Raw genomic sequence first — 115,343 nt, 5'->3', positions numbered from 1 at the left:
TCCGAAGACTTAATTGAAGCAACGTCAGACTGTGGTGCATACGTGCTGCTTCAAAGCACCTTAAAGAGACTGGCTATCAAGCTTTCGAAAATCTGTAATGATCTTCGTCTTCTCTCTTCAGGACCGCGAGCTGGTTTGAACGAAATCAATCTGCCACAAAAGCAGGCTGGATCTTCAATTATGCCCGGCAAAGTTAATCCTGTAATTCCAGAGGTAGTAAACCAGGTTTGTTTCAAGGTCATTGGGAATGAACTTTGCGTATCACTGGCTGCAGAGGCAGGACAACTCCAGCTTAATGTCATGGAGCCGGTCATTGGTCAGGCGATGTTTGAATCATTGTCCATTATTCGTAACGCAATGGACAACCTTAGAATTGACTGCGTTGACGAAATCACTGCTAACTCTGAAATATGCAAGAGTTACGTCATGAACTCTATTGGGATTGTGACTCTTCTCAATCCATATATTGGCCATCACTATGGTGATGAAATAAGTAAAATTTGCAGACAAACTGGGAAGAGTGTCAGGGAAGTTGCTCTTGAGCTTAAACTTATGAGTGCAGAAGACCTTGATGCTGTTTTCGCCCATGAAAATTTACTCCGCTAAGTCTATTTAATGTAATTACGTTCAGGTTTTTTAGAGGTAAATATGAGTAATATGATTAAGAAAGTTGAAAAATTTCTTATCGATCTGGGTTTTTTGTCACCAGGGAACATCATTTATAACCCAGATTATGAGTTTCTTTTTTCAGAAGAAATGTCCCCTTCTTTAGAAGGTTATGAAAAAGGGTATTTAACCGAATCAGGAGCCGTGTCTGTTGACACTGGGATCTTTACTGGTCGTTCGCCGAAGGATAAGTACATTGTTCGTGATGCACTGACTCAGGATACCGTCTGGTGGAGTGACAGTGAAAATGCGCGCAATGATAATCATCCTATATCACCTGAAATATGGAAAACGTTGAAGTCTCTTGTAACTAAGCAGCTTTCTAATAAAAGACTATACATTGTTGACGCATGGTGTGGGGCTAATACTGATTCGCGTCTGGCTGTCCGTTTCGTCACTGAGGTGGCCTGGCAGGCTCATTTCGCTAAAAACATGTTTATCACTCCATCGGCTGAGGAGCTGGAATCTTTCGAGCCTGATTTCACAGTTCTCAATGGTGCGAAATGCACCAATCCGTATTGGGAAAAGCAAAAGCTAAATTCAGAGAACTTTGTAGCTTTTAACCTCACAGAACGCATCCAGCTTATTGGAGGAACCTGGTATGGCGGAGAAATGAAAAAAGGCCTGTTTTCCGTCATGAATTACCTGCTTCCTCTTAGAGGTATCGCGTCAATGCACTGCTCGGCTAATGTTGGTGATGATGGAGATGTTGCCTTGTTCTTTGGGTTGTCAGGAACGGGAAAAACAACGTTATCTACGGACCCGCGACGCCAATTGATTGGCGATGACGAACATGGCTGGGATGATGATGGCATATTTAATTTTGAAGGGGGATGCTACGCCAAAACCATCAACCTATCAGCATCTGCAGAACCTGAGATTTTTGCTGCAATCCGTCGTGATGCTCTCCTTGAGAATGTTGCCGTTAGCGAAAAAGGGGAAGTGGATTATGCTGATGGCTCGAAAACTGAAAACACGCGTGTTTCATACCCACTCAGACACATTGATAACATCGTAAAACCGGTGTCCGTATCAGGGCATGCGCAAAAAATAATTTTTCTGACAGCAGATGCATTTGGTGTGCTGCCACCTGTATCTCGACTCAATCAGGATCAGGCGATGTATCATTTCCTTTCAGGCTTCACTGCGAAATTAGCAGGCACTGAAAGAGGAGTGACTGAGCCTACTCCTACATTTTCAGCTTGCTTTGGGGCGGCCTTCCTGACGCTTCATCCCACGAAATACGCTCAAGTTTTGTTAGAGAAGATAAAGAAATCTGGCGCAGAAGCTTGGTTGGTGAATACGGGCTGGAATGGCGAAGGGAAAAGGATATCGTTAAAGAATACCCGTACAATTATCAATGAAATACTTGAAGATAAAATGGGTGATGTAGAATTCACTACACTGCCTGTCTTTGAGCTCTCCGTACCAATGCATATTGCGGGCATCCCAGACACTATCCTTGATCCAAGAGTCAGCTGGCATGACGATGATGCTTGGTTAGCAAAGGCAAATGAATTAGGCGAGCTTTTTAACAAGAATTTTGCACGTTTCACTGATGTGGAGTTTGGAAAAGCTCTCGCTTCTGCTGGACCCGTAATTTCACTATAAATCAGCTCAAGCTGAGAATGCGTGGCCTGTAAGCCTACATCAAATTGAAAACTCGATGTGAAACCTAATTACATCGGGTTTACGGCCTAAAGGTCACGCGAATTCTGTAGCCATGAGATTATCTCTGAAGTGAGCAGCATGATTCAGGCACAAAATTGGCTTACCATCACAAACATGTGTTCCCTGAATCAGCAACTAATCTGAGGTCCATCATTACTGATCATATTCGATGTAAGCTGCATGCATTGTGAGCCCTGCGAATCGAAAATTTGGCGACTTTCATTAAATGGTATTCCCTCATAATAAATCGAGGGTTGGCTATTGAAGTGTTTAGTAAGGTTGACAGATGTTTCATTGATTGTAATTATTTATGCCAACGAGAAAAGGGCACTAGCGCTAACTAGTACCCTTTCTTGAGGATGTTTTTATGTTCAACTTTGGATGATGCATCTACCAATGCACTCACCGCAACTTTGAACCCACCCTGCATTTAGACACCCGTTAGGCTTCTCAGACCTAACCAGTGTGCTTCGATGTATTGGTGCCCGGACGCGGAATCGAACCACGGACACGGGGATTTTCAATCCCCTGCTCTACCGACTGAGCTATCCGGGCAACGGGGCGCATTAAACCCTACTCGCGCGGCACCGTCAAACGCTTTTCGGCAAAAATCAGCTGACTGATGCCTTTTACAGCAACCTCCAGACCAACCGGTAAAAATTCATTCGCCTATCGCTGGTATAGGTGAATTTTTAGTCGCTTGTGCCGATAACCTTGCTGACAACCGATACCAATAATAAGGTCCACCATGTTCAGCACTATTACATCAGGAATACTGTCACGCCTTGCGTGGCAAAAACGCGGTCACAGCAAGGCAACGCTCAGTTCATTACAAGATGCCATTGCCATGGTCGAATTCACCCCAGAGGGGAAGATCCTTACCGCCAACGAGCTGTTTCTCGAGCGCATGGGTTACACGCTCAAAGAGATTGTTGGTCAGCATCACAGCATGTTCTGCACCGCCGATATGCTTAACTCACCGCAATACCGCGACTTCTGGCGACGCCTGAATCGCGGCGAAGGCTTCAGCGATAAATTCCTGCGCGTGGCGAAACACAGCCGTCCTATCTGGCTGGAGGCGAATTACGTGCCGGTGCAGGATCGCAGCGGCCGCGTGATCAAAATCGTCAAGCTGGCGAGCGATATCACCGCGCGCATCATGGACGCGCAAGAGCAGCGCGCCATGACCACCGCGATTGAGCGTTCGATGGCGGTGATTGCCTTCAATCTCAAGGGCGAAGTGTTGATGACCAACGACAACTTCCTGAAAACCATGGGCTATAACGCGTCAGAAGTGATCGGCGTGCATCACAGCCAGTTCTGCCCGCCGGAGATGCGCAACAGCGACGAATATCGCCGCTTCTGGCACAAGCTGAATCAGGGCGAATTTATCTCCGGCCAGTTCCAGCGCGTAAATAAACGCGGCCAAACGGTGTGGCTGCGCGCCACTTACAACCCGGTGTTTAACGAAACCGGCGAGCTGTACAAAGTGGTGAAGTTCGCTACCGATGTCACCGCGCAGGTGGAGAAGAATCAGCAAGAGCGCGACGCGGCGCAGCAGGCGTATCAAACCGCACTGCAAACCAGCGAAAGCACGCGCCTTGGCGCCACGGTGATTGAGAACAGCGTGCAGACCATGAATGATTTGGCGGGCGAGCTGCACGGCATTTCTGGTGATATCAACGATCTGAGTCAGTCGTCGGATCGCATTGGCGCCATTGTTGAGAGTATTCGCCGGATTGCCGATCAAACCAACCTGCTGGCGCTGAACGCCGCGGTGGAAGCGGCGCGTGCCGGTCAGCATGGTCGCAGCTTTGCCGTGGTGGCCAATGAAGTGCGCACGCTGGCGGCCAACATTAACCGCGCCACCACCGAGATTGAGAACATGGTGCAGCAGAACCATACGCTGGCGGAGAAAGCGCTGAAAGGTATCGCCTCCAACCTGAAACGCGCCGATCAGGGCGTAGGGTTGGCGAAAGAAGCTGGCGGCATGATGGCGGATATTCGTGACAGTTCCAGCGAAGTCGTACGCGCGATTGGGCATGTTACCGCGACATTGCGAGAGGAGTGATGCGTTGCAGGTCGCAATGCACCGCGACCCACAAACTATGCGGCATGACAATAATCTGCCAAGGCCGCATAGTTTACTGCGCCGCCGTCGCCACCGGCGGCGGTGAGGCTTCCGGCATAAAGATGTGGTCGAGAATATTGCGCATCAGCGGTGCCGCCGTGACGCCTTCGTTGCCGCCGTTTTCCAGAATCAACGCCACCGCCACTTTGGGATCGTTGAACGGCGCAAATGCGGTGTAGAAGATGTGGTCACGCAGGCGCATCGGCGTCATTTTGGCGTTATACACCTGATTCTGTTTCAGGCTGAATACCTGCGAGGTGCCGGATTTCGCCGCAATGCCGTACGGCGCGGTGTGAAAGTATTTGTAGCCGGTGCCGTTCGGCGCATTCGCCATACCGAACATGGCGTGGCGCACCAGCGACCAATACGGCGATTTAGCATCGCCAATCTGCGGCTGCGGTAGTTTTGCCTGGTAGAGCTGCACCTCCTTGCCGCGCTGTGATTTCTCCAGCAGATGGGGATTGATCACACGCCCGTTGTTGATGAGCGCCACCATCGCTTTCACCATCTGAATCGGCGTCGCCACCCAATAACCTTGCCCAATGCCCACTGAAACGGTATCGCCCTGATACCACACGTGTTTGTGCACCTTCTGCTTCCATTCGCGGCTCGGCAGCAATCCAGCGTACTCTTCGTTAAGATCGATGCCGGTCGATTTGCCGTAGCCAAACTGGCTCAGCATGGTGTGGATGCGATCGATGCCCATCATAAACGCCACCTGATAGAAGAAGCTGTCCGCCGACTCTTCGATGGCTTTGGTGACGTCCAGCATGCCGTGACCGGTTTTTTTCCAGTCGCGATATTTACGATCGGTGCCAGGCAGCGTCCAGGTCGGCGCGCCAAATAGGGTAAAGCTCGGCGTGATGACTTTGGTCAGCAGCGCCGACATCGCCATATAAGGCTTCACGGTGGACGCCGGTGGATACAAGCCTTGCGTAACGCGGTTGATCAGCGGCAGGTCTTTATCCTGCAGCAGGGCTTTATAGGCTTTGTAGCTGATGCCTTTGACGAACGGATTGGGATCGTAGCTCGGCGCGGAAACCATCGCCAGCACGCTGCCGTCGTGGGGATCTTCAATCAGCGCCGCCGCACGTTGCCCGGCTAGCTGGCTCTCGACGTACTGCTGCAGATGCAGATCGAGCGTCAGCGTGATGTTCTGACCGGCCACCGGCGGCACCTCTTTTAGCACGCGCACGATGCGGCCGTGATTATCCACTTCCACTTCCTGATAGCCGGTTTTGCCGTGCAGCAGCGATTCATAATAGCCTTCAATGCCCTGCTTACCGATGTTGTGGTCAGCCGCGTAGTTCTCGCCAACGCCTTCTGCGTTCAGGCGTTTGTAGTCGTTATCGTTGATTTTCGAAACATAGCCAAGCACGTGCGCCAGGTCGGCACCATAAGGATATTCACGGTCCTGATAGGTATCGACGGTGACGCCGTTAAAGCGGAATTGATTGACGGCGAAGCGCGCTACTTCTTCGTCAGTCAGTTCCGCTTTCAGTTCAACCGGCTTGTAGCGGCTGTTCTGCTTGAGCTCGTGCTCGAAGGTTTCAATCTCTTCCGGCGTGAGATCGACAATCGGCGTCAGCTCTTTCAGCGTTTCCTGCATGTCGTCGATTTTGTACGGCGTGATGTGAATGTCATACCAGCTGACGTTGCGCACCAGCGGAATACCGTTGCGATCGAAGATCAATCCACGCGTGGGCGCGATGGGGATCATTTTGATGTCGTTTTCGTTGGAACGCGTCTGGTAATAGCTGTGCTGATCGACCTGCAGGCGATACAGGTTAATGCCTAAGATGGTAAAGCAGATGACAACCAGGGCAAAAGCGACAATCGCACGGCGGGCAAACAGCTTTTCTTCTGCTTCGAAATTACGGAAATTCATCAGGTGGGCTTAGTCTCTTTGTTATCACGCTAATGATAAGCAGAGATTGTTTCAGAGCCAGCACGAAGATGCACAAGCCTGGGTAAAAGTGTGTCAGATGTTTACGGGATGGTGCGGTATGGTGCCCTCACCCCGGCCCTCTCCCACCGGGAGAGGGAGACGCTGCCATATGTGAGCTCGATCAATCCCCTCTCCCGCGTGCGGGAGAGGGTTAGGGTGAGGGAAAAGAGATTAATCGCCCAGCAGCACTGACTCCAGCGCGATCTTAATCATATCGTTAAAGGTGGTCTGACGCTCAGCCGCCGTGGTCTGCTCGTGGGTGCGGATGTGGTCCGACACGGTACAGATGGTCAGCGCTTTCGCACCAAACTCTGCTGCCACGCCGTAAATACCCGCCGCTTCCATCTCCACACCCAGAATGCCGTACTTCTCCATCACGTCGAACATCTGCGGATCTGGCGTATAGAACAGATCGGCGGAGAAGATGTTACCCACGCGCGCATCAACGCCCAGCGCTTTCGCGGCATCCACGGCGTTACGCACCATGTCGAAGTCAGCAATCGCCGCGAAGTCGTGATCCTTGAAGCGCATGCGGTTCACTTTGGAATCGGTGCAGGCACCCATACCGATCACCACGTCACGCAGTTTCACGTCTGCGCGCACTGCGCCGCAAGAACCGACACGGATAATCTTCTTCACGCCGAAATCGGTGATCAGCTCTTTGGTGTAGATCGAGCAGGATGGAATGCCCATGCCGTGACCCATCACCGAAATCTTGCGGCCTTTATAAGTCCCGGTGTAACCCAGCATGCCGCGCACGTTGTTCACTTCCACCACATCTTCGAGGAAGGTTTCCGCAATGTGCTTTGCGCGCAGCGGATCGCCTGGCATCAGCACGACGTCCGCGAAATCACCCATTTCTGCATTAATATGAGGCGTTGCCATGGTTATTTTCCTTATTAAATTTGGGGCGCTGTTTTACAGCATGCTCTTGCCGTAGTCCATGCTGGACAGGCCAAAATATTTTGCGATGGTCTGGCCGATATCCGCGAAGGTATCGCGGTATCCCAGCGATCCTGGCTTCACATTCGGGCCGTAGATCAGAATCGGAATGTGCTCACGCGTGTGCTCGGTGCCTTTCCAGCTTGGATCGCAGCCGTGATCGGCGGTGAGGATCAGAATGTCGCCCTCTTTCACCAATTCCATCAGCTCTGGCAAACGACGATCGAACAACTCCAGTCCGCCCGCATAACCGGCGATATCGCGACGATGTCCCCACGTTGAGTCAAAATCAACGAAGTTAGTGAACACAATCGAAGTATCTGGCGCTTTCTTCATCTGCTCGATGGTAGCGTTGAACAGCGCGTCTAAGCCGGTGGCTTTGACTTTCTGCGTGATGCCCTGCTCGGCGTAGATATCGGCAATTTTACCCACCGAAATCACTTCACCGCCCTTCTCATCGACTAGTTTTTTCAGCATGGTCGCTGAAGGCGGCTCCACCGCCAGATCGTGACGGTTGCCGGTACGCTCGAAGTTACCCGCTTTGTCGCCCACGAACGGACGCGCAATCACGCGACCGATGTTGTAGCCACCATTGGTCAGCTCCTCACGGGCGATTTCACACAGTTCGTACAGACGATCAAGGCCAAAGGTCTCTTCATGGCAGGCAATCTGGAAAACCGAATCCGCCGAGGTGTAGAAAATCGGCTTACCGGTTTTCATGTGCTCTTCGCCGAGCTGGTCGAGGATCACCGTGCCCGATGAGTGACAATTACCGAGATATCCCGGCAGATCGGCACGTTTCACCAGAGTATCCAGCAGCGCCTGCGGGAAGCTGTTCTCTTTATCGCTGAAGTAGCCCCAATCAAACAGCACCGGCACGCCAGCGATTTCCCAGTGGCCCGACGGCGTATCTTTACCGGACGACAATTCGCTGGCGTAAGCATACGCACCGATGATTTCCGCGTTGGGATCGAGGCCTGGCGGGAAACGACCGGTAGAGAGCTCAGCCGCTTTGCCGAGGCCCAGTTTGGTCAGGTTCGGTAAGTGCAGCGGGCCTTCGCGACCTTCGTTGGCGCGGCCTTCGAAACAGGCTTCGGCGATATGGCCGAGCGTGTCCGATCCTTCATCACCGAATTTATCGGCGTCTTTGCTGGAGCCGATCCCGAAGGAGTCGAGAACCATAATAAAAGCACGTTTCATGCAAGTCTCCTGCGCAATGCGCGATGACAAGTCAAAAAAAAGCGATCAGATCAGTATACCCGAACGGCCGCTGCCTGGCACGAAGAAGCGCCAGTTATTCGCTAATGCGACGATAAACTACCGGCGTGATCGCTGGCGCAGTATCGCTCAGCGTGATGGCTGCTTTAACGGCGGCGGCGGCCTGCTGCCACTGCGCTTCCGACGCGGCGTGGATAATTGCCAGCGGACGCTGCGCGTCAATCTGCGTGCCGAGCGTGGTCATGTCGCTCAAGCCCACGCTGTAATCAATGCTGTCGCTGGCGCGCTGGCGCCCCCCGCCGAGCGCAACCACCGCCATGCCGAGCGCACGCGTATCCATTGCGCTGACGATACCGGCGCCATCGGCGTATACCGCTTTGCTCAGCGTTGGCGCGGGCAGATAGCTGTCCATGCGCTCGATGAAATCTACCGGCCCTTTTTGCGCCGCCACCATGCGGGCAAATACTTCAGCGGCTTTGCCGTTATCCAGCACCTGCTGCAGCTTTTGGCGCGCATCGGCGTCATTCTCAGCCAGTTTGCCGGAGATCAGCATTTCCGCGCACAGCGCCATCGTCACTTCCAGCAGGCGCGGATTGCGCGCCTCGCCGGTCAGGAACTGTACCGCTTCACGCACTTCCAGCGCATTACCGGCGGTGGAAGCCAGCACCTGATTCATGTCGGTGAGCAGCGCGGTGGTTTTACAACCTGCGCCATTGGCGACGCCAACAATCGCCTGCGCCAGATTTTCTGAGGCTTCGAAGGTCGGCATAAAGGCGCCGGAGCCCACTTTCACGTCCATCACCAGCGCATCCAATCCTTCCGCCAGTTTTTTGGCGAGGATCGATGCGGTTATCAGCGGAATGGAGTCCACGGTGGCGGTGATATCGCGCGTGGCGTAAAAACGTTTGTCGGCCGGCGCCAGCGAATTGGTCTGGCCAATAATCGCGATGCCGACGTCTTTGATAATCTGGCGGAAACGGTCGTCGCTCGGGAAGATATCAAAGCCCGGAATCGCTTCCAGTTTATCCAGCGTGCCGCCGGTGTGGCCGAGGCCGCGCCCGGAGATCATCGGCACATAACCGCCGCACGCCGCTACCATCGGGCCGAGCATCAGCGAAGTGACATCGCCAACGCCGCCGGTGGAGTGTTTATCAACAATCGGGCCGTTGAGATTCAGCGATTTCCAGTTCAGCACCGTGCCGGAGTCGCGCATCGCCATAGTCAGCGCCACGCGCTCGTCGAGCGTCATATCATGGAAATAGATGGTCATCGCCAATGCGGCAATTTGACCTTCCGAAACGCTGTTGTCGCGCACGCCGTTGATGAAGAAGCGAATCTCCGCTTCACTCAGCGCCTGGCCGTCGCGTTTTTTTCGAATAATTTCTTGTGGCAGGAACACGGTTGCCTCCCTGAAGGGATAGAAATTGAAATGATACGGCAGCTTGCACCTGCCATAGCGGCGCGATTTATCGCGCGATGTTAAGTCGGGGCTGAAGCGTAAAAACCAGCGCGATAAATCGCGCCGCTACGAATCGCAGAACCATCAGCGAAAGAGATTAATAACCGGCTTTGCTGGTCGCGGTTTCGTGGCCCAGCGTATTCAGCAGGCTTGCCAGCAGGCTGGAGGCACCGAAGCGGAAATGACGCGCATCCGCCCAGCCTTCACCCAGAATGTCGTCCGCCAGCTGCAGATAAAGCGCCGCGTCTTCTGCAGTGCGCACGCCGCCCGCCGGTTTGAAACCAACCTGCTGCTTCACGCCTTTGTCGCGGATCACTTGCATCATGATCGCCGCCACTTCTGGCGTCGCGTTGACCGGCACTTTACCGGTGGAGGTTTTGATGAAATCGGCACCCGCATCGATAGCGATTTCCGAAGCGGCACGAATCAGCGCTTCGTCTTTCAGCTCGCCGCTTTCGATAATCACTTTCAGCAGCACGTTCGCCGCCGCGCAGGCTTCTTTACAGGCTTTTACTAGCTCGAAACCGATATCGCGGTTACCGGCAATCAGCGCACGATACGGGAACACTACATCCACTTCGTCAGCGCCGTAGGCGATGGCCGCGCGGGTTTCGGCCAGCGCGATCTCAACGTCATCGTTGCCGTGCGGGAAGTTGGTGACGGTGGCGATGCGGATTTCCGGCGTGCCCTGCTCGCGCAGCGCTTTACGCGCTGCCGGGATGAAACGCGGATAGATGCAGATGGCAGCGGTGTTACCGGCTGGGGATTTCGCCTGACGGCACAGCGCGATCACTTTCTCGTCGGTGTCGTCTTCGTTCAGGGTGGTTAAATCCATCAGTTGCAATGCGCGCTGTGCTGCTGCTTTCAGGTCGGTCATGATGCTCTCCAAAATTCAGATCGGCGGGCACAACCCACCGGGGAATGTGATAATTCTAACAACTACCGCGACGTTAAATTGCGCTTCACGTCACATGAAAAAGAAAAACCGTCATTTAAATACAATTATTTAGTGATATTTATCACAAATTACCACCAATCAAGCGGGAATGCGCCGTAATGGCTATTGTTATTATTATCACAAAAATGGACGCAAAAGTGTACTCTCAGCTTAATCAATGTAGCTAATCAGGCGTAAGGCAGCGTAAATGCAGAATCTGTCGGGTGAGAATCAGGCAGGCAAGGCGAACAGCTGCTGGCTGTTATGCCAAAGCGCATCGGCGATCGCTTCAGGGGATTCGCTGCGTAACTGACACAGCACGTCAAACACATTGCGCGCCCGCTCCGGACGATTGGGCTGGCCCTGAAAACCGTGCAGCGGCATATCGGGCGCGTCGGTTTCCAGTAATAACGCCTTGAGCGGCAGGTTGGCGATGGTGTTGCGGGTTTTACTGGCGCGTTCATAGGTGATGGTGCCGCCAACGCCAATGGCATAGCCAAGCTGAATAAAGCGCTCCGCCTGCTGCTGGCTACCCGCAAAACCGTGTACCACGCCACGACGCGGCAGATCGTGACGACGTAAATGCAGCGCTAATTGATCGTGGGTGCGGCGCGAGTGCAGGATCACCGGCAGATCGTATTGCTTCGCCAGCTTGAGCTGCTTATCGAGCAGCCGCGTCTGTTTGGCAAATTGCGCATCGTCCATATAGAGATCGAGACCGATCTCGCCGATCGCCACACGCTTGCTATCGGGCTTTTTCAGCCAGCGCGCTAATTCATCAAGGTGCGCATCTTCCTGATGCTCAGCAATATTGATTGGATGCAGGCCCAGCGCGGCATACAGCGCCGGATGCTGCTGCGCCAGTTGCGTCACAAGCGCGAAACGGCTGGCATCCACGCTCGGTACAATGATGCGTTCCACGCCGGCCTGCGCAGCGCGCGCGATGCTGGCATGCGCATCATCAACGAACGGCGGGAAATCGAAGTGGCAATGCGTGTCGATAAACTTCATGCCAGCGAGCCTTTATCAAAATCGGCATCGTTTTCCGCCAGCGCGGGCGTAATCAGCGGGCGATTGTCGGGCGCATTCGCCACTGCTGCCGGCGGCGTAACCGTGGTTGAACGCACCAGCGGCTCAGCATCGCTTAGCCATTGACCAAGCGTGGCGAGGAAATAGCGCCCGCTGCGGCGGCCTAAATGGTAATCCTGATTCAGCGATGACAAGCGGCTGCCAAGCGCCATGCTCGCCAGCGGTTTCGGCGGACAGATTTCGATGATGCGCAGATTATCCGGCGGCTGCTCGATGAACTGCTGAATTTCGCGATAGCTCTCTTCATGCTGATGCAGGATGTTGATCATCGGCTGCAATGCGCTGTCGGACAAAAAGCGTTCCATGCGTTTAAACCACTTCGGCGTGTAGGACACCTGCGACGGCACGGTGCGGATCACCACAATGGTATCCGCGCCACGGCGCGCAGCTTCGCGTACCGGAATGGCATCGCTGATGCCGCCGTCAAGATAGCTCACACCGTCCATCTGCACGCCGCTGCGGTAAAAACCGGGGATCGCGCTGGACGCTTTTAGGATGTCGTGCCAGTTGGTGCTGATCGGGTTGAAGTACTCGGCGCGGTAATCGTCGCTGCGGCAGGCGCACATATAGAATTCGCTGCCTTTGGCAAACAGCCCTTCGGCGGTGTTGAGCGCCAGCGGGAATTCCTGTTTGGTGATATCGATCAGCCAATCGAGATCGATAAGATGCCCGCCGCGCACGAATCGTAGCGGATCAAAAAACAGTTTGCTGGTGGTGTAACGGGAGATCACGCGTCGCGCGTAGCCAGGCTGGCCACAGACAAATGCCGACAGGTTTTGCGCCCCGGCCGAGGTGCCGAGTAACAGTTGAAAAGGATTGAAGCCTGCGCGTTGAAATTCGTCCAGCACGCCTGCGGTAAAGATGCCGCGCTGACCGCCGCCTTCGCACACCAAGGCGATTTTATTCGATTTAAAAGGAGTTAAAGCCAGCGGTTCGAATGAACCTAATGTCAACGGAATACGTGTGCCCAATGGATGTCCCTCAGTGTTGCTTGCTCTGAGGGAGTCGCCGAAGCAGCATCCCGGAGAACCAGTCATTGTCGTTCCCTGACCAATTGCTTCTGCAATCGTTGCGGCTTCGTAGTATGCCGCACAAGACCGGTCTCCGCTTTAGGTGACTCGCGGGTTAGCGTCTATTGAGACGCAAGTAGTCAGGGTCGTTTGCGCCCGGTAAACAGGCTCACGAGGAACAGAATAATACCGACAATGAAGACAATTTTAGCTGCCCATGCTGCCGTACCCGCCAGACCGCCGAAACCTAATGCCGCAGCAATCAGAGCGATGACCAGAAAGATAATACCCCAACGAAACATAAGCCTCTCCTTTACCATTGTGAAAATCGAACTGCTTATTTACACCTTTGTTTTTATTACGAAACGGCACCTGCTGGTGCCGAGTCGCTCGCGTTAAGATTTCACCTTCAGGTCATTCTTCACGCTTTTCACGCCTTCAATGGCTTTGGCGATCTTCTCAGCACGATCGGACTGTGCCTGATTCGCCACTTCCCCTGATAACTGCACCACGCCGTCGGTGGTTTCAACCTTAACGTTGCGTGATGGCACGATATCATCTGCTAAAAGCTTAGCTTTAATTTCGCTGGTGGTTGCGGTATCGCCCGCATAACCTTTCAGAGAAGCATTTTTGCTGTCTTTAACGTGTAGTTTGTCGCTGACGGATTTCACACCTTCGACTTTCTGCACCAGCGCGACGGCTTTTTCAGCCTGATCCTGAGAAGCCACGAAGCCGCTCAGTGTCACCACGCCATCGTGCGTTTTGACGGAGATATCCGTGCTTTTAATTGCGTCATCATCCACCAGCGCCGCTTTGGCTTTAGCCGTGATGCCGCTGTCATCCATATAGCCATCGACTTTTTTCATAGAGCTATCGATCTTCGCACCCGCGCTGTCGGAGGTTTGCTGTGCTTTCTGCGACAGTGATTCATCTGCAAATGCCGCACCACTCAGCAGAGCAGAACCGGCCAGGGCAGCAATCAGGGTTTTAGCAATCTTAGTCTTATTCATCGATATCATCCTTCTATCAGTTAACTCATCCGTTATCGCGGATGCGCCAGCAACGAACGGCGTTGCTGAGTTACTGGACGTAATGAAACCCGAAAGGTCTCTTTTCTCGTCCGACAGGATAATAGTAGTAGGGATTACAGCTTTTGCTGGCTCTTGTGGTTGATATATCGCCAAAAAGAGAAAAAAACAGCGGAATTAGGAGGAGTCTGTAACAAACAAAATAGGGCCAGTGAAAATCACAGGCCCTGCTGGCAACGGCGATTAGTGCTCGCGCGTTTTGCGGAATCTCACGTCAGGATAGCGTTCCTGAGTGATGTTGAGGTTCACCATGGTTGGCGCGATATACGTGAGGTTATCACCGCCATCGAGCGCCAGGTTCACTTCATTTTTACGCTGGAAATCGTCGAATTTCTTCGCATCATCACACTCAACCCAGCGAGCGGTTGAGACGTTGATGGCTTCGTAGATCGCTTCAACGTTGTATTCGCTTTTCAGGCGTGCCACCACCACTTCGAACTGCAGCACACCGACCGCGCCCACAATCAGATCGTTATTGTGCACCGGACGGAACACCTGCACCGCGCCCTCTTCCGACAGCTGAACCAGCCCTTTCAGCAGCTGTTTCTGCTTCAGCGGATCGCGCAGACGGATACGGCGGAACAGCTCTGGCGCGAAGTTCGGAATGCCGGTGAACTTCATGTTTTCACCCTGCGTAAAGGTGTCGCCAATCTGAATGGTGCCGTGGTTGTGCAGACCAATGATGTCGCCCGGATAGGCTTCTTCTACGTGCGAACGGTCGCCGGCCATAAAGGTCAGTGCATCGGAAATCACCACATCTTTACCGGTACGCACCTGACGCAGCTTCATGCCTTTTTCGTACTTGCCGGATACCACACGCATAAAGGCGACGCGGTCGCGGTGCTTCGGGTCCATGTTTGCCTGGATCTTAAACACGAAGCCGCTGAATTTCTCTTCCTTTGCTTCCACCAAACGCGCGTCGGTGTTGCGCGGCATTGGACGCGGCGCCCAGCTAACCAGGCCATCCAGCATATGATCAACGCCGAAGTTACCCAGCGCGGTGCCGAAGAACACCGGCGTGATTTCGCCACTCAGGAACAGCTCCTGATCGAACTCGTGCGAAGCGCCCTGCACCAGCTCCAGCTCATCGCGCAGCTGCTGTGCCAGATCTTCGCCTACTGCGGCATCCAGTTCTGGATTCGCCAGCCCCTTAACAATGCGCACTTCCTGAATGGTGTGGCCTTTACCGGTTTGATACAGGTAAGTTTCGTCGTTGTAGAGGTGATAAACCCCTTTGAACAACTTGCCGCAGCCAATCGGCCAGGTAATAGGTGCGCAGGCGATCTTCAGCTCACTCTCCACTTCATCCAGCAGCTCCATGGGATCGCGGATGTCACGGTCGAGTTTGTTCATAAAGGTGATGATTGGCGTATCGCGCAGGCGCGTCACTTCCATCAGCTTGCGGGTGCGATCCTCAACACCTTTTGCGGCGTCGATCACCATCAAACAGCAGTCAACCGCCGTCAGCGTACGGTAAGTATCTTCAGAGAAGTCTTCGTGTCCTGGCGTATCCAGCAGGTTCACGAGGCTGTCGCGATACGGGAACTGCATCACCGAGGTGGTGATGGAGATACCACGTTGTTTCTCCATCTCCATCCAGTCCGATTTCGCGTGCTGGTTGGAGCCGCGGCCTTTGACGGTACCGGCGGTTTGAATCGCCTGTCCGAACAGGAGCACTTTTTCGGTGATTGTGGTTTTACCGGCGTCCGGATGCGAGATGATCGCAAAGGTACGGCGGCGCGCCACTTCTTCTAAAAAGGAGGCATTAGACATTGAGTGAATTCTTCTTCAAGGGCAACACGCGGACAGCGCGCTGCGAATAAATCGTTTCGAGGTCATTCCGCAGGATAACGCGGCCAATGGCGACGCAGTGGCGTCGGTTCACAGCAAGAGGTGTGCGATCTACATTGGCGGCAGTCCTGAATCCCGTCAGCATTGAGGCGGCATAGCATACAATATTTCGCAGAAAGGGGGAATCGGTGCCCTAATAGCCCTCACCCTAACCCTCTAATCACCCCAACACCCGCACCACTGCCGCCTTGAAGATCTTCACCCCAATCTCCAGCGAGCTCAGCTCAAAGCGCATCTCAGGATGATGTAAACCCGGCACCAGATTGGTTCCCAATCCCCAGAAACCGGCTTTCACCTGCGGGTTTTTCACCGGGTAATAGAAAAAATCTTCGCTGCCCGGCGTGGTTTTGGTATCCAGCAAACCGGCTTCGCCCAGCACGTCGACAATCGCCGCGCGAATCACCGCCGTAGCTTCCTCATGAATTTCTGCCGCTGGCATCTCTTTTAGCACCACCACGTCGGCCGTGGCACCCAGCGCCGCCACGCTGTGCTGAATCGCCAGCGTGACTTTCTCTTTCAGCACCGCCATTGGCGCGTTTTCCTGCGAACGCAGATCCCACACCACGCGCGCCTCATCCGGCACCGAGTTGGTCACGCCCGCATCGCACAGAAAGCGTGTAGCTTTCACGCTCCAGGTCAAACCCGGCGGCAGATGGATGGCGTTGACGGCCTGTACCGCTTGCACCGCCGCATCCAGCGCGTTGACGCCCAAATGCGGACGCGCCGCATGCGCCGGTGCACCTTTGATGGTGGCTTCCAGCGTGCTGCAGGCAGAGTAAATCACCGCTGGCGTCGCCTGTCCCACATGACACTCTTCCAGCGGACGCACATGGAAGCCGAGAATCATCTCCACATCCTCCAGCGCGCCGCCCTCAATCATCGCCAGCGCACCCGCACCGAGCTCTTCCGCCGGCTGGAATAGTAGCTTGAGCCGCCCTTTCTTGATCGCGCCCTCTTTCATCAGCTCTTGCGCTGCCGTCAGCACCACCGACGAATGGCCATCGTGGCCGCAGGTGTGACGCGCACAGGCTACGCCATCAATGATATGACCGAGCGCATCCATATCCGCACGCAGCGCCAGCACCGGACCGGGCACGCCGCTGTCGATTTCCGCCACCATGCCGGTGGTGTTATTGATGCCGCGCGTCACCTTAATTCCGGCGCTCTCCAGCTGATCGGCAATATAAGCAGAGGTTTTAAATTCCTGAAAACCCAGTTCGGGAATTTCATGCAGAAAATGGTAATGCTCTAAGACGTTCGACACCGCTAAGCTCCTGACAAGTAAAGGCAAGCCTCAGCATCGCCCGATGCGCAGCTATAATCAATCCAGCGTGAATGAAAATTAGTCAAAATTGAGAACTCCTCGCATTCAACATGTGGAATAATTCCATTTACAATCAATAAGATAAATTCAACCTTTTTGCGAAAAACCCTTCACAAAAAAGTATAGATTGATGCATAATTCGCCGTACTTCACCTGACAAATTAAAAAGGACTCAGCCATGTTAACTGCTGAAATGACCTCGCGTTTAAACGACCAACTGAACCTCGAATTCTTCTCTGCCAACCTCTATCTGCAGATGAGCGCCTGGTGCTGCGATAAAGGCTATGAAGGTGCCGCCTCATTCCTGAAAATGCATTCTCGCGAAGAGATGCAGCACATGCAGAAGCTGTTCGATTACGTCAGCGATGCCGGCGCTTTGCCGGTACTGGGCAGCATTGCGGCGCCGGCGATTAGCTGGAATTCACTGAACGACGTGCTGGAAGAAGCGCTGAAGCATGAGCAGCTGATCACAAAAAAAATCAACGAGCTGGTGCACACCGCCTTAACCACCCAGGATTACTCAACGTTCAACTTCCTGCAGTGGTACGTTGCCGAGCAGCATGAAGAAGAGAAGCTGTTCAAAACCGTGCTGGATAAACTGGCGATGGTCGGCAACAAAGGCGAAGGCCTGTTCCTGGTGGACAAAGATCTCGGCCACATGTCCGTCGACGGCCACGGCGCATAATAATAAAGATTACACACGGCAAAAATTGAGAACGCCCGACATGTCGGGCGTTTTTTTATGCCTATTCCAACTCTTTCAACCGCAACTCCGACGGCTGCGGACGGCCAAAGAAATAGCCCTGGAATAGCGTACACCCCTCTTCGCGCAGCTTCGCAAACTGCTCGCCGTTCTCCACGCCTTCAGCAGTAATCTGAATATCGAGGCTGCGGCTCATGCCGGTAATGGCGCGGATAATCGCCAGCGCCTCGCGGCTGTCGCCCATATCGTTGATAAACGACTTATCGATTTTGATTTTGTCGAACGGGAATGAACGCAGATAACTGAGCGACGAGTAGCCGGTGCCGAAATCATCCAGCGCAATCTGCACGCCAAGCGTTTTCAAACTCTGCAAGGTGCGGATATTACCGAGCGTGTCGTCCAGCAGCACCGATTCGGTGATCTCCACTTCCAGCCGATGCGGCGCCAGCCCGGATTCCCGCAGCGCACCTTCCACCACCGACACCAGCGAGCTGTTCTTAAACTGCAGCGGCGATAGATTCACCGACACCGATTGTTCGGTGTTCCAGCTCTGCGCTTCGCGGCAGGCTTCATACAGCGCATAGGCGCCGAGCATGTGAATCAAACCGGTCTCTTCAGCGATCGGGATGAAGTCGTTCGGCATGATCAGCCCTTTGATCGGGTGATGCCAGCGCATCAGCGCTTCATAGCCGATGATGCCCTGCTCGTTGGTAATCGGCTGATAGTAAAGCTTGAGCTGACGACCAGAAATCGCATCACGCAGATCGTTCTCAATCACGCGACGGCTGCGCGCCTGATTGTCCATCTCAATGGTGAAGTGTTCGAAGCGATTACGGCCATTACGTTTGGCTTCGTACAGCGCCATATCGGCGCAGCGCAGCATATGCTCCGGCGTGTTGGTGGCCTGCGAGGTGAGCGCGATACCGACGCTCAAGCCCACCGACAGATTATGCCCTTCAACGTTAATCGGCGGACGGATCGCCTCGATCAGCCGCTGCGCTACCACTGCCGCTTCATCCGCAGAACGGACATTGGGCAGCACGATGGCAAACTCATCGCCGCCAATGCGCGCCAGCGTATCGTGATCGCGTAGCGCGCTGCGCAGGCGTTTCGCCACCACGCGCAGCAGGTCATCACCAATCTGATGGCCGAGCGCATCGTTAACGTTTTTGAAGTTATCGAGATCGAGACATAGCGTGGCGCTGATCTGGTTGTTCAGATTATCCACGCGCAGCGCTTCACTCAGCTTCTGGCGGAACAGCACGCGGTTCGGCAGGCTGGTGAGATTATCATGATGCGCCATATGACGAATACGCGCATCGGCTTCACGCTGATCGGTCACGTCCTCGACAATCAGCATCACATAGTTCTGACGCATATCTTTTCCGCTGATGGTGGTGGCGCGCGTATGCAGAATGCGCTCGCCGCCCGCCGTCAGCAGCAGCTGTTCGCGCGAGTGAATGCCCTCGCTGCGCAGCGCCACATCCGCCAGGCTGTTGAAGTAATCCCCCAGCTCCGCCGACATACATTCGTGCGGGCGCTTGTGCATGATCAGCGCTTTGTTGATGCCAAACAGCTGCTCGGCTTTGTCGTTCACCATCAGGATTTCACGGCTGATGGCGTCTTCAACGATCACGCACGAGGGAATATTGCTGATGATGGTGTCGAGAAAACCCGACAGCTCAGACATTTTCGCGCTCTGCGACTGCGCCAGATCCCGCGCGCGCAACAGCTGCTGCTCGTTCTCACGCCGTTCGGTGATATCGCGGGTAATTTTGGCGAAACCGATCAGTTTGCCGCTTTCATCATTAATCGCTTCGATAACAACGTGGGCCCAAAACGCCGAGCCATCTTTACGGTAGCGCCAGCCTTCATCTTCGAAACGCCCGGTTTTCAACGCAATGCCGAGGTTGGCTTCGGGCGCATTGGCATGACGTTCCGCTGAACTGTAAAACACCGAGAAGTGCTGGCCGACAATCTCATCAGCCAGATAACCTTTGGCGCGCTGCGCACCGTTGTTCCAGTTCACCACGCGGCCGTGCACATCCAGCATATAGATGGCGTAATCGCGCACGCCTTCCACCAGCAGACGAAAATTCTTCTCCTGCTCGTGCTGTTTACGCAGCAGCGCTTGCTGTTCGGTGCAGTCGCGGGTGATTTTGGCGTAGCCAATCAGCTTGCCAGCGTCGTCGCGAATCGCGTCAATGATCACATGCGCCCAAAACGCGCTGCCATCTTTGCGGTAACGGTAACCTTCGTCTTCGAAACGACCGGTTTTAAATGCGGTGGTGAGGTTTTTTTCCGGGATATGGTTTTTACGATCCTGCGCGCTGTAGAAGCGTGAGAAGTGTTGTCCAACAATCTCTTCGGCAACGTAGCCTTTCGCGCGCTGTGCGCCTACGTTCCAATTTTCCACGTTGCCGTCCAAATCGAGCATGTAGATGGCGTAATCGCTGACGCCTTCCACCAGCATACGGAAGCGCTGTTCCTGCTCGCGCTGTTTGCGCTGTTGCTCCTGCTGTTCGGTGCAGTCGCGGGTGATTTTGGCAAAACCCAGCAGCTCACCAAACTCATCGCGGATAGCGTCGATCACCACATGCGCCCAAAACGCGCTGCCATCTTTACGGTAACGCCAGCCTTCGGTTTCAAAGCGCCCGGTTGCTGTCGCGGTCGCCAGTCCGCGCTGTGGCGCGCCGTTTTTACGATCGTCTTCGCTGTAGAACAGCGCAAAATTCTTCCCTACGATTTCATCGGGCGTGTAACCTTTGGCGCGCTGCGCGCCGCTATTCCAGTTCGCCACCGTGCCATCGGGTTTGAGCATGTAAATGGCGTAATCCACCACGCTCTGTACCAAAAGTCGGTACATGACGTCAGAGTTATTATTCATTGTTATTCGCCTATTGCTGGGCTGGTATCGTCGAAACTTAAGAAAATTCTTAATTATCAAGCAGACTTAAGCGTAAATACGCAGCGCTGACAAGCGCTATTCATCCGCAGACAAATGTTGGTAGGTAAGTTATCGGCAGTGGCGAGAAAATGTTCAGTAGGATACTTCACAAATCATCATACGTTGACGGCAGGCTGGCGTTACGCTTGCCACGGTAAAATGCCGTGCGGCAAGCGTCGCGTCAGGCGTGTGGCAACCGCCATTAATAAGCAAACCACCACAATCATCAGGCAGCCCACCGCCGCCGCCAGCGACGCGGATCCGCCTTCATCAAGGAATACGATGGTCGGTCCGATGGTTTGCGTTTGCGAGGTGACCAGCAGCACCGAAACCTGGATTTCATTCAGCGCGGTGAGAAACACCAGCACGCTGCCCGCCAGCGCCGAAGGTGCCGCCAGTGGCAATAAGATGTCGCGCATGCGGCGCAGAAAACCGGCGCCGCACAAACGTGCCGCTTCATCTAATGCCGGTTCCAGCTGGGCGAATCCGGCCAGCGTTGGGCGCAGCACCAGCGCGAGGAAGTTCGCCAGATAGGCGGCAAGGATGATCCACACCGTGCCATACAGCGAGACATTGACGATCGGCAGCGGACGCAGGAAGAACAGCATCGCCGCTACGCCGGTGACAATGCCCGGCAGCGCGTAAGTCAGTTCACTCGCCAGCCACAAACCGCGCACTAATTTGGTTCGCCGCCAGCTGAGGAAATAGGCGAGAAACAGCGCGCAAACCGTTAAAATCAGCGCCGCCAGCGTGGTCAATCCGAGGCTGGTGAGAAACGCCTGTCGCACCGCCGGATAACCCCACAACGCGGCGCAGAAGTTCTCCAGCGTCAGCGTTTGCCAGCTCAGCGCCTGGCCAAAACCGCTGGTGAGCGCGGTGATCAACAGCGCGCTGAGCGGCAACAGTAAGGTCAGCGCCATCCACAGCCAGGCGACGCCCTCAACCGCCATACGCCCGCGCCCCAGCGATTGCTGCCACAGGCGCGGTGCACCGTTGACGCGCACATCATTGCGTCCGCCCAACCAGGCGCTGGCCGCCATGCCCGCCAGCGTAATTACCGCAATCAATAACGCATACACCGCGGTGTTTGGCAGCGCGCTCGCACCAATGCCGTTCAACTGCTGATACACCAGCGTGATCAGCGTTGGCACGCGCGCCGGAATCCCCAGCATCGCCTGAATACCGAAGTTGCCCGCCGCCGCAACGAAGGTCAGCGCGGCACCGGCAAAAATTGCCGGGCGCGCCAGCGGCAGCACAATGGTGAACAGGATGCGCGCGCGTGACGCACCGCTGGCCTGCGCCGCTTCCACCAAATCGGCGGGCAAGCGGCGCAAACCGGCGCGCACGGTGAGGAACACCAACGGCGCATTGTGCGTGCCGAGCAGCAGCACAATGCCGGTTAAGGAGTAGAGCGGCTGCTCGCCGGGCGCAAACCACGGCAACTCCAGCGTGGCGAACAGCAGCGCCAGCGGACTGCCCGGAGCCAGCGCCTGCAGCCAGGCCAGCGCCGTCACCTGCGGCGGAATTATCAGCGGCAGGATAAACGCAAACACCCACGCGGTTTTGGCGCGCAGATCGCTAAGCGCCACCAGCCACGCAGCGGCGGTGCCGAGCACCACGGAAATCAAAGTAGAACTGAGCGCGATGAGCAACGTATTGCCGCTGGCGATCAACACGCGATCGCTCGCCAGCAGGCGCGTTAAGCGTGCGATATCCGGCACGCCGCTGGGCGCAATGGCGGTCCACACCAGCCGCATCAGCGGCGCCACCGACAGCAAACCAATCAGCAGCACCAGCAGCGCCAGAATCAGCCGTTCGCTGTTAACGCGCGGCGCTTTGCGCGTCACATTGCGCCATTCGTTGCTCAACACGCTCATGCTTAGCCACCAAACAGCGCGCTGAACCGATCGCGCACTGCCGCATCTTCTTTGATCGCTTTCGCCACGTCCGGCGACAGCAGCTTGATTTTATTGATCGGCGTGAAACCTGCCGGAGCTGAGACGCGATCATCCACCGGACGGTTGCCCTGCTCGACCACCAGCTTCTGGCCTGGCTCGGAAAGCATAAAGTTAACGAAGGCTTTGGCGGCCGGCAGGTTGTGCGCGGTTTTCATGATGGCAACCGGTTCGGTGACATATGACACCCCCTCTTTGGGATAGACCAGATCCACCGGTGAACCCTTTTTCTTCGCCAGAATCACGTCGGCGTCGGTGATGATGCCGTACTTATCCAGCCCGCTGGCGACCGCCTTCAGCGCCGGGCCGTTGCCGCCCTGCGGCGCGATGCCGATGGCCGCCAACTTTTTATAGAAGCTCCAGCCAATCGACGGCGTGTTGATATCGGTGTGCAGCTTGTAGAGCGCCGCGCCGGAGTAAAGCGGGCTTGGTACCGCAATCTGCCCTTTGTTGGCTTCCACCGCCAGCGCGTTCCAGCTATCAATCGGCTGCGCATGCTGGGTGTTGTAGGCAATTACCGTGGCGATGATTTTGGTGCCGAAGAAGGTTTTGTCTTTGTCGTAAAACGATGGATTGATGTGGCTGAGCGGCGCATCGCTGTAGCTGTAGAGATGGTTTTCGTTTTTCAGCGCGCCGAGGTTGATGGCGTCGGCAATCAGCAGCACATCCGGCTTGGCTTCGCCGCTCATCATTTCGGTGCGCAGCACGTTCATTAACTGCGTGGTGCCGTTGCGCGTCCACTCGATCTGCACATTGGGATAGGCGGCTTTAAACGCATCCATGGTTTGCTGGGCAATTTCGGGGGCCTGCGAGGTATAAACCACCAATTTCCCTGCTGGCGCCTCGTCGGCAAAGCTGGCAGCAGAGATCACAAATCCACTGGCTAACATCAACACGTTTAACTTCGTACGCATAGCATTTCCCTGAAGGTTGAAGAGGTTAATAAGGAAGAATCCAGCCGTCGCGCAGCGACACGCCCACGGTGGCGTCGACAACGGGTAAAGGCTGATCGGCCAGCAGCAGCGTGATGCTGCATTCGGGCGCGGCCAGCGGCGTCACGTTGAGCTGATAGTGGCCGCCGCGATAGATCACCCGCTGCACGCGCGCGGCAAACTGTGGTTCGCCCGGCGCGGCTAAGTGGAAATCGACTGCGTGAAAACTGGCTTGCGCCTGCGGCTGCGGACGCTGATGCGGCGCGCAGCGTAACGACACGCGCATACCGCACAGCGTGGCATAAGCGCGGCCCTCGCCGAGCGGTTCGATATCGCTGATCGGCAGCACTTTGCCGTCGTCAATAAAGCGCGCGACCATGGCGTTCGCCGGTTCGCGCCACAGCGTTTGCGGCGTGGCGAACTGCATCACACGGCCGGCATCCATCACCACGATGCGATCGGCCAGCGCCATCGCTTCCTGCTGATCATGGGTAATGTAGAGCAAGGTGGCGTGACTGTGATGATGGAAGCGGCGGAACTCCTCTTCCATGGTGGCGCGCAGGTGGACATCGAGGTTGGCGAGCGGCTCATCGAGCAGAACTAAGGTCGGTTGCGCCACTAAACAGCGCGCCAGCGCCACGCGCTGACGCTGACCGCCGGAGAGATCGGCGGGACGACGGGCGGCGAACGCTTCCAATCCCACCAGCTCCAGCGCCTGCTGCGTGCGGCGCTCGCGCTCGGCACGCGCGACGCCGTTCACTTTCAGACTGTAGGAAACATTTTCCGCCACCGTCATATGCGGCCACAGTGCGTAGCTCTGGAACACCACGCCAAGCTGACGATCTTCCGGCGGCAGATGCACGCCCGGCGCAGCGAAGCAGCGTTCGCCCACGTGGATCTCTCCGGCATCGGCGGTTTCAAAACCGGCCAGCAGGCGCAGCAAGGTGGTTTTGCCGCAGCCTGACGGGCCCAATACGGCGATAAATTCTCCCTGCGCAATCTGCAGCAAGATGTCTTGTAATACCGGCTGCGCCGCAAAGGATTTGCGCAGCCCGCGCAGTGTGATTGATGCCATGTTTCTGGCCTTTCGCTAACCGTCCGGCTAAGACCCTACGACACTGTGATGACGATTCCATGACATTGCAGCTGGTCGCCCTAAATGGCGTAATGCTTGTCTGATAATCAGCGCGCTGACATCGCAGGGGTATCGCCCGCGAAGCATCCAGCAGTCTCAGAATGCCTGGCTTGGTTTTTCGAGAGTCTGCATTTATGCGCATCTGGTTGCCATGAATGGCAATCCCAGCGGATGGATAGCGATTTTGAGTTAAGGATACGCACCACTGCTGCAGCGCGGGTGTTGGGGCGACATCCTAACCCGCTGAACGAATGAGAGATTCCAGGGCGAGCCGCAGGGATGCGGCGAGAGGCGGCGCTGAGCAGGAGCGAATCGCCGCCGGTCCGTCAGGAATCGTGAATGAGTGAAGGCACCGCGAAGCGGCGGGTTGGGCTGGCGCAAGGCCCGGGAGTGCAGAGGGCGCGGCCAGGCGTCCTCTGCTCGGTCGCCGCACCGAAGTGCTGCAACTGCCCAGGTTCAAGGCGAACGAAAGCCGCTCCGTGCTTAACTAAGCGGCATGACGCGATTCACAGATGCATGCCGATATAACGCTCATAACGTGCGGGCTTCACCCGCGTGAGATCCACCAGCACTAAGCCATCAATACAGTTATTGAAATCGGGATCGCTGCCGAAATCGATAAACTGCACGCCGCCCGGCTCGCACACCTCGGAATATTGCTTGTAGAGCGTGGGAATGGCGGTGCCGAGATTCGCCAGCAGATGTTTCAACCGGCGTAAATCTTCGCTGTAGTTATCGCCGGTGAACTGCGCCAGCACTTCCGGTAACGAGGCTGGATAAGGGCGGCGTGAAGTCGCCAGCGGCAGTTCGGTAGGGAAATAGAGACGATAGAACGCCACCAGCAGATCGCGCGCCGCCAGCGGCATGCCGCCCGAGATCGAGACCGGACCAAATAAGTAGCGGGTTTCGGGATATTTAGCGATGTAGGCACCAATGCCCATCCACAGATAATCGAGGCCGCGTTTGCCCCAATAGGCGGGCTGAATAAAACTGCGGCCCAGCTCCAGACCTTGGTTGATGATCGGCAACATGCGCTCGTCGTAGTGGAACAGGCTGTCGCTGTAGATGCCTTCCAGCCCACGACGCTCCAGCTGCTCGGCGCCCGGAATAAAGCGATAGGCGCCGACGATCTCCAGCGCATCGTCGTCCCACAGAATCAGGTGATAGTAATCGTCATCGTATTTGTCGAGGTCGCGACGACGCCCGCTGCCCTCACCCACCGCGCGGAATGCCACTTCCCGTAAGCGCCCGAGCTCACGCAGCAGCGGCACCCAGCTGGCACCGTTGCGTCGCCACAGGTAGATCTGCTTGCCATCCGGCAGCGTGCCGAGTCGCTCGCTCTCCATCAGCGCTTTTTTCAGTTCGGCGCGATCTTCCGGCCGCGCAATCGCCGCTTCGGTCTGAAACAAGCCGCGTCGTCCCTGACCAATGCGATACAGATGTTTGCGCAGCCGCTTCGCCAGCTCTTTGCCCGGCGTGTGGCCATCATGCCAGTTGGCAAACGGGATCTGTTCGCCGATGTGCAACTTAATGCGCGAACCGCGCTGACGAAACATTTCGCGTACCAGCATCAGTAACGCGAGCGGCGAGGCAATTTTTGCGGCGGCGTAAAATGCCAGGCTGTTGCGCCCCACCACGTGCACCGGCACGATGGGCGCGCGGGCGCGGGCCGCGAGGCGTAAGAAGCTGTGATGCCAGTGACGATCGCGCACGCCTCGGCTGGAAAGGCGCGACACTTCACCCGCCGGGAAGATAATCAGCACGCCCTGATTATCGAGATGCTGCTGCATGCGCGTTAGCTGTTCGCGGCTGGTACGGTTGCCCATGTTATCCACCGGCAACATCATGTTGTTGATCGGCTCCAGCATCATCAACATGCGGTTGGCAACAATTTTCACATCGCGTCGCACCTGCGAAACCGCCGCCAGCAATGCTAAACCATCCAGTGCACCGAGCGGATGGTTGGCAACTATCACCACCGGGCCACGCGTGGGAATCTGCTCCAAATCGCGCTCGCTCAGTTCACAGCGCACATCAAGATGCTCCAGTACCTGCTCCACCATATCCACGCCTTTCAGATGACGATAGCGGGCGGCAAACGCCTGGAATTCATGTTCGCGAACGGCCCATTTCAGGGCGCTTTTCTGCCAGTTTGCCGGTTGATGACCTGGCCAGTAGGTATCGAGAAGCTGATCAACGGAAAACATCATTCACCTTTTACACGCAGCGGTTTATCGCTTCGACGTTAAAACGGCTTGTTTTCAGATTTATGACTGCGGCGCCGTGAAAGCCTAAAAAGCAGCCACTTGCATTGTTCTTGCGCATAAAAAACAAAAACTGACCTTAAAACCCCAAATTCAAGACATGACTTAAAGCTTATTGTTAAGCAGCGTGAATTAATCTGGTCACACCAGTTAAATTGTTTGTTAAAGGGTGTTTTAACTTTGCGTTTATTTTTTATTTTTTCCTCTGGGCTACACATATGATTCATTCGGTATTTATTGTTGATGACCATCCGTTAATCTGTACGGGCATTCAGGCATTACTGCAGTCATATCACTACGCCATCGCTGGCACTGCTAATAAAAGCGATCTGTTAATTACCGAGCTGCATAGGACACGTCCGGACGTTTTACTGCTCGATCTCACCATGCCTGGGCGCGCTGGCATTCCGTTGATTACGGACATCAAGCGCGCGTTGCCAGACCTCAAAATCATTGTTTATACCGCTTCAGAAAGCCTTTTTTATCAACGATGTTGCTTACAATTAGGCGTGGAAGGCTATGTGTGTAAACGCGGCAATTTAGACACTCTCCTTACCGCAATAAAAGAGGTGGAATGTGGTAAGCGTTTTTATCCGGTAACGGAGGAAGCGGCCGAGGTAAACGAGTTAATTGAGAGTGAAAAATTGATGAGCCTGACGCGCCGGGAACTGATGGTATTGGTGAAACTGGCGTCGGGAATGACAAATAAAGAGATCGCCTCACAATTACAACTCAGTAGTAAAACTGTGAGTACCTATAAAATAAAAATCCTGCGTAAATTAGGTTTAAAAGGGATTAGTGGCATTAATATGACAGCAAAATTGAATGAGTTGGTGTGAAAGATCGGGTCGCCATTCATGGCGACCCCACTAAATTAGAGTTTTAACGGTGGCAGCTGCGAAAACACGCTCAACAATCCTTTGCTCCACAGCTGACGAATTTGTGAAAAATAGGGATGCTGTTCGGTGATGTGATATTGCTCGCTATCGCTGAAACTGTCGGTGCGATAGACCATCACATCCAGCGGTAATCCCACCGAAATATTACTCGCTAACGTTGAATCCATTGAAATTAACGCACACTGCATCGCCTGACTGAGCGGCGTTTCATAGCGCAGCACGCGGTCAATAATCGGTTTGCCGTACTTGCTTTCACCAATCTGGAAATAAGGCGTATCAACGCTGGCTTCGATGAAATTGCCCTGCGGATAGATCTGGAACAGACGCGGCTCCTCGCCACGAATCTGTCCGCCCAGCAGCAGCGTGCCGCCAAACTCCTCGCCATCGCGCTTGATCACCTCGCGCAGCGTTTCGCCCACCATCAGCGCAATGTCATACAGCGATCGTCCATTCAGTAAATTCGGTTGATCGTTATCGCCGTTGTTGCGTCGCAGCAGGCTCAGCACGCTCTGCGTGGTAGCCAGATTGCCGGCGCTTTGCAGCACCAGCGTGCGTTCATCATCGACCTGAAACACATGCAATTTACGGAACGAGGAAATATGATCAACGCCCGCATTGGTCCGCGAATCGGATACAAAAATCATCCCTGACGATAAACGCATTGCCACACAATAAGTCATAGTTACGCCTGTTCTGATTACTGCTGCGCATGCACCTGAAGCACCGCAGCCACCGCCAGCATATCTTCACCGCCGCCGCCCAGCCGCATACCGCGCACCGGACAGGCATCGAGATAATCCACACCAACCGCCAGACGTAAATGCTGGCGTGTGCTGCGGGTATTATTGGTGATATCAAAGCTGTGCCAACTGCCATCCAGCCAGGCTTCAACCCAGGCGTGAGTGGCGACGTGCTCAACGTTTTCAGTATAGAGATAGCCGCTCACATAGCGCGCCGGAATCCCCAGAGTGCGACAGCAGGCGAGAAACACGTGGCTGTGATCCTGGCAAACGCCGCTGCCGGCGGCAAATACTTTCGCGGCGGTATCAGTTACCTGGGTGCTGCCGGGACGATACGGCATCTTCAGCAGCAATTCATCCATCAACTTTTCCAGGCTGGCGAGCGGCTTTTCCGGCCGCCAGTAGCGCTGGGCAAACTCGCGGATCTCGGGATTGGGCAGCGTCAGCGGCGTGGCGCGCAGAAACACCAGCGGCGACAACGCGCACTCCGGATCGGGTGCCCACTCGCCGGCATCAAGGATCTCCACCACACCGCGCGCGGCGATATCGAGCTGCTGATGCGGCGTATCCAGCGTTAGCACATGCATCACGTTGCCGTAAGCATCCTGCGTGCAGGTGGCTGCGCAGGGCAGCTCCAAATCCCACGAGATAATTTGCTGATGCACCGAATTTTGCGGCGTCAAACGCAGATACTGGGTGCTGAGTGTCACCTGCTGCTCGTAGGCGTAACGGGTTTTGTGCTCGATGTTAAGTCTCATTTCGCCTCCAGATAGGTGTGATTGATGCTGTCTGCCAGCGTGTTCAGGCGCGTCAGAAATGCATTGAGCCAGTGCGTTAACCCTTCCTGCGTCAGGCTTTCCCAGGTACTAAACCTGATTTCCGCCAGCAGCACGGTGATCAGATAACGCGGACGATCTTCGCCGCTGCTGCCGATCTGCTCGAGCTGGGTAGCGATCTCATCAATACAGGAGTGCAGCGATCGCGGACTTTCACTGCGCAGGATCAGCATCTCATTCACCAGATCCGGCAACAGCTGCTGCTTAAAGATGGCGTTGTAGGCTTCACGCGCCGACACCGCGCGCAGCAAGGTATCGAGGCGATAATATTCGCGTACCGAATCGGACTGTTGTTCCAGCAGTTGCTGATTGACGCTCAGCAAACGCGCGGTGCCGTCGCTGCGCTCCATTAGCGTGCCGATGCGGATAAAACTCATGGCATCACCGCGCAGCAAGGTGCCGAACATCGCGCCACGAAACAGGTGCGAGCGCTCTTTCACCCAATCGAAAAAGCTATCGGCGTTGGCGCTGGTAATACCGCGCCGCCGCGTATTGCGCATCTCAATCCACGTCGAGTTGATGCTCTCCCACACTTCCGACGACAAACTGCCGCGCACCGCATGCGCGTTGTTCCACGCCTCCTGCCAGCAGCTGAAAATGCTGCACGGATTGCGATCGTCGAGGGCGAAAAAGTTGAACAGCTGCGGCATGGTGAAGCGGCCGTTGAGGGTTTCAAACAGTTCACGCGTGCCGGTGAGATTAAGCGGCAGCAGCAGATCGTCGCCCTGGTCACCGCGCACCGGCATTAACGACAAACGGTTGGTCACGTCTAACACGCGAGCAAGTTGTTCTGCGCGCTCAAGATAGCGCGCCATCCAATAGAGGCCACTGGCCGTGCGGCTTAGCATGATGCGTCATCCTCCAGAACCCACGTGTCCTTGGTGCCACCGCCCTGCGACGAGTTCACCACCAGCGAACCTTCGTTCAGCGCCACGCGGGTTAAGCCGCCGGGCACCAGACGAATATCCGCGCCGCACAGCGCAAACGGGCGCAGATCGATGTGGCGCGGCGCGAGGCCGTTATCGATAAAGGTTGGACACGTGGAGAGCGATAGCGTGTCCTGCGCGATGTAGTTTTCCGGGCGCGCTTTGAGGCGATCGCGGAAATCACTCAGCTCCTGCTGGCTCGCCACCGGGCCAATCAACATGCCGTAACCGCCTGCGCCGTGCACCTCTTTCACCACCATTTTCGCCAGGTTGGCCAGCACGTAGGTGAGATCCTGTGGTTTGCGGCATTGCCAGGTGGGTACGTTATTGAGGATCGGATCCTCATCAAGATAGAAACGGATCATGTCCGGGACGTAGGGATAGATCGATTTGTCATCGGCGACGCCGGTGCCGATCGCGTTCGCCAGCACCACGTTGCCGGATCGATACACCGACAACAAGCCCGGCACGCCGAGCATCGAATCCGGGCGGAACGCCAGAGGATCGAGGAAGGCATCATCAACGCGACGATAGATCACATCGACTTTGCACGGCCCGGCGGTGGTACGCATCATCACCGCGCCATCTTTGACGAACAGATCGGCGCTCTCCACCAGCTCAACGCCCATCTGCTGCGCGAGGAAGCTGTGCTCGAAGTAGGCGCTGTTAAAGCGGCCCGGCGTCAGCACCACCACCACCGGATCGTTGACCGGCGAGCTTTCGCGCAGGGTTTGCAGCAGATGCGAAGGATAACGCTCTACCGGCGCGATGTGCTGCCCGGCGAACAGTTCCGGATAGAGGCGCATCATCATCTTGCGGTTCTCCAGCATATAGGAGACGCCAGACGGCGTGCGCAGATTGTCCTCGAGAACGTAATATTTGCCGTCGTTATTGCGCACCATGTCTACCCCAACAATGTGCGCGTAGATGTGGCGATGCAGATCGACGCCTTGCATACAGGGCTGATATTGATCGTTCACCAGCACCTGTTCAGCGGGCACGATGCCGGCTTTGAGGATCAGTTGCTGATGGTAGATGTCGTGCAGGAAGGCGTTAAGGGCTTGTACCCGTTGGCGAATGCCGCGATCGAGCATCGCCCACTCGCTGGCAGGTATGATGCGCGGCACGCTGTCGAAAGGAATTAAACGTTCCGCGCCGCCGTCATCACCGTAGACGTTGAAGGTGATGCCGACGCGATGAAACAGCAGTTCCGCTTCTTCACGTTTGCGCGCCACGGCCTCTTTGTCCGCCTGTTGTAACCATTCCCAGTATTGCTGGTAGTGAGCGCGGTGTTGGCCATCGCTCAGCCACATCTCATCATAGAATTGTGATGCTATCTGGTAGCTTTCTTTCATGATTTACCCGGCGCTTGTCAGAGGACCTCACACTCTCCTGCACAAACTGTGCCAGAGGCTTGCCCCGGTAAGGCACACGCGCCGCGTCAACGGAAATGGCTGTTTTGCACTTTACTGGTGCATTAGCTGCTGCGCGATTGGCAGCCAGATCTCCGTCATCGCGCCTTCGCCACCGGTAAAAGGATCGCGGGATGGCAGCGGCACCTGCTGGATCTTCTCCTTCGACGTACGTAAACGCGACGGCTCATCACGCACGGTTTCCGGGGACATGCCTTCAGGATAGGCGCCAACGGTGAAAAAATCCTCTGAGGCAAACACCTGTTTGTGGCCGACGCCCGCCGGGATCAGTACCGCATCGCCTTCACGCAGCGTCACCATGCGACCGCTGTCGCCGCCGAACAGCACTTCCGCCCAGCCAGCCGCAACACCCAGCACTTCATGGGTGTTCGGATGGTAATGCGTATAAGGAAAGATCGGCGCACGCCATGCGGCGGGCCAGCCGTTGCGGGTAAAGGTTTTTTCAAACCAGGCGGCGCTGTCTTCCGTCGGATTTTCATCGTCATACGGCACAATGCCGGGCCAGATGATCAGCGGCAGCGGGCTGTTGGGCACGCCGCCCGACGGCAGCGATAACATCAGATGTTGCGGATTGCTGGAGGATCCAGCGGAAAAGGTGCCGGCGGCGAAAGACATCAGTAACAGCAGGCTGGAGTGGTTGGCAGTCATACTCTTTCTCCGGTTAATCACGATGCTTAATTGTGGCTTACCAAAGTGGCATTGCAATGTGCGCCCACCAACAAAATTCACAAAAAATAATGATTTAGCTAACTAAAGCCAAATTTATTAGCAACATAATTAACATCTCTTGCGGGTGAATGAGGATCGCCATAACTGGCGCGCATTTATGCGCACCAGGCCGCAAAGCGGCATGAATTTAATGCAAAAAAAACCGGTGGATTTCGCCACCGGCCGAATCAAAAAAAGCGATTCAAAGGCACTGACAGGTTATCGCAGGCGCTCAGCGATAGGTTTCACAACGTTCTCCCCTTCGCGGCCATAAAACTGGAACAGGGTTTCTGCAGCGGCATCGGTTAACACCAGAATTTCGATGCGGCGATTACGCGCACTCATGGGATCGTCATGATCGCGCGGCATGCGTGACGCCATGGCATTAACCTGCAATACGCGCGCACTCTCCAGCCCGCCACGCTCCAGCGCGCGGCGTGCCGCCAGCGCACGATCGCCCGACAGATTCCAGTTGTTGTAAGCGGCGTTGCCACTGTACTGCGCGGCATCGGTGTGGCCGCTGATCATGATTTTGTTGTCGATGCGGTTAAACACCGGGCCGAGCTCGGTCAGCAGTTTCTGGAAGAATGGCGTTAGCACCGCGCTACCGCGTGGGAACATCATGCGATCCTGATCGTCCTGAATCAGGATGCGCAGCCCTTGTGGCAAGGTTTCCAGCATCAGGTAATTTTGCGCGTTATAGCTGTTGATCATCCGTTGCAGCTGGTTGTGTAACAACACCAACTCCGCATCCGAGCGTGACAGCACGCTGTCTAAATCTTCCTGTGGCTTGCTGCCGGCGTTCAAACTGATGTCAGCCTTACCTTGGCTGACAGTCGCTGTTTGCGTCGGCGGGGAAATTGCCATGGTTTCGCCGATAATCGCCGATCCGCCGGAGTTCTCAACGTCAAAAGGATTGAAATTGGTGCCATCAAAAACCGACGTGCCGTTCAATTGCGCGACGATCTCTTTACGCTCCTCTTCACTCACCGCGCCCATGATCAACTTTGTGGTGGTCACCAAAGGTGCCGAACGTATATCTGAAGTCTCGGCGCGCTTTACGCTTGATGCGTTGCCAGGCAAACAGATGGCGATCGATGCCGATCTCAATGCCGGGTTAATCAATCAGGAACAGGCGCGCACGCGTCGCCAGGATGTGGCAAACGAAGCCGACTTCTACGGTGCAATGGATGGCGCGTCCAAATTCGTACGCGGCGACGCCATCGCCGGCATCATGATCCTGCTGATTAACGTGGTTGGCGGTATTTTGATTGGCGTATTCAAATACGGTTTACCGGCAGGACAAGCGTTTGAACAATATGTCCTGCTGACCATCGGTGATGGCTTAGTCGGACAAATTCCTTCACTGCTGCTCTCAACGGCGGCGGCGATTATCGTGACGCGCATCAGCGATGGTGCGGACATGGGCGATGACATCAAGTCTCAGCTGCTGGCTAAGCCAGGTACGCTGTATACCGCTGCGGCCGTGATGTTTGTGCTGGCGGTGGTGCCGGGCATGCCGCATCTGGTGTTCCTGGTATTTACCGGCCTGCTGCTGTTCGCTGCGTGGCGTCAAAGCCAGAAAATTAAAGCGCCGACGCAAGATCATCACGCTATGGAAGCGATCAGCCAGGCGCTGACGCAGCCGGACGATCAGCCCGCTATCGGTTGGGACACTATCCCGATGGTTGAGCCGATCGGGCTGAATCTCGGCTACAAGCTGGTGACGCTGGTGGATAAAGGCAAAGGTGCGCCGCTGACGCTGCGTATGCGTGGCGTGCGGCAAGTGGTGTCGGAAACCAGCGGCGTGCTGCTGCCGGAGATTGCGCTGCGCGAAGATTTCCACCTCAAGCCGGCGCAGTACGCGATCAAGATCAATGGCGTGCGCACTGCCGTCGGCGAAGTGCATGCCGATCGTCTGATGGCGATCCCGACGCCGGAACAGTACGGCGAAATCGATGGCGTGTTGGATACCGATCCGGCCTACGGCATGGCGGTGACGTGGATTCTGCCCGAGCAGAAAGCCAAAGCGCTGAACCTGGGTTATCAGGTGGTGGATTGCGCCAGCGTGGTGGCCACCCATGTGAATAAAGTGGTGCGCGAGAATCTGCCGGAGCTGTTTAACTACGATGACATCACTCAGCTGCATCAGCGTCTGGCGAATGTGGCGCCTAAGCTGTCGGAAGATGTGAACGCAGCGGTGAACTTCAGCTTGCAGCTGAAAGTGTATCGTCTGCTGCTGAACGATCAGGTGTCGCTGAAAGACATCACCACCATCGCGACGACGTTGCTGGAGAGCGCGGCGATCACCAAAGATCCGATCCTGCTGACTTCCGATGTGCGCTATGCCCTGCGTCGCGCCATGGTGGCGGCGATTGCGCCGGACAACAAACCGCTGTCGGCTTATACGCTGGAAAACAGCCTGGAGAATCTGCTGCTGGCGGCGCTGAATCAGGCACAGCAAGCCGGCAAAGTGGCGCTGGATAGCTTCCCGGTTGATCCGAATATCCTGACGCAGCTGCAGAGCACGCTGCCGGTGATGGTGGAGCAGTTGAAAGCGCAGAACCTGACGCAGGTGCTGCTGGTAACACCGCAATTGCGCCCGCTGATTGCGCGCTACGCCCGTCTGTTTGCCAATGGGTTGAATGTGTTGTCGTACAACGAAGTGCCCGATGATGCGAATTTGCAGATTGTGGGTCAGGTGAGTTAGATCGTGCTGGCTGTCACAGATTGTGCTGGCTGTCCCCCATCCCGGCCTTCCCCCGCAAGCGGGGGAAGGAGATGCTGCCACATGCCAGTGCTGAAGCTGCATGTGGCAGCATCTTCCTCCCCCATTAATGGGGGAGGACCGAGGAGGGGGACAGCGAGCACGAGCGAATTCGAACACCCGGCACTATCCCATCAACGCCGCCATAATCACCGCAAAAACCGCGTCCGGCTGCAGCATCACCTCATGATTCCAAAATCTCAGCACCCGCCAGCCATGTCTATTTAACCGTTGCGTACGTTCATCGTCATATCTGATAGTTTCACCATGTTGCGATCCATCGAGTTCAATCGTTAGCCGCTTCTCCAGGCAGGCGAAATCCAAAATATACGGGCCGAAAGGGTACTGTCGGCGAAATCGCATACCGCCACATTGTCTGGCACGCAGCACAGACCATAGCTTTCGCTCTGCTGGCGTCATGTTATTTCTCAGTTCCTTCGCGCGCAGCACATGATGTCGCATGTTATTCATCCTGAAAAAGCGCATCTTGTTTCCGCAATGGCTCAATCTCAACGCATGCAGTGCAATCTTGAGCAACACATCGCAACTGTTATAAAAAAACACAGCGAATCTGTCTCTAATTCGCTTCACTGTTATGTGCTTTACTGGCAGGCAGTGATAATTAGAGGTGAACAATGGACGCGATCAAACAAATCCTGCTCGACGAAATCGCCACGCTGAACCGCGAAGGACAGCGTGATAATTTGCCGCGCTTTAGCTTTTCCTTCCTCAAAACCCATCCGGGGCTCTGGGCCATTATGTATCTGTGCTACGCGCTGTGCGTGGCGCTGATCTTTTCAACCGACATGCTCGGCTGGCCAGCGTTCTGGTTTGCCACGGTGTTTGTGGTGATGATGAGCGTGCTGATGCTGATGGATATCAACCCGAAATATCGCTTCGAAGATATCGACACGCTGGATTTGCGCGTTTGTTATAACGGCGAATGGTATTACGTGCAGCCGGTTTCTCAACAAGCGCTGGATAAGATCCTTGATAACCCCCACACGCCGGAGCGCGTACGCAGCGGCATTGATCGCCTGATGAAGCAGAAAGGTGAAGTGGATTTCTACGACGTTTACTATCTCACCTGGGGCCACCAGCAGGCGGCCCAGGTTTAACCGTTTAGCTTGCCAATCAGTTTTCCCAACGTCTCTACCGCCGCCTCGGCCCGTGCATCCCACGGCCAGGCGGTGTTGAAGCGGAAACAGTGGCTGAAGCCTTCGCTGCTGGAAAACAGCTGGCCGGGCGCGATGCTGATGCCCTGCTGCAAGGCCAAATGATACAGCTCAGTGGTATTGATCTGCACTGGCAGCGCAACCCAGAGAAAATAACCGCCCGGCGTATCGCTGATGTTGGCCTCAGCAGGTAATACCCGGCGCAGCGCCTGTTGCGCCAGCTGCTTACGTTTAGCCAGCGTCTGCCTTAGCTTCTTTAAATGCGTATCGTAGCTGCGCGTGCTGAGGAAATCGGCGAGGGCCAGCTGCATCGGCGCGCTGGTCGAGAGCGTGCTCATCAACTGAATACGCTGCACGCGCTGCGCATGACGTCCGGCAGCCACCCAACCGACACGAAATCCCGCCACCAGATTCTTCGAGAAACTGCCGCAGTGCAGCACGTTGCCATCAAGATCAAAAGCTTTAGCCGGCAGCGGTTTGTCATGGCCTTCATACAGATCGCCATACACATCGTCTTCAATCATCGCCACGTTGTAGCGCGCCAGCAGTTCCACCAACTGCTGCTTGCGCTCGGCGCTCAGGGTAAAGCCGAGCGGATTTTGCCGGTTGGTCATCAGCCAGCAGGCTTTCACCGGCCAGCGCTGCAAGGCCTGCTCCAGCTCATCCAGATCCATGCCGTGTTCGACATCGCTGGCGATGGCAATCGCGTTCAGCTTGAGGCGTTCAATCGCCTGTAGCGCACCATAAAACGATGGGTTTTCGAGGATCACCCAATCACCGGGTTCGGTGACGGCTTGCAGGCTGAGGTTGAGCGCCTCCATTGCGCCATTGGTGATGACGATGTCATCCGGCGACAGCGTGATGCCCTGCTGTGCGTAGCGCTGGGCGAGAATTTTGCGCAGCGCTTCATTGCCTGGCGGCAGGTTGTTGAGCGCATCGGTGGGCTTTAAGTTGTGTGAGACTTTTACCAGCGAGCGCATCAGCTGGCGCTGCGGGAAGAGTTCGGGATCGGGAAAGGCTGAGCCAAACGGCATGATGGCGGGATTGCGCGTGGCTTGCAGCACGTCGAACACGAAGCTGTTGGTATCCGCCTGATCGGTTTTGCCGATCTCTTGCGTGGGCAGGCGCGGACGGCTTTCGGCGGCGCGCGGCGCCACGTAATAGCCGGATTGCGGCTTTGAGACGATCCAGCCCTGACTCTCCAGCACTTCATAGGCGTGCATCACCGTCATCAGGCTCAACCCGCTCTGCTCCGCCTGCTGACGTAGCGACGGCAGTTTTTCGCCCGGCGGCCAGATGCGCGCCTCGATTTGCGTGCGAAGCTGCTCGACCAACTGCTGATATTTCGCCACCCGAACTCCGATGTAGAGGATTTGGCGGCTAGTTTCCCTCACCCTAACCCTCTCCCGCAAGCGGGAGAGGGAATGAAGGCGTTAAGGCACCTGCTCCAGCGCTAACTCTTCTTGATAAAAATTCGGCAGCTCGCCAATGCGTTCCGGCGGCACCGGTTTGCCCAGCAAATAGCCCTGCAACGTATCGCAGCCTAAACCGGTGAGGAACGCCTGTTGATCCTGGGTTTCTACCCCTTCGGCGACCACTTTCAGATGCAACGACTGCGCCAGCGCGACAATGGCGGAGACGATGGTGGCATCTTCCGAATGCGCCTGCAGTTCATTAACAAAAGCGCGATCGATTTTCAGCTCGCTGGCCGGTAACCGCTTGAGATACAACAAGCTGGAGTAGCCGGTGCCGAAATCATCAATCGAGGCTTTTACGCCCATGTTGGTGAGTTCGGTGAGGATACGCACGCTCTCTTCCGGATCGCGCATCGCCGTGGTTTCGGTCACTTCCAGCGTCAAAAGTTCAGCCGGAATAAGGTGCTGCGCCAGCGCCTCGGTGACGGTTTCCACCAGATTGCTTTGCTCAAATTGTACAGCCGACAAATTGACCGCCACCGACCAGTGCGGGTGGCCCTGCAGATGCCAGGCACGCAGCTGGCGACAGGCTTCGTTGATCACCCAGTTGCCGATGTTAATGATCATGCCGGTCTTTTCCGCCATCGGCAGAAAGGCGTCCGGTGCCAGTAAACCGCGTGAAGGATGCTGCCAGCGCAGCAGCGCTTCAAAGCCAAGGATCGGGCCGCTCGGCGCGCAATATTTTGGCTGATAGAACAGGCGTAACTCTTCGTTATCCAGCGCTTGCCACAGATCGTTGTTCAGCTGCAATTGCGACTGCGCCAGCGTGTTCATTGACGGCTGGAAGAAGGTGTAACCGTTGCGGCCGTTGTTCTTGGTGTGATACATGGCGGCATCGGCGTTGAACATCAGCTCGCGATCATCTTTGCCGTCACCAGGGTAAACCGCAATTCCAATACTCAGCGACACCACCAGCTCATAGCGCGAGACATCGAATGGGCGATCCACCGCTTTTACCAGCGTATCAGCAACCGCTGCGGCATCATTGGGTTCATCAATTTCCAGCAGCAGCACAAACTCGTCGCCGCCCATGCGCGCCAGCGTGTAGTGCCCTTTCATCTGTTCGGTCATGCGCTCGGTCACGCCAATCAGCAGGTTGTCGCCCACGTGATGGCCAAAAGCGTCATTTACCGCTTTGAAGCCATCCAGATCCATAAACATCAGCGCAAACTGCGTTTTCTCACGGTTGGCTTTATTGAGGGCTTGCTCCAGACGATCTTCCAACAAAATACGGTTGGGCAGACGCGTCAGGTTATCGTGTAGCGCCAGCTGTGCCAGCTCACGGTTGGCTTCCGCCAGCGAGTGGGCGAGGATCGAGGTGCGCGCTTGCAGACGTGCATCGAGCATTGAGACCAGCAAAGTAATGCCGAGGATCGCTAGCGTCACCACCGTCACCACCACCGCCAGCCAGTTGCTGTTTACGCCCATGTGCGTTGCATGGCTGTGCATCGGGAAATTGGCCGCCGCCATGCCGGTGTAGTGCATGCCGGCAATCGCACAGCCCATCACCACGGAGGCGCCTAACCGCAGCGCGGTGACGCGGCCGTGACCTTCGCGCAGATTAAACGCCAGCCAGAGCGCGGCGCCTGAGGCCACCAGCGCGATCGCCACCGATGCCGCCACCCAACCCCAATTCCAGGTGATGCCGGGCGTAAACATCAGCGCCGCCATGCCGGTGTAGTGCATGGCGACCACGCCGGAACCCAGCACCACAGCGCCTCCACACAGTCGCAGCCACGGCAAGGTCGGCGTTGAGCACACCAGCCACAGCGCAAAAACCGAGGCTAATATCGCCACCACCATGGAGGTGACGGTGAGCGTGGGATCATAGCTCATGACCATATCGAGGCTCATCGACAGCATGCCAATGAAGTGCATCGCCCAGATGCCCACGCCCATAGCGAATCCACCGCCGAATAACCAAACCAGCGCCACCTTGCCAGTTGAGGAAGCCACGCGCCCTGCCATATCAAGCGCAGTAAACGAGGCCAGCATCGCTACCAGAATCGAGACGATGACGGTAAACGAATCGTACGAAGTCACTAACATAGTGATTTACCAAGTAAAAGCCGGTGTGAGTCAGCTGTGGTGTTGTTGTTAAAAAAGTGCGGTCTATTGGTTTTATTGTAGGAATTATCGGCAGCGTAACTGCCGATATGAGTTTTTGAACGATGAAACCTTCCGATGGGGAAGAAACTAAAAATTGTTTATTGCGCGCCCGCCAGCGGCACCACGTTATCGCTAAAGGCCAGCGGCACCGCAAGCGCAGCGGTAAATTCACCGATGCGATCGGCTGGCGTGGGCTTGCCGAGCAGATAACCTTGCAGTGTGTCGAAGCCTAACCCGGTGAGCAAACGCTGCTGCTCCTCGGTTTCGACCCCTTCCGCCACCATGCGCAGGTTAAGCGTTTGTGCCAGCGTCAACATCGCAGTGACCACCGTGGCGTCTTCGCTGCCGGCGCGCAAACTGTTGATAAAGGCGCGGTCGATTTTCAACTCGCTAGCTTCAAGGTGTTTCAAGTGCAGCAAGTTGGCGTAGCCGATGCCGAAGTTATCAATCGCCACTTTCACCCCAAGACAATGCAGTTCGGCAATGCGCTGCTGGCTGAACTGCGGATCGCGCATCGCGATATTCTCGGTAATTTCCAGCATCAACGCCCCGTCAGGGATTTGATGGCGCTGCAATGCCTGGCGCACGCTCTCAATCAAATCACGCTGCTGGAACTGCAGAGCCGAGAGATTGACCGATACCGTCCAGTCGCCGTTACCTTCATCGTGCCACTGCTTCAGCTGGCGGCAGGCTTCATTGATCACCCAGTTACCCAGCGCGACAATTTGCCCGGTTTTCTCGGCGCGCGCCAGGAACATATCGGGCATCAGCAGGCCACGACGCGGATGCTGCCAGCGCAGCAGCGCCTCGAAGCCCATCAATACGGTGCCGCCCGCGCGGAATTTTGGCTGATAGAACAGGCGCATCTCCTGATACTCCAGCGCGTTCCACAGATCGTTAGCCAGCGCCAACTGATGCTGCGCCACCGCGCTCATCGCCGGTTCAAACAGGCACCAGCCGTTACGCCCGCTGTGTTTGGTGTGATACATGGCGGAGTCGGCGTTGAACATCAGCTCCTGCTGGCTGCGACCATGCAGCGGGAAGATAACGATACCGACGCTGAGCGAGACGCGCAGCGAATAGCGATCGAGTTCGAAAGGCGCATCAATGATTTGAACCAAACGCTGCGCCAGTTTGCTGGCCTGATGCAGATGAAATTGCGGGCACAGTATGACGAATTCATCGCCGCCCAGACGCGCCAAAAGAATCTCCTCACTCAGTTCATCGCGCAAACGATCGGCTACCGCGATCAGCAAGCGGTCGCCAACGTGATGGCCCCATGTGTCGTTAATGGCTTTGAAACCATCCAGATCCATGAACATCAGCGCGAAGTTTTCATCCTGCAGCGTCGCCTGCTTGATCGCCGTGGTGAGTTGCTGCTCCAGCATCACGCGATTTGGCAGCGCGGTGAGGTTGTCATGCATCGCCAGCTGACGTAGCTCGCTGTTGGCGCGCTTGAGTTTGGCAGCGAGACGCGCGGCACGCAGTTGCGCATCCAGCATCGAGATCAGTAACATCAGCCCCAGAATGCTCAGCGTGATAATCGTGACCCACACCGCCATTCCCTCTTCGCTGGCGCCGTGATGTTGCATGCTCACCGGCATAACGAATTCTGCTGCCGCCATGCCGGTGTAATGCATGCCGGCAATCGCAATGCCCATCACCAGTGCCGCGCAGGCACGCAGCAGCAGCAGGCTTTCGCCCTGGCGCAGATGAAACGCCAGCCACAACGCCGCACCTGATGCTGCGTAGGCAATCAGCACCGAGAGCGTCACCAGCGGCAGATTCCAGTAAATCGGGGTGGCAATCATCAGCGCGTTCATGCCGAGGTAGTGCATGACAATGATGCCGCTTCCCATGATAAGGGTGCCGCGAATTAAGCGGCGTCGGGTGAGATGACTGCCCTGCACGCCCTGCGCAAAGGCGAAGATGGCGCTGATAATCGCCACCAGCAATGAGATGGCGGTCAGCTCGACGTTGTAGCGCATGGTCATCGGCATCATCATCGCCAGCATGCCAATAAAGTGCATTGCCCACACGCCGATGCCCATCGCGGTGCCCCCGCCGATCAACCACAGTGTTGCCAGATAACCGCGTGAAACGGCCACGCGCCCGGCGGTATCTAAGGCGGTGAACGCGGCAATGAAGGCCACGATCAGTGAAACGGTAACCAGAACGCTATCCCAGGTAACCAGCAGCATGTGCGCTCCTAAACTCTACCCGCTGCGGAGCGGGTGCGGTGTCGTCAAATTAGAACAAGGATAATAAAGCGCCGATCAAGGGCAATTAATGACCGCCTGCGGCGAAACTCAACAAAAAATCGATCCAGAAATATCTGGAGTTGTCGTGCGGATTTTTTTTATTTTCATCGTCAGTCGTTAAGCGAAAAATTAATAATATCTGATTAATGCACGAACATAACATTGAACCGAATCGCGCGGTAGAGGGTGAAATCATCGTCTATTTAGTTTTTTTAACCACTCGCTACCCCTTGTGATTACTGAGTTATCGGCGAAAATTGTGAATTGATTAGGGAAAAATTGAACCATCTGCATACAGGGGCCAATTTGCTGATCTATAGTAAAGAAAACTGATATAAATCATTAATCCGCCATCCAGGAATTTTCTTAGGCGGCAGGCGCTTACGCTGTCGAGTCCATTGCGGCTCTTGTTTGATTTCGGATGAATTTCCATAAATGTATGACCAGGTGAAAAAGCACTGACCTTGGATAATCAGTAAGGAATGATTATGAAACTCAAGCTTTTTCTTGTGGCGTCTAGCCTAAGCGCCGCACTGGCACCTCATGCTGTTTTTGCCGCCACCACAACGGGAACCATCAATGCGACGTTGACGCTGACCACCGGTTGTTTGGTGAACGGTCAATCGGCCACGGCGGGAGTGAACTTCGGTACCCTGAACTTTGGTAGTAGCGCAGCCACTTTTGATACGCTCAATGCCACCCTGGTTGGCGCAGCAGGTAACGGCATCTTTGTTCGCTGCACCACCGGACAAACTTTCAACGTGCAGGTCACCAGCAGCAACGCTGCACCGGCGACCGTTTACGGCACGGTGAGTGGCCAGCCACGCTACCTGATCCTCGGCTCCAACAATACGCAAGGCATTGCCTATACGCTGTATAGCGACGCCGCATTCACTACCGCCATCGCCAACAACACCAATATCGCTGCCAGTGGTACCACCGATCCTACACTCGGGACCAACTACGCCATTTACGGTCAGGTTGTGGGCGGCGGGTTTAACCCCTTGATTCCGGCAGGGACCTACACCGACACCATCAACGTGGCGGTGAATTACTGAGGGAAAGGATAATCAGGGAGGCCGTGGTGCAGCGGTGGGTGCACAGTGCAGGCGGCCTTGCCCTGCTGATAGGGAGCGTCTCCGCCTGGGGGTTGCCGACCGCAACGTTTCAGGTTTCAGCATCAGTAGTGGCAGGCTGTGTTGTGTCCGGAACCAATACCGGGGTATTTGGCACGCTTAATTTTGGTACCCAATCTGGCGTGGCCGCAAGCAGCGTCAGCGCCAGCTATGTGCAAAGCACCACCATCACGCTCGCCTGCACGCCAGGCACCGCCGTGAGTATGAGCATCAACGGCGGCAGTCATTACACCTCAACGCGCAATCTCAAACACACCAGTAACACCAATACCGTGGCGTACAGCCTGTATGCCAATGCGGCACACACCACGGCTATTCCGGTGAATAGCCCGATGGCGCTGAGCTATAGCAATGCCAACAACATCACGTTGCCGATTTACGGCTTATTAACGCTGCCCGGCCCCACGCGCGCCGGGACCTATACCGACACTTTAACCGTCACGCTGAGTTGGTGATGGCGTCAATTAAAAGGAGGAATGATGATTAACCTGCGCGCCCTGATCCTGTTGTTATTTGTGGCCCTAACGCCTGCGGTGCATGCCGCCAATTCGCTGATGGTGTGGCCGATCGATCCGGCGATTGATCCGGAAGATAAAGCCAGCGAGCTGTGGCTGGAGAATCGCGGCAATGCCACCACCATGATGCAAGTGCGCATCTTCAGCTGGCAGCAGGTTAACGGCCATGAGCAGTATCAAACCCAGCAGCAAGTGGTGGCGAGCCCGCCGATGGTGCGCCTCGAGCCAGGGCAGAAGCAGCTGGTGCGTTTAATTAAGCAAACGCCACCTGAAGCCGGACGTGAAGTGGCCTTTCGCGTGGTGCTGGATGAGATCCCTACACCGCGCACGCCAGGCGAAAATCAGGCCGGACTCACTTTCCAGATGCGCTATTCGGTGCCGCTGTTCATCTACGGCAGCGGCGTGACGCGCGACACGGCAAAACCGCAGCTGAGCTGGCAGGAAGTGAACAGCGGCGGCAAACGCTGGCTTGAGCTGACTAATCGTGGTAATGGCCACGCGCGTTTAAGTAACGTCACCATTGGCGGACGCAAAATGGGCAACGGCTTGTTTGGCTATGTGCTGGCCAACAGCAGCCATCGCTGGCCGTTAACCCGCAGCGTGAGCGGTGAGCTGTCGGCCGAAATGAATAAAGGTCACTGGAGCAGCGCGGCCGCGCGTTGATGAAGTTTACGCCACATCCCTGCACGCTGGCCGTCGCCAGCGTGCTTTGTATCAGTCCGATGAGTAGCAGCGCGGAAACCTTCTCCGAACTGCCACCGCCGCCTGCGCTGGAGAATAACGCCAGCGGTCAGCAATACATGCTGGAACTGGTGGTGAATCAGGGCGAACGTGGCGACATCGTGCCGGTTGAACGTAAGAATGGCGATTTCTGGCTGCGACGCGGCGATCTGCAACGCGCCGGTATTCCGGCCGAGAAACTGCAAGGCCAGCAGATCGATGTCAATCAACTCAGCGGAGCGAAAGTGGAGTATGACGAACGACGCCAGCGCCTGTTATTGACGGTGCCACCCGCCTGGCTGCCGGGTCAAACCATTGGCCAGTTACAGCATGCACCGCGCTTTCCCGGTCGCGCCAGCAACGGCGCGCTGCTCAACTATGACTTCTACGCCACCCGTACCGATAACGCCGGTTCGCGCCTCTCCAGCTGGAACGAACTGCGCTTGTTTGGCCCGGCTGGTCAGTTTTCTACCAACGGCGTTTACGTGCAGCAACTGGAAGGTGGCGTTGCCGGTCAGCAGGAAGGCTATATCCGCTACGATACGTGGTTCAGCAATGAAAACGAGAACGCAGCGATCAGTTGGCGCGCCGGGGATTTGGTTACTGATGCGCTGAGCTGGAGCAACAGCGTGCGGCTGGGTGGCGTGCAGATTGGCCGCGACTTCAGCGTTCGGCCGGATCTGGTGACCTATCCGCTGCCCGCCTTTTCCGGCCAGGCGGCGGTGCCCTCTTCGGTCGATCTGTTTATCAACGGCTATCGCAGCACCCAGGCCGACGTGCAACCGGGCCCGTGGTCGCTCACCAATGTCCCTTTCGTTAACGGCGCCGGCGATGCAGTGATCACCACCACCGATGCGGTGGGCCGACAAGTCACCACCACACTGCCGTTTTACGTCTCCAGCAGCTTGCTGAAAACCGGGTTATCCGATTATTCATTCTCCGCCGGTGCCATTCGCGAAAACTACGGCATCAACAATTTTGATTACGGTGCGGCGGCGGCCAGCGGCTCCTATCGCTACGGGCTGAACGACTGGCTGACGCTGGAGAGCCATGCGGAAGGCAGCGACAGCGTGGCGATGGGCGGTGCGGGTGGATTGGTGAAACTGGGCAGTTTTGGCGTGGTGAATGGCGCGCTGGCGCAGAGCCAGATGGACGGTAATCCCGGCACGCAATACAGCTGGGGCTATCAGTACAACAATAGTTGGTTCAGCCTGGGAACCCAGCACATCATTCGCAGCGTCGATTTCGGTAATCTCGCGCTGGTCGGCAGCCGTGGCGACAGCGCGAACACCAGTTACTCGCTGGCGCGACGCAGCGCGCAATACACCGCCAGCGTGTCGCTAAGTGACTACGGCAGCCTTGGCCTGGCTTATTTTGATATCTCCGGCGGCAACGGTGAACGCACCCGTTTATTAAATCTGTCGTGGAGTAAAAATCTGTGGGGCAACAGCAGCCTGTATATCTCCGCCAGCCGCGATCAGGATCAGGGCAACTGGAGCGGCGCCATTTCGCTGATCATCCCTTTCGGCGAACAGAGCAGCGCCTCAGTAAGCACGGAACGCGATCAGGAGGGCAATAACAGCCAGCGTCTGTATGTGTCGCGCGCGATGCCCACCGACGGTGGCTTCTCCTGGGATGCGGCCTGGGCTAATCAGGGCAGCGACAGTGGCGATTATCGTCAGGCCAGTCTGCGTTATCGCAATAACAAAATTGATACCTCAGCCGGTTTCTACGGCGATAACGACAACACCACGCAATGGGCCGATTTTACCGGCTCGGTGGTATTGATGGATAACCGCGTGTTCGCTGCCAACGACATTAACGATGCCTTCGTAGTAGTGAAAACCGATTATCCGGATGTCACGGTGCGTTATGAGAACCAGACCATGGGCCGCACCGATAAACAAGGCTATCTGCTGGTGCCATCGATCAGCAGCTATTACGGTGCGAAGTACGATATCGATACGCTGGATCTGCCCGCCGATCGCACTGCGCCGAAGGTTGAACAACGCTTTGCGGTGAAGCGCAAAAGTGGCTACCTGCTCAATTTCCCGGTGGAGCGTCTGCGCGCCGCCAGCGTGGTACTGCATGACAGTCATCATCAGCCGCTGCCGATTTCCAGCCAGGTGTTACGTCCGAATCAGGCCACCGAATATGTCGGCTGGGACGGCATTGTGTGGATGGAAGATCTCGGTGCTAATAACCCGATTCATGTGGTGACGCCGGATGGACGCAGCTGCGATACGCAACTGGCTATCGCCGACGGGCAGCCAAAAGCGCTGGAAACTTACGGACCGCTTACCTGCCCGCTGCCACCGCCACCGCAAGGCTCTGCGGTGAGCAGCGCGGATAATTCACCGTCAGGGATTTCACCATGAGAAAGCTTCTGCTCCTGCTGGCGCTGTTTTTACTGCCGGGAACCAGCTATGCGTTGTGTAGCTTATCGGCCCCCGCCGCCACGTTCGGATCGGTTACCACGTTTTCCGTCGCTTCAACGGTGAATAACACCTCAAGCACCACTAACGTCAACTGCGGTTCGGGTACGCTTTCGCTGCTGGGCTCCGATAACATCACCTATGCCTTTACCACCGCCTCAAACCTCAGCGGCACGCGCGCCGTGTTGAAAACCGCCAGCGGCGGCACCGATAACATTCCGATTCAGCTGTGTATCGACAGCGCCTGCGCCACCGAATTACAGCAGGGCGGCAGCTATCGCTGGAGTTCCGCCTCGCTGCTGGCGTTGGGAAACACCCTTAACTTCAATATTCCGCTCTACTTCCGCACCGTACCCGGCCAGGTGATCGCCGCCGGCACCTATACCACCACCATTACCATTACCGTGAGTTATACGGTGTGCGCCGGGTTAAACGTGGGAGGATTGTGTGTGGGAACGGTACAGAGCAGCACGGGTACGGCGATGCCGATTACCGTGAATCTGGTGGTGACCAACGATTGCACCACCATCACTGCGCCCAACGTCAGTTTTGGCAGCGCGCCTTTGGTGGGCAGTTTCTCAACGGTGCAGCAGACGATTAACGTGGTGTGTTCGAAGGGCAGCACTTATACCGTGGGCTTGAGCAACGGCAGTTACTACAGCGGCACCACGCGGCAGATGGCGAGCGGAACTAACCGGCTGGCGTATGACATCTACAAAGGCACCACCACCACATCGCGCTGGGGACCGACCGGCACCGGTCGCTGGAGCAGCACCACCTCGACATCGTTGAATGCGGATACCGTGACGCGCAACTTTACCTATACGGCGCAGATTTTGACCACGCAGAATACGCCCGCGGCGGGGAATTATACCGATAGCGTGGTGGTGGATGTGTCGTTTTAGCGGGGTGCGCGCTGTCCCTCATCCCAGCCTTCTCCCGCAGGCGGGAGAAGGAGCTGATCGCGCCGTTACCTAAACATTCCCTCTCCCGCTTGCGGGAGAGGGTTAGGGTGAGGGGAACGATGTTGCGCTTGATATTGCTTCACCATGCGGCCAATCAGCAGCGTACCGACCAATCCGCACACCGCCGCAAAAGAGAGCCACACGCCCGGCATCGCTTTATCGCCGGTGGCATGAATCAGATAGCTCGACACCGCTGGCGTAAAGCCGCCAAAAAGCGCGGTTGCCAGGCTGTAGGCCAGTGAGAAACCCGAAGCGCGCACTTCTGCCGGCATGATCTCAGCCAGATAAACCACCATCGCGCCGTTATAACTGGCATACAGGAACGACAGCCACAGCTCGGCCTCAACCAGATGGGAGAAAGTCGGCGCTCCCACCAGCCAATGCAGCACCGGCCAGGTAGTTAAAATCATCAAGAGGGTGCAGACAATCAGCAGCGGACGACGACCGATGCGATCCGACAGCGAACCCATCACCGGCAGCCAAAACAGGTTGGAGATGCCGACAAACAGCGTCACCAGGAAGCTCTGCTTGTCACTCATCATCAGCACGGTTTTGCCGAACGTCGGGGTAAAGGCGGTGATCATGTAGAACATTACGGTGGTGGTCACCACCATCAACATCCCTGCCAGCACCAGCGCCCAGTTCTGCCCGACCGAACGCATAATCTGACGCATTGAGGGGTGATGTTTACGCTGGCTGAAGGCTTCGGTCTCTTCCAGCATGCGGCGGATATAGAACAGGAACGGCACGATCATACATCCCACCACGAACGGAATACGCCAGCCCCATTCGGTGACGGCGTCTTTCGCCAGCAGATGGTTCAGGCCCAAACCGAGCAGCGCGGCGAAGATCACCGCAACCTGCTGGCTGCCCGATTGCCAGCTGACATAGAAGCCTTTGCGCCCTTTCGGCGCCACTTCCGCCAGATACACCGAGACGCCGCCCAGCTCAACGCCCGCCGAGAAGCCCTGCAATAAACGACCGAGCAGAATCAGGATCGGTGCGGCGGCACCGAGCGTGGCGTATCCGGGCACCAGCGCGATGGTTAAGGTCCCAATCGCCATCAAGCCGAGCGTTAACAGCAAGCCTTTACGACGGCCATGATGGTCGATGTAAGCACCAAGAATAATCGCGCCGAGCGGGCGCATCAGGAAGCCTGCGCCGAAGGTCATCAGCGTCAGCATGAGAGAGGCAAAGGGATCATCGCCGGGGAAAAAGGTTTTGGCGATCGCCGTGGCGTAATAGCCAAACACCATGAAATCGTACATCTCAAGGAAGTTACCGCTGGTAACGCTAAAGATGGTTTTGGCACCGCTTTGCGGCGACTTTTGTAAAGAGTGACTCGCGCTCATATTGTCCTTCCTGGTTTTTCTTCCGTTGTAGCGTGCCGGGCCAGGAATAAACGTGATCTTCTTCACCATTGCAGTTTACAAAAATACGACCAATAGTAACAATAAATTAACAAATTGCGTGCAGGCATTAAAAAAGGCCGCTACGGGAGCGACCTTTACGGCAAGGCTAAGTGGAGTGACGTTACTTCTTCACCGTTTCCATGCCCATCAAACCAATCTTCAGATAACCGGCTTCACGCAGCTGATCCATCACTTCCATTAGGGTGGCGTAATCCACCGATTTATCCGCCTGGAAGAAGATGGTGGTGTCTTTCTTGCCTTCGGTTTGTGCCGTCAGCGCATTCACCAGCGTCTCTTTGGTGACCGCATCGTTTCCGATGAAGATCTGCTTATCTTCCTTGATGGAGAGATAAACCGGTTTTTCCGGACGCGGCTGCGGCGCGCTGGTCGATGCTGGCAGGTTAACGCGCACATCGACGGTAGCTAATGGCGCGGCGACCATAAAGATGATCAGCAGAACTAACATGACGTCGATAAACGGCGTCACGTTGATTTCGTGCATTTCGCCATCGCCGACCGAGTCATCGTTTAAACGCATCGCCATAATACTTATCCTACGCGCAGTTTCTGTGCCGCCGCTGGACGGTTGGCTTCTTTCGCGGTATCAACGTTGCCGAGATCCAGATCGCGGCTCTGCAGCAACATCACCTGCGCGGCGACATCGCCCAGCGACGCTTTGTAGCTGGCAATCATACGCGCGAAGACGTTGTAGATAACCACGGCGGGGATTGCCGCCACCAGACCAATCGCGGTAGCCAGCAGCGCTTCGGCGATGCCCGGCGCGACGACTGCGAGGTTAGTGGTTTGCGTTTTCGCGATGCCGATGAAGCTGTTCATGATGCCCCAAACGGTACCGAACAGACCGATAAACGGCGCAACGGAACCGATGGTGGCGAGGAATCCATTACCGCGACCGGCATGACGGCTAAATGCAGCCACGCGGCGTTCGAGACGGAAGCTGGTGCGCTCTTTGATGCCATCCAGATCTTCAGTACCAGCGGAGAGCTCCAGCTCATTCTGCGCGTCGTTTAGCAGCACAGCGCTGTGGCTGTTGCTTTTGAAGTTTTCAGCAGCACGGTAAGCATCGTTTAACGAGCGGGCTTCGCCCAGCGCTTGCTGCTCGCGTTTGAGGCGACGTTTCGCCCCGCTCAGCTCAGCAAACTTACCGAAGAAAATTGCCCAGGTGACAACGGAAGCCAGTAACAGGCCAATCATCACAATCTTTACCACGATATCGGCATGCTGATACATGCCCCAAACGGAAAGATCCGTTTGCATCAAATCACTGGCTACCACGCTGCATCTCCAACTTCTGTTGCACAGTTCACGATTGAAGCGCGGATCATAGCAAAAAACACCACCGAAGTGATAGTGGTTCTCATTACTATTTACAAAGCAAAGATGCCCGCGATTTCCACAAGTTAGCGGATGTTATGCGCAATACTGGCCTCACTCTGATAATCCGCAATCAGGCTCAACCCGCTACACTGATTCGTGGTAACGTGAATGTTTTGTGGGAAATGTCAGGAAAGGCAGTGATGGCAACGAAAAAAATAGACACCACGCTTGTCAGCGCGGGACGCAGTAAACGTTACACGCAAGGCTCAGTTAACAGCGTAATTCAACGCGCTTCATCCCTGGTTTTTGACACGGTCGCCGACAAGAAACGTGCTACCGCTGGCCGCGCGTCAGGCGAGCTGTTTTATGGTCGTCGCGGCACCCTCACCCATTTCTCGCTGCAAGACGCCATGACCGAGTTGGAAGGCGGCGCAGGTTGCGCGCTCTATCCGTGCGGCGCGGCGGCGGTCTCTAATGCCATTTTGTCCTTTGTCGCAGCCGGCGACCATATTCTGGTGAGCGGCGCGGTCTACGAACCGACGCAGGATTTCTGCTCGAAAATTCTCAGTAAGCTGAACGTCACCACCACCTATTTCGATCACTGCATCGGCAGCGAAATTGGCGAACTGGTGCAGCCGAATACGCGCGTGGTGTTCCTGGAATCACCGGCGTCGATCACCATGGAAGTGCAGGATATTCCCGCGATTGTTGCCGCCGTGCGCGCCAAAGCGCCGGAGGCGATCATCATGATCGATAACACCTGGGCGGCGGGCGTGTTGTTTAACGCGCTGGAGCATGGCATCGATATTTCGATTCAGGCCGGCACCAAATACATTATTGGTCACAGCGACGCGATGATTGGCACGGCGGTAGCAAATGAGCGTTGCTGGCCGCAGCTGCGCGAGAACTCCTATCTGATGGGCCAAATGGTCGATGCCGATACCGCTTATATGGCGAGCCGCGGCATTCGTACGCTGGGCACACGTCTGCGTCAGCACGAAGAGAGCGGATTGCAGGTGGCCGAATGGCTGGCCACGCAGCCGGAAGTGGCGCGCGTTAATCATCCGGCGCTGGCGCAGTGTAAAGGCCACGCATTCTGGCAGCGCGATTTCAGCGGCAGCAGCGGTTTGTTCTCGTTCATCCTGCATGAAAAACTGAGCCGTGAGCAGCTGGCAAATTACCTCGATCACTTTCACCATTTCAGCATGGCGTATTCGTGGGGCGGCTATGAATCCCTGATTCTGGCGAACCAGCCTGAAGAGCTGGCGGCGATTCGTCCGGCGGGCGGCGTGGATTTTGACGGCACGCTGGTGCGTCTGCATATCGGCCTCGAACATGTCGATGACTTGCTGGATGATCTTAAAGCCGGTTTTGCACGTTTAAGAAGTTAAACAGAAGATAAACCACGCTGTGGCGGCGATGAGAGATCAACGTATGCGATGCCACAGAAGGTTAAAATTAGACTCCTTGTGACTCGATGGAATAGCTGATGGGTGTTTTACATGAGATTGTCCAGGCGCTTTGGCATCAGGATTTTGCCGCGCTCGGCAATCCGGATGTGGTTTGGATTGTCTACGGCGTGATGTTTTTAACGCTGTTTCTGGAAAACGGTTTGCTGCCCGCGTCATTCCTGCCGGGCGATAGCCTGCTGTTACTGGCGGGCGCGATGGTCGCCAAAGGTGTGATGGACTTCGTGCCGACCATTGTGATTCTGACCACGGCGGCCAGTCTCGGCTGCTGGCTCAGCTATCTGCAAGGACGCTGGCTCGGCAATACCAAACTGGTGAAAAGCTGGTTGCTGCATCTGCCCGCGCAATATCATCAGCGCGCGTGGAATATGTTTAACCGCCACGGTTTGATGGCGCTGCTGGTTGGCCGCTTCCTGGCCTTTGTGCGCACCTTACTGCCGACCATGGCCGGGATTTCCGGCTTAAACAATGGCCGCTTCCAGCTGTTTAACTGGCTGAGCGGCTTGTTGTGGGTTGGGATTGTGGTGACGCTGGGCTACGGCATCAGCCATGTGCCCTTTATCAAGCGCCATGAAGATCAGGTGATGGCGATCCTGATGATTCTGCCGATCGCGCTGCTGTTTATCGGCCTGGCCGGCAGCATTGTGGTGATCTGGAAAAAACGCCGCCAGAAACTCTCCTGATTACGACGCGGCGTCAAACGGTAAGGTTTGACGCACGCGGCTCGCCTCTTCTCCCGGCGTCACGCCGAAATAGCGCTTAAACTCACGCGAAAACTGCGATGGGCTTTCATAACCGACGCGCACCGCCGCCGCGCTGGCTTTCATGCCATCCTGCAGCATCATCAGGCGCGCCTGATGCAAGCGATAGCGCTTAAGGTATTGCAGCGGCGAGGTTTGCGTCACCGCTTTGAAGTTATGATGAAACGCCGAAACGCTCATGTTCACTTCAGCGGCCAGCATGTCGACGCTCAAACTCTCCGCGAAGTGGTTTTCGATGCGACGCAGCGCGCGCGCAATCTGGCTGAACTGCGTCTGACGATTGACCAGCGACAGCAGCGCGCCGCCAATCGGTCCGGTTAACACGTAATAGATGATCTCGCGCACCAGCTGCGGCCCCAGCACGCGGGCGTCGCGCGGGTTATTCATCACATCCAGCAAGCGTTCGGCCGCACACAGCATCTCTTCGCTCATGAACGCCGAATGGATGCCGGAAGTTTGTGCCTGCGGCTGGAACTGCTCGTCATCGCCGATATCCATCAGCAAATCCTGCAGGCTGGCGACATCCACGCTCAAACACATGCCGGCCAGCGGCTCCGCCAGCGTGGCTTCGGTTTCGCACTCCACTGGCAGCGGTACGGTGAGCATCAGATATTTGGTGGCGTCGTAGTGGAAAACGGTGCTGCCGAGATAGCCGGTTTTACGCCCCTGAAACAGAATCACGATGCCGGGTTGATACATCATCGGCGTTCGCGGCAAGGTTTCGCAGGCATAGATCAATTTGACATTTTCTACCGCGCACAGCGGCTTATGCAGGTCACTCATCAGCGCAACTACGCGCTGCGCTAGCTGGCGGCAAAGGGCGTCGTTTGGCATGCATCTCTCTTGGGCAGCTAAAAAGTCAGTTTGCCGTAAGGCTGTGCAAAGCTCCACTATTCTGGAGAATCAGGCAAGATTCTTGCAGAAATCTATCAGGCAAAAGTGCCGCCCGCTTGCCACAATGATCCTGAGGTGAGGTTTGTTGACTAGACTTAAGCACATCTTTTCTACGGTAAGTCCCTGCAACAGATAAGGAGCAATTATGGCAGATCAACCCATTATTAAATTGCGCGACGGCAACATGATGCCGCAGCTTGGCCTCGGCGTGTGGCAAGCGAGCATTGAGGATGCGCGCAACGCCATCCTGGAAGCCCTGAAAGTCGGCTATCGCTCAATCGATACCGCCGCTATCTACAAAAATGAGGAAGCGGTTGGGCAAGCGCTGCAAGAGACCGACGTGGCGCGCGATGACATTTTTATCACCACCAAGCTGTGGAACGACGACCAAACCAACTGGCAACAGGCAATGGAAACCAGCCTGAAGAAGCTGCAGTTAGAGCAGGTGGATTTGTATCTCATGCACTGGCCGTGCCCGGAAAAAGATAACTACGTTGAAGCCTGGAAAGGCTTGATTGAGCTGCAGCAACAGGGCTTAACCAAGAGCATCGGCGTTTGTAACTTCCACGAGGCGCACCTGAAGCGTTTGATCGATGAAACCGGCGTGTCGCCGGTGGTGAACCAGATTGAGCTGCATCCGATGCTGCAACAGCGCACACTGCATGCGTGGAATGCGCTGCACCAGATTCAAACCGAATCCTGGAGCCCGCTGGCGCAAGGCGGTAAAGGCGTGTTTGATCAGGAGATTATCCGCGAACTGGCGAAGAAATATAGCAAGACGCCGGCACAAATCGTGATTCGCTGGCATCTGGATAGCGGTTTGGTGGTGATTCCGAAGTCGATTACCCCGGAACGTATTCGTGAGAATTTCCAGGTGTTTGATTTTAGGTTGGATAAAACTGAAGTGAGTGAGATCAGTAGGCTGGATAGCGGTAACCGTTTGGGCCCGGATCCGGAGGCGTTTAACGGGTAGAATGGCGCGCTTTTCCCTCACCCTAACCCTCTCCCGCAGGCGGGAGAGGGAACCGTAAGGTGCGTTTTGCTCGATCTGCTCCCTCGCCCGCTTGCGGGAGAGGGCTGGGGTGAGGGCATTAAGACGCTGAATTCACCAATAACTGCCCCGCCGTCCCGCGATCCGCCATCTCTAACGTCTGGCTGTAATAGACAAACGGGAAGTGATCCGACGAACTCTGCGGGAAGCTCACCAGCAGCTCCACGCTGCCATCCACCCAAACGGTATCTTTCCAGCCGCGATCTTCGCCCATCGGCTGCGCGCCATTGACGTTCTTAATCAGGAACATCACGCCCTGAATATGCAGCGATTGCGGGCGATCCGCGTGGATAATCCAGCGCTCGAAGGTGCCCTGCTGCACGGTGGTATCGATGCGGTTCATGTCCCACAACACGCCATTAATGCCCGGCTCGCTGTCACCAATACGGAATTCGCGCGTGCGCACCGCCACGCCATCAAGAATCTGATCCGCCAGCAAACGCATCGGCAGATTGTCAGTCACCAGCGGCAACAAGCCGGTTGGGCGTAAGCTCAGCACCAGCGTATTGGTCAGAATCGATGACGGCTCAAACAATCCGCGCAGGCGATCCATCAAACCCGCCGCCGTTCCGGCCATGATCGAAACTTCATCGCCCTGTGACATATCCACCAGCACTTCACGACGTTCGCCGGGAGCCAACGTCAGCAGCTGCACCGCCACCGGCGCAGGCAGGAAGCCCTGATCGCTGGCGATCACCGTAAAGGGACGATTATCGGAGAAGGTGAGATCAAAGCGGCGCGCGTTCGAGCCGTTCAGCAAACGCAAACGCACCCAGCCGCGTGAGACTTCGACATAGGGATTTTGCACGCCGTTCACCAGCAGCACGTCGCCCATAAAACCGCCGCTGGAGGGCGGGTTATAAACCGGCGTGGCGAAGTTATCGAGGCGCTTGTCCTGAATAATCAGCGGGAAATCATCGACGCCATAATGCTTCGGCAGCGGCAGCGATTTACTGACGTCATCTTCCACCAGCCACATGCCGGCGAGTCCGTTGTAGACGTGCGGCGCCATGCGATTTGGCGTATTGGCGTGATACCACAATGTGCCCGCGCCCTGACGAATCGGCAGCACCGGCGCCCAATCAGCTCCGGCCGACATCATGCGCGGCGCACCGCCCATTAACGCGCCCGGCACCTGCAAACCGCTGACGGTCATCGATACCGGTTCGTTGAGGCGGTTGCTGTAAATCAGCTTCACATCGTCGCCGCTATAAACGCGCACCGTTGGGCCGAGATACATGCCGTTAAAGCCCCACACCGGCACTTTGTTGCTGTTGCCGCTGAACGACCAATGGCTGCGCTGCAAGGTGAGAAACAGCGGCTGACCGCGACGTGATTCAATCAGCGGTGGAATAGGAAGTGGCGTATCGCCCAATGGCGCGGCGGCGCGGGCGGCGAAAGGCATAGCACCGGAAGCCAGTGCGACACCGGCAGAAAGCTGAATAAACTGACGTCTGCTGCAAGACATAAAACTTCAGACCTTTTGAGCGTGGCGTGAGGACGCCGTGTCCATGTTGTTCTAATTAATGATGAGTTGCTGTGTGGCTTGAGAACGGGGCAGATGATCACCTGCCCCATTTTGGCTGCTCAGAGTTTACCGTTTTTTTCGCGTTCGGCGACTTCGGCGTTCAATTCTTCCAGTTTAGTCGACATTAATTCACGGCAGTGCGTGGCGAGCTTACGCACCGAGGTGGTGGCAAACTGCGAGGTATCGACCGGCGGCAACATCTCCACAATTACCAAACCGTTGTTCCAGCGGTTCAGCTTGATCTTGTCGTGGGTGTTGGAAACCACAATCGGGATGATTGGCACACCGGCGGCTACCGCTGCATGAAACGCACCGGTTTTGAACGGCAGCAAACCACGACCGCGGCTGCGCGTCCCTTCCGGAAACATCCAGAACGAAATGCGCTTTTTGTTGAACTGCTCCACCAACTCACCGATGGTGCCGTGCGCTTTGGAGCGGTTATCACGGTCAATCAGCAGGTTACCGGTCAGCCAGTAGAGCTGGCCAAAAAACGGAATCCACAGCAGGCTTTTCTTGCCCACGGTCACGGTGGTCGGCTGCACGATTTTGGCCGCCGTGATCATGTCGTAGTTGTTCTGGTGGTTAGCGATATAGATCGCGTTACCGTAATGCGCGGCTTCCGCCGGTTTACGCAGTTCCACTTTGAGACCAAACACCGTCGACAGACGACCGAGCAGATGGCCGAAGGTTGCGACGTGACGCGGATTACGCGGTGAAAACAGACACCAGATACAGCCAACAATACTGACCAGAATCGAATAAACAATAACAATAATTGCTCGTAAAATTAGTAACATAGATTCCTCAAATGGGGCATTCCATCGCCTGAATTACAGCGTTACTCTTCACTCGCGTCGGCTTTCGGACGCGCTGGTGCATTCACTTCTACGCTATCGATGCGTTGCAGGCCACGCGCCACGCTGCCGCGACGACCGCGCTCGGCACGCACTTTCTGCAGATCTTCATCACGCATGATCAGCTTACGTTTACCGACATATACGGTGATTGACGCGCCCGGCGGCAGAATCAGCAACCATTGTAGTTTGTCGGTGCCCGCCGCGGCTTCCGCTGCAGGAATCGAAATGATCTTGTTGCCTTTGCCTTTCGACATCTGCGGCAGATCGCCAACCGGGAACATCAACATGCGTCCGGCCTGGGTAATTGCCAGCAGCATATCATCGCCCGAATGTACCGCCATTGGCGTCATCACTTTGGCGTTTTCCGGCAGCGTCAGCAGCGCTTTACCGGCACGGTTGCGCGACACCAGATCGGCAAAGGTACAGATGAAACCGTAACCGGCGTCAGAGGCCATCAACAGCTTCTGATCGTCGGGCTCCATCAGCACCTGCTCAATCACCGCGCCCGGCGGTGGCGTCAGTTTGCCGGTGAGCGGCTCGCCCTGTCCGCGCGCGGACGGCAATGAGGTCGGATCCAGCGTGTAGCTGCGTCCGGTGGAGTCGATAAAGGCCACCGGCTGATTGCTCTTGCCGCGTGCGGCGGCCAGATAGCTGTCGCCCGCTTTGTAGCTTAAGCCCGCCGGATCGATATCGTGGCCTTTGGCGCTGCGCACCCAGCCCATCTGCGACAGCACGATGGTTACCGGCTCAGCGCTCACCAGCTCGGTTTCGCTCAGCGCTTTGGCTTCTTCGCGCTCGTGCAGCGGCGAACGACGATCGTCGCCGTAGGTTTGGCTATCGGCCAGCAGCTCTTTCTTCAGCAGATTGCTCATCTTGCGCTCGGACGCCAGAATCGCCTGCAGCTGATCGCGCTCTTTTTCCAAATCCGCCTGCTCGCCGCGAATCTTCATCTCTTCCAGTTTGGCGAGATGGCGCAGTTTCAGTTCGAGAATCGCTTCGGCCTGGGTTTCGCTGATGTCAAAACGCGACATCAGCACCGGCTTCGGCTCATCCTCGGTACGGATGATGTGGATCACTTCATCAATATTGAGGAACGCCACCAGCATACCTTCAAGAATATGCAGGCGACGCAGCACGCGATCTAAACGATAGTTGAGGCGGCGCGTTACGGTATCGCGGCGATACACCAGCCATTCAGAGAGGATTTCCAGCAGGTTTTTCACCGCCGGACGGTTATCCAGTCCGATCATATTAAGGTTAACGCGGTAGCTTTTTTCCAGATCGGTGGTGGCAAACAGGTGATTCATCACTTGCTCGAGATCCACGCGATTGGAGCGCGGCACAATCACTAAACGCGTCGGGTTTTCGTGGTTGGACTCATCACGCAGATCTTCCACCATCGGCAGCTTTTTATTGCGCATCTGGTTAGCGATCTGCTCCAGCACGCGTGCGCCCGACACCTGATGCGGCAACGCGGTGATCACCACATCGCCATCTTCTTTTTTCCACACCGCACGCTGACGAATCGAACCGCGTCCGCTTTGATAGATTTTACGGATTTCGCTGCGTGGCGTGATGATCTCCGCTTCGGTCGGGTAATCCGGACCTTGCACAATATCCAGCAGCTCATTCAGCGTGGTTTTCGGGTTGTCGATCAGCTTGACCGCTGCTTCCGCTACTTCGCGCAGGTTATGCGGCGGAATGTCGGTCGCCATCCCCACGGCGATGCCGGTGGTGCCGTTGAGCAGAATGTTGGGCAGACGCGCGGGCAACATCTTCGGCTCCTGCAGGGTGCCGTCGAAGTTCGGAATGTAATCGGACGTGCCCTGACCGAGTTCACCCAGCAGGATTTCAGCGTATTTAGACAGGCGCGATTCGGTGTAACGCATCGCGGCGAAGGATTTCGGATCGTCCGGCGCACCCCAGTTTCCCTGACCATCCACCAGCGGATAACGGTAGGAGAACGGCTGCGCCATCAACACCATCGCTTCATAACAGGCGCTGTCGCCGTGCGGATGGTATTTACCCAGCACGTCACCAACGGTACGCGCCGATTTTTTGAATTTGGCATTGGAATTGAGACCCAATTCCGACATGGCATACACAATACGGCGCTGCACTGGCTTGAGGCCATCGCCGATGTACGGCAGCGCGCGGTCCATGATCACGTACATGGAGTAGTTCAGGTACGCGTTTTCGGTAAACGTGTGCAGGGCAAGACGCTCTGCACCATCCTGCGTCAATTCGCTCATTCAGCTCGCATCCTCACTTCGTGGCCCGCAACGGCGGGACATCCGGCGGTCATTTGGCGAGGATATTACCTTATTCGTGCGGTTTAGTCACAGAGAAGCCCGTTCAGCAAACAGAATCGTCTTGCATTAAATAGCGTGATATTGGTTGGAAAATTAAAACGGAATGGGAGCCATGTCACAGTGAATATCGGCAATAATCTGTGAGCAACTTCGCAATTAATATCGCGAGGCATTTAGCGTATTAATGGTGTCCGCAAGCCGGGACAACATTTAGTATTGTTGCTTAGTGATTACTCTCCTAAATTCATACTCCACAAGCCCCACATTTTTGCGCGTCTGATTTCTGGCATGGAATAAATATAACCACCAATTAGCCATAAACGTTTTGCCAAAATAAGGGTGAACGAATGCAAATACTGACTTCGCGACAACACCGATTAGTAAAATTGCTGCTGCATCATGCCGCACCGCAGCCGACAAAAGAATTAGCTTTACAGCTTGGCGTGTCGGAGAAAACCATCCAGCGTGATTTGCAATGGCTGGAGAGTTGGCTTCGCGACTGGTCGCTGCAGCTGGAAAAAATGCCGGGACGCGGCATACGTCTGCGGGTAGACGATCTGCAGCAGCGTCTGCAACTGGAGCAGCAGCTTAACGGCGACGAAAGCAGTTCGGATGCGCTGAGCCACAACAGCCGACGGGTGAAGATTGCCTCGCAGCTGCTGAGCGATGCGCCACGCGCAACTTCAATCAGTAAATTGTCGGAACGCTACTTTATTAGTCATGCGTCGATCGTGAATGACCTGAAGGTGATCGAAGAGTGGCTGCAGCCGCTGGGTTTGGTGCTGCAGCGCGGCCCCGGCGGCACCCACATCGAAGGCAATGAGCAGACGCTGCGCCAGGCGATGGTGTCGCTAATTAATGATGTGATGCAGCAGAACGTCGCTGGCACGCCGCTGCTACCACGCCTCGATCCCGGTAGCCAGCAAGCGCTGGTGCACTATTTTGGCGACGAGGATGTGGCTTTTGTGCAGGCGCTGCTGCAGCAGATGGAGCAGCAGCTGAGTTATCCGTTGGGCGATGCGTGGTACCTCAATCTCTGCACCCATATTCTGATCATGATGCATCGCATGGCGCAAGGTAACGCGCTGGCGCTGGAAACCCTGACCAGCGCGCAGGATCTCGACCAGCGCATTCTGAAGATTGCCCAAAATATGGTGGTGCAGATTGAACAGCGCATGTGCTGCGCATTGCCAGCCGATGAAGTGGGTTTTATTTATCAATATATTGTCTCGTCCGGCATTGTGGTAGAAGAGCGTGGCGATAATGCCCCGCTGCATAATCAATTTTCCACCGCTGAATCAGTGAAAATAACCTGTGAATTAATCGATCGCTTCGCGTCATTTATTCAGCAGGACTTAGCGCAGGACCGATTATTATTTGAAGGGTTATTAGTTCATATAAAGCCATTATTAAATCGACTCAAATATCATATTCATATTCGTAATCCGCTGCTGGAGGATATTCAGCAGGAGATGAAGGAAATATTTTCATTAACGCAACAGGCGATGCAATTAACCGCGCGCAGCCAGGGACTTTCATCGGTGGCGGATGACGAAATAGGTTATCTGTGCGTGCATTTCCAGGCAGCGCTGGAGCGACAAATCGCCCACAAACGCATTCTGGTGGTGTGCTCCAGCGGCGTGGGAACCTCGCATCTTTTGAAGAGTCGCATTCTGCGCGCCTTCCCGGATTGGGAGATTGTCGGCGTGGTTTCCGCCAGCAATCACGCGGAGTTTTGCCAGCGAGAAACGGTGGATTTGGTGATTACCACTATTCACCTCAACGCCGGAGCGGTTCCGGCGGTGTATGTCAGCGCCTTTTTTAACGATGACGATATTCGGCGGGTGACTGACGCCATGATTGGCAGCCAGCTGCCCGACGGCGCCTCCTGCGCTTTGGCTGAACATTAATTGAATGAGGATTGAACATGGATATTTCGCGCATTCTGACGCCACGCCGCGTTAACCTGGCGCTGACCGCCACCACCAAAGAGCAAGCGATTCATGAGCTCACCGATTTGCTCTACCACGACGGCGCCATCAGCGACCGCGCTGCCTTTATTGAAGACGTCTGGCTGCGGGAAGCTGAAGGTTCCACCGGCTTCGAAAATCATATCGCCATCCCGCACGGTAAATCCGCCGCGGTGAAACAAACCACGCTCGCCATCGGCCGCACCCAACACGACATTCCGTGGGAAACGCTCGATGGCAGCCAGGTGCGCTGCATCATCCTGTTCGCGGTGCGACTGGAAGATCAGAACACCACCCATATTCGCCTGTTGTCGCAGGTGGCCAGTGCGCTGGCCGATGATGAGGTGATAGCCCAACTGCTGGTGGAAAACGATGCCAGCAATATCATCCGGCTGTTTAGTCAGTACGCCGAAACCGACCTCTGTTAACACCCTAACTCTCTGAGGTGACACATGAATATCGTCTGTGTAGCGGCCTGCACGGCAGGCATCGCGCATACCTACATTGCGCGCGAAAAACTGATTAAAGGGGCCCACGCGCTGGGCCACACCATCCACGTTGAAACTCAGGGCACCATCGGCACCGAAACGGCGCTGACGCAGCAAGATATCGCCGCTGCGGACGTGGTGATCCTCGCCGTTGACGTGAAGATCAAAGGCGAGGAGCGCTTTCAGGGCAAACCCATTGTGCGAGTGAAAACCGAAGTAGTGATCAAATCACCGGTGAAATTCCTCGAAAAAGTGGCGGATTCACTGGCGCGCGCCTGAGGAGATCCATCATGAGTGACAACAAACGTCAGTACGGCCAGGAGATCAAAGGGCATTTGCTTACCGGGATCTCGTGGATGATCCCGCTGATCGTCGCCGCCGGGATCTGCATCGCGCTCGGCCAGGTGATCGGCGGGCCGGATGTCGGTAAACAGACCGGCACCCTCGCGTGGATGTTGAATCAGATCGGCGGTTGGGGCATGGGGCTGATTGTGCCGTTGATCAGCGCGGCGATTGCTTACTCGATTGCCGATCGTCCCGGCTTCGCGCCTGGCCTGATCGTCGGTTTTATCTGCGGGCAGATCGGCACCGGCTTTATCGGCGGCATCTTCGGTGGCTTCCTGGTCGGTTACACCGTGCTGCTGCTGCGCCGCACCATTAAGTTGCCGAAATCGATGCAGGGCTTGATGCCGATTATGGTGCTGCCGGTGCTGAGCACCATTATCGCCGGGCTGCTGATGATGACCTTCATCGGCCAGCCGATTGTCTGGCTGCAGAAGGCGCTGATTGCCCTGCTGGAGTCGATGCAAGGCGGTTCGAAATTTGTGATGGGCGCGATCCTCGGCGCGATGGCCACCTTCGACTTCGGCGGTCCGGTGAATAAAACCATGTCGCTGTTCGCCGACGGTATGCTGGTTGATGGCATTTACGGACCGGAAGCGGTGAAGTTTGTCGGCTCAATGATTCCGCCGTTCGGCATCACGCTCTCTTATCTGCTGAGCCGCAACAAATATACCAAAGCGGAAAAAGAGGCGCTAAAAGCCGCCTTCCCGATGGGCATCTGCATGATTACCGAAGGCGTGATTCCAATTGCAGCGCGCGACCTGTTCCGCGTGGTCGGCAGCTGCGTGGTGGCCTCCGCCATCGCCGGTGGGCTGATTATGGTGTGGGGCGTCGGCGCACCGGTGCCGCACGGCGGCATGTTTGTGGTGCCGCTGTTCACCAAACCCTGGCTGTTCTGTTTGGCACTCGGCATCGGCACCACGGTGTGCGGCGTGATGCTGTCGGTACTGAAAAAGCCGGTGACGCAGGCGGATGAAGAGTTCGATGACGTGGAAGCCCCCGGCGTCCGCGATGAAGAGATCAAATTCACTCTGGAATAAGGAGCCACCATGTTTGCCATGATGAACGACCTGATTCAGGCCGCCGCCCAACAGCGCTATGCGGTGTTAGCGATCAACTGTTTCAACCTTGAAACCGCGCGCGCCGCCATTCAGGCCGCCGAGCAGCAGCGTGCTCCGCTGATCCTCAACGTTTATCAGGGACACAGCGCGCACTTCTCGCCTGCTGTCGCGGTGCCGTTAGTGCGTGCGCTGGCCGAGACCGCCAGCGTGCCGCTGGCGCTGGCACTCGATCACGGCAAAGCGTTCCCGCTGATTGGTCAGGCGTTTCGCGCCGGTTTTACCGGCTTGATGATCGATGCCTCTTCTGAACCGCTCGCCGAGAACATTCGCCAGACCGCCGCCGTGGTGAAGATGGCGCATACCGCCGGCGTGTGCGTCGAGGGCGAGCTAGGACATATCGCCGATGCGCCAACCTACGAACTGGCTGATGCCTCAGTGAAGATGACGCAGGTGGCCGATGTGCTGCCGTTTATCGAACAGACCGATATCGACCTGCTGGCGATCTCGGTTGGCACCGCGCACGGGCTTTATCCGGCGGGTGTGAAGCCAAAGATCGACTTTCAGCGCTTGCAGGAGTTGCAGGCGGTTTCTTCGCGACCGCTGGCGCTGCACGGCGGATCGGGCACGCCCGCTGAGGATATTCGCCGCGTTAGTGAGTTTGGCGTTGCTAAGATCAACGTCGGCGCGGCGGTGTTTGATGCCGGAAAAATGGCGGTGGAACAGGCCTTGAAGCAGCATCCTCACGCTGAGTTAGCCGATGTGCTTGGGCTGATGGAGTCCGCCTGCCGCGAAGTGGTGGCGGAGTACCTAAGCTGGTCGGGATCGGCGGGCAAGGTTTAGTCATCAGGTTGGTTGGTGTTCGCCATGAATGGCGACACAAGGTCGCATTATCAATTTCACATTCATATCCACTATCGGGTCGGCGCATGCGTCGGCTCCGGTAAACATCACGCTGAGGAAATATTAACATGTTGATTTCAATGAAAGAGATGTTGGCACCGACTCGTGAACACCGCTACGCGATTGGCGCTTTTAACGTGGCCGACAGCTGCTTTATCCGCGCGGTAATTGAAGAAGCTGAAGCTACCCATACGCCGGCGATCATTTCCATCCATCCAAGCGAGCTGGAATTTGTCACTGATGAGTTCTTTGGCTATGTGCGCGAGCGCACGTTGAAAAGCAATGTGCCATTCACCATCCACCTCGATCACGGTGCGTCCATTGCTCAGGTGCTGCGCGCTATTCAATGCGGCTTTACCTCAGTGATGATCGATGGTTCATTGCTGCCTTATGAAGAGAACGTGGCGCTGACCAAAGAAGTGGTGAAACTGGCGCATGCGGTGGGCGTTTCGGTGGAAGGTGAACTCGGCACCATCGGCGATACCGGCACTTCAGTGGAAGGCGGCGTGAGTAAAGTGATCTACACCGAACCGGCGCAGGCAGAGGATTTCGTGCAGCGCACCGGTGTAGATACGCTGGCGGTAGCGATTGGCACCGCGCACGGCATCTACCCGAAAGATATGAAGCCTGAGCTGCAGATGCATATCCTCAGAGACATTGCGCAGCGCACCACTATTCCGCTGGTGCTGCACGGCGGTTCAGCAAATCCGGATGCCGAGATCGCGGAAGCGGTGACGCTGGGCGTGGGCAAAATCAATATTTCCAGCGACATGAAGTTCGCCTATTTCGCTAAGCTGCGCGAGATTCTGGCACGCGAAACCTGGTGGGATCCGAATGTGATTTATCCCGATGCCATTGCGGCGGCGAAGGAAGTCATTCGCTACAAAATGAATCTGTTTGGCGGGTTGGGTAAGGCGAGTTTGTATCGCTGAGTTAAGTAGTAAGCCTGGCATCTTCAACGTGCTCGGCAATGCGCAATAAATTGCACCGCTACGGTATGTGCAGATATTAAGTATGGTAATCAGCCACGCGCACATATTTGTAGCGGCGCGATTTATCGCGCTCTTTTGTTATTTAGTCGCACCCAACCATTGTTTAGCAATCTGCGCGTATTCGCCGGTGGCGGTGCTGAGATGCAGCCACTGATCGACATACAACTTCCAGCTCATATCATCGCGCGGGATCATGTAGGCCTTCTCGCCGTACTGCATCGGTTTGTCCGGATTGATGGCGCACAGCGCGGGATAATGCTGCTGCTGGAACAGCGCTTCAGACGCATCGGTGATCATTACGTCCGCTTTGTTATCCACCAACTGCTGGAAAATCCCCACATTGTCAGCCAGCTGCAGCGTTGCCTGTGGCAGATGGCTGTGCACGAAGGCTTCGTTGGTGCCGCCCGCCGGTTCGATCACGCGCACGCTCGCCTTGTTAATCTGTTCAACCGTCTGATATTTCGCTTTATCAGCACAGCGCACCAGTGGAATTTTTCCATCGACACCGAGCGGCTGAGCAAACCAGGCGATCTGCTGACGCTTGAGGGTGACTGATACGCCGCCCAATGCGATATCACACTGCTTGGCCACAAAATCATCGCTCAGGGTTTTCCATGTGGTTGGCACCCACTGCACTTTTGCGCCCAGACTTGCCGCCAGCGATTGCGCCATGCTGATATCCAATCCTTCGTATTGGCCATCGCTGCGCAAATAGCTATATGGCTTGTAATCACCGGTGGTACAGACTTTTAAGGTTTTGCTTGCGCGGATGTCATCGAGGTGGGATTGCGCCTGAGCAGCGCCCGTCACCATAAGTAATACACTCAGTATCGCGGTTTTCATGTTTTCTTCTTTTATGGGAGTTGATGTTGGTTTGCTCACGGATTGTTTCATAACCCTGCGTATTATTGCTTTATTAGCAAAAGTGTTGTGATCGATCACGCATTTTTCTCGCTGCTGCGCGCGCGTAGAGTGTGCGGCATCAATGAGAAACGGAGCGGATTACATGAACTTTTTAATTATCGATGGTGGCAAAACCTTCGCCCATTCGAAAGGCGAACTGAACCATACCTTAACTGACGTCGCAGCCAGCCAGTTGCGCGATCTTGGTCATCAGGTACAGGTAACGATTGCCGACAGCGATTACAACGTGGCAGAAGAAGTGCAGAAGTACCTCGACAGCGATGTGGTGATTTATCAAATGCCAGGCTGGTGGATGGGCGAGCCGTGGACAGTAAAAAAGTATATCGATGATGTCTTCACCGAAGGTCACGGTTCACTGTATGCCAGCGATGGCCGCACACGCAGCGATGCCGGTAAAAAATACGGCTCCGGCGGCCTGATTCAGGGTAAGAAATACATGCTGTCATTGACCTGGAACGCTCCGCTGGAAGCCTTTAACGATCCTGAGCAATTCTTTGAAGGCGTGGGCGTGGACGGTTTGTATCTGCACTTCCACAAGGCCAACCAGTTCCTCGGTATGGAAGGTTTGCCGACCTTTATCTGTAACGACGTGATTAAAATGCCGGACGTACCGCGCGATATCGAACGTTATCGGACTCATCTCAGCCAGATCTTTGCTTAACTGTAAGCACCCAGGGAAAAGAGGAAGCACTATGTTAACCGTCGTTGCAGAGATTTGTGTCAAACCGGGCCGTCGCCAGGTGGTTTTGGATGCGATTAATCAGCTGATTCCTACCGTGCTGGAAGAAGATGGCTGCCATCAATATGACGCATTAGTTGATCATCAGGCGCAAGTGCCGTGGAAACAGAATTCACCCGATTCCATTTTCATGCTGGAGCTATGGGAATCACTGCGTCATCTGGAGCAGCATCAGCAGATGCCACACATGGATGCGCATCGCGCGTTGATTAAAGATGAAGTGGTCGATGTGAAGATCCTGGTGCTGGAAGCGGCTAAGTAAGTCAATTTACTGTGTTGTTACATATCGTGCATAAAAAAGCCCCGGTCTTACGATCGGGGCTTTTGTTTAACAGCTAATCAGAAATTAGTGCTGTTGTTCCTGCAGCAGGTGCTGTGGAACCATCACTTCAGCATCGCCACCGTTGTTCTGGTAAACGTTATATTCAACGCCTGCCACGGTTACGGTGCCATTTGCCTGGCTCCAGTTATTCACGTCTTCACCTTCCGGCAGGATGTCTTGCAAGGTCACTTCCTGCGCAGAATCCGAAATCATCAACTGCGTTTTACCGTTGTCGATGAATAACGAGTCATCGCTCATGGACAGAATATCCGACAGTGACATGCTCATCAGCGCTTCGTTGAATGAGTCTGGGAACAGGTCGCCTGGATCGATAGGCTCTGGTGGTGTAACGTCGACGTTCACATCGAACGATTCTTCACCGGCCACTTCATTACCCGCCGCGTCACGGTAACCGAAGGAGATATGGTAGCTACCTTCAGCCAGTTCTTTGGTATCCAGTGTCCATTTGCCGTTGGTCACCACCGCGCTGCCGATGATTTCGGTACGCGCTGCATCGCCATAGACCACTACCACGGCGCCATTTTCTTTACCGGTACCGTTCAGCTTCATGACCTGACCGTTGATATCAGGAACAATCGGACGGGTGTAGCCATCAACGTCAACGAACGTACCACCGGTGTAAGTACCAGCCTGTGGCGCAGTCAGATCCACATCAAAGTTGATGCCGTCATTGATCGGGCCTTTCACACCAGAAGCGCTGACAGGTTGAACGCGGATATTGTGCGCACCTTCCGTCAGAGCAGGCAGATCAAAACTCCATTTCCCATCAACCACGGTTGCTGAACCGATCTGCTTATCGCCATCATAGATAATGACTTTAGAGCCGTTTTCACCGGTACCGCGCACGGTTGGCGATTTATCATCAGTAACGCCGCCATCGAGGATCTGACCGGTGATGACACCTACGTCATCCCACAATTCAAAGTCCTTGATTTCGCCCGGCATTTTGGTATCGATAATCAGTTCAATTGGATCGGAACGATCGGAGGTGTTGCCCGCCGGATCGGTAATTTCAACCACCACGTCGTACTCACCATCACCGATTGGATCGGTTGGGGTGACGGTCCAATCACCTTTCTCGTCGACTACGCCGCTACCAATGACCTGCTCTTTTCCGTCTTTATCAATGATGATGATTTCCACAACGTCGCCCGGCGTAGCACCGCCACCGGTGAACTCCGGCTGGGTTTCGTCGGTTGGCGTGCCTGGCTGGATGATGCCCTGCTCATCACCGGTGTTATCGATAATGCCCGGAGCAACCGGTTTTTCAGGTGCGGTCAAATCCACCACGATGGTGACCGGATCTGAGAAGTCTGAACTTTTGCCGGTTTTTGGATCTTCGATTTTGATCTTCAGCTCATGCGAACCTTCTTCAAGTGGATCAAGCTCGATTTCCCATTTGCCATCTTTGCCTACGGTAGCTGAACCAATGACTTTGTCTTTATCGTAAACATAAACAATTTCACCCTCTTCACCTGAACCGCGCAGCACTGGGGTGTCATCGTTGGTTGCATCACCGCTCACCAGCGGACGCTCTTCTGCACCATTGTTGGCGACGATCTCTTCGATCTGTGCCGGAGGCAGCGTTTGGGTATCAACAATCACAATGAACTCTTCTGATGGAGCAGAAGCAGCACCACCTTTGGAGACGGAATCTACGCGCAGTGCATGTTTGCCCTCGGCGACATCCAGTTCGTAAACCCATTCACCACGTGAGTTGGCAATAACGGTTGCAACTACTTTTTCGCCATCCCAGATACGTACAATGGAGCCGGCATCCGCTTTACCCGACAGCGATAGGGTGGTGTCGTCAGTGGTGTCGCCTGATTTCAGCTCACCGGTTACGCGGCCTACGTCATCGTAAACACCTTCCAGTGAAGGCGCTTCAGGTGCAGTAGCATCCAGTTTCAGGATGAAGTTGTCTGATTTCGGACTCATACGACCGTAGCGATCCTGATACGCCACGTTGAAGATATAGGTGTCATCCGTGGTCAGTTCCGGTGTGAAGGTCCAACGACCATCGCCACCTGCTGTCACGCTGCCGATCGGTGCTGAATCCGCACCGTAAATGAAGACCAGCGAGCCTGGTTTAGCCACGCCAGACAGCGTTGGGTTTTTATCGTCGGTGTATTGACCCGAAGTTAAGTGGTCAACATTCCCTTCATCGTCAATGACGCGCAGGATTTGCGGCGCTTCAGGTGCTTCGGCTTCAACATGCAGAATGACTTGAGTTGGAGCACCCCAGTTATGAGCGGTGTCACGAACGCGATGCTGATAGAAATAGGTGCCATCTGGCAACTCATCAGATTTGAATTTCCATTCACCTTTATCATTTGCACGAATGACATACACTTCATTGTTCAAGGTAATTTGAATTTCCGCATTCGCTTCACCTGTACCGGATTGCTCAATGTAGTTCTTTTTGGTATACGCCTCCCAGCCATTTTTGAATGTGCCGAAATCTTGCGTGCCAACTACTGGCTCTTCGGATTGCTGCAACTCAGTAGTTGGGCCTTCGGCTTTCACCACCGCACCCGCTTCAACCACGACCACGAATGGCTCAGAGGCTGGGCTTTCATGTTTGCCGGCATCTTTTGCCACTACGGTCAGGCTATGTTCGCCATCAGCCAATTCTGGAGTGATGGTCCATGCACCCATGCTATTGGTTTTGACTGACGCAATCGGATCTTTTCCGCCGTTGTCATACAGGTAAACGATCGAGTTTGGCTCCGCAACACCTGAAATGACAGGTTTGTGTTCATCGGTGATTTCGCCCGGGTTCAAATTACCTTTATTGCTGCCAGTGTTGTCTACCACACGCCAGATTTCCGGCGCTTCTGGGGCTTGGGTATCCAGATTAACAATATAGGAATTTGAATTTGCTGGTGAGCGGTTACCCGCTTTATCGATGGTGATCAACTGCACGGTATGTAAGCCTTCGTCCCAGCCCGCTGGCGGTGTGAAAGACCACTTACCATTTTCATCGATAGGTGCTTTGTAAACCACACCATCAATAAGAATTTCAACACGACCACCGGCATCTTTGAGATCGACTTGTATATCTTTCCAACCAAAATTTCTGTCGGTAATAGTACTGATTTTCATTTCTTTAATTTCATTAATACTGTTATTCGCCATGAATATATTCCTTTAAATATTTAGATTCGTGTTCCGGTTCCCTCCCGGAACGCAAGCATTCTCGACCAGTTAGTGAAATAACCAACACAGGACATGTCTTAATTAATGGTCTTTTAACGAAATCACTAATAAAAACCGGTGGCCGAAAAAAAATGGTCTAAATTTTAAAAAATCAGACCATTGGTTAATTTTCAGAAAGTGATAAAACTATTTATTCTCCACACTGATAATTACACGACGTTCGCCTTGATAGCATGCTTTTTGCTGCTTCAGCGAGCCGGTGCACTGCGCCGTGACCTGACTTTCACCCATACTTTGCGAATGAATATGCTCGCTCGCGAGCCCGTTATTAACCAATAATTTCTTGATTGCATCCGCGCGGCGTTGGCCTAACTTGATGTTGCTTTCCTCCTCCCCAATCGGATCGGTAAAGCCGGTGACTATAATGCGCTGTTCGGCTTTATTTTTGCTTTTCAACAAGGTCGCAAATTGTTGAATGGCGCTGTGACCCTGAGCGGAGATATCGGCACTGCTCGCACTACCAAAATTAAACAACAAATCCGATGAAAACTCATAATTATCATAAGACTGTGTAGTTCCAGGCTGGCACGGCACCACCGCTGACGCGCGGGAAAGCAAGTGAGTTTGCTGGCGTGTTCCTACTAATTGCTGCTGAGCCTGTTCGCTACCCATCACCAGAGGACGGCCAGAACCGTCAAGGCTGGCAATAATATAATAGGTTTTGCCCGCCGCCAGATTATCGCGCCATGGCTGTTGCTGCTTGCCCTGATAACCCGGCGCATCATCGATATAGCTCCCCAATGAATGTACACCCGGTTTCAGGCAAAACACCGTGTAGCCACCGGTTAATAATGCCGTATGGAATTCGCCATCAACATAGATGTGTGCTGCTTTGTTATTATTATCGTCTGTAGCACGATAATAAACGATGCGGGTTTGCTCTGAGGCCGCTGCAGGCATGGATTGCCAGGCTTTGCCAAAATTAGATTGCGCTTGGAGCGTTGCGCTGATGGACAATGACGCAAGCACCGTGGCAATAGCATATTTTTTAAGTTTCATTATAACTCCAGAAACAGGCGCCAGACGACGCCTGTTTTTATTCTATTAATCGCAATGATGTGATAATTATTCAGATAAATAATGAATATCTAAATCCTTCAAAGCTGTAATATCGAGAGACATCACGCCGTCCACTGCAGAACTCTTAATATCCGCATCAAAAATCGTATTACTTAAAATGCTTTCATCAATATTATTGAGTAATGCAGATTCTTCCTGCGCTTCATTGAATAACGTGTCACCGTTTGCCGAGAGCAGCTCAGATAATTCAACATGGCTGAGTAGATCAGGGAAGAGATCGCCCGGATCAATGGGTTCTGGTGGAATCGTATCGATCTCAACTTCGAAAGCTTCAGTTTTGGCTGTTACTACGCCCTCAGCATTTTTAAATGCCGCTTCAATCTTGTAAACATCATCAGATAACTCTGGCGTGGCGATACTCCACTTCCCGTTCTCATCTACGACAGAGGAGAGGTAATAATGGTTATTGCTTCCACTGAGCCAGATATAAACGATATCGCCCGCGTTGCCGGATCCACCCACAAAAATCGTTGAATCATTCACCGCATCGCCGTTAGCAATAGGCTGTTTACCGATGAAATACTTTTCGCCGTTATCCAACATTTCATCACGATACACGTCGTCAACCGCGCCAGTTACCGGTACATCGGGATTCGGAATCACTTCCTTGCCGGGATCAATAGGGTTATTCGGATCGTTAATTTCGATAATGACTTTTTCTGAAGGCGCAGATTCATTACCTGCTGGATCCATTTCAATAATCTGGAATTCGTGATCGCCATTACCAATGGCTTTTTCTGGGGTGAATTGCCACTTTCCTTCGTCGTCGACAACGGTGCTGCCGATAACCTGTCCGTTATCAATGATTTTAATGATGTCGCCTTTTTCACCGACGCCAGAGAAGGTTGGCGTGCTGTCTTGCGTTTCGCCACCATTTTCAATCAACTTACCTTCATCATCAGCGATGGCACCAATGCCTTTATTTTCTGGTGCTACGGTATCAACCTCGATAATCCAGGCTTCGGAAGGTAGCGATTTATTCCCGACTTCATCCACGACGACGATGCTGAAATCATGTTTACCCTCTGACAGCGTCGGGCTGGTGTAGGTCCAGTTACCCTCGCTGTCTACTTTGGCAGTGCCCAGCAACTGGCCATCTTTCCAGATTTCAACGGTAGCGCCCGCTTCGGCTTTACCCGCCAGCGTCGGCGTGTTGTCTTTGGTGATGCCATCTTTAACGATCTCTTTCGGCGGATTCACGCTGTCGTCCACCATGCTACCAATGGTGCCCTTGGCAGGGGCGGTCAGATCGATAACGAAGCTCCAGGCCTCGCTTGAATCGCCTACTACGCCACTTTCATTGCGTTCACGTGTGGTGATGCTGTGGCTACCGGCGCCCAATGCTTTACCAGGTGTAAAGGACCATGTGCCGTTTTCACCAACCGTGGTTTCACCAATTTTTGTGCTGCCATCCCAAATTTCAATGACATTCCCTTTGGTGCCCGTGCCGTTCAGTGTCGGCGTGGTGTCGTCGGTACGGCCGCCTTTCGCGATCAATCCGGTAATGCTGCCCACGTCGTCATACAGGCCGTTAACTACAGGGACGTTTACATTGCCGCCGCCGCTGTCGCCGCCACCTTTACCGCCGCCATCACCGCCGCCATCACCGCCCTTCCCGTTGTCCCCACCATTTTGATCGCTGCTGCCGTTTTCGTGAGCGTTTTTATCCTGATACTGCTCTTTGGCTGCCACGTAGCCCAGGCCGGCGGCCGCAGCGATAGCCGCCAATCCGCCTAAAGCAATCAACGCCGGGGACCATTCAAATCCCGAGGCCAGCATGAAACCAGAATCGGTATCAACCGTGCTCTCTCCAAGCGCTAATGCGGTGGTTTCGCCATCAGCCAATGCGGCAGCATCGTGATCGGCATCACCATCGGTAGCGACGTATTCATGCATGGCGCCATCTTCAGCTTTACCAACTAAAGCACCTGATTTAGCGAAAAAATCTTCGATAATCAGATCCGGTTCGCTGGCGTCGGATCCTTCCAGCATCACCAGCAAATCTTTCCCGACACGCTTAACGGTAATGTTTTCTGGTGCAACGCCGTCATTACCCTGGGTCAGCAAATATTTGCCGTTGGTAATAGCCTGAACTTTTGCAGCTTTACCGTCTTTACCTACACGCAATGCTTCCGCTTTCGTTATTGTTTTTTTATCAATAACCGCAACACTCACGGGCGAAACGTTCATGTTTAATCCCTTCCGTACATTAGATTTTGATTGTGCGATTGCGTACAAGCGCAACAATCTCCCTGGCTTAACCCACCTGTGCGGGCTCAAAGTGAGCGACATAATCGGGAAAGAGAGATTTCCGAGACATAAGAAACGTCCCGTTAGGAAAGAAAAAATTTCCCAACATTGACAGAAAAGTTATTAGTTAATTAACTATATGAATTAAAGCGTTTTTATGAATAAAGATATGAAGATGAAGGGTAAATAATCGAGCAGGAACAAGACTATAACAGATGATTTTCCTGAATTTTTTCGCGTAAAAAACTCAGAAAACAGGTAATGCGCGAGGTAAGGGATTGATTGCAATAATAGACCGCGTGGATGGGTAAACGCTGTTCACGGGTTTCCGTTGCCAAAACCTGTACCAAACGCCCACTCTCGCGATCTTCACGGCTGACAAAATCGGATAAACGTACGATACCTTGCCCAGCTAAAGCCAGTTGACGCAATGTTTCACCACTGGAGGCGGACAGCGTAGGTTTGATGCGCAGGAACTCGCCTTCGCGCTGCCAAACCGGCCAGACGTTGTGTACATCAAGCTGAGTGAACCCCAACAGCTGATGGTTCGCCAGTGCATCAACGTTTTCCGGTACACCAAACTTTTCAAGATAATCCGGGCTGGCTAACAGGCGTATGGCGCTGCTTCCGAGCACACGCGCACGCAGCGTCGAATCGCGCAGTTCGCCGATGCGAATAGCGATATCCGTTTGCTGCTCCAGCAGATCGATCACAATATCGTCGGTGTTTAATTCCAGCTGAATCAGCGGGTAGCGCTGACGAAACTCCGCCACCAGCGGCACAATGACGTGCAGGGTAAAAGGCGTATTGGCATTGACGCGTAAGCGTCCAGAAGGAATGTCCCGGCGCTGCGCGATCAGTTCTTCCGCCTGTTCAACCGACGCCAGAATCTGCCGCGCATGATCGAGAAAAATCAGCCCCTCTTCGGTCAATGCCAGGCGACGCGTGGTGCGATGCATTAAGGTAGTTTGCAGCTTACCTTCCAGCCGGCTAAGCGCACGGCTCACGCCAGAGCTGGTTTGATCTAACTGCTCCGCGGCTGATGTGATTGATCCGGTATCGACCACCGCAACCCAGGCACGTAACTCTTCCAGTGTTATTTTCAAATTCCCATCCTCAAAGATCGAGACCTGTCTTAGCGCGGTTTCTGAAACTTTTGGCTTAAATTACGCCACTTTATTAGCGGCAGGATATCACAATGCGCCATAAACCTCGGGTGGCTAACGATTTACGTCAGCAACAAGCGGTAACCCAGTTGCTGCAGCAAGGGCGACAGGAAGAAGCGTGGCGTAAGATTCGGGCGCACCTGACGCTTGCTCCCTACGATGGCTGGTTCCTTCATGAAGCCGCACGGCTTGCACGGCGCAACGGCGATCTGGATACGGCGCAGCGCTATTATCAGCGGGCGCTAAAACTTGCGCCAACAGATGCGGGATTACTCAACGGTCTTGGCCTAACCCATTATGACGCCGGGTGCTGGAGCGAGGCGGAAGCCTGTTATCAGGCTGCGCTGCAATCACATATGGGCTATGCCGCCTGTCACAATAACTACGCTATTTTGCTGCATAAACAGCAGCGCTATCACCTTGCTTTAAATCAGTATCGATTGGCGCTGCAAAGCCAGCCTGATTATACCGAAGCCCGCTATGGCATAAGTACGTTGCTAGCGCACATGGGCCAGCTACAAGAAGCAGAAAGTCAGATGCAGCAAGTGCTGCAAGTGCGTGACGCCGATCAACGTTGCCGAAATTCGCTCGGCATGGTTCAGCTACAACAAGGCAACTTCGCTGCTGGCTGGTCTAACTATCAGGCGCGTTATGCGCCCGATAATCCCGATCGCTTCTTTACCTTACCGAAACTCCCTATTCGCTACTGGCAAGGAGAGGATCTGCGCGGTAAAACGCTGTTGGTAAGGACCGAGCAAGGCATGGGGGACGAAATTCAGTTTTGTCGTTATCTCACACGCGTTAAAACTGAAAAACATGCGGTAAAAGTAATCATGCTGGGTAACAAGTCCTTAAAATCATTGATGGTTACGCTGCCGCACCTCGATAATTATCTGACACGGGAAGATGTACAACACACGTTGCCGCCGGCAGATTACTGGTGCTCTCTACTGGATTTACCGCAGCACTTCCTCAACTCAACACAGCCCTTTAGCGCGCATCATCCCTATCTGTTTAGCTCTGCAGAACAACAGGCGAGGTGGCCGATTAAGGGGAACGGGAAAAAAATTGGTATCGTATGGAAAGGCGCCAGCGGGCATAAGAATGATAGCCAACGATCGCTTGCGCACCTTTCACAGTTTGCACCTTTATTTGACCTGCCTGATATCAACTGGATTAGCTTGCAAAAAGGTGCAGGTGAAGAGGAAATCGCTGACTTCCCACACATACAGCCGCTTGGTGCCCAATTCACTGATTATCAGGATACCGCCGCGGTCATTTCACAACTGGATTTGGTGATTGGTGTAGATACGTCGGTGATCCACTTAGCAGGGGCGATGGGGATACCTTGCTGGGTATTACTTCCCGCCTGGGCGCGAGACTGGCGCTGGTTGGAAAATCGCGATGAATCGCCGTGGTATCCGCAAATGAGATTGTTTGGGCGCGGGCAGGATGAAGAGTGGAGCACGGTTATTACGCGGATTAAACAGGCATTACAGCAGCAATAAAACAGGGACGCCGCGGCGTCCCTGTTTTTTTACACTTCGAGGTCGGCTAAATCGCCTTTCTCTTGCAGCCAGTTGCGGCGGTCTTCCGAGCGTTTCTTCGCCAGCAGCATGTCCATCACGCGTAGGGTTTGATCGACATCCTCATCGCTGATCGTCAATTGCACCAGACGACGCGTATTAGGATCAAGCGTGGTTTCGCGCAGCTGCAGCGGGTTCATTTCACCCAAGCCCTTAAAACGCTGCACATTCGGCTTACCTTTCTTGCGCTTCAACTGGTCCAGCACGCCCTCTTTCTCATCTTCATCCAGGGCATAATAGACTTCTTTGCCGAGATCGATGCGATACAGCGGCGGCATCGCCACATAAACATGGCCGTGTTGCACCAACGTACGGAAATGCTTCACAAACAGCGCGCACAGCAGCGTGGCAATGTGCAGACCATCGGAGTCCGCATCCGCGAGGATACAGATTTTGCCGTAACGCAGTTGGCTCAGATCTTCGCTGTCAGGATCGATACCGATCGCCACTGAAATATCATGCACTTCCTGTGAGGCCAACACTTCGTCCGAAGAGACTTCCCAGGTATTGAGGATCTTACCTTTCAGCGGCATGATCGCCTGATAATCACGATCGCGCGCTTGCTTGGCGGATCCGCCCGCAGAATCCCCTTCGACGAGGAACAGCTCGGTTTTGTTCAAATCTTGTGCGGTGCAGTCAGCCAGTTTGCCCGGCAGCGCCGGGCCGCTGGTGAGTTTTTTACGCACTACTTTCTTCGCGGCGCGCATGCGGCGCTGCGCGCTGGAGATTGCCAGCTCGGCCAGCATTTCAGCCGCCTGCACGTTTTGATTCAGCCACAGGCTGAAGGCATCTTTGACCACCGCGGAGACGAATGCCGCACACTGACGCGACGACAGGCGCTCTTTAGTCTGCCCGGCAAACTGTGGATCTTGCATCTTCACCGACAGCACGTACGCACAGCGATCCCAGATATCTTCTGCCGACAGCTTCACGCCGCGCGGCAGAATATTGCGGTATTCGCAAAACTCGCGCATGGCATCCAACAAGCCCTGACGCAAACCGTTGACGTGCGTGCCGCCTTGCATGGTTGGGATCAGGTTAACGTAGCTTTCTGTTAGCAGCTCTCCGCCTTCCGGCAGCCACAGCAGCGCCCAATCCACTGCTTCCACATCGCCTGCAAAACTGCCTACAAAGGGTTTTTCCGGCAGCGTGGGTAAGCCGTCAACCGCTTCACACAGGTAATCGGTCAGGCCATCCTGATACATCCAGGTTTGTTCGGTGTCGTTGACCTTGTCTTTAAAAACAATTTCAACGCCCGGACACAGCACGGCTTTGGCTTTTAACAGATGTGATAAACGAGAAACCGAGAAACGCGGGCTATCAAAGAAGCTTTCATCTGGCCAGAAGTGCACGCTGGTACCGGTATTGCGTTTACCGACGGTGCCGGTAACCGTAAGATCCTGCACCTTGTCGCCATTTTCGAAGGCAATCTGGTAGATTTCGCCGTTACGTCGCACGGTAACTTCCACACGCTTCGACAAGGCGTTAACCACCGAGATCCCGACGCCGTGCAAGCCGCCTGAGAACTGATAGTTTTTGTTGGAGAATTTGCCGCCCGCATGCAGGCGACAAAGAATCAGCTCAACCGCTGGCACGCCTTCTTCCGGATGGATATCCACTGGCATGCCACGACCATCATCAATAACTTCCAGCGACTGGTCGGCATGAAGAATGACTTCCACGCGTTTAGCGTGACCGGCCAGCGCCTCATCGACGCTGTTATCGATCACCTCCTGGCCCAGGTGGTTCGGGCGCGTGGTATCGGTGTACATCCCCGGACGACGACGCACCGGTTCAAGGCCGGTCAGGACCTCAATGGCATCGGCATTATAGCTTGATTGGCTCATCGTAAATGTCTGATTAGCAATAGGAAAATGGCCCCACTTCGCAAGGTCACTGGGCGTTTAATCCCAGAAAATCAACGATCTGTGCGAAATGGCGTTCGAATCCGATATAGGCATGATTGCCGCCCTCTTCAACCGTCTGGCGGCATGCGCTGTAATACTCCAGCGCCTGGCGATAATCGAGTATTTCATCGCCGGTTTGTTGCAGCAGCCAGAGTAAATCGGGCGCTTCAAGAGGGTCAATCTGCATTACTTTCAGATCGTAAATGTGGCGAGACTCTAACACATATTGCTGGCCGGTGTAGGGATTACGGTTTTCGCCGAGGTAATCCACTAACAGCTCAAACGGCCGTACGGCGGGATTAACCACCACCGCTGGCAACATAAAACACTGCGACAGCCAGGTAGCAAAATAGCCGCCCAGCGACGATCCCACCAATCCCAGCGGTTCACCGGCATATTGCATCACCAGATCTTCCAGCATGCTGGCGGCTTCAGACGGAAACGTCGGTAGTTGTGGCACCATCACATTGATATGCGGATGCTGTTCGTTGAGCCACTGCTGCAGCTGCGTGGCTTTCGCCGATTGCGGGGAACTGTTGAAGCCATGCAGATAGATCAGCGCCGCCATTGCTTAGTAGCCCTCGGAATCAAGATCGGGGCGGAACATGTCACTTTGCAGGCGGTTCACTTCAGTCTGCAGCGTGCCGTCGGGCTGCAAGGTAAACCAACGCCAGCCCGGCGCCAGCGTATCAATGGTGAAGTTAGTGCAATGCGGTTTGAACTGGACGCAGGTTGATGGTGAAGCCATTACGCGGCGACCATGCCAGTCGAGATCGAGTTCCTGATGAATATGGCCGCACACCAGATTGCGTGCGCGCGGGAAGTGCTGCAGTACCGCTTCCAGCTGATGCGGATTGCGCAAGCTGTGCTGATCTAACCAGGTACATCCGGAAGCCAGCGGGTGATGATGCAGAAGTACCAAAGTGTGGCGTTCTGGGTACTTGCTAAGTGCGGAGTGTAGCCACTCCAGCTGATATTCACTCAACATGCCGTGTGGCACACCAAATACCTGGCTATCGAGCAGCACCAGTTGCCAGTGATCGCCCAAAAGAACGTGCTTGTCAGATTTGATGCCCGCGTCGGCCAGCGTATCCACCATTGCCGGCTGAAAATCGTGATTTCCCGGCAACCAGACGCAAGGTTTTGGCAGACGATTAATGCCTGCTACAAAGTGTTGGTAAGCTTCGACGGTGTGATCCTGAGCGAGATCGCCAGTGGCGATAATCAGATCATACTGACGCTGTTGTACTTCAATAGCATCCAGTACCGCATCAAAACTCGACCAGGTATTTACCCCAAGCAGCGATTGATGTTTTCCGGCGAAAAGATGGGTATCCGTGATTTGTAAAATCCTGATATCAGACCCATCTTGCGCAGGAAGAGTTAGCAGGCTATCCAAAGCGTTTCCTTAATCTCCACGCCATCGTTGCGTTTTTTACGCTATCAGCAAACCGGTACTGCCACAGCGCCGTGCGCTAAGCAGTAACGCAACCAATCCGCAAGGAACTGGTTAATCTGATGTTTTTCATCGCGCTGATGCAGTTTTTTATTAGGATAATCATAGCGCGCTTTAAATCGGTAGATCTGTTTAGTGGAACACACTTCAGCGACCATCGCATCATGGTAGAGCCGCACCGACATAGAAGGCAGGCTCCAGTAACTCACTGCGGGCGCCACCTGACGCACTTCCACCAGCGTGGTGTAACGCGTCGATTCTTCGATGGTGAGCTGATAGCTGGCGCCATTCACCTGATAAATCACCGATGCGCCTGCCTCGTCATTACGCGGCAGCAGGCGACGCAGCTGGGCGAAATTGGTTTCGCACAGGCGCATCATTTCGGGAAAGTCAGGGGTATAGCGCTGTTTCATTTTAGCTTCCACTCTTGTCGTAGTTTTTCATGGTGCAACGCCAGCCATTGCAAGGCGATGACAGATGCCGCGTTATCAATAATCCCCTCTTCCACCCAGCGATAAGCTTGTTCGCGGCTCACCACATGGACAAGAATATCCTCATTCTCTTCCTCCAGCCCGTGATTTCCCTCTGCCAGGCTGGCATCCACTTCGCCCACCAGCACCGATAAACGTTCAGACGTTCCGCCAGGGCTGGCTAAGTAATTCACTATCGGTTTGACGCGGCCAACCTTAAGGCCCGCCTCTTCTACCGCCTCACGTCGTGCGACATCTTCTGGTGTTTCGCCAGGTTCGATGATGCCAGCCACCATTTCCAGCAGCCAGGGCGTTGAGCTGGAATCGAAAGCGGGTATGCGGATCTGTTCGATCAGTACCACTTCATCACGCAAGGGATCATAGGGTAGCAGCACGGCGGCGTGTCCGCGCTCAAAAACTTCGCGCACCACTTCACCACTCATTTCGCCATTAAAACGACGGTGGCGGAAACGGTAGCTGACGATGGAAAAAAAACCATCGTAACGCGTTTCGCGTGCAATAATTTCTACATCGTTTTTTGTGAAAGTCACAGGGGATTTTTTTTCACTCGCCATCGTCTGATTCCTTATGCAGATTGGGATGGAGCAAAGAAAAGCCAAGTCTACCGCTCCGTCCGAGTGGTTCTTTTTGAATTATTTACGTAAATTAGGGGAAGAAGGCACGTTCAGCCAACTTATCTCTGACGCCGCCTCTGTAGAATCGGCGATTATTTTTTTGGCTTACCTGCAGCACTACCAGTGCATTTTGCTGCAACAAAAGGAATGCAAATGAAAAAACTGCTCCCACTTTTTATTGGGCTGACTCTGGGCGGATTCAGCCTTGCCAGCCAGGCAGAAAACCTGTTGCAGGTCTATCAGCAGGCGCGCCTTAGCAACCCCGATCTGCGATCTTCAGCCGCTAACCGCGACGCTGCATTTGAGAAAATCAATGAAGCGCGTAGTCCTTTATTGCCACAGTTAGGCTTGGGCGCAGATTACACTTATAACAATGGCTACCGTGACAGTAGCGGACTTCATTCCAACACGACCAGCGCCTCTCTGCAATTAACTCAAACTATTTTCGATATGTCGAAATGGCGTGCGCTGTCGCTGCAGGAAAAACAGGCTGGTATTCAAGATGTTACCTATCAGGTTGCTCAGCAAGACCTGATTCTTAACACGGCGACTGCCTATTTTAACGTGTTAAAGGCAATCGACACGCTTTCTTACACCGAAGCACAGAAACAATCTATCTATCGCGAACTGGATCAAACCACTCAGCGCTTTAACGTGGGCTTGGTCGCGATTACTGACGTGCAAAACGCCCGTGCACAGTATGACACCGTGCTGGCTAACGAAGTGACCGCACGTAACAACCTCGATAATGCGGTGGAATCGCTGCGTCAGATTACCGGCATGGATTATCTGTCGCTGGCTTCATTGAATATCGATCGTTTCAAAACCGCGCGTCCAGATGCTGTGGCCAGCCTGCTGAAAGAAGCGGAAAGCCGCAACCTGACCTTGCTGTCTGCGCGTCTGAGCCAGGATCTGGCGCGTGAACAGATTCGTTCAGCCGAAACCGGCCACATGCCAACGCTGGATTTGACCGCCTCAACCGGTATGTCGAATAGCAAATATGGCGGCAGTCGCGCCAATCAGAGCGCTGGCAGCACCGATTCCATCACAGGTTCTAACCAGGTTGGCTTGAGCTTCACCATGCCACTTTACAGCGGCGGCTCGGTCACCTCGCAGGTGAAACAAGCGCAGTACAACTATGTCGCGGCCAGCGAACAGCTGGAAGGCGCACATCGTAGTGCGGTTCAGACGGTACGTTCATCATTCAATAACGTGAATGCCTCTATCAGCAGCATTGATGCTTATAAGCAGGCCGTTGTCTCTGCACAAAGTTCACTGGATGCGATGGAAGCCGGGTATCAGGTCGGTACGCGTACCATCGTTGATGTGCTGGATGCGACCACCACGCTGTTCAATGCTAAACAGCAGCTTTCTGATGCGCGTTATAGCTATCTGATCAACCAGCTGAATATCAAATATGCGCTGGGTACGCTGAACGAACAGGATCTGCAGCAGCTGAACAGCACGCTGGGCAAAGAGATCACCACGACACCTGAAGTGGTGGCGCCGGAGAATAACCAGCAGGCCGCGCGTGTGGATAACGGTCCGAAAGCTTCATCGCCTTCAGCCGCCGCACAAGCCCGTCCAGCTGCCGCACGCAGCAGCGGAAATCCATTCGGTAATTAATTCCCCAGGGGGCCGTATGCGGCCCCTTTCGCATTCAATCGTATAGCTACGTAAAGATCCTTTCCCCATCTGGCTTCGCGCTTCATTTTCCACCGCTCATCCCCTATCCTTACCCCACCTTTGGGCACAGGATGAAAATAATGAAACGGACGAAAAATATTCGCCATGCCGCTTTTCGTAAAAGCTGGCAGGCACGCCACTTAACGCCAGTCGCCTTTGCCGTTAGCGCAGTGTTTATGCTGGCAGGCTGCGAGCAGAGTGACGAAACGGTGTCGCTCTATCAAAACGCGGATGATTGCGCCAAAGCCAATCCAGGCCAGAGCGCGCAATGTACCACTGCGTATAACAACGCACAGAAAGAAGCCGAACGTACCGCGCCAAAATACGCTACACGCGAAGATTGTGTGGCTGAGTTTGGTGAAAACCAATGCCAGCAAACGCCTGCACAAGCGGGTGTGGGCACCACCGCAAACAATGCTGAAGCTCAGCAAAGCGGTAGCTTCTGGATGCCGTTGATGGCCGGTTACATGATGGGACGTATGATGAGCGGCGGCGCAGGGTTTGCCCAGCAGCCCCTGTTCTCGCCAAAAAATCCGAACAGCCCGGCAAACGGTAAATTTGTTGATGCTTCGGGTAAAAACTACGGTAATGCCACATCGGGCCGCACCATCAACGTGCCGAAAACAGCAATGGCGCCGAAACCCGCGACCACTTCCACCATTACGCGTGGCGGCTTTGGTGACAGCGTGGCAAAACAAAACACCATGCAGCGCAGCAGTGCTTCTGGTACCGGCAGCCGCTCACTGGGAGGCTAAGCCGCAGCATGCAACGTATTGCAATCCCCGAACGTCCAGACTGGCGTGAAAAAGCCGCGGAATATGGTTTCCAATTTCACACCATGTATGGCGAACCTTACTGGTGTGAAGATGCGTACTACCAATTCACGCTAGCGCAGGTTGAACAGCTTGAGGATACCACCGCCGAATTGCACCAGATGTGTTTGCAGGCGGTGGAAAAAGTGGTGAACAGTGACGAGCTGCTCACCCGTTTCTGTATTCCTAAGCACACCTGGGACTTTGTGCGTGATTCCTGGAAGTTGCGCCAGCCTTCGCTCTATTCGCGCCTCGATCTGGCATGGGATGGCAAAGGTGACGCTAAGCTGCTGGAAAACAACGCGGATACACCAACCTCGCTGTATGAAGCCGCCTTCTTTCAGTGGATTTGGCTGGAAGACCAGGCTAAAGCGGGCAACCTGCCACAGGGCAGCGACCAGTTCAACAGCCTGCAAGAGAAGCTGATTGAGCGCTTCGCCACGCTGCATCAGCAGTTCGGTTTCAACTGGCTGCACTTCTCCTGCTGCCGTGATACCGAGGAAGATCGCGCCACGGTGCAATATCTGCAGGACTGCGCCACTGAAGCCGGCTTGCCGAGCGAGTTTCTCTATATTGACGAGATTGGATTGGGTGAAAGAGGCCAGTTTACCGACGTAAACGATCAGGTCATCAGCAATCTGTTTAAGCTCTATCCGTGGGAATTCATGCTGCGCGAAGTGTTTTCCACCAAGCTGGCGGATGCGGGCGTGCGTTGGCTGGAGCCGGCCTGGAAAAGCATCATTTCCAATAAAGCGCTGTTACCGCTGCTGTGGGAAATGTTCCCTAATCATCCCAATTTGCTGCCCGCTTACTTTGCCGATGATAAGAACGCGCCGCAGCTGGATAAGTACGTGGTGAAACCGCTGTTTTCGCGCGAAGGTGCCAATATTCGTATCATTGAAAACGGTCAGGAGATCGCCCGCGCCGATGGTCCGTATGGCGAAGAAGGCATGATTATCCAGCAGTTCTATCAGCTACCGAAATTCGGTGATAGCTATACCTTGATCGGTAGCTGGCTGATTGACGATCAACCTGCGGGCATCGGCTTACGCGAAGATCGTGCCTTGATCACGCAGGATCTGTCGCGCTTCTATCCGCATACCTTCATCGAATAAAAGCTGTGCCGCCCGCACTCTTCGGGCGGCCTTGCGCATTAGCCAATCTGCACTGACATCATGCTGATCGCGCCCATCTCCATCCCTTCCACAGGAATACTGATCGCTTCATCAGCGGCACGCGCGCCAAGAATATAGAGCAGCGGTAGATAGTGTTCAGGCGTTGGGTTCGAAAGCTGTGCATCCGGATGCTGCATAAAGTTCACCAATGGGTGATCTGCTGCCTCACCGTGGAAATCCAGATTCTCACGTACAAACTGATTGAAGCTCTCCGCCCACGGATACGCAGTTTCTGCGCCTTGCCAGCGCAGCATACGCAGATTGTGCACCACGTTACCGCTGGCCACGATCATCACATCCTCATCTCGTAATGACGCCAGCTTTTGCCCCAATGCGTAGTGCCATTCAGCAGGTTTAGTGCCGTCGATACTCAGTTGCACCACTGGGATGTCGGCATCGGGATACATTTTTGCAAGCACACCCCAGGAACCATGATCAAAACCCCACTCCTGATCGGCATGAACGGCGATCGGAGCCAGTAAATTCATCACTTGCTGAGCCAGTTCTGGCGATCCCGGCGCGGGATAGCGCACATCAAATAGCGCCTGCGGGAAACCACCAAAATCATGGATAGTGCGCGGATTATTCATCGCCGTCACCGCCGTGCCGCGTGTGTACCAGTGCGCCGAAACCGCGAGAATCGCACGTGGACGCGGCAAGGTTGCGCCCAATTGCTGCCAGGTTTGGGTATAACGATTATCTTCCAGTACGTTCATCGGGCTGCCGTGACCAAGGAACAGCGCAGGCATGCGTGTAGTGCTCATGATTAATCCTTTGACGAAGTGTCGCTTTGTTAACCGCTACGATACGCGCTTTCACCAAGGGATTAACGCTGATAAGCATGATGATCTCTGTCAGAGAATTTGAATGATATAGGGCGGATAAATTCGACACAGGTTAGGTCTTAATATTGCACGCGAGCCTTTTAGATATCAGTGATATAGCCCGCACCTAAGACCGAGCGAGACCAGTCTTGTTACATCCAATCAATCTACTTCTTAAACTCCACTCGGTTTTAGAAAGATGAGTTGGAATTTATGTTAATTCAGGGAGCAATATTGTGCCTGGCGATGAATATCTACCATGAAGCGCGTGGCGAACCGATTAAAGGACAAATAGCCGTTGGTACGGTGACCATGAACCGTGCCAATTGGGATGTCAAAGAGATCTGTCCTGTGGTGTATGCACCTAAGCAGTTCTCCTGGACGTCTCTCAAAAAGCATCCTTATCGTTATCCACCAAATGAAGATAAAAGCTGGCAACGCGCCAGAAAGCTGGCACAGAAGATTGTTGAAGGGGAATTACAGGACGTAACGAAAGGCGCGACCTTTTTCCATGCACATCATGCTAAACCGGCCTGGCGTCATACCTTTCAGCGTACAGTAGTAATTGGCAATCACGTGTTTTACGCCAATCGTTAAAACAAAAAAAAGAGGCCAGATAGATATCTATCCGGCCTCTTTCTTCTGTATTAATTCAGTTAACTGGCGTGACGCGTTTCTCGCTGACGGCGATATGCCACCAAATCTTCAATGGTGACGACCGGCATATCGTGTTGCTTTGCAAACACGATCGCTTCTGGCGCGTGCGCCATGCTGCCATCATCATTGGTCAATTCGCACAATACCCCTGCAGGTTTAAATCCCGCCAGCGTCACCAGATCGATAGTCGCTTCGGTGTGTCCACCACGCGACAGAACGCCGCCTTCACGCGCACGCAGCGGAAACACATGGCCCGGACGGTTAAGGTCTGAAGGCTTCGCGCCATCAGCCACCGCAGCGCGAATCGTGGTGATGCGATCGGCAGCAGAAACGCCGGTGGTCACACCGCTTGCAGCTTCAATTGTCACCGTGAAACCGGTGCCGTAAGCGCTGGTGTTAGTTTCCACCATCATTGGCAGCTCAAGCTGCTGACGGCGCTCTTCGGTGATGCAGAGGCACACAATACCGCTGCCGTGACGGATGGTTAATGCCATCTGTTCAACGGTCATGGTTTCTGCCGGGAAGATCATGTCACCTTCGTTTTCACGATTTTCATCGTCGAGCACCATTACACCGCGGCCGTTGCGCAGCGCATCAATGGCGCGCTCTACACGCTGTTCAGGCGTGCCAAATTCAGAAAGAAGCGTCTGATTCATGGTAAAAAAACCTTATAAAATATGAGTTACCAGAACCAGGGCGTGCTTAGGAGTGCGTACAAAACACATGGCAAAAACGTGACGCGGGCAAAGCCCGGCTGATGTCGTTACCCTCTCCCATCCGGACTCTAACCGTCGGCTCCGGAATTACACCGGATCTGCTGACCTCTCACATTACTGTGAGAGCGCTCGCGGGCTTTCAGCGAGAGCTGATTTACCGCCGGTGGGGAATTTCGCCCCGCCCTGAGAATAAGCGAACAAACTATAACGCCAATCATCTGGTCGGGCAATCGACAAAAGTGCAAATGCTTTTGCATTTCCTGCGTTGCGGATTTCAGGTTTAACCTTTTCGTTTCAGGCATTACACTTAATAGCTATTGAGTCCGAACACGCGCAGCTATCGGCCACCGTAACCAGGAAATAATCATGATCGACACGAAAAAAATTGAACAACTGGCTCGCCAGGTACATGAAGCGATGCCGAAAGGGATTCGCGATTTTGGCGATGATGTCGAAAAGAAAATCCGTCAGGTATTGCAGGCGCAGTTGACGCGCATGGACCTGGTTAATCGTGAAGAGTTTGATGTGCAGACGCAGGTACTGCTGCGCACGCGCGAGAAATTAGCTGCGCTGGAACAGCGCCTGGCGAAGTTAGAAAGTGAAAGTCCAGCGGCACCCGCGCCGGCGATCATCACGCCAGATCCCGCTGGGAAAATTGATACTCCGCAGTAAGCTAATGGGCGGGAGTTTTGCTCCCGCCCATTCACACTTAATGACTGCGAATCGTTTTGATGATGTTGCTGGTTGAGATGCCATCTTCGAAGTTTAATACGCGCACGTCACCACCGTTTGCCCACACTTCTTTGCTACCCGCGATATCTTCCGGCTTGTAGTCGCCGCCTTTTACCAGCAGATCTGGCAGCACTCCCGCAATCAGACGCTGTGGCGTATCCTCTTCAAACAGCACCACCCAATCCACCGCTTCCAGCGCACCCAGCACAATCATACGGTTTTCTTGCGGATTGACCGGACGCGTTTCGCCTTTCAGACGCTTCGTCGAGGCATCACTATTAACGGCCACAATCAGACGATCGCCCAGCTTGCGCGCATTCGCCAGATAAGAAACATGGCCAGCGTGCAGGATGTCAAACACGCCGTTGGTCATTACCACTTTCTCACCACGCTGACGCGCCAGCGCAACAGCGGCTTTCAGCTCCGCTTCGGTCATCACACCAAATCCCGTTTCCGGACGGGCGTGAATGGCATTTTCCAGCTCAACAGTGCTGACAGTGGAAGTACCGAGCTTCCCGACGACGACGCCAGCCGCAGCATTCGCCAGGAAACAGGCTTCTTCCAGGCTGTCGCCAGCCGCCAGCACTGCGGCTAGCACGCCAATCACCGTATCGCCCGCACCGGTCACGTCATACACTTCCTGCGCCTGCGTAGGCAGATGCAGCGGCGCTTTGCCCGGCTGCAGCAGCGTCATACCGTTTTCAGAACGGGTTACCAGCAGCGCGGAAAGCTCATAATCAGCGATTAACTGCATGCCACGACTGACAATCTCTTCCACGCTTTTGCATTTACCCACAACCGCTTCGAATTCAGACAAATTCGGCGTCAGCAGCGTTGCACCGCGATAACGTTCAAAATCAGTGCCTTTAGGATCAATCAGTACCGGCACTTTAGCTTCACGCGCTAATTGAATCATGGTCTGCACGCTGTTCAGCGCGCCTTTGGCGTAGTCAGACAGCACCAGCGCACCCGCTTGCGTCAGCGATTGACGCATACGATCGTGAATCGGCTGCGGATCAATCTGCTCAAAACCCTCTTCGAAATCGAGGCGAATCAGCTGTTGATTGCGCGAAAGCACGCGCAATTTGGTGATGGTTGGATGGCTTTGTACCGCCACAAAATCACAGTCGACATTGACCTTTTGCAGGGTTTCGCTCAACACGCGCGCGGCATCATCGGCGCCGGTCAAGCCAATCAGCCGTGATGCTGCACCGAGCGCAGCAATGTTCATGGCGACGTTTGCCGCGCCGCCTGGACGCTCTTCAATGGTATCCACTTTCACCACCGGCACCGGCGCTTCCGGGGAAATACGGCTGGTTGGGCCATACCAATAGCGATCTAACATCACATCGCCGACGACCAGCACAGTGGCCTTGCCAAAAGTGGGCAGTGTTACTTTCATTCAGAGACTCCAACACGGTCAAAATAATGCGCGGGATATTACCACATAAGCCATCAGGCTCACTGTTCCGCGCTGTCAGATTGGGTACCGCTTAACCAACGCTGCCAACTGTTGTTGACCACCGCGCGTTCAGCGACAAAGGCTTCAGGCGCCACATGGCCCGGTAATTCCTGCAATGCCAGATGGTGCAGCGCATCACGCAGCGTGACGTACGCATGCGTCAAAGCCTGCGCCTCTTCATCCGGCATAATGCCATGACGCGCCATCAATTCGAAAATGCGGACATTATCCGACCAACGCGTCAACGCTGGCTGATCGGCCGCGTAGCTTAAGACAAGGTATTGCGCGATGAATTCAATGTCGGTGATACCGCCCTCATCGGTCTTAATTTCCCAGCGACCTTTCTGTTTGTTGCTGAGATGCGCCCGCATTTTTTCGCGCATTTCACGCACTTCTTTTTGCAACGTCTCAACGTCTCGCGGCAGGCAAAGAACGTTACGGCGGATTTCATCAAAGCGTTCACAGAGCGCAGGTTCGCCAAACACGATGCGCGCGCGCACCAGCGCCTGATGTTCCCAGGTCCATGCTTCGCTGCGCTGGTATTCGTTGAAAGCGGAAAAAGTACTGACCAGCATACCCGCCGCGCCAGAAGGACGCAGACGCGCATCCACTTCATACAAAATGCCGGACGACGTGCGCGTGCTAAACAGATGCATTACACGCTGCGCCAGGCGCAGATAGAACTGGCGACCATCAATGACGCGCTCGCCATCGGTTTCCGCATCATCCGGACAATCATGCAGGAACACCAAATCAAGGTCAGAGCTGTAACCCAGCTCCCAACCACCCAGCTTGCCATAACCGACAACCGCAAAACCGCGCTCACTGTCGCTAGTCAAATGCGATGGACGACCATATCGCTGCACCATCATCTGCCAGGCTTGCTGCACCACGGATTCAATAATCGCTTCTGCCAGCCAGGTTAAGTGATCGCTCACTTTCATTACGGGTAGCGTTTCAGCAATATCGGCAGCGGCGATGCGCAGATGCTGCGCCTGTTTAAACTGGCGCAATGCTTCCAACTGCTGCTCTTCGTCATCGGTGGGAATACGCAGCAGATATTGGCGCAGTTCGTCGCGGTAAGCGTCGGTTGCGGTAGGTTGATACAGCGTTGCGGGATCGAGTAACTCATCCAGCAGCAGCGGATAGCGCGCCAATTGGCTGGCAACCATTGGTGACGCGGCACACAGACGAATCAGATGACGCAGCGCGCCATGATATTCGGTGAGTAATTCCAGATAAGTGCTGCGCGTCAGCACGCCCAGCAACAACGGCGTCAGACGATTCAGCAGCACATCGGCATCTTCGCGCGGACAAACTTCACAGAGCAGACGCGGCATCAACTGGTCGAGCGCCAGACGACCACGCGGACCAATAGTACGGCGGCTCACATCCTGGCGGAAGTTGTTCAACGCGTTGTAAAGCGCGTGACGCTGCGCATCGTCCAATTGCGGTACCACCGGGATGAGATCGCTCTCTTCCAGCGCGTCCTGCCACAGCCCGGCAAACTCAGCCAACTGCGGCTGATCGTCGACATCCGGTGCATCGTCGCCAATCAGCTCGTCAAAGATGGCGCGCACACCGGCCATTTGCAGCTCAAGCTGCGCCATCAGCGCGGTCCAGTCTGCCGCGCCCATCGCCCAGGCTAAGCGCTGGCGGTCGAGCTCGTTCTCTGGCAGCGTTTGCGTTTGCTCGTCATTAATGCTTTGCAGCAGGTTTTCCAGCCGACGCAGGAACAAATAGGCTTCACGTAGATGATCGACCTGTTTCTGACTTAACAAAGCCAGCTCACCAATCGCTTTGAGCGTAGGGAGCAAGGAGCGCAATTGTAGTGAGCGCTCACGTCCACCGCGAATCAGCTGGAACACCTGCACAATGAATTCCGTTTCACGAATGCCACCGGCGCCGAGCTTAATGTTGTCTTTCAAGCCGCGTCGACGCACCTCGCGCGCGATCATGCCCTTCATGTTACGCAGCGATTGAATCACGCTGAAATCGATATAGCGGCGATAGACGAACGGCCGCAGCATTTGCTGCAATTCCTGGCTCCAGTGGCCATGATCGTCGCCCATCAGCCGGGCTTTGACCATCGCATAGCGTTCCCAGTCGCGGCCCTGCTCCTGATAATAATCTTCCAGTGCCGCGAAACTCAGCACCAGCGGACCGCTATCACCAAACGGACGCAGACGCATGTCCACGCGATAGACAAATCCATCCACCGTTGGTTGATCGAGCACTTTGATCAGCCGCTGCCCCATGCGCGTGAAGAATTGCGCATTGTCGAGCTCGCGCCGTCCACCTTGGGTTACGCCGTTTTCCGGCCAGGCAAAAATCAGATCGATATCAGAAGAGAAGTTGAGTTCACAGCCGCCGAGTTTACCCATGCCGAGAATCAGCATCGGCTGGGCTTCACCCGCTTCATTGCATGGCGTACCAAAGTCGCGGCTGCAATCCTGCCAAACCCAGTCGCGCGCGGCAGCGATGAGGATTTCCGCCAGCGTGCTGAGTTGCTGCAAACTTTGTTCGGTAGTGGCGTGTTGCAGCGCCTGCATCCAGGCGATGCGTACCAGCATATGACGACGGAACAAACGCAGTTCACGCATCAGGGAGGTTTCATTTTCAACCGAGTGCAGCACGTCATTTAGCCAGCGGGCATAGTGCTGCCACTCATCTGGCGCAGGCGCTTGCTGTTGCAGATGCTGCCACCATTCGGGATGCTGCTGCAGGTTATCGAGGATAAAGTCACTAAAGGTCAGCGCGCCCGCCTGTTCTGGCGTGAACGCTGAGGATGGCAAATTAAGTCGCTCTGCCACATTAGCCAACTGCGCCTGCATGAGCGCCGGTAACGGTAACAACATCTTCTCTCCCTGATTGGATTTTTCGTTAGCGTTTGATTCCGCTATTGAGCCAGAAAGGTGCGGGGCGCACGGCCAGGTTAACCAGATGCATTAAGCCACGCTCCTGCTTCTCTCGAATCGCATGCTGTAACTCCAGCCAACCGTCCAGCCAAACATTCACCTCTTCGGCCGGATAAGCACCCGCCAGCAGGTTCACCGCCAACAGCTGGCGATTCAGGCGCGTGGCTTTATCCTGGAACTCATTGAACAGTTGAACATCAACGAATGTTTCTCTGAGATCGGCGGCAATACGACTTAGCATAATATCGCTGAAGCGCTTGAACGATCCCTGCAGCTTGCTTTTGCTCTTGTCGTCGAGCCATTTTTGCCACTGCGACTCAACCAGCCAGTGAGTAAGTGCTAACTGAGCTTCAACCGAGGTTAACGAAAAGCAGGTAGCTTCAGCATTGTTCTCATCATCGGCCAGCAACTCTTCCTGACGGGTTAATTTCTGGCGCAGATCGCTGCTGGCTTTGCGTGGCACCAACGCACCAAACAGTGAGAACGCCTGACGCAGCGTTTCCAGCGCATCAATTACCGCTGCTTTGGCATCTTTATTACCACGCAGCCACACTTCTTCGTGATATTGCCAATGATTCAGTGCCGCAGTCATTGCGTTGATCATGCCCTGCTCAACCGACGCTTTCGCGGCGATTTTCTGCAATGGCAACGTACGGATGGGGCGCGGTAAGTTACCCTGCGCCAGCTGATAGCCGCGCGCGGCTTTGCTCAGGCTGCCGAGACGTAATCCGCCCATCGTAACCAGCGCTTCAGCGAACTTCAGCATGTCATCGCGTTGACCACTTTTGAGCTCCAGCTCGACTTCATAAAGCGGTTCGCTGAATTCACCGGCAGCGACTTCGCCGCGGTCAAACGCCACTTCAATTTCGCTGTCGCCAAATTGCACCAACCAGGCTTCGCGCTGGAAATGAGTGCTGAACAGCGGCTGTAGGCGCGATTGCAGTGCAGCAATATCGGTGCCCTGCGGCCAAATCTCGGCTGGCAGGCGCGCGATATCCAGCTGCGGCTCCGTGAGATCAACATTGTATTCCGGACGCTGATGCAGACCGCCAACGGTTTTACCGGCCGCTTTCAGCGTCATTTCATAGCGTTGGTCAACGCCACGAATGCGCAGGCCCATGTCCCAGCGACGCAGTTGGTTGTCGTCGGTTTCATAATAGATATTGGTCAGCTCGCGCGCGGCGAAGTGCTGATGTGGCCACGCGGCAAGCTTTTCCGCCAGTTTTTCGGCGGCTTGCGGTGTAGCAATGAACTTTAATTCGATTTCGATGGTCATAATTTTTTATTCAATACGCTGCTGGCACTTACGAGTTTAATCTGGCGAAGAGTAATGCACCGGAAGCCCGCTGTCTCCGCTTTCTTGTGCTTTTACGACCCTTTTCGCACCGGATTGAGACCAGGATAGTTCTCATTCAGATTTTTGAGAAGCGTCTCCAGACTGTGCCGGTAATTTTACGCCATTAAGAAAAAACGACATCGAATGAAAAAAATCACACTTGCTGCCCTTTCTTTGCTGGCTTTCAGCGCCATCACACCTGCTCATGCTGCTGACGAAAAACGCTACATCTCCGATGAATTATCCACTTGGGTGCGCAGCGGTCCGGGCGATCAATATCGCCTGATCGGTAAGCTGAACGCCGGAGAGGAAGTGACCTTGCTGCAGACCAATAACGACTCTCAATATGGTCAGATTCGTGATGCAGAAGGCAAAACTAACTGGATTCCACTGTCGCAACTGAGCGCCAGTCCTAGCCTGCGTACCCGCGTACCGCAACTGGAGCAGCAGGTTAAAGATCTGACGGCCAAGCTAGCGAATATTGACAACAGCTGGAATCAGCGCACTTCTGAGATGCAGAACAAAGTCGCCAACAGCGACGGCACCATTGATGGCCTGAAAGCGGAGAATCAGAAGCTAAAAAATGAGCTGATTGTCGCGCAGAAGAAAGTCAGCGCCGCCAATGTGCAACTGGATGACAAGCAGCGCACCATCATCATGCAATGGTTTATGTATGGCGGCGGCGTGCTGGGCGTTGGTCTGCTGTTGGGTCTGTTGCTGCCGCATATGGTGCCGCGTCGTAAGAAAAACGATCGCTGGATGAACTAACGCGCCACGCAGATTTGTTCTTTTATTTAAGGGGATCGTAAGATGCCCTTTTTGGCGTGCCCGATATTTAGCCAAAGTATGCAACAATAAAGTAACAAGCGTGTTCAGCACGCAATTTTTGATCTGCCTCTGGAGTGGTTGAGTGAAGACGTTTCTGGTCGGTGGCGCAGTGCGCGATGCCTTACTGCGTTTGCCGGTAAAAGATAGAGATTGGGTTGTTGTAGGCGCGACGCCAGATGCGATGCTGGCGGAAGGTTATCAGCAGGTTGGCCGGGATTTTCCGGTTTTTTTGCATCCGCGAAGCCGTGAAGAGTATGCGCTGGCACGTACGGAACGCAAAAGCGGCAACGGTTACACCGGCTTTGTGACGCAGTTCGCGCCGGATGTCACGCTCGAGCAAGATTTGCAGCGCCGCGATCTCACCATCAATGCCATCGCCCAAAGCGACAGCGGTGAGCTGATTGATCCGTATGGTGGTCAGCGCGACCTGGCGAAACGCCAGCTGCGCCATGTTTCCACCGCCTTTAACGAAGATCCGCTGCGTGTACTGCGCGTGGCGCGTTTCGCCGCCCGCTTTGCCCATCTGAATTTCCGTATTGCTGATGAAACCCAGGCGCTGATGCGCGAAATGGCGGTCAGCGGCGAACTGGCGCATCTCACCGCAGAACGGGTGTGGAAAGAGACGGAAAAAGCGCTGCTGACGCGCAATCCACAGGTCTATTTCCAGGTATTACGTGATTGCGGCGCGCTGCAGGTGCTGTTCCCGGAAATCGATAATCTTTATGGCATTCCGGCCCCGATCAAATGGCATCCCGAGATTGATACCGGCATCCATGCGCTGATGACGCTGGCGATGTCCGCTGCGCTCTCGGATCAGCTTGATGTGCGTTTCGCTACGCTGTTCCACGATGTCGGTAAGGCGCTGACGCCAGCAGAAAAATGGCCGAGCCATCATGGTCATGGCCTCGCGGGCGTGCCGATTGTTGAAGCGCTGTGCCAGCGCCTGCGCGTGCCGAATCAGGTGCGTGATTTGGCGTTAGTGGTGACCGAATTCCATGACGTGGTGCACACCATTGAGCGCCAGCCAGCTGACGCGTTAATCGCGCTTTTTGATCGAATTGATGCCTGGCGCAAGCCCGATCGCGTGGAGAAGATGGCGCTGACCAGCGAAGCGGATGCGCGCGGGCGTGCGGGTCTGGAAAGCATGACTTATCCGCAAGGCGACTATTTGCGTCAGGCGTTTGCGCTGGCGCAAGCGGTGCCAACCAAAGATGTGGTGGCAGCAGGTTTTAAAGGGGCGGAAGTGCGGGAAGAGTTGACGCGTCGGCGTGTGGCGGTGCTGCAGGCGCAATTGATTAACGCGCGGCCAGTGTAACCAGCCGCGCGAGGCAACTTACATAAAGATGGCGTAAACCACGGCCGCAACAATGAAGCGGTAGATAGCGAAAGAGACGAACGAGATACGCTTGATCAGCTCAAGGAACACCTTGATCGCCAGCAGCGCCACGACGAAAGCCGTTACAAAACCGACGGCAAACATTGGGAAATCCTGCATCGTCAGGAAGCCGAGGCTCTTGTAGAGATCCAGTCCGGTGGCGCCAATCATCATCGGCACCGCCAGAATGAACGAGAACTCTGACGCCGCATAACGGCTCACGCCCATCAGCATACCGCCAGAAATCGTCGCACCTGAGCGCGAGAAGCCCGGCCACAGCGCCAGACACTGGAAGCAGCCAATCATAAATGCCTGACGGTAGGTGATATCGTCAACGCCAACCGCTTTCGGCTGCTTCGGCTTGAAGTATTCCGCCACCAGCAGCAGCACACCGCCGACCACCAGCGCATACATCACGTTGATCGGGTTAAACAGCGTTTTGATTTGGTCGTGCAGCAGCAAACCAATCACCACCGCAGGCACCATACCCAACAGAATATGAATCAGGGTTAATTTGCCCGTACCCACGCCTTCATGTTTGACCTCACCGAAGTGAATGCCGATCAAACCAAACAGGCGGCGCCAGAACATCACGACCACAGCCAGAATCGAACCGAGCTGAATCACCACTTCGAAGGTTTCAGCGGTCTGGCCTTCAAAACCCAACAGATGGCCAACAATAATCATGTGGCCCGTGGAAGAGACCGGCAGGAATTCCGTGAGGCCTTCTACAACCCCCAGGATTGCAGCTACCCAAAGCTGGTGAATGTCTGCCATCAAAATATTTCCTCTATCCGTTTTAAACAGTAAAAAGGCGGTCGCAAAGGGCTACCGCCTGAAATTATGCCTGCGTCACGCTGAAGGAAACCTTAAGAAATTCGGTCACTTCCTGCTGGTTAGCGCAACGGCCTCAAGTGAGACACACCATAATTTGGTTTGGTTTCATTGTGATGGCAATCACGGAAGATTTATTTCGGAATAGTCCCGCGCTCAATACGTACGCCAACGCTGGCCGCCTGCGCTACAGCGCCCGGTTTGCCTACCTTTATGCGCACGCCGGGGGTTTTGAAACGATTCATCAACAGATCGGCGATTTCTTCTGCTACCCTTTCGACCAGGGCGAAACGCTGGCCTTGCAGATGATTGAGGATCATTTCCGTGACATCGGCGTAGCTCAGACAATCATTCACATCGTCGCTGGCGGCGGCGTGACGGTTGTCCCACGCCATTTCGACATCGAGCACCAGCTTCTGCTGCATGCCTTGTTCCCAGTCGTAAACGCCAATAGTTGTGAACACGGTAAGCTGCTCGATAAATACGATATCCATGATGTCAGTCTCTGTTTTTGGCTAAGCCGGATACCACTTCCGGCGGATTATGCGTATTATCCACGCTTATCGAGAACAAAACGACCCAAAAGGAACGGTACGACGCTATGAGTGCTATCGCGCTTGGTATGATTATTTTCGCGTATCTTTGCGGCTCGATTTCCAGTGCGATACTGGTCTGTAAACTGGCTGGTTTACCCGATCCGCGCTCGCAAGGCTCAGGCAATCCTGGCGCGACCAACGTTTTGCGCATTGGTGGCAAAGCCGCCGCTGCGGCGGTGCTGATTTTCGACGTGGCAAAAGGCATGCTGCCGGTGTGGATTGCTTATCTGCTGCACGTTGCCCCGCTCTATCTTGGCCTCACGGCGATTGCCGCCTGTCTGGGCCACATCTATCCGGTGTTCTTTCGTTTTCGCGGCGGTAAAGGCGTGGCGACGGCCTTTGGTGCGATTGCGCCGATTGGCTGGGATTTGACGGGATTGATGACCGGCACCTGGCTGCTGACGGTGCTGCTAAGCGGCTATTCGTCACTTGGCGCGATTGTCAGCGCGCTGATCGCACCGTTTTACGTGTGGTGGTTCAAACCGCAATTTACTTTCCCCGTTTCGATGCTCTCGTGTCTGATTCTGTTGCGGCACCACGACAACATCCAGCGCCTGTGGCGCGGCCAGGAAAATAAGATCTGGAAGCGGAATAAGAAGAAATAAAAAAACCGGCGCAAGGCCGGTTTTTTATTTTAGATGGCGGGCAATTCTGCCAGCGGCCAGCGCGGCCGCACGCTGACGCTGAGTCCACCGCTGGTGCCGCCTTTGAGGCGCACCATGCCCGCGTAAGCAATCATCGCGCCGTTATCGGTGCAAAACTCAGGGCGCGCGTAAAACACTTCGCCGCCACGCTTTTGCATCATCTCGGCCATGCGCTCACGCAACGTGCGGTTCGCGCTGACGCCACCCGCAATCACCAAACGTTTAAAGCCAGTTTGCTCAAGCGCGCGTTTGCACTTAATCATTAAGGTATCAACCACCGCATCTTCAAATGCGCGGGCGATATCCGCGCGAGCTTGCTCGTCGCCCTGATGCTCGCGAATGGTATTCGCCGCAAAGGTTTTCAGGCCGGAGAAGCTGAAATCCAGCCCCGGACGATCGGTCATTGGCCGCGGGAAGCGGAAACGGTTTGGCGTGCCTTGCTGCGCCATACGCGACAGCATCGGTCCGCCGGGATAATCCAGCCCCAGCAGCTTGGCGGTTTTATCGAACGCTTCGCCAGCCGCATCGTCAATCGATTCGCCCAATAAGGTGTATTCACCAATGCCGGTCACGCTGATCAATTGCGTATGCCCGCCGGAAACCAGCAGCGCGACAAACGGGAATTCCGGCGGATTCTCTTCCAGCATCGGCGCCAGAAGATGCCCTTCCATATGATGCACCGGCACCGCCGGCACATTCCAGGCGAATGCCAACGCTCGGCCAATGGTGGCGCCAACCAGCAGCGCCCCCACCAATCCGGGCCCGGCGGTGTAGGCGACGCCGTCAATCTGTTGTGGCTCAAGACCCGCTTCTTTCAGTGCCGCCTGAATCAGCGGCACGGTTTTACGGACGTGGTCACGCGATGCCAGTTCCGGCACCACGCCGCCGTAATCGGCATGCAGTTTCACCTGGCTATATAGTTGATTTGCCAGCAGACCGGACGCATCGTCGTAAATCGCGATGCCGGTTTCATCGCAGGACGTTTCAATACCCAGAACTCGCATAGCTTTTATCACCCTCTTCGTGCGGCGCGCAGTGTAACACAGGCAATTCTCACGCCAGAGACTTTGCCCCTGAAAAAGTGTTTTTCTGTCGCACAAAGAGTGCGCTATACTCCACGGCCTGAAAAAACCGGCAGCCGCGATGGCATATGCCCCTGTTGGTTCTAAATTATACATGGTGCTTTACAAGTCGGCCGCGGCTGGAGTAAAATGCTGCACCATTTTGAAATGTGCTGGCGCCGCAGTCAGCAGCAAAAACCGAATTTTATCGAGGTAAGAGTTACATGCCGGTAATTAAAGTACGTGAAAACGAGCCGTTCGACGTAGCACTGCGTCGCTTTAAGCGTTCATGCGAGAAAGCAGGTGTTTTGGCAGAAGTTCGTAGCCGTGAGTTCTACGAGAAGCCTACCACTGAGCGTAAGCGCGCTAAAGCATCTGCAGTTAAGCGTCATGCCAAGAAACTGGCTCGCGAAAACGCACGCCGCACTCGTCTGTACTAATTTCTTGCGGAAGCTTGCTTCCGCCGCGTGATAAACGCAGACAGAGTCAAGTAAAAGGCCGTGCTTTCCGAAAGGAAGCGCGGCTTGTTGTCGTTTATGAGCTGAAAAATCGGGGCTTATGGCTGGACGAATTCCACGCATATTTATCAACGACTTACTTGCCCGCACGGACATCGTGGATATTATCGATGCCCGCGTTAAGCTGAAAAAGCAGGGTAAGAACTATCACGCGTGCTGTCCTTTTCATAACGAGAAAACCCCCTCTTTCACCGTAAGCGGTGAGAAGCAGTTCTATTACTGCTTCGGCTGTGGCGCCAAAGGCAACGCCATCGACTTCCTGATGAATCACGATCGTCTGGAATTTGTTGAGAGTGTTGAGGAGCTCGCCACGCTTCATGGCTTAGAAGTGCCGTATGAAGCGGGCAACGGTCCTAGCCAGATGGAGCGCCATCAACGTCAAAGTCTTTATCAGTTGCTGGATGGCCTGAACGGCTTCTATCAACAGAGCCTGCGTAATCCACAAGCGCAATCTGCACAGAACTATCTCGCCACGCGCGGTCTTAGTCAGGAAGTGATCGATCACTTCGCTATCGGCTATGCGCCTGCGGGTTGGGATAATGCTCTGAAGCGCTTTGGGCAGCAGAAAGATGATCGCGAATCACTGATGGAAGCGGGCATGTTGGTCAGCAATGACTCTGGCCGCACCTACGATCGCTTCCGCGATCGTGTGATGTTCCCTATTCGTGATAAGCGTGGCCGCGTGATTGGTTTTGGTGGCCGCGTGCTGGGCAACGATACGCCGAAGTATCTGAACTCACCGGAAACACCGATTTTCCATAAAGGCCGCCAGTTATACGGACTTTATGAAGCGCAAAAAAATCATCCGCAACCCACGCGTTTGCTGGTTGTCGAAGGTTATATGGACGTGGTGGCGCTGGCGCAGTTTGGCATCGATTATGCCGTAGCTTCGTTGGGCACTTCGACCACCGCTGAACACGTTCAGCTGCTTTATCGCTCAACGGATACCGTGATTTGCTGTTACGACGGCGATCGCGCCGGACGTGAAGCGGCATGGCGTACGCTCGAAACCGCATTGCCTTACATGAATGATGGTCGTCAGCTACGCTTTATGTTTTTGCCCGATGGCGAGGATCCGGACACGCTGGTACGCAAAGAGGGCAAAGCAGCCTTTGAAGCGCGGATGGAGCAGGCTACACCGCTCTCCACATTTTTGTTCGACAGCCTGATGCCGCAAGTGGATTTGAGTACACGCGATGGCAAGACCAAGCTGGCGACCTTGGCGTTACCGCTGATTAGTCAAATTCCCGGTGAAACGCTGCGCATTTATATGCGTCAAACCTTGGGTAATAAACTCGGGATTCTTGACGATAACCAGTTAGACAAGCTGATGCCGAAGCTGGCAGAAAGCGGAGTGCTGCCAACTGCCCCACCGTTGAAGCGCACCACCATGCGCGTATTGATCGCGTTATTAGTGCAGAATCCGCAATTTGCCTCCATCGTGCCTACACTGGATGGACTGGAGCAGTCAAAAATGGCGGGTTTACCGCTATTTGTGGAGTTAGTCAGCCGTTGTACAGAGAATCCTGGCCTGACCACCGGACAGCTACTAGAGTTATATCGCGGAACAAATTTTAGCCAGCCCCTTGAAACACTGGCCACCTGGAACCACATGATAGTGGATGAAGAGGCGGAAGAAGTGTTCCAGGATTCACTGGCGAGCATTTACGATTCCGCACTCGAACAGCGCCTTGAAGCGCTGATCGCGCGCGAGCGAACTGAAGGCCTAAGCGCCGTCGAACGCCGTGAATTCTGGGCTTTAAGCCAGGCATTAGCGAAAAAATAAGATTTTAACGGGATCAGAACTGCAAGTACGTTAAAAACAGCATTCTGGTTCAGTGATTTCCGGAATGATAGACGCGATAAGCGAAGCCGGAAACACACAGCACAAATTTAGAGGCGTCAACGTCGCAGCCAGTTTCAGTGCTGCCAGCGCACAGCAACCGGAGCGTACTGAAGTACGTGAGGATTGCGAGCACTGCCAGCACTGAAAATGGCAAGTAAGTTAGCCTCGGAAAGAACACAAGCGGCTTAAGTGCCGATTATAGATGGGCTTCAGCCCTGGCCGCGATGTAGGCAGCGGCAAAAACACAACGCCTTCACTGTTATAGTTGGCTCGCGCCGACCGACACCAATCTAATTAACAGAAGTGTGGATACCGTCTTATGGAGCAAAACCCGCAGTCACAGCTTAAGCTACTTGTCACCCGTGGTAAGGAGCAAGGCTATTTGACCTATGCTGAGGTCAATGACCATCTGCCGGAAGATATCGTCGACTCCGATCAGATCGAAGACATCATCCAGATGATTAATGACATGGGTATTCAGGTTGTTGAAGAAGCGCCTGATGCTGATGATCTGATACTGAATGAAAACAGCTCCGATACTGACGAAGATGCCGCAGAAGCCGCCGCTCAGGTTTTATCCAGTGTTGAATCTGAAATTGGCCGTACCACCGACCCGGTGCGCATGTACATGCGCGAAATGGGTACCGTTGAACTGCTGACGCGCGAAGGCGAAATTGACATCGCTAAGCGCATCGAAGACGGTATCAACCAGGTCCAATGCTCTGTAGCCGAATATCCGGAAGCGATCACCTATCTACTCGATCAGTATGATCGCGTTGAAGCGGGCGACTATCGCCTGTCTGACTTGATCATCGGCTTCATCGATCCTAACGCGGAAGAAGATATCGCGCCGACCGCCACGCACGTGGGTTCTGAGTTATCTCAGGAAGATCGTAACGACGATGAAGAAGAAGATGAAGAGGATGACGACAGCTCTGACGACGATAATTCTATCGATCCAGAACTGGCTCGCGAGAAGTTTGGCGACCTGCGTACGCAGTATGAAACCACGCGTACCGTCATCAAAGCGAAAGGTCGCAGCCATGCTGACGCCGTAGCCGAAATCCAGAATCTCTCTGAAGTGTTCAAGCAGTTCCGCCTGGTACCGAAGCAGTTCGACTACCTGGTAAACAATATGCGTGAAATGATGGAGCGCGTGCGTACGCAAGAGCGCCTGATCATGAAGCTGTGTATTGAACTGTGCAAGATGCCGAAGAAAAACTTCATCACGCTGTTCACCGGCAACGAAACCAACCCAAGCTGGTTCAAAGCCGCGCTGGCGATGAACAAGCCTTGGTCTGAGAAGCTGCTGGAAGTTGAAGATGATGTGAATCGTTCGCTGTACAAACTGCAGCAGATCGAAGAAGAAACCGGCTTGACCATCGAGCAGGTGAAGGACATTAACCGTCGCATGTCTATCGGCGAAGCGAAAGCGCGCCGTGCGAAGAAAGAGATGGTTGAAGCAAACTTACGTCTGGTTATCTCTATCGCCAAGAAATACACCAACCGTGGTCTGCAGTTCCTCGATCTGATTCAGGAAGGCAACATCGGCCTGATGAAAGCCGTTGATAAGTTTGAATATCGTCGTGGTTATAAGTTCTCAACTTACGCCACATGGTGGATCCGTCAGGCTATCACCCGCTCTATCGCTGACCAGGCGCGCACCATCCGTATTCCGGTGCATATGATTGAGACCATCAACAAACTCAACCGTATTTCGCGTCAGATGCTGCAGGAGATGGGTCGCGAACCGACGCCGGAAGAGCTGGCTGAACGTATGCTGATGCCTGAAGATAAGATCCGCAAAGTGCTGAAAATCGCTAAAGAGCCGATCTCTATGGAGACGCCGATTGGTGATGATGAAGATTCGCATCTGGGCGATTTTATCGAAGACACCACGCTGGAGCTGCCGCTGGATTCCGCAACCTCGGAAAGCCTGCGCTCAGCGACCCACGACGTGTTGGCTGGCCTGACCGCGCGCGAAGCGAAAGTTTTGCGTATGCGTTTCGGTATCGATATGAACACCGACCACACGCTGGAAGAGGTTGGCAAACAGTTTGATGTAACGCGTGAGCGTATTCGTCAGATCGAAGCCAAGGCGCTGCGTAAACTGCGTCACCCAAGCCGCTCAGAAGTACTGCGTAGCTTCCTCGACGATTAATCGTTGTCTAGACGAAAAAACCCTGGCTTGCCGGGGTTTTTTATTGCCTGAAGAATAGCTCTTTCACGCGTTGTTCTGCAGCCAATCATGCAGTTGGCGATAGGATGCGGCCATCTCTTCCAGCGTCGCACGATTTAACCCGCTCGGATTAGGCAGCACCCACAAACGCGTTTCACCCAGCGTTTGCGGCTGCTCGCCCCACTCAACTTTGTGCTGACGAAACGCTTTCTGAAAAGCATCCTTGCCCAACACCGCCAACGCACGCGGCTGATAGTGCAGAATCTTTTGTTGCAGGCGTGAACCACCGTCGCGTAATTCATCGCCGTCCAACTCGTTAGCCTGCACCGTTGGACGCTCCACCAGCATGGTGATGCCACAGCCAGTTTCCAGCAGCCGCTGCTCCTGCTCGGGCTTAAGTAACTCGCGCGTAAAGCCGGCCTGGTAAATCACCTTCCAAAAGCGATTACCGGGATGCGCAAAGTGAAATCCGGTGTGCGCCGACGATTTGCCCGGATTGATGCCACAAAACAGCACCTGTAAATCAGGCGCAATAATGTCGCGGATATCGTGCTCGCTCATGCCATCTCCAGTCCGGCGCGTTGTTTTACCGACCGACGACTGCTCGCCAACATCGTACGTGCTTCCTCGTCGTCCGGACAAGCACGTGCCATTGCCACCGCGCCAACCATTTCAGCCAACATGGTGGTCGCGGAGTCATCCGCATGCGGATGGTTAAGTTCATGTAGCGTCAACGCCAGGCGCTGCCGCATGGCTTCTCGCCGCTGGGAAAATAGTGTGCGCGCCTCAACCGGTAAATGTGCCATTTCACTCACCAGCGCAGGCAGCGGACAGCCTTCACCCGGCGTGTTGCAATGATGCTCGGATAAATAGCTATCGATTAACTGACTCAGTCGTTCAGCGGGATCGTTAATTGAGGTGATATCCGCAAAGCGGCGCGCCGAATCGGCAAACATCTCAGCGATCACCGCTTGCACTAAATCTTCGCGCGAGGCGAAGTGGGCATAAAAGCCGCCGTGCGTTAAGCCCACGCGCTTCATCAGCGCCGCGACACCGATGCTTTCAGTGCCGTTCTCGCGCATTACCACAGAGGCTTCATCCAGAATGCGCTGTCGCGTACGCGCTTTATGGCTCAGCTTTTCCATCTTCATTGACTCCCATATCGTTGATAGCAATCAGTGTAATTATTACAACCATCATATTCTAGCTTGACGACAAATATTATGATCGTCATATTAAACCGCGTAAATATGATAACCATCATTTAAAGGAATACACCATGTCACAACACTTGGCTTTGATCACCGGCGCATCAAGCGGAATTGGCGCGACCTATGCAAAACAGCTGGCAGCACGCGGCACAAACTTGATTCTGGTGGCGCGCGATGCAGCCAGGCTCAATCTGTTGGCGCAATCTTTGCGTGAATCACATGGCGTTGAAGTCAGCGTGTTAGCGGCCGATCTCACCAACCATGATGATTTGCAAAGAGTCGATCACGAAATCCAGCAAAATAAAGCGATAACTCTGCTGGTAAACAATGCGGGCATGACGGTTGAAGGTAAATTCATCGACGGTGACATCGCGAAAATTCAAACAATGCTGACATTAAATATCGTGGCGCTGACACAGCTGGCCCACACTGCTGCGCAGGCGTTTCGTGCACGTCGCAATGGTACGATAGTGAATATTGCTTCAGTGCTAGCGCTAGTGAGCGAATCGGCGAATGGCGCGTACAACGCCAGCAAAGCGTATGTGCTTTCCCTGACCCGTAATTTGCATCGTGAATTAGCCGAAAGCGGTGTGCGTATGCAGGCGGTGTTGCCAGGCTTAACGCGTACCGAGATTTTCGAGCGCGCAGGAAAATCCATTAACGAACTTCCCGCTGAGATGCTGATGGAAGTGGATGATTTAGTCTCGGCTGCGCTACGTGGACTTGATGCCGGCGAACTGATAACAATACCATCCGTTGAAGATGTGCAGCTTTGGCAGAGTTACGAAGAAGCACGCATCGCCATATTGCCGTTCATCTCGCTTAACAAGCCTGCATCACGCTATTTGTAGCATAAGCAAACTTTCGAATGAGCCTGGTCTCAAAAACCAATGCTGGTTGGGCGCTTAATAAGCGATAGAGCGTGGGACGATAGAATTTTCTTTTGAGATCAATGAGTCAGCTATTGCTGTAATTTTCACCATCCAAATGGCGAACTCTGGATCACCCTAACAAGATACTCTATAATCCCCGCTCCGCTGGCCCCTTAGCTCAGTGGTTAGAGCAGGCGACTCATAATCGCTTGGTCGCTGGTTCAAACCCAGCAGGGGCCACCAAATTTAGTGATGTAAATCATGAATTTAAGCCACCTTTCGAGGTGGCTTTTTTGTTTTCGCAATCTGTCATTGGCAGCAAAATGGCAGCAGATTTTCTTTCCATTTTGTTTGCTGCAATCTTCTAGAGTGTAAAAACTTCTATCACTGCTTCAAAAAGAGTTCTCTAACGAACACACCAACTGTTTTTAGGTGACTGCAGCAGGGATACTTAGGGTTTAACAGCCGAATGTTTGATCAGCCATTTTGTGAGCAGAGTTGGCATCTTCTGGATTATCCTATCTGTGCCGGTAATGTCCGCTGAAGCTTTAAGATAGTCGTAGTATTCATATGGAAAAAATGAGGGTAGCATATTGACTAATAATGATTTTTGGCGTGATGAGTATCGCAAACATCGATATATGGAATTCCTAACCGATGAAGAATTACAAGTTAGAACCAAAGACATATTTTTAAATATGGCTACTCTTACTCCCGAGGGTAAAGTCGGACTTCATGGAGTAAATAAGGAGGGTATGTTTTGGCTTTCTGTATGGACTCATATATTAGAAGAATTTACAATAAGATATGGCACGTACCCGAATGGATTCACTAATGGATTTATGAAGGATGCCTCTATAGTAAACCCTACTTTCCCTAATATACCGCCATCGAAGATAGCAATAGATAAAATTGGAGGCTTGAAGGAAGGACACATATATAAATTTGGAAAAAAAGAACATTTAGATTCCATGTATAAACATGGAAGAATAAGGATTGCCCCTGCATCATTATATAATGACTCTTCATTGAATAAAGCAATACAAGACGATGAACTTTCGTTTTCCGTAAGTACTAGATCTGAAAATATAACTTTTAAAAACAGTAATAATGAAATTATTCCTGCTTTTGGGAATGTAACTTTTCATCTCAAATCCACTACTAACTACTATGTTCATTGTTTTGCTAGTAAATACACCCTTAGAGAGTATGATGACTTTGAAGCTAATTCTTGCATTGTGATTACCAAACCAAGAATTCTGTTTCAAAAGATGATGAAGGCTGTTAAGAATAAACACCCTGAATTTAATGGGTTCGCTTCTCCAGTTAAATATTCAGACCCCCTTACTTGCAACCCGAAAGATGTCGAAATTTTATTAGCTAAACATTTTAGATACTCTTATCAGAATGAAGTCAGAACTATTTGGGTACCACCGACACCGATGCAGCACCTAGAACTGTTTTACATTGAAATAGGAAGCATGGAAAAATACGCACAAATAATTAACATTTAATTTTTTTATATTAGTGCCTTACGTAGATATCCGTAAATGTAAGGCATCTTTATTTAAGAACTTCCCTGGCTACCTTATGCCTCAGGTAAGTCGCTCTTTAACTCAAGCGTTCATAGCCACAATTGCTGCTGCTGATTCCTGCCCGGATGCGGAGGCACTGGCTTAACCGTTCCGGGCTTCATGATGATCTCTGATACAGTCTCGTGGGATTTAAACGTACAACTGCAATTGATGTTCTGGCACTGGTTATATCGTTCTTTAGTTGTTGCTGATACCTGAAAGCTGCTGCGGGTATGTGCGGCTTTACCGCACAAAGGGCAATTCATCATAATGTCGTCTCCAAAACCCAATTGAGATAAATATTACTCAATTTAACCATTTTGAGATAGCACTATTCCATTTCAAGTGAATCTATTTTCACTTCAAGTTCAATGCTGGTCGTATAGCCGTTTTCCGAGCTCAGGCTGTGCGTTAGCGTGGTGATAATCCATTCCCCCACATCAATCTGCTGTTTAAACCCGCTCACCTTTACCGGCATTTCCGTGTAGAGATCTGCGCGACCACGCGCCAGCTGAATAGAGAACGTCGCCACCCCGCGCTGTAGCCTTTCCCACTGCATTTTGGCAGCGCGCTCTGCGTTAGCCCGGCTCGCATAAGTGCGGCTCAGCACCAAGACGTTCTCATCTGTGCCGATCAGATAGTCGCCCTGCTTCGCCTCCGGCTCCTTCTTCTGCGCGGCGGGCTTGCGGCGCTTACGCTTCACCGTGGTCTCCGGCTTTTTCTCCGGCTCGCGGGTGTGAAGCCAGCTCGCGATCACGCCGGTGTAGGCGTCACGGTCAGCCAGCGTAAAGCGGTGGCCGTCGCCGTCTTTGCGCACGAGGGTGATGGCGGGCAGCACTTTGCCGCTCGCCGTCTTGCCCTGCCCCTGCCGGATAAACAGCAGGTTGCCGTTTTTGATGCAGGCCACCGCGCCGCACTGTTTCGCCAGCCGCATCAGGAAACTGGCGTCTGACTCGTTGGTCTGGTCGATATGATCCACGGCCATCTTCGCCACGTTGTCGCCTATCGCCGTTTTGAGCTTGTGCCGCCCGGCAATCTCTTTCACCACCTCGCCCACGCTGGTCTGGTGCCACGACTTTTCGCGCTTGGTGTTCAGCGTCTGGCGGAAGTCCGCGCTGCGCGCGCGCAGGGTCAGCCGGTCCGGCGTGCCGCTGTGCTCGATTTCGTCCACGGTGTAGGTGCCTTTCGGGAAAAGCGCCTCACCTTTCCAGCCGAGCGCCAGCGACAGCTCAACGCCCCGGCGCGGCATCAGCAGCTGGCCGTCCGCGTCGTCCAGTTCGATGTCCAGCTGGTCCGCTTCAAAGCCGCGGTTATCGGTCAGCGTCAGGCTGATGAGCCGCTGCTCTATCTTCTGCGTGACGTCCGCCCCGGCAAGCGTCAGACGAAAGGCGGGCGCGTTCGCCTGGCCGTTAATCCAGCTGCCCGCCATCATGAGAACAGCCCGCCCACGGCTGCGCCAACTTTACCGGCGGTGTCGGTGGCCGCGCCCTGCATGGCCGACAGCTGATCGCTGAGGCTGCCAAACATCTCACCCAGCGATTCGTCGGTGCGCTTCAGCGTCAGCGTGAACTCAATGCGCCGGCACACACCGTTGCTGAAAAACTCCGCCTTGGTCTGGCTCAGACTCTCGATCACGAACATGCCGTAAATGGTGCCGCTGCCCTCAATCAGCGGCCACGCGCGGCCCAGCTCAGCAATCTGCTCCAGCGCGAACAGCGACAGCCTGCCGCCGGTGATTTCCGGCAGCAGCACGCCCGACAGCGTGATGGTGTCATTGTCCGGGCCGAGGAACTGCAGCGAGGGACGCACGCCTACGCGGCTGTTCGACGGAAAGCGCCAGCTGCGCTGCAGCTGCAGCTCCTGATACGGCACGGTTTTAAGCATGAAAACAAACAGGCCCAGCGTCATCATCATGATTCAAATCCTCCACGGTCTCGGTAACTGCTGCGGGCGCGGGACTGCGCCTGCCGCTCTTTCGCCTCCAGCCTGCGCATCACTTCGTCCGCCACGTCCTGCGCGATCTGGCCGGGCTGCTGCATGATGGTGATCGGCGCGTGAATGCTCACGGGTGCTGCGTTCGCCACTGACTGCTGGCGCGGCGCGCCCTGCCGGTAGCTCTGCGCGGGCAGGCTCAGCGGGTGCAGCGGCTTCGCCTCGGCCGTTCCGGCAGCGGTGCCGAACGTAAGCGCCGCCATGGCCGCCAGCTGCGCGGTGCGCCTGCGGCTGGTCACGCTCACCGGCCCGCCGACGATTTCCGGGCCGTTCTCACCCACGACGCCAAACTGGCCTGCCGGAATGTTGCCGCCGGTGTCGTACATGCCCGCAAACGCCGGGAAGCCGCCCGCAGGCAGCGTGAATTTTCCGCCTGGACTGACGCTGGCGGCCTGCGGCGGCACCGGCAGCTTTGTGCCCGCCGCAGCCTTGTTAACGAGGCCGAACTTATCCAGCAGCTCGCCGATCCCGGCCTTCAGGCTGTCCAGCGGATGCATCACCATGTTCAGGCCGTCGGCCAGCGCCTGCCCGAAAGCTTTACCCTTCGCGGCGGCGCTATCCAGCTCGGCCGCCGTGGACTGTACCGGCGTCAGCAGCTCTTTAAACCAGCCGAACAGTGCCTGCACCTTGTCGCCAATCCACTGAAACACCGGCTGGAGCGGTGAAAACGCCTCGCTGATGGGTCCGGCGGCGGCCCGGAAGCCGTCCACCACGCCGCCTAAATACGCTTTAATCGGCGCCCAGTATTTCCAGATAACCAGCGCCACACCCGCAAGTGCCGCGACGGCCAGCCCGACGGGACTCAGCAGCGCACCGAGCGCCCATACCACGCCGGTCAGCACGGTGCGCAGCAGGGCAAAAGGCGACTTCACCAGCCACATCAGCGCGCCACCGGCACCGCGCACTGACGCAGCCAGCGGCGCAAGGGCCGCCCCGGCCAGCCCGCGCACCTGCGCACCCAGCGCCCGCACACCGGCCATCGGGTTACGGAAGGACGCAACCAGCGTCTGCCCGGCGTCCTGCGCCTTCTCTTTGATTTTCTCCAGCGCGCCCTCACGGAAGGCGTTCAGGATGCCGCCGCCCTCGTCCTCATCGTCACCGCCGCGCAGGGACGCCAGCGCGTCGCGGATTTTCTCCAGCCAGTTCACCGACTCCCCGGCCTCACCGCCGCTGAACAGTGAGAACAGCTTTTTGATGCCGTCGCCGGACGACGTAAGACCGGGCGCGAGTTTTGAGAATGCCTTACCCAGCCCGCCCAGCAGCGGCGAGAGCTTCGCCAGCCCTTTCAGGCCGAGCATGTTTAACCCGAAGCGCAGCATCAGGATCGGACCGAGCACGGCAGCTATGCCCACGGCAAGCGTGCCGAGCGCCAGCGTTACCGTTGCCACCACGGCGGCGATTTTCATCAGCCTGCCGACCAGCTCCGGGTTGGACTCCACCCAACGGCGCATGGTGCCGGTGACGCGCTTCACCGCGTCCATGATTTCCATCAGCGGCGCGCGCAGCGTGTCGCCGAGGCTGCTCAGCGTGTTGGCCGCACCGGTTTTCACCAGCAGCCACTGCGCGGACAGGGAATCCTTGTTGATGTCCGATTCTTTCTGCATCGAGCCGCTGGCCGCGTTGCCCTGCGTCAGCTGCAGCTGGCGTCGCAGCTCCGGCATGTTGTTGGCGAGCTTCGCCGCGTCCTTGCCGAATTCCTTGCCAAACACCATGGTCATCGCGGTAAGACGTTTGTCGGCGGGCAGGTTGTTCACTTTCTCCAGCACGCGCTGGATGGTGCCCATCGCATCCGTGGTCATCTGCTTTTCAATGGCTTTCGGGTCCAGCTTTAGCAGCGCCATGCCGCCCATAAAGGTCTTGCCCTGCATGGTGGCGACGGAGAGTTCACGCACCATGGCGTTTGCCGCGCTGGCGGCGTTTTCCGACGTTGCGCCGAGGCTCAGGAACGTGGAGCCGAGCGCCGCCGCCTTGCGGTAGTCCAGCCTGTCCGCCACGCCGCCCATGCGCTGAAGCACGTCGATAATGTCCGAGCCTTTGGACATCGCGTTGTCGTCCAGGTAGTTCAGCGCGTCGCCCAGCTGCTCGATGTTGCGCGTGGGGATTTTGTAGAGCTGCGCAATCTTGCCCAGCCCCTCGGCCAGCTCACCGGCGGGCAGCTCAAACGCGGTGGACGCCTTCGCCGCCGTGGTGGCAAATGCCAGCAGGTCGCGCTTCTGGTCCTCGTAGGAGTCGTTCTGGTTGGTCACACCCATGCGCGCGCCACCTTCAACCAGCGCGGCGTAGTCAATCGCGCCGTTGTCCATCGGCAACTGCTCGCTGGCGGCCTTGATGGCGGCCTGCATATCGTAGAACTGCGCCGTGCGGTTGCCGTCGTTGTCGCGCAATCCGTTCACCTGCTTCGCCACGCCCTTCATGGCGTCTTCCATGCCCGCCGAGGATTTTACGGCGGCCAGCACCGGCGCGCCCATCGCCAGCCCGGCCACGGAGGTCGCCGCTCCGGCACCGGCAATTTTATCGCGCACCTCAAGCGAGCGAGCGTGGCGCTCCCGCAGCGCGTTGATTTTGGCCTGCTGTTCGCCGAGCCGCTTCAGCGACTTCTGCTGCCGGTCAATCGCCACGCGCGTCTCGTCCGCGCGTCCTTTCAGGTCGCGCTGTGCCTGACTGAGTTTTTTAGTATCAATGCCGGATTCTGTGAGCGCGGCGCGCTGCCGCTGCACCGAACCCAGCAGGCCGTTATAGGATTGCTGCAGCTCGCGCACGCGGTTCTTCGCCTGCTCAAGCACCCTCGCCTGCGCGGCGGTGGGCCGGTTAGTGGCGCTGAACTGTGTCGCCAGCCTCGCCGCCTCTTCGCGCGCGCCCTTCAGGTTGTTCGCGGTAATGGCGAGCTGCGAGCGGGCTTTACGGAAGCCGTCGATGCGCGCGGCCTGCGCGTCTAAGTCCTTCAGGCTGGCGCGCGCGGTGCGCAGGGAATCGGCCAGCTCGCGGGTGCTGGCCTTGGCAGAGCGGAAGGGGCGGGTCAGTTTGTCTACCGCGTTAAGAACAACCTGCAGGCGCAAGTCTTTATCACTCATCGCTGGTCCCGTGTCGCATTATCGCCTTATGCCGCCACTCCAGTACCTCGGTCAGCGTCATGAACTCGGTAACGGACGGCGGCCAGTGAAAGACGGTGGCAATGTCCGCCACCAGATCGTCAACCGTCAGGCCGTCGCTAAATCCGACAGCACCGACTTCTTCAGTAAAAAAGTGACCACCTCAACCGACAGGCTCACCAGATCGGCGGGGTCCATCTCGGTGATTTCCTGCGTGGTCAGCGCCGGGGTAGTTACGCGCGGCAGCACGGTGATCATCGCGTTCACGTCCATGTCCATCAGCGCCTGCAGGCGGGTGCCGCGCAGCGCGCCGGACTGCGGCTTGCGCACGACGATGCTTTTAATCTCGGTTTTGCCACGCAGGATCGGGGTGTCCAGCTCAACGGTTTTTTCGGTGATTTTGTCAGTCATGACGATGTCTCGCTAAAAGGGTAAAAGTTGGCAGGGTTTGCCCTGCCGGATTAATTACAGGCCGAGCGCGTTACGGTGCGCTTCCATCAGGTCCGTACCGTCCACGATGTGAATCATGTTCACCAGGTCAATCTCGTAGAGCACTTCACCGTTGATGGTCAGCTTGGCGTAGCTGTTGGTGCCGGACACCTTGGTGGTGCTGGATTCGCCGGTCTTCCACTCGCCGGAGTCCAGCTCCTTGTGACGGCCGCGCACGACCAGCTCCACCGCCTGCACTTCGCCGGTGTCGTCGCGCTGAATGGAGCCGGTAAAGCGCAGCTGCACGCCGTCCACGGTCAGGGTGCCCATCTGCTTGAACAGCTTCGCCTCAACGCCGCCGCAGGTGAATTCAGTATCCAGCGCGCCGTCGTCCAGGCCCATGTCGATGTCCACCGCACCGTCCATGCCGCCGCCGCGATACTTTTCGAACTTGCGGGTGATTTTTGGCAGCGTCACGGACTCGATCAGCCCCTGCCAGTTGTCGCCTGCGTTGAACAGGTTGAGGTGCTTGAGCTTGCGGGGTAATGCCATGATTCAGTCTCCTTATGCGCTGACGCGGCTGGCGAAATCGACCAGGTACTGATCGGTGATGCGCTGACGCAGCAGCAGGTTTTCAAGCGGCGGCACCGGCGTGTAGTCGTAGTCGATCAGCAGCTTGCCCGCTTTGAGCGTGTCCTTGTCGTTCACACTCTCGTCCAGCCAGCAGTCCGCGCCGATGAGATAGCCCTGACTTACGAGGCTGCGCAGCTTGGCGCGAATGCCCTCGATAATGTCGCGGGCCAGCGACGGATTCAGCGCGCCGTCCACCGCCCACATGTGCGCCTCGGCCATCGTGTCGGCCAGCACCTGCGCGGTGCGGGTGTAGCACTCAAATGCAAACAGCGGGTCATCGCTGAGGCAGCGCGAACCCCAGAAGCGGAAGCCGTCTTTACGAATCAGCGTGGTGATGTCGTTCTGGTTCAGCAGGCCGGAGTCGGTGGCCGGATCCTGCAGGTCCCAGAACACGTCTTTGGAAATGCCGGTGACGCCGTTCACGCCGACGTTCGACAGGGATTTATGCCAGCCGGTTTGCTCGTCGATTTTGGCGCGCAGGCCGAGCGCGCGGGCGGTGGCGAAGGCCGTCGCGTCCGCCTTCAGCACGGTGTCAAAGTTGATGAAGTCCGGCCAGATGAGCATGCCCTCGCGCTGGCTGAAGTTCGCGCGGTAGGCAATCGCCTCTTCCACGCTCTGACAGCCGTAAGCCGACAGGTAAGCAAAGCCGCGCAGGCTCTGCGCCACGCTCAGCAGCTCGGTAGCCACAGCCTGCGTATCGTGACCGGGCACGCCGAGAATGCGGGGCTTCACGCCGCACACCGCCTGCGCGGCCAGCAGCGCCTTCATGCCGGTGCGCTGGCCGTTACTGACGCCGCCGATGATATTGGAGGTGGTTTCAGCCTCGGTTTCGCCCTGCGGCACGCGCACGACGACGGTGACGGGTTTCGCCTGGTCGGCGATGGCGTCCAGCGATCGCGCCAGCGTGCCGGACTCGCCCGCCTTGCCGCTCGCGGTGAGGACGTCGGTCAGCAGTACCGGACGATTAAGCGGGAATGTGGCCGCGTCAGCGTCGTCGCCGGTGCAGACCATGCCGACAATCGCCGTGCTGATGGTGGTGATGGTTCGGGTGCCCTCGTTGATTTCCTCAACGCGCACGCCGTGGTGATAATCCTGTGCCATATGGCGGTTCTCCTGTGAAGGGGTTCCGCTATGGTCGGCGCTATGTCACTTCGGGGCACTGATTTGCTGTTGTATGGGCAATGACACAACGGACGAGCGCAGCGCCCGTTGCTCTGAGGCGGGAATGTAGCGGTATAGAGTTTTAACCGATACGCCGATCACCAGTGACACCTGGAGAAGCGTGGCCCCCTGCGCCAGCATTCGCCGGGCGCGCTCAGTGATTTCCGGCGTCATTAGCCGCCGCCTGCCACCAATGCGACCTTTCTCGCGGGCGGCTGCAAGTCCGGCGCGGGTTCGTTCGACGATTAGCTCACGCTCCATTTCGGCAAGTGCGCCCATCACGTGGAAAAAGAATCGCCCCATCGGCGTGCTGGTATCAATGCTGTCCGTCAGGCTGCGAAAGTTTACGCCTCGCTCGCGCAGCTCCTCGGTCAGCATAACCAGATGCTGCATACTGCGCCCCAACCGGTCCAGCTTCCAAACGACGAGCGTGTCACCCCGTCCGAGTGCGCGGAGTGCTTTTTTTAGCCCCGGCCTGTCGCGGGATTTGCCGCTTATTTTATCTTCTAAAATCAGGTCGCAATTTGCGCTCATAAGCGCGTTACGCTGTAAATCCGTATTCTGCTCACTTGTTGATACCCTGATATAGCCAATCAGCATGGACTCACCCCGTTAAAAGCCGCGAAGTGTGCCAGCAGGAAACTAATCAGAGCCACATTTATC

99 protein-coding genes, 2 tRNA genes, 1 pseudogene and 1 riboswitch (1 of these 103 running past the window's edge) are annotated in these 115,343 nt (G+C 55.0%); of the genes and pseudogenes, 39 read left to right on the top strand and 63 right to left on the bottom strand.

Translation table 11 applies throughout. From position 1 onward, the window contains the following. Together aspA and pckA are read left to right on the top strand one after the other, a co-directional pair. Window positions 1-606: the 3' portion of an aspartate ammonia-lyase gene (gene aspA, locus MWH02_RS16310; protein ID WP_271461024.1), read on the top strand. Its footprint begins 789 nt before the window's first position; 606 of the gene's 1,395 nt are visible here — the last part of the coding sequence; its start codon lies off the left edge, out of view; its stop codon occupies window positions 604-606. 42 nt (window positions 607-648) lie between these two features. Beyond that, window positions 649-2,277 carry a phosphoenolpyruvate carboxykinase (ATP) gene (gene pckA, locus MWH02_RS16305; protein WP_439652371.1) on the top strand — a complete coding sequence of 543 codons (1,629 nt, stop codon included), beginning with the start codon at window positions 649-651 and terminating at the stop codon, window positions 2,275-2,277. A gap of 539 nt (window positions 2,278-2,816) precedes the next feature. On the opposite strand, the gene MWH02_RS16300 is transcribed toward pckA, so the two are convergent. After that, window positions 2,817-2,892: transfer RNA gene (locus tag MWH02_RS16300), tRNA-Phe, on the bottom strand. Between the two features lie 193 nt (window positions 2,893-3,085). Between MWH02_RS16300 and MWH02_RS16295 the strand changes: the two genes are divergently transcribed. Then, entirely contained in the window at window positions 3,086-4,408 is a 1,323-nt protein-coding gene (locus MWH02_RS16295) for a methyl-accepting chemotaxis protein (RefSeq protein ID WP_110867273.1), read from the top strand. Between the two features lie 73 nt (window positions 4,409-4,481). On the opposite strand, the gene mrdA is transcribed toward MWH02_RS16295, so the two are convergent. The 11 genes from mrdA to MWH02_RS16240 all read right to left on the bottom strand — a co-directional run bounded on the left by mrdA (window position 4,482) and on the right by MWH02_RS16240 (window position 17,274). Further along, the gene (gene mrdA, locus MWH02_RS16290; protein ID WP_271461023.1) at window positions 4,482-6,356 is read right to left on the bottom strand and encodes a penicillin-binding protein 2; all 1,875 of its coding nucleotides are present in this window, start codon (window positions 6,354-6,356) and stop codon (window positions 4,482-4,484) included. Between the two features lie 231 nt (window positions 6,357-6,587). Beyond that, window positions 6,588-7,301, bottom strand: coding sequence for a purine-nucleoside phosphorylase (gene deoD, locus MWH02_RS16285; RefSeq protein ID WP_008103284.1), 714 nt, complete (start codon window positions 7,299-7,301; stop codon window positions 6,588-6,590). A gap of 33 nt (window positions 7,302-7,334) precedes the next feature. After that, complete coding sequence (deoB, locus tag MWH02_RS16280) at window positions 7,335-8,558, bottom strand: phosphopentomutase (protein ID WP_101761829.1); 1,224 nt, start codon at window positions 8,556-8,558, stop codon at window positions 7,335-7,337. A gap of 94 nt (window positions 8,559-8,652) precedes the next feature. After that, on the bottom strand, window positions 8,653-9,975 hold the full coding sequence (gene deoA, locus MWH02_RS16275; RefSeq protein WP_192236325.1) for a thymidine phosphorylase: 1,323 nt from the start codon (window positions 9,973-9,975) through the stop codon (window positions 8,653-8,655). A 157-nt stretch (window positions 9,976-10,132) separates the two neighbouring features. Beyond that, complete coding sequence (deoC, locus tag MWH02_RS16270) at window positions 10,133-10,912, bottom strand: deoxyribose-phosphate aldolase (protein WP_192412100.1); 780 nt, start codon at window positions 10,910-10,912, stop codon at window positions 10,133-10,135. Window positions 10,913-11,203: 291 nt separating this feature from the next. Continuing rightward, window positions 11,204-11,983 carry a TatD family hydrolase gene (locus MWH02_RS16265; RefSeq protein ID WP_192412101.1) on the bottom strand — a complete coding sequence of 260 codons (780 nt, stop codon included), beginning with the start codon at window positions 11,981-11,983 and terminating at the stop codon, window positions 11,204-11,206. Next, on the bottom strand, window positions 11,980-13,032 hold the full coding sequence (locus MWH02_RS16260; protein ID WP_110867276.1) for a patatin-like phospholipase family protein: 1,053 nt from the start codon (window positions 13,030-13,032) through the stop codon (window positions 11,980-11,982). The genes MWH02_RS16265 and MWH02_RS16260 overlap by 4 nt, the downstream gene beginning before the upstream one ends. Before the next feature lie 179 nt (window positions 13,033-13,211). Further along, window positions 13,212-13,373, bottom strand: coding sequence for a DUF1328 domain-containing protein (locus tag MWH02_RS16255; RefSeq protein ID WP_007893192.1), 162 nt, complete (start codon window positions 13,371-13,373; stop codon window positions 13,212-13,214). Between the two features lie 93 nt (window positions 13,374-13,466). Beyond that, the gene (gene osmY, locus MWH02_RS16250) at window positions 13,467-14,081 is read right to left on the bottom strand and encodes a molecular chaperone OsmY (protein WP_101761824.1); all 615 of its coding nucleotides are present in this window, start codon (window positions 14,079-14,081) and stop codon (window positions 13,467-13,469) included. Between the two features lie 261 nt (window positions 14,082-14,342). Next, window positions 14,343-15,932 carry a peptide chain release factor 3 gene (gene prfC / locus MWH02_RS16245; RefSeq protein WP_101761823.1) on the bottom strand — a complete coding sequence of 530 codons (1,590 nt, stop codon included), beginning with the start codon at window positions 15,930-15,932 and terminating at the stop codon, window positions 14,343-14,345. A 238-nt stretch (window positions 15,933-16,170) separates the two neighbouring features. After that, entirely contained in the window at window positions 16,171-17,274 is a 1,104-nt protein-coding gene (locus MWH02_RS16240) for an amidohydrolase (RefSeq protein WP_210081135.1), read from the bottom strand. 238 nt (window positions 17,275-17,512) lie between these two features. Here MWH02_RS16240 and ftnA point away from each other — a divergent pair, with 238 nt between their 5' ends. Further along, window positions 17,513-18,019, top strand: coding sequence for a non-heme ferritin (gene ftnA, locus MWH02_RS16235; RefSeq protein ID WP_137386484.1), 507 nt, complete (start codon window positions 17,513-17,515; stop codon window positions 18,017-18,019). 61 nt (window positions 18,020-18,080) lie between these two features. Here the strand turns inward: ftnA and MWH02_RS16230 are convergent, their stop codons facing one another. The 5 genes from MWH02_RS16230 to olsF form a co-directional block, all read right to left on the bottom strand. Beyond that, a complete protein-coding gene (locus MWH02_RS16230; RefSeq protein WP_271461022.1) occupies window positions 18,081-20,924 on the bottom strand; it encodes a bifunctional diguanylate cyclase/phosphodiesterase in 2,844 nt (947 codons plus the stop codon). A gap of 200 nt (window positions 20,925-21,124) precedes the next feature. Next, window positions 21,125-22,861 (bottom strand): ABC transporter permease, encoded by a 1,737-nt coding sequence (locus MWH02_RS16225; RefSeq protein WP_271461021.1) that lies wholly within the window; start codon window positions 22,859-22,861, stop codon window positions 21,125-21,127. Window positions 22,862-22,863: 2 nt separating this feature from the next. Continuing rightward, a complete protein-coding gene (locus MWH02_RS16220) occupies window positions 22,864-23,853 on the bottom strand; it encodes an ABC transporter substrate-binding protein (protein ID WP_500797206.1) in 990 nt (329 codons plus the stop codon). 25 nt (window positions 23,854-23,878) lie between these two features. Further along, entirely contained in the window at window positions 23,879-24,946 is a 1,068-nt protein-coding gene (locus tag MWH02_RS16215; RefSeq protein ID WP_271461020.1) for an ABC transporter ATP-binding protein, read from the bottom strand. A gap of 566 nt (window positions 24,947-25,512) precedes the next feature. After that, window positions 25,513-27,213, bottom strand: coding sequence for a bifunctional ornithine lipid synthase OlsF (gene olsF / locus MWH02_RS16210; RefSeq protein WP_101761816.1), 1,701 nt, complete (start codon window positions 27,211-27,213; stop codon window positions 25,513-25,515). Window positions 27,214-27,488: 275 nt separating this feature from the next. Here olsF and MWH02_RS16205 point away from each other — a divergent pair, with 275 nt between their 5' ends. Beyond that, a complete protein-coding gene (locus MWH02_RS16205) occupies window positions 27,489-28,109 on the top strand; it encodes a response regulator (protein ID WP_101761815.1) in 621 nt (206 codons plus the stop codon). Window positions 28,110-28,144: 35 nt separating this feature from the next. Here MWH02_RS16205 and MWH02_RS16200 read toward each other — a convergent pair whose 3' ends face one another. The 6 genes from MWH02_RS16200 to MWH02_RS16175 form a co-directional block, all read right to left on the bottom strand. Further along, the gene (locus tag MWH02_RS16200; protein WP_176971806.1) at window positions 28,145-28,849 is read right to left on the bottom strand and encodes a proteasome-type protease; all 705 of its coding nucleotides are present in this window, start codon (window positions 28,847-28,849) and stop codon (window positions 28,145-28,147) included. A gap of 17 nt (window positions 28,850-28,866) precedes the next feature. Next, complete coding sequence (locus MWH02_RS16195) at window positions 28,867-29,667, bottom strand: transglutaminase family protein (RefSeq protein ID WP_101761813.1); 801 nt, start codon at window positions 29,665-29,667, stop codon at window positions 28,867-28,869. Further along, entirely contained in the window at window positions 29,664-30,593 is a 930-nt protein-coding gene (locus MWH02_RS16190) for an alpha-E domain-containing protein (protein WP_271461019.1), read from the bottom strand. The genes MWH02_RS16195 and MWH02_RS16190 overlap by 4 nt, the downstream gene beginning before the upstream one ends. After that, window positions 30,587-32,026, bottom strand: coding sequence for a circularly permuted type 2 ATP-grasp protein (locus MWH02_RS16185; RefSeq protein WP_271461018.1), 1,440 nt, complete (start codon window positions 32,024-32,026; stop codon window positions 30,587-30,589). The genes MWH02_RS16190 and MWH02_RS16185 overlap by 7 nt, the downstream gene beginning before the upstream one ends. Before the next feature lie 111 nt (window positions 32,027-32,137). Next, complete coding sequence (locus tag MWH02_RS16180) at window positions 32,138-32,752, bottom strand: cupin domain-containing protein (protein WP_110867284.1); 615 nt, start codon at window positions 32,750-32,752, stop codon at window positions 32,138-32,140. Window positions 32,753-33,031: 279 nt separating this feature from the next. After that, window positions 33,032-33,832 (bottom strand): OmpA family protein, encoded by an 801-nt coding sequence (locus MWH02_RS16175; RefSeq protein WP_271461017.1) that lies wholly within the window; start codon window positions 33,830-33,832, stop codon window positions 33,032-33,034. On the opposite strand from MWH02_RS16175, the pseudogene MWH02_RS16170 reads away from it, so the two are divergent. Then, window positions 33,810-35,522, top strand: a pseudogene (locus MWH02_RS16170) (flagellar biosynthesis protein FlhA); the annotation flags it as partial. The gene MWH02_RS16175 and the pseudogene MWH02_RS16170 sit on opposite strands and share 23 nt — an antisense overlap. Window positions 35,523-35,705: 183 nt before the next feature. On the opposite strand, the gene MWH02_RS16165 reads toward MWH02_RS16170, so the two are convergent. Continuing rightward, a complete protein-coding gene (locus tag MWH02_RS16165; RefSeq protein ID WP_271461016.1) occupies window positions 35,706-36,143 on the bottom strand; it encodes an endonuclease domain-containing protein in 438 nt (145 codons plus the stop codon). A 71-nt stretch (window positions 36,144-36,214) separates the two neighbouring features. Here MWH02_RS16165 and MWH02_RS16160 point away from each other — a divergent pair, with 71 nt between their 5' ends. Then, on the top strand, window positions 36,215-36,697 hold the full coding sequence (locus MWH02_RS16160) for a YlaC family protein (RefSeq protein WP_271461015.1): 483 nt from the start codon (window positions 36,215-36,217) through the stop codon (window positions 36,695-36,697). Here the strand turns inward: MWH02_RS16160 and MWH02_RS16155 are convergent. From MWH02_RS16155 to MWH02_RS16145, 3 genes are all read right to left on the bottom strand, one after another. Next, window positions 36,694-38,106 (bottom strand): aminotransferase-like domain-containing protein, encoded by a 1,413-nt coding sequence (locus tag MWH02_RS16155; protein WP_271461077.1) that lies wholly within the window; start codon window positions 38,104-38,106, stop codon window positions 36,694-36,696. The two genes, MWH02_RS16160 and MWH02_RS16155, sit on opposite strands and share 4 nt — an antisense overlap. Window positions 38,107-38,187: 81 nt before the next feature. Continuing rightward, the gene (locus MWH02_RS16150) at window positions 38,188-40,278 is read right to left on the bottom strand and encodes a putative bifunctional diguanylate cyclase/phosphodiesterase (protein WP_271461014.1); all 2,091 of its coding nucleotides are present in this window, start codon (window positions 40,276-40,278) and stop codon (window positions 38,188-38,190) included. Between the two features lie 158 nt (window positions 40,279-40,436). Then, window positions 40,437-42,539 carry a putative bifunctional diguanylate cyclase/phosphodiesterase gene (locus MWH02_RS16145; protein WP_271461013.1) on the bottom strand — a complete coding sequence of 701 codons (2,103 nt, stop codon included), beginning with the start codon at window positions 42,537-42,539 and terminating at the stop codon, window positions 40,437-40,439. 548 nt (window positions 42,540-43,087) lie between these two features. On the opposite strand from MWH02_RS16145, the gene MWH02_RS16140 reads away from it, so the two are divergent. The 5 genes from MWH02_RS16140 to MWH02_RS16120 are packed head-to-tail and all read left to right on the top strand — an operon-like array spanning window position 43,088 to window position 48,310. Then, the gene (locus MWH02_RS16140) at window positions 43,088-43,657 is read left to right on the top strand and encodes a spore coat protein U domain-containing protein (protein ID WP_101761803.1); all 570 of its coding nucleotides are present in this window, start codon (window positions 43,088-43,090) and stop codon (window positions 43,655-43,657) included. Between the two features lie 23 nt (window positions 43,658-43,680). After that, window positions 43,681-44,190: a Csu type fimbrial protein gene (locus MWH02_RS16135; protein WP_439652370.1), complete on the top strand. Its 510-nt coding sequence runs from the start codon at window positions 43,681-43,683 to the stop codon at window positions 44,188-44,190. 24 nt (window positions 44,191-44,214) lie between these two features. Further along, entirely contained in the window at window positions 44,215-44,913 is a 699-nt protein-coding gene (locus MWH02_RS16130; protein WP_271461075.1) for a fimbrial biogenesis chaperone, read from the top strand. Then, window positions 44,913-47,348, top strand: coding sequence for a fimbria/pilus outer membrane usher protein (locus tag MWH02_RS16125; RefSeq protein WP_271461012.1), 2,436 nt, complete (start codon window positions 44,913-44,915; stop codon window positions 47,346-47,348). The genes MWH02_RS16130 and MWH02_RS16125 overlap by 1 nt, the downstream gene beginning before the upstream one ends. Beyond that, window positions 47,345-48,310, top strand: coding sequence for a Csu type fimbrial protein (locus MWH02_RS16120; protein ID WP_271461011.1), 966 nt, complete (start codon window positions 47,345-47,347; stop codon window positions 48,308-48,310). Before MWH02_RS16125 ends, MWH02_RS16120 begins: the two co-directional genes overlap by 4 nt. A 65-nt stretch (window positions 48,311-48,375) precedes the next feature. Here MWH02_RS16120 and MWH02_RS16115 read toward each other — a convergent pair whose 3' ends face one another. The 3 genes from MWH02_RS16115 to exbB all read right to left on the bottom strand — a co-directional run bounded on the left by MWH02_RS16115 (window position 48,376) and on the right by exbB (window position 51,060). Beyond that, complete coding sequence (locus tag MWH02_RS16115; RefSeq protein ID WP_110867293.1) at window positions 48,376-49,722, bottom strand: MFS transporter; 1,347 nt, start codon at window positions 49,720-49,722, stop codon at window positions 48,376-48,378. Window positions 49,723-49,903: 181 nt separating this feature from the next. Next, entirely contained in the window at window positions 49,904-50,326 is a 423-nt protein-coding gene (gene exbD / locus MWH02_RS16110; RefSeq protein ID WP_008103349.1) for a TonB system transport protein ExbD, read from the bottom strand. Window positions 50,327-50,331: 5 nt separating this feature from the next. After that, window positions 50,332-51,060: a tol-pal system-associated acyl-CoA thioesterase gene (gene exbB / locus MWH02_RS16105; RefSeq protein WP_192236537.1), complete on the bottom strand. Its 729-nt coding sequence runs from the start codon at window positions 51,058-51,060 to the stop codon at window positions 50,332-50,334. Window positions 51,061-51,320: 260 nt separating this feature from the next. Here exbB and metC point away from each other — a divergent pair, with 260 nt between their 5' ends. Next, window positions 51,321-52,511 (top strand): cystathionine beta-lyase, encoded by a 1,191-nt coding sequence (gene metC / locus MWH02_RS16100; RefSeq protein WP_110867294.1) that lies wholly within the window; start codon window positions 51,321-51,323, stop codon window positions 52,509-52,511. Window positions 52,512-52,609: 98 nt separating this feature from the next. Further along, window positions 52,610-53,272: a DedA family protein gene (locus MWH02_RS16095; protein ID WP_101761796.1), complete on the top strand. Its 663-nt coding sequence runs from the start codon at window positions 52,610-52,612 to the stop codon at window positions 53,270-53,272. On the opposite strand, the gene MWH02_RS16090 is transcribed toward MWH02_RS16095, so the two are convergent. Further along, window positions 53,273-54,184 carry an AraC family transcriptional regulator gene (locus MWH02_RS16090; RefSeq protein WP_101761795.1) on the bottom strand — a complete coding sequence of 304 codons (912 nt, stop codon included), beginning with the start codon at window positions 54,182-54,184 and terminating at the stop codon, window positions 53,273-53,275. It abuts the gene before it with no gap. Window positions 54,185-54,389: 205 nt separating this feature from the next. On the opposite strand from MWH02_RS16090, the gene dkgA reads away from it, so the two are divergent. After that, window positions 54,390-55,217 (top strand): 2,5-didehydrogluconate reductase DkgA, encoded by an 828-nt coding sequence (gene dkgA / locus MWH02_RS16085; protein ID WP_222234869.1) that lies wholly within the window; start codon window positions 54,390-54,392, stop codon window positions 55,215-55,217. Window positions 55,218-55,335: 118 nt separating this feature from the next. Here dkgA and ftsP read toward each other — a convergent pair whose 3' ends face one another. The 3 genes from ftsP to parC all read right to left on the bottom strand — a co-directional run bounded on the left by ftsP (window position 55,336) and on the right by parC (window position 59,932). Further along, a complete protein-coding gene (ftsP, locus tag MWH02_RS16080; protein WP_101763013.1) occupies window positions 55,336-56,763 on the bottom strand; it encodes a cell division protein FtsP in 1,428 nt (475 codons plus the stop codon). A gap of 119 nt (window positions 56,764-56,882) precedes the next feature. Continuing rightward, window positions 56,883-57,620 (bottom strand): 1-acylglycerol-3-phosphate O-acyltransferase, encoded by a 738-nt coding sequence (locus MWH02_RS16075; RefSeq protein WP_101763012.1) that lies wholly within the window; start codon window positions 57,618-57,620, stop codon window positions 56,883-56,885. A 41-nt stretch (window positions 57,621-57,661) separates the two neighbouring features. Next, window positions 57,662-59,932, bottom strand: a complete 2,271-nt coding sequence (gene parC, locus MWH02_RS16070; protein WP_137386541.1) for a DNA topoisomerase IV subunit A — start codon at window positions 59,930-59,932, stop codon at window positions 57,662-57,664. A gap of 407 nt (window positions 59,933-60,339) precedes the next feature. Here parC and MWH02_RS16065 point away from each other — a divergent pair, with 407 nt between their 5' ends. The 6 genes from MWH02_RS16065 to MWH02_RS16040 all read left to right on the top strand — a co-directional run bounded on the left by MWH02_RS16065 (window position 60,340) and on the right by MWH02_RS16040 (window position 65,685). Beyond that, entirely contained in the window at window positions 60,340-61,902 is a 1,563-nt protein-coding gene (locus MWH02_RS16065; RefSeq protein WP_101763010.1) for a BglG family transcription antiterminator, read from the top strand. A 17-nt stretch (window positions 61,903-61,919) separates the two neighbouring features. Continuing rightward, entirely contained in the window at window positions 61,920-62,390 is a 471-nt protein-coding gene (locus MWH02_RS16060) for a PTS sugar transporter subunit IIA (protein ID WP_061720482.1), read from the top strand. Between the two features lie 24 nt (window positions 62,391-62,414). Next, a complete protein-coding gene (locus tag MWH02_RS16055) occupies window positions 62,415-62,729 on the top strand; it encodes a PTS fructose transporter subunit IIB (RefSeq protein ID WP_101763009.1) in 315 nt (104 codons plus the stop codon). Between the two features lie 11 nt (window positions 62,730-62,740). Further along, complete coding sequence (locus MWH02_RS16050; RefSeq protein ID WP_101763008.1) at window positions 62,741-63,832, top strand: PTS fructose transporter subunit IIC; 1,092 nt, start codon at window positions 62,741-62,743, stop codon at window positions 63,830-63,832. A 9-nt stretch (window positions 63,833-63,841) separates the two neighbouring features. Beyond that, window positions 63,842-64,693, top strand: a complete 852-nt coding sequence (locus tag MWH02_RS16045) for a class II fructose-bisphosphate aldolase (protein WP_271461010.1) — start codon at window positions 63,842-63,844, stop codon at window positions 64,691-64,693. 128 nt (window positions 64,694-64,821) lie between these two features. Further along, a complete protein-coding gene (locus tag MWH02_RS16040) occupies window positions 64,822-65,685 on the top strand; it encodes a ketose-bisphosphate aldolase (protein WP_271461009.1) in 864 nt (287 codons plus the stop codon). Window positions 65,686-65,823: 138 nt separating this feature from the next. Here MWH02_RS16040 and MWH02_RS16035 read toward each other — a convergent pair whose 3' ends face one another. Further along, window positions 65,824-66,588 (bottom strand): transporter substrate-binding domain-containing protein, encoded by a 765-nt coding sequence (locus MWH02_RS16035; protein WP_217549706.1) that lies wholly within the window; start codon window positions 66,586-66,588, stop codon window positions 65,824-65,826. 163 nt (window positions 66,589-66,751) lie between these two features. On the opposite strand from MWH02_RS16035, the gene MWH02_RS16030 reads away from it, so the two are divergent. Both MWH02_RS16030 and MWH02_RS16025 read left to right on the top strand, forming a co-directional pair. After that, window positions 66,752-67,330 (top strand): NAD(P)H-dependent oxidoreductase, encoded by a 579-nt coding sequence (locus tag MWH02_RS16030; RefSeq protein ID WP_008103382.1) that lies wholly within the window; start codon window positions 66,752-66,754, stop codon window positions 67,328-67,330. A gap of 31 nt (window positions 67,331-67,361) precedes the next feature. Next, window positions 67,362-67,670, top strand: coding sequence for a putative quinol monooxygenase (locus MWH02_RS16025; RefSeq protein ID WP_008103384.1), 309 nt, complete (start codon window positions 67,362-67,364; stop codon window positions 67,668-67,670). A gap of 84 nt (window positions 67,671-67,754) precedes the next feature. On the opposite strand, the gene MWH02_RS16020 is transcribed toward MWH02_RS16025, so the two are convergent. The 4 genes from MWH02_RS16020 to MWH02_RS16005 all read right to left on the bottom strand — a co-directional run bounded on the left by MWH02_RS16020 (window position 67,755) and on the right by MWH02_RS16005 (window position 75,406). Beyond that, window positions 67,755-70,856 (bottom strand): Ig-like domain-containing protein, encoded by a 3,102-nt coding sequence (locus tag MWH02_RS16020; RefSeq protein WP_271461008.1) that lies wholly within the window; start codon window positions 70,854-70,856, stop codon window positions 67,755-67,757. Window positions 70,857-71,096: 240 nt separating this feature from the next. After that, the gene (locus MWH02_RS16015; protein ID WP_271461007.1) at window positions 71,097-71,969 is read right to left on the bottom strand and encodes an OmpA family protein; all 873 of its coding nucleotides are present in this window, start codon (window positions 71,967-71,969) and stop codon (window positions 71,097-71,099) included. A 66-nt stretch (window positions 71,970-72,035) separates the two neighbouring features. Then, window positions 72,036-74,240, bottom strand: coding sequence for an Ig-like domain-containing protein (locus tag MWH02_RS16010; RefSeq protein ID WP_271461006.1), 2,205 nt, complete (start codon window positions 74,238-74,240; stop codon window positions 72,036-72,038). Between the two features lie 266 nt (window positions 74,241-74,506). Then, window positions 74,507-75,406 (bottom strand): LysR substrate-binding domain-containing protein, encoded by a 900-nt coding sequence (locus MWH02_RS16005; protein WP_271461005.1) that lies wholly within the window; start codon window positions 75,404-75,406, stop codon window positions 74,507-74,509. Between the two features lie 92 nt (window positions 75,407-75,498). Between MWH02_RS16005 and MWH02_RS16000 the strand changes: the two genes are divergently transcribed. Continuing rightward, on the top strand, window positions 75,499-76,974 hold the full coding sequence (locus MWH02_RS16000) for a tetratricopeptide repeat protein (protein ID WP_271461004.1): 1,476 nt from the start codon (window positions 75,499-75,501) through the stop codon (window positions 76,972-76,974). Window positions 76,975-77,003: 29 nt separating this feature from the next. Here the strand turns inward: MWH02_RS16000 and parE are convergent, their stop codons facing one another. Genes parE through nudF form a run of 5 tightly spaced genes read right to left on the bottom strand, consistent with a single transcriptional unit; the run spans window position 77,004 to window position 81,460 of the window. Next, the gene (gene parE / locus MWH02_RS15995; RefSeq protein ID WP_101762999.1) at window positions 77,004-78,899 is read right to left on the bottom strand and encodes a DNA topoisomerase IV subunit B; all 1,896 of its coding nucleotides are present in this window, start codon (window positions 78,897-78,899) and stop codon (window positions 77,004-77,006) included. A gap of 46 nt (window positions 78,900-78,945) precedes the next feature. Then, window positions 78,946-79,527 (bottom strand): esterase YqiA, encoded by a 582-nt coding sequence (gene yqiA / locus MWH02_RS15990; protein ID WP_101762998.1) that lies wholly within the window; start codon window positions 79,525-79,527, stop codon window positions 78,946-78,948. Window positions 79,528-79,530: 3 nt separating this feature from the next. Next, window positions 79,531-80,358 (bottom strand): 3',5'-cyclic-AMP phosphodiesterase, encoded by an 828-nt coding sequence (gene cpdA / locus MWH02_RS15985; protein ID WP_271461003.1) that lies wholly within the window; start codon window positions 80,356-80,358, stop codon window positions 79,531-79,533. Between the two features lie 44 nt (window positions 80,359-80,402). Next, on the bottom strand, window positions 80,403-80,828 hold the full coding sequence (locus tag MWH02_RS15980) for a DUF1249 family protein (protein WP_008103400.1): 426 nt from the start codon (window positions 80,826-80,828) through the stop codon (window positions 80,403-80,405). After that, window positions 80,825-81,460, bottom strand: a complete 636-nt coding sequence (nudF, locus tag MWH02_RS15975) for an ADP-ribose diphosphatase (protein WP_271461002.1) — start codon at window positions 81,458-81,460, stop codon at window positions 80,825-80,827. Before nudF ends, MWH02_RS15980 begins: the two co-directional genes overlap by 4 nt. 25 nt (window positions 81,461-81,485) lie before the next feature. Between nudF and MWH02_RS15970 the strand changes: the two genes are divergently transcribed. The 4 genes from MWH02_RS15970 to MWH02_RS15955 all read left to right on the top strand — a co-directional run bounded on the left by MWH02_RS15970 (window position 81,486) and on the right by MWH02_RS15955 (window position 85,133). After that, window positions 81,486-81,677 carry a hypothetical protein gene (locus tag MWH02_RS15970; RefSeq protein ID WP_225614418.1) on the top strand — a complete coding sequence of 64 codons (192 nt, stop codon included), beginning with the start codon at window positions 81,486-81,488 and terminating at the stop codon, window positions 81,675-81,677. After that, complete coding sequence (gene tolC, locus MWH02_RS15965; protein ID WP_192236273.1) at window positions 81,674-83,146, top strand: outer membrane channel protein TolC; 1,473 nt, start codon at window positions 81,674-81,676, stop codon at window positions 83,144-83,146. Before MWH02_RS15970 ends, tolC begins: the two co-directional genes overlap by 4 nt. Window positions 83,147-83,286: 140 nt before the next feature. Further along, a complete protein-coding gene (locus MWH02_RS15960; protein ID WP_008103408.1) occupies window positions 83,287-83,961 on the top strand; it encodes a DUF1190 family protein in 675 nt (224 codons plus the stop codon). A gap of 8 nt (window positions 83,962-83,969) precedes the next feature. Continuing rightward, on the top strand, window positions 83,970-85,133 hold the full coding sequence (locus tag MWH02_RS15955; protein ID WP_271461001.1) for a glutathionylspermidine synthase family protein: 1,164 nt from the start codon (window positions 83,970-83,972) through the stop codon (window positions 85,131-85,133). 38 nt (window positions 85,134-85,171) lie between these two features. Here MWH02_RS15955 and ygiD read toward each other — a convergent pair whose 3' ends face one another. Next, on the bottom strand, window positions 85,172-85,957 hold the full coding sequence (ygiD, locus tag MWH02_RS15950; RefSeq protein ID WP_210081100.1) for a 4,5-DOPA-extradiol-dioxygenase: 786 nt from the start codon (window positions 85,955-85,957) through the stop codon (window positions 85,172-85,174). A gap of 273 nt (window positions 85,958-86,230) precedes the next feature. Between ygiD and MWH02_RS15945 the strand changes: the two genes are divergently transcribed. After that, window positions 86,231-86,614: a cell wall hydrolase gene (locus tag MWH02_RS15945; RefSeq protein WP_101762992.1), complete on the top strand. Its 384-nt coding sequence runs from the start codon at window positions 86,231-86,233 to the stop codon at window positions 86,612-86,614. Between the two features lie 59 nt (window positions 86,615-86,673). On the opposite strand, the gene ribB is transcribed toward MWH02_RS15945, so the two are convergent. After that, entirely contained in the window at window positions 86,674-87,330 is a 657-nt protein-coding gene (gene ribB, locus MWH02_RS15940; protein WP_008103416.1) for a 3,4-dihydroxy-2-butanone-4-phosphate synthase, read from the bottom strand. Window positions 87,331-87,435: 105 nt separating this feature from the next. Beyond that, window positions 87,436-87,585: riboswitch (FMN riboswitch) on the bottom strand. Between the two features lie 171 nt (window positions 87,586-87,756). Here ribB and ubiK point away from each other — a divergent pair. Next, window positions 87,757-88,062, top strand: coding sequence for a ubiquinone biosynthesis accessory factor UbiK (gene ubiK, locus MWH02_RS15935; RefSeq protein WP_008103418.1), 306 nt, complete (start codon window positions 87,757-87,759; stop codon window positions 88,060-88,062). Window positions 88,063-88,099: 37 nt separating this feature from the next. Here ubiK and hldE read toward each other — a convergent pair whose 3' ends face one another. The 3 genes from hldE to MWH02_RS15920 are packed head-to-tail and all read right to left on the bottom strand — an operon-like array spanning window position 88,100 to window position 93,778. Further along, window positions 88,100-89,524 (bottom strand): bifunctional D-glycero-beta-D-manno-heptose-7-phosphate kinase/D-glycero-beta-D-manno-heptose 1-phosphate adenylyltransferase HldE, encoded by a 1,425-nt coding sequence (gene hldE / locus MWH02_RS15930; protein WP_210081099.1) that lies wholly within the window; start codon window positions 89,522-89,524, stop codon window positions 88,100-88,102. 59 nt (window positions 89,525-89,583) lie between these two features. Beyond that, a complete protein-coding gene (gene glnE, locus MWH02_RS15925) occupies window positions 89,584-92,442 on the bottom strand; it encodes a bifunctional [glutamate--ammonia ligase]-adenylyl-L-tyrosine phosphorylase/[glutamate--ammonia-ligase] adenylyltransferase (RefSeq protein ID WP_271461000.1) in 2,859 nt (952 codons plus the stop codon). Between the two features lie 25 nt (window positions 92,443-92,467). Continuing rightward, window positions 92,468-93,778 (bottom strand): CYTH domain-containing protein, encoded by a 1,311-nt coding sequence (locus MWH02_RS15920; RefSeq protein WP_110867315.1) that lies wholly within the window; start codon window positions 93,776-93,778, stop codon window positions 92,468-92,470. Between the two features lie 204 nt (window positions 93,779-93,982). On the opposite strand from MWH02_RS15920, the gene MWH02_RS15915 reads away from it, so the two are divergent. Together MWH02_RS15915 and MWH02_RS15910 are read left to right on the top strand one after the other, a co-directional pair. Continuing rightward, window positions 93,983-94,606, top strand: a complete 624-nt coding sequence (locus MWH02_RS15915) for a TIGR04211 family SH3 domain-containing protein (protein ID WP_101762988.1) — start codon at window positions 93,983-93,985, stop codon at window positions 94,604-94,606. A gap of 142 nt (window positions 94,607-94,748) precedes the next feature. Beyond that, entirely contained in the window at window positions 94,749-95,981 is a 1,233-nt protein-coding gene (locus MWH02_RS15910) for a multifunctional CCA addition/repair protein (RefSeq protein WP_271460999.1), read from the top strand. An 18-nt stretch (window positions 95,982-95,999) separates the two neighbouring features. Here MWH02_RS15910 and bacA read toward each other — a convergent pair whose 3' ends face one another. Together bacA and folB are read right to left on the bottom strand one after the other, a co-directional pair. Beyond that, complete coding sequence (gene bacA, locus MWH02_RS15905; RefSeq protein ID WP_101762986.1) at window positions 96,000-96,818, bottom strand: undecaprenyl-diphosphate phosphatase; 819 nt, start codon at window positions 96,816-96,818, stop codon at window positions 96,000-96,002. Between the two features lie 191 nt (window positions 96,819-97,009). After that, the gene (folB, locus tag MWH02_RS15900) at window positions 97,010-97,369 is read right to left on the bottom strand and encodes a bifunctional dihydroneopterin aldolase/7,8-dihydroneopterin epimerase (protein ID WP_192412133.1); all 360 of its coding nucleotides are present in this window, start codon (window positions 97,367-97,369) and stop codon (window positions 97,010-97,012) included. 107 nt (window positions 97,370-97,476) lie between these two features. Here folB and plsY point away from each other — a divergent pair, with 107 nt between their 5' ends. Next, window positions 97,477-98,076 carry a glycerol-3-phosphate 1-O-acyltransferase PlsY gene (gene plsY, locus MWH02_RS15895; protein ID WP_101762983.1) on the top strand — a complete coding sequence of 200 codons (600 nt, stop codon included), beginning with the start codon at window positions 97,477-97,479 and terminating at the stop codon, window positions 98,074-98,076. A gap of 29 nt (window positions 98,077-98,105) precedes the next feature. Here plsY and tsaD read toward each other — a convergent pair whose 3' ends face one another. After that, on the bottom strand, window positions 98,106-99,119 hold the full coding sequence (gene tsaD / locus MWH02_RS15890) for a tRNA (adenosine(37)-N6)-threonylcarbamoyltransferase complex transferase subunit TsaD (protein WP_101762982.1): 1,014 nt from the start codon (window positions 99,117-99,119) through the stop codon (window positions 98,106-98,108). A 281-nt stretch (window positions 99,120-99,400) separates the two neighbouring features. Between tsaD and rpsU the strand changes: the two genes are divergently transcribed. The 3 genes from rpsU (at window position 99,401) to rpoD (ending at window position 103,701) form a co-directional block, all read left to right on the top strand. Further along, window positions 99,401-99,616 (top strand): 30S ribosomal protein S21, encoded by a 216-nt coding sequence (rpsU, locus tag MWH02_RS15885; RefSeq protein ID WP_008103436.1) that lies wholly within the window; start codon window positions 99,401-99,403, stop codon window positions 99,614-99,616. Window positions 99,617-99,734: 118 nt separating this feature from the next. Next, on the top strand, window positions 99,735-101,480 hold the full coding sequence (dnaG, locus tag MWH02_RS15880) for a DNA primase (RefSeq protein WP_110867319.1): 1,746 nt from the start codon (window positions 99,735-99,737) through the stop codon (window positions 101,478-101,480). A gap of 379 nt (window positions 101,481-101,859) precedes the next feature. Continuing rightward, a complete protein-coding gene (gene rpoD / locus MWH02_RS15875; protein WP_064738465.1) occupies window positions 101,860-103,701 on the top strand; it encodes an RNA polymerase sigma factor RpoD in 1,842 nt (613 codons plus the stop codon). 63 nt (window positions 103,702-103,764) lie between these two features. On the opposite strand, the gene mug is transcribed toward rpoD, so the two are convergent. Next, complete coding sequence (gene mug / locus MWH02_RS15870) at window positions 103,765-104,280, bottom strand: G/U mismatch-specific DNA glycosylase (protein WP_271460998.1); 516 nt, start codon at window positions 104,278-104,280, stop codon at window positions 103,765-103,767. Continuing rightward, window positions 104,277-104,864, bottom strand: a complete 588-nt coding sequence (locus MWH02_RS15865; RefSeq protein WP_271461074.1) for a TetR/AcrR family transcriptional regulator — start codon at window positions 104,862-104,864, stop codon at window positions 104,277-104,279. The genes mug and MWH02_RS15865 overlap by 4 nt, the downstream gene beginning before the upstream one ends. A gap of 134 nt (window positions 104,865-104,998) precedes the next feature. Between MWH02_RS15865 and MWH02_RS15860 the strand changes: the two genes are divergently transcribed. From MWH02_RS15860 to MWH02_RS15850, 3 genes are all read left to right on the top strand, one after another. Beyond that, window positions 104,999-105,781 (top strand): SDR family NAD(P)-dependent oxidoreductase, encoded by a 783-nt coding sequence (locus tag MWH02_RS15860; protein ID WP_271460997.1) that lies wholly within the window; start codon window positions 104,999-105,001, stop codon window positions 105,779-105,781. Between the two features lie 188 nt (window positions 105,782-105,969). Then, window positions 105,970-106,045 (top strand) — tRNA-Ile (locus MWH02_RS15855). Window positions 106,046-106,395: 350 nt separating this feature from the next. Continuing rightward, complete coding sequence (locus MWH02_RS15850; RefSeq protein WP_271460996.1) at window positions 106,396-107,316, top strand: hypothetical protein; 921 nt, start codon at window positions 106,396-106,398, stop codon at window positions 107,314-107,316. 110 nt (window positions 107,317-107,426) lie between these two features. Here MWH02_RS15850 and MWH02_RS15845 read toward each other — a convergent pair whose 3' ends face one another. The 9 genes from MWH02_RS15845 to MWH02_RS15805 form a co-directional block, all read right to left on the bottom strand. Beyond that, complete coding sequence (locus MWH02_RS15845) at window positions 107,427-107,645, bottom strand: ogr/Delta-like zinc finger family protein (protein ID WP_271460995.1); 219 nt, start codon at window positions 107,643-107,645, stop codon at window positions 107,427-107,429. Between the two features lie 62 nt (window positions 107,646-107,707). Further along, window positions 107,708-108,808, bottom strand: coding sequence for a phage late control D family protein (locus tag MWH02_RS15840; RefSeq protein ID WP_271460994.1), 1,101 nt, complete (start codon window positions 108,806-108,808; stop codon window positions 107,708-107,710). Next, the gene (locus tag MWH02_RS15835) at window positions 108,805-109,290 is read right to left on the bottom strand and encodes a phage tail protein (RefSeq protein WP_271460993.1); all 486 of its coding nucleotides are present in this window, start codon (window positions 109,288-109,290) and stop codon (window positions 108,805-108,807) included. The genes MWH02_RS15840 and MWH02_RS15835 overlap by 4 nt, the downstream gene beginning before the upstream one ends. Continuing rightward, window positions 109,287-112,439 carry a phage tail tape measure protein gene (locus MWH02_RS15830; RefSeq protein ID WP_271460992.1) on the bottom strand — a complete coding sequence of 1,051 codons (3,153 nt, stop codon included), beginning with the start codon at window positions 112,437-112,439 and terminating at the stop codon, window positions 109,287-109,289. Before MWH02_RS15830 ends, MWH02_RS15835 begins: the two co-directional genes overlap by 4 nt. Then, the gene (locus tag MWH02_RS15825) at window positions 112,432-112,551 is read right to left on the bottom strand and encodes a GpE family phage tail protein (protein ID WP_071531062.1); all 120 of its coding nucleotides are present in this window, start codon (window positions 112,549-112,551) and stop codon (window positions 112,432-112,434) included. The genes MWH02_RS15830 and MWH02_RS15825 overlap by 8 nt, the downstream gene beginning before the upstream one ends. 14 nt (window positions 112,552-112,565) lie before the next feature. Beyond that, complete coding sequence (locus MWH02_RS15820; protein ID WP_271460991.1) at window positions 112,566-112,868, bottom strand: phage tail assembly protein; 303 nt, start codon at window positions 112,866-112,868, stop codon at window positions 112,566-112,568. A 54-nt stretch (window positions 112,869-112,922) separates the two neighbouring features. Continuing rightward, window positions 112,923-113,438, bottom strand: coding sequence for a phage major tail tube protein (locus tag MWH02_RS15815; RefSeq protein ID WP_271460990.1), 516 nt, complete (start codon window positions 113,436-113,438; stop codon window positions 112,923-112,925). Between the two features lie 12 nt (window positions 113,439-113,450). Further along, the gene (locus tag MWH02_RS15810; RefSeq protein ID WP_061720443.1) at window positions 113,451-114,620 is read right to left on the bottom strand and encodes a phage tail sheath protein; all 1,170 of its coding nucleotides are present in this window, start codon (window positions 114,618-114,620) and stop codon (window positions 113,451-113,453) included. Window positions 114,621-114,665: 45 nt separating this feature from the next. Next, on the bottom strand, window positions 114,666-115,280 hold the full coding sequence (locus MWH02_RS15805) for a recombinase family protein (protein WP_271460989.1): 615 nt from the start codon (window positions 115,278-115,280) through the stop codon (window positions 114,666-114,668). Window positions 115,281-115,343 lie beyond the last annotated feature (63 nt).

It is taken from the genome of Pantoea leporis (assembly GCF_028048155.1).
In the GTDB taxonomy this organism is placed as follows: Bacteria; Pseudomonadota; Gammaproteobacteria; order Enterobacterales; family Enterobacteriaceae; genus Pantoea; species Pantoea leporis.
The sequence above is the reverse complement of the archived record's forward strand: the minus strand, read 5'-3'. Positions and strand labels throughout refer to the sequence as shown.

Coding starts and splice junctions, on each gene's coding strand:
- pckA (WP_439652371.1), top strand. CDS start 649: ATGAGTAATATGATTAAGAAAGTTGAAAAATTTCTTATCGATCTGGGT.
- MWH02_RS16295 (WP_110867273.1), top strand. CDS start 3,086: ATGTTCAGCACTATTACATCAGGAATACTGTCACGCCTTGCGTGGCAA.
- mrdA (WP_271461023.1), bottom strand. CDS start 6,356: ATGAATTTCCGTAATTTCGAAGCAGAAGAAAAGCTGTTTGCCCGCCGT.
- deoD (WP_008103284.1), bottom strand. CDS start 7,301: ATGGCAACGCCTCATATTAATGCAGAAATGGGTGATTTCGCGGACGTC.
- deoB (WP_101761829.1), bottom strand. CDS start 8,558: ATGAAACGTGCTTTTATTATGGTTCTCGACTCCTTCGGGATCGGCTCC.
- deoC (WP_192412100.1), bottom strand. CDS start 10,912: ATGACCGACCTGAAAGCAGCAGCACAGCGCGCATTGCAACTGATGGAT.
- MWH02_RS16265 (WP_192412101.1), bottom strand. CDS start 11,983: ATGAAGTTTATCGACACGCATTGCCACTTCGATTTCCCGCCGTTCGTT.
- MWH02_RS16255 (WP_007893192.1), bottom strand. CDS start 13,373: ATGTTTCGTTGGGGTATTATCTTTCTGGTCATCGCTCTGATTGCTGCG.
- osmY (WP_101761824.1), bottom strand. CDS start 14,081: ATGAATAAGACTAAGATTGCTAAAACCCTGATTGCTGCCCTGGCCGGT.
- prfC (WP_101761823.1), bottom strand. CDS start 15,932: ATGTCTAATGCCTCCTTTTTAGAAGAAGTGGCGCGCCGCCGTACCTTT.
- ftnA (WP_137386484.1), top strand. CDS start 17,513: ATGTTAACTGCTGAAATGACCTCGCGTTTAAACGACCAACTGAACCTC.
- MWH02_RS16230 (WP_271461022.1), bottom strand. CDS start 20,924: ATGAATAATAACTCTGACGTCATGTACCGACTTTTGGTACAGAGCGTG.
- MWH02_RS16225 (WP_271461021.1), bottom strand. CDS start 22,861: ATGAGCGTGTTGAGCAACGAATGGCGCAATGTGACGCGCAAAGCGCCG.
- MWH02_RS16220 (WP_500797206.1), bottom strand. CDS start 23,853: ATGCGTACGAAGTTAAACGTGTTGATGTTAGCCAGTGGATTTGTGATC.
- MWH02_RS16215 (WP_271461020.1), bottom strand. CDS start 24,946: ATGGCATCAATCACACTGCGCGGGCTGCGCAAATCCTTTGCGGCGCAG.
- olsF (WP_101761816.1), bottom strand. CDS start 27,213: ATGTTTTCCGTTGATCAGCTTCTCGATACCTACTGGCCAGGTCATCAA.
- MWH02_RS16205 (WP_101761815.1), top strand. CDS start 27,489: ATGATTCATTCGGTATTTATTGTTGATGACCATCCGTTAATCTGTACG.
- MWH02_RS16200 (WP_176971806.1), bottom strand. CDS start 28,849: ATGACTTATTGTGTGGCAATGCGTTTATCGTCAGGGATGATTTTTGTA.
- MWH02_RS16195 (WP_101761813.1), bottom strand. CDS start 29,667: ATGAGACTTAACATCGAGCACAAAACCCGTTACGCCTACGAGCAGCAG.
- MWH02_RS16190 (WP_271461019.1), bottom strand. CDS start 30,593: ATGCTAAGCCGCACGGCCAGTGGCCTCTATTGGATGGCGCGCTATCTT.
- MWH02_RS16185 (WP_271461018.1), bottom strand. CDS start 32,026: ATGAAAGAAAGCTACCAGATAGCATCACAATTCTATGATGAGATGTGG.
- MWH02_RS16180 (WP_110867284.1), bottom strand. CDS start 32,752: ATGACTGCCAACCACTCCAGCCTGCTGTTACTGATGTCTTTCGCCGCC.
- MWH02_RS16160 (WP_271461015.1), top strand. CDS start 36,215: ATGGACGCGATCAAACAAATCCTGCTCGACGAAATCGCCACGCTGAAC.
- MWH02_RS16150 (WP_271461014.1), bottom strand. CDS start 40,278: ATGTTAGTGACTTCGTACGATTCGTTTACCGTCATCGTCTCGATTCTG.
- MWH02_RS16145 (WP_271461013.1), bottom strand. CDS start 42,539: ATGCTGCTGGTTACCTGGGATAGCGTTCTGGTTACCGTTTCACTGATC.
- MWH02_RS16140 (WP_101761803.1), top strand. CDS start 43,088: ATGAAACTCAAGCTTTTTCTTGTGGCGTCTAGCCTAAGCGCCGCACTG.
- MWH02_RS16130 (WP_271461075.1), top strand. CDS start 44,215: ATGATTAACCTGCGCGCCCTGATCCTGTTGTTATTTGTGGCCCTAACG.
- MWH02_RS16125 (WP_271461012.1), top strand. CDS start 44,913: ATGAAGTTTACGCCACATCCCTGCACGCTGGCCGTCGCCAGCGTGCTT.
- MWH02_RS16120 (WP_271461011.1), top strand. CDS start 47,345: ATGAGAAAGCTTCTGCTCCTGCTGGCGCTGTTTTTACTGCCGGGAACC.
- MWH02_RS16115 (WP_110867293.1), bottom strand. CDS start 49,722: ATGAGCGCGAGTCACTCTTTACAAAAGTCGCCGCAAAGCGGTGCCAAA.
- exbD (WP_008103349.1), bottom strand. CDS start 50,326: ATGGCGATGCGTTTAAACGATGACTCGGTCGGCGATGGCGAAATGCAC.
- exbB (WP_192236537.1), bottom strand. CDS start 51,060: ATGCAAACGGATCTTTCCGTTTGGGGCATGTATCAGCATGCCGATATC.
- metC (WP_110867294.1), top strand. CDS start 51,321: ATGGCAACGAAAAAAATAGACACCACGCTTGTCAGCGCGGGACGCAGT.
- MWH02_RS16095 (WP_101761796.1), top strand. CDS start 52,610: ATGGGTGTTTTACATGAGATTGTCCAGGCGCTTTGGCATCAGGATTTT.
- MWH02_RS16090 (WP_101761795.1), bottom strand. CDS start 54,184: ATGCCAAACGACGCCCTTTGCCGCCAGCTAGCGCAGCGCGTAGTTGCG.
- dkgA (WP_222234869.1), top strand. CDS start 54,390: ATGGCAGATCAACCCATTATTAAATTGCGCGACGGCAACATGATGCCG.
- ftsP (WP_101763013.1), bottom strand. CDS start 56,763: ATGTCTTGCAGCAGACGTCAGTTTATTCAGCTTTCTGCCGGTGTCGCA.
- MWH02_RS16075 (WP_101763012.1), bottom strand. CDS start 57,620: ATGTTACTAATTTTACGAGCAATTATTGTTATTGTTTATTCGATTCTG.
- parC (WP_137386541.1), bottom strand. CDS start 59,932: ATGAGCGAATTGACGCAGGATGGTGCAGAGCGTCTTGCCCTGCACACG.
- MWH02_RS16065 (WP_101763010.1), top strand. CDS start 60,340: ATGCAAATACTGACTTCGCGACAACACCGATTAGTAAAATTGCTGCTG.
- MWH02_RS16060 (WP_061720482.1), top strand. CDS start 61,920: ATGGATATTTCGCGCATTCTGACGCCACGCCGCGTTAACCTGGCGCTG.
- MWH02_RS16055 (WP_101763009.1), top strand. CDS start 62,415: ATGAATATCGTCTGTGTAGCGGCCTGCACGGCAGGCATCGCGCATACC.
- MWH02_RS16050 (WP_101763008.1), top strand. CDS start 62,741: ATGAGTGACAACAAACGTCAGTACGGCCAGGAGATCAAAGGGCATTTG.
- MWH02_RS16045 (WP_271461010.1), top strand. CDS start 63,842: ATGTTTGCCATGATGAACGACCTGATTCAGGCCGCCGCCCAACAGCGC.
- MWH02_RS16040 (WP_271461009.1), top strand. CDS start 64,822: ATGTTGATTTCAATGAAAGAGATGTTGGCACCGACTCGTGAACACCGC.
- MWH02_RS16035 (WP_217549706.1), bottom strand. CDS start 66,588: ATGAAAACCGCGATACTGAGTGTATTACTTATGGTGACGGGCGCTGCT.
- MWH02_RS16030 (WP_008103382.1), top strand. CDS start 66,752: ATGAACTTTTTAATTATCGATGGTGGCAAAACCTTCGCCCATTCGAAA.
- MWH02_RS16025 (WP_008103384.1), top strand. CDS start 67,362: ATGTTAACCGTCGTTGCAGAGATTTGTGTCAAACCGGGCCGTCGCCAG.
- MWH02_RS16020 (WP_271461008.1), bottom strand. CDS start 70,856: ATGAAAATCAGTACTATTACCGACAGAAATTTTGGTTGGAAAGATATA.
- MWH02_RS16015 (WP_271461007.1), bottom strand. CDS start 71,969: ATGAAACTTAAAAAATATGCTATTGCCACGGTGCTTGCGTCATTGTCC.
- MWH02_RS16010 (WP_271461006.1), bottom strand. CDS start 74,240: ATGAACGTTTCGCCCGTGAGTGTTGCGGTTATTGATAAAAAAACAATA.
- MWH02_RS16000 (WP_271461004.1), top strand. CDS start 75,499: ATGCGCCATAAACCTCGGGTGGCTAACGATTTACGTCAGCAACAAGCG.
- parE (WP_101762999.1), bottom strand. CDS start 78,899: ATGAGCCAATCAAGCTATAATGCCGATGCCATTGAGGTCCTGACCGGC.
- yqiA (WP_101762998.1), bottom strand. CDS start 79,527: ATGGCGGCGCTGATCTATCTGCATGGCTTCAACAGTTCCCCGCAATCG.
- MWH02_RS15980 (WP_008103400.1), bottom strand. CDS start 80,828: ATGAAACAGCGCTATACCCCTGACTTTCCCGAAATGATGCGCCTGTGC.
- nudF (WP_271461002.1), bottom strand. CDS start 81,460: ATGGCGAGTGAAAAAAAATCCCCTGTGACTTTCACAAAAAACGATGTA.
- MWH02_RS15970 (WP_225614418.1), top strand. CDS start 81,486: ATGGAGCAAAGAAAAGCCAAGTCTACCGCTCCGTCCGAGTGGTTCTTT.
- tolC (WP_192236273.1), top strand. CDS start 81,674: ATGAAAAAACTGCTCCCACTTTTTATTGGGCTGACTCTGGGCGGATTC.
- MWH02_RS15960 (WP_008103408.1), top strand. CDS start 83,287: ATGAAACGGACGAAAAATATTCGCCATGCCGCTTTTCGTAAAAGCTGG.
- MWH02_RS15955 (WP_271461001.1), top strand. CDS start 83,970: ATGCAACGTATTGCAATCCCCGAACGTCCAGACTGGCGTGAAAAAGCC.
- ygiD (WP_210081100.1), bottom strand. CDS start 85,957: ATGAGCACTACACGCATGCCTGCGCTGTTCCTTGGTCACGGCAGCCCG.
- MWH02_RS15945 (WP_101762992.1), top strand. CDS start 86,231: ATGTTAATTCAGGGAGCAATATTGTGCCTGGCGATGAATATCTACCAT.
- ribB (WP_008103416.1), bottom strand. CDS start 87,330: ATGAATCAGACGCTTCTTTCTGAATTTGGCACGCCTGAACAGCGTGTA.
- ubiK (WP_008103418.1), top strand. CDS start 87,757: ATGATCGACACGAAAAAAATTGAACAACTGGCTCGCCAGGTACATGAA.
- hldE (WP_210081099.1), bottom strand. CDS start 89,524: ATGAAAGTAACACTGCCCACTTTTGGCAAGGCCACTGTGCTGGTCGTC.
- glnE (WP_271461000.1), bottom strand. CDS start 92,442: ATGTTGTTACCGTTACCGGCGCTCATGCAGGCGCAGTTGGCTAATGTG.
- MWH02_RS15920 (WP_110867315.1), bottom strand. CDS start 93,778: ATGACCATCGAAATCGAATTAAAGTTCATTGCTACACCGCAAGCCGCC.
- MWH02_RS15915 (WP_101762988.1), top strand. CDS start 93,983: ATGAAAAAAATCACACTTGCTGCCCTTTCTTTGCTGGCTTTCAGCGCC.
- bacA (WP_101762986.1), bottom strand. CDS start 96,818: ATGGCAGACATTCACCAGCTTTGGGTAGCTGCAATCCTGGGGGTTGTA.
- folB (WP_192412133.1), bottom strand. CDS start 97,369: ATGGATATCGTATTTATCGAGCAGCTTACCGTGTTCACAACTATTGGC.
- plsY (WP_101762983.1), top strand. CDS start 97,477: ATGAGTGCTATCGCGCTTGGTATGATTATTTTCGCGTATCTTTGCGGC.
- tsaD (WP_101762982.1), bottom strand. CDS start 99,119: ATGCGAGTTCTGGGTATTGAAACGTCCTGCGATGAAACCGGCATCGCG.
- rpsU (WP_008103436.1), top strand. CDS start 99,401: ATGCCGGTAATTAAAGTACGTGAAAACGAGCCGTTCGACGTAGCACTG.
- dnaG (WP_110867319.1), top strand. CDS start 99,735: ATGGCTGGACGAATTCCACGCATATTTATCAACGACTTACTTGCCCGC.
- rpoD (WP_064738465.1), top strand. CDS start 101,860: ATGGAGCAAAACCCGCAGTCACAGCTTAAGCTACTTGTCACCCGTGGT.
- mug (WP_271460998.1), bottom strand. CDS start 104,280: ATGAGCGAGCACGATATCCGCGACATTATTGCGCCTGATTTACAGGTG.
- MWH02_RS15865 (WP_271461074.1), bottom strand. CDS start 104,864: ATGGAAAAGCTGAGCCATAAAGCGCGTACGCGACAGCGCATTCTGGAT.
- MWH02_RS15860 (WP_271460997.1), top strand. CDS start 104,999: ATGTCACAACACTTGGCTTTGATCACCGGCGCATCAAGCGGAATTGGC.
- MWH02_RS15845 (WP_271460995.1), bottom strand. CDS start 107,645: ATGATGAATTGCCCTTTGTGCGGTAAAGCCGCACATACCCGCAGCAGC.
- MWH02_RS15840 (WP_271460994.1), bottom strand. CDS start 108,808: ATGATGGCGGGCAGCTGGATTAACGGCCAGGCGAACGCGCCCGCCTTT.
- MWH02_RS15835 (WP_271460993.1), bottom strand. CDS start 109,290: ATGATGATGACGCTGGGCCTGTTTGTTTTCATGCTTAAAACCGTGCCG.
- MWH02_RS15830 (WP_271460992.1), bottom strand. CDS start 112,439: ATGAGTGATAAAGACTTGCGCCTGCAGGTTGTTCTTAACGCGGTAGAC.
- MWH02_RS15820 (WP_271460991.1), bottom strand. CDS start 112,868: ATGACTGACAAAATCACCGAAAAAACCGTTGAGCTGGACACCCCGATC.
- MWH02_RS15815 (WP_271460990.1), bottom strand. CDS start 113,438: ATGGCATTACCCCGCAAGCTCAAGCACCTCAACCTGTTCAACGCAGGC.
- MWH02_RS15810 (WP_061720443.1), bottom strand. CDS start 114,620: ATGGCACAGGATTATCACCACGGCGTGCGCGTTGAGGAAATCAACGAG.
- MWH02_RS15805 (WP_271460989.1), bottom strand. CDS start 115,280: ATGCTGATTGGCTATATCAGGGTATCAACAAGTGAGCAGAATACGGAT.